The organism is Myxococcus sp. XM-1-1-1, assembly GCF_020037095.1.
GTDB lineage: Bacteria > Myxococcota > Myxococcia > Myxococcales > Myxococcaceae > Myxococcus > Myxococcus fulvus.
In genome coordinates this window covers 228549-343891 of sequence record NZ_JAIQDH010000002.1, presented here as the reverse complement: position 1 = coordinate 343891, position 115343 = coordinate 228549, and the positions used below count along the sequence as shown (strand labels likewise).

At 71.2% G+C, this 115343-nt stretch carries 79 protein-coding genes, 1 pseudogene and 1 riboswitch (1 of these 81 only partly in view); of the genes and pseudogenes, 34 read left to right on the top strand and 46 right to left on the bottom strand.

What is annotated here, in order from left to right:
• The 6 genes from K8640_RS05445 to K8640_RS05420 all read right to left on the bottom strand — a co-directional run.
• Positions 1–137, bottom strand: the 5' portion of a protein-coding gene (locus tag K8640_RS05445; protein ID WP_046711169.1) for a hypothetical protein. 277 nt of this gene lie to the left of the window's left edge; 137 of the gene's 414 nt are visible here — the first part of the coding sequence; it begins with the start codon at positions 135–137; its stop codon lies beyond the left edge, outside the window.
• A gap of 66 nt (positions 138–203) precedes the next feature.
• Positions 204–3923: a VCBS repeat-containing protein gene (locus K8640_RS05440; protein WP_223746097.1), complete on the bottom strand. Its 3720-nt coding sequence runs from the start codon at positions 3921–3923 to the stop codon at positions 204–206.
• 29 nt (positions 3924–3952) lie between these two features.
• A complete protein-coding gene (locus K8640_RS05435; protein WP_223746096.1) occupies positions 3953–5518 on the bottom strand; it encodes a hypothetical protein in 1566 nt (521 codons plus the stop codon).
• Positions 5519–5525: 7 nt separating this feature from the next.
• Positions 5526–6923, bottom strand: coding sequence for a DUF1501 domain-containing protein (locus K8640_RS05430; RefSeq protein ID WP_223746095.1), 1398 nt, complete (start codon positions 6921–6923; stop codon positions 5526–5528).
• A 17-nt stretch (positions 6924–6940) separates the two neighbouring features.
• Complete coding sequence (locus tag K8640_RS05425) at positions 6941–7618, bottom strand: hypothetical protein (RefSeq protein ID WP_141323349.1); 678 nt, start codon at positions 7616–7618, stop codon at positions 6941–6943.
• Positions 7618–9657, bottom strand: a complete 2040-nt coding sequence (locus tag K8640_RS05420; RefSeq protein ID WP_223746094.1) for a DUF1585 domain-containing protein — start codon at positions 9655–9657, stop codon at positions 7618–7620. The genes K8640_RS05425 and K8640_RS05420 overlap by 1 nt, the downstream gene beginning before the upstream one ends.
• Before the next feature lie 171 nt (positions 9658–9828).
• Here K8640_RS05420 and K8640_RS05415 point away from each other — a divergent pair, with 171 nt between their 5' ends.
• Positions 9829–10392 carry a DUF420 domain-containing protein gene (locus K8640_RS05415; RefSeq protein WP_074949357.1) on the top strand — a complete coding sequence of 188 codons (564 nt, stop codon included), beginning with the start codon at positions 9829–9831 and terminating at the stop codon, positions 10390–10392.
• 7 nt (positions 10393–10399) lie between these two features.
• Here K8640_RS05415 and K8640_RS05410 read toward each other — a convergent pair whose 3' ends face one another.
• A complete protein-coding gene (locus K8640_RS05410; RefSeq protein ID WP_223746093.1) occupies positions 10400–10990 on the bottom strand; it encodes a biliverdin-producing heme oxygenase in 591 nt (196 codons plus the stop codon).
• 205 nt (positions 10991–11195) lie between these two features.
• On the opposite strand from K8640_RS05410, the gene K8640_RS05405 reads away from it, so the two are divergent.
• A complete protein-coding gene (locus K8640_RS05405; protein ID WP_223746092.1) occupies positions 11196–11936 on the top strand; it encodes a metallophosphoesterase in 741 nt (246 codons plus the stop codon).
• 27 nt (positions 11937–11963) lie between these two features.
• Here K8640_RS05405 and K8640_RS05400 read toward each other — a convergent pair whose 3' ends face one another.
• Both K8640_RS05400 and K8640_RS05395 read right to left on the bottom strand, forming a co-directional pair.
• Entirely contained in the window at positions 11964–14546 is a 2583-nt protein-coding gene (locus K8640_RS05400) for a S8 family peptidase (protein WP_223746091.1), read from the bottom strand.
• A gap of 69 nt (positions 14547–14615) precedes the next feature.
• A complete protein-coding gene (locus tag K8640_RS05395; protein WP_223746090.1) occupies positions 14616–18959 on the bottom strand; it encodes a DEAD/DEAH box helicase in 4344 nt (1447 codons plus the stop codon).
• A 349-nt stretch (positions 18960–19308) separates the two neighbouring features.
• Between K8640_RS05395 and K8640_RS05390 the strand changes: the two genes are divergently transcribed.
• On the top strand, positions 19309–21195 hold the full coding sequence (locus tag K8640_RS05390; RefSeq protein WP_223746089.1) for a serine protease: 1887 nt from the start codon (positions 19309–19311) through the stop codon (positions 21193–21195).
• Positions 21196–21198: 3 nt separating this feature from the next.
• Here the strand turns inward: K8640_RS05390 and K8640_RS05385 are convergent, their stop codons facing one another.
• The 3 genes from K8640_RS05385 to K8640_RS05375 form a co-directional block, all read right to left on the bottom strand.
• Positions 21199–22434, bottom strand: a complete 1236-nt coding sequence (locus K8640_RS05385) for a hypothetical protein (RefSeq protein ID WP_223746088.1) — start codon at positions 22432–22434, stop codon at positions 21199–21201.
• A gap of 592 nt (positions 22435–23026) precedes the next feature.
• Positions 23027–23623 (bottom strand): DUF2378 family protein, encoded by a 597-nt coding sequence (locus K8640_RS05380; protein WP_223746087.1) that lies wholly within the window; start codon positions 23621–23623, stop codon positions 23027–23029.
• 66 nt (positions 23624–23689) lie between these two features.
• Entirely contained in the window at positions 23690–25156 is a 1467-nt protein-coding gene (locus K8640_RS05375) for an ATP-binding protein (protein ID WP_223746086.1), read from the bottom strand.
• 169 nt (positions 25157–25325) lie between these two features.
• Between K8640_RS05375 and K8640_RS05370 the strand changes: the two genes are divergently transcribed.
• The 9 genes from K8640_RS05370 to K8640_RS05330 all read left to right on the top strand — a co-directional run bounded on the left by K8640_RS05370 (position 25326) and on the right by K8640_RS05330 (position 37095).
• Positions 25326–26291, top strand: a complete 966-nt coding sequence (locus K8640_RS05370; RefSeq protein WP_223746085.1) for a PLP-dependent cysteine synthase family protein — start codon at positions 25326–25328, stop codon at positions 26289–26291.
• 318 nt (positions 26292–26609) lie between these two features.
• The gene (locus K8640_RS05365; RefSeq protein ID WP_223746084.1) at positions 26610–26930 is read left to right on the top strand and encodes a hypothetical protein; all 321 of its coding nucleotides are present in this window, start codon (positions 26610–26612) and stop codon (positions 26928–26930) included.
• A gap of 113 nt (positions 26931–27043) precedes the next feature.
• Positions 27044–28270: a TolC family protein gene (locus K8640_RS05360; protein ID WP_223746083.1), complete on the top strand. Its 1227-nt coding sequence runs from the start codon at positions 27044–27046 to the stop codon at positions 28268–28270.
• Positions 28267–29454: an efflux RND transporter periplasmic adaptor subunit gene (locus tag K8640_RS05355; RefSeq protein ID WP_223746082.1), complete on the top strand. Its 1188-nt coding sequence runs from the start codon at positions 28267–28269 to the stop codon at positions 29452–29454. The genes K8640_RS05360 and K8640_RS05355 overlap by 4 nt, the downstream gene beginning before the upstream one ends.
• Positions 29444–32575: an efflux RND transporter permease subunit gene (locus tag K8640_RS05350; RefSeq protein ID WP_223746081.1), complete on the top strand. Its 3132-nt coding sequence runs from the start codon at positions 29444–29446 to the stop codon at positions 32573–32575. The genes K8640_RS05355 and K8640_RS05350 overlap by 11 nt, the downstream gene beginning before the upstream one ends.
• Positions 32576–32671: 96 nt before the next feature.
• A complete protein-coding gene (locus K8640_RS05345; RefSeq protein WP_046711153.1) occupies positions 32672–33496 on the top strand; it encodes an N-acetylmuramoyl-L-alanine amidase in 825 nt (274 codons plus the stop codon).
• A 289-nt stretch (positions 33497–33785) separates the two neighbouring features.
• On the top strand, positions 33786–34130 hold the full coding sequence (locus tag K8640_RS05340) for a heavy metal-binding domain-containing protein (RefSeq protein ID WP_223746080.1): 345 nt from the start codon (positions 33786–33788) through the stop codon (positions 34128–34130).
• On the top strand, positions 34127–35590 hold the full coding sequence (locus K8640_RS05335) for a TolC family protein (protein ID WP_223746079.1): 1464 nt from the start codon (positions 34127–34129) through the stop codon (positions 35588–35590). Before K8640_RS05340 ends, K8640_RS05335 begins: the two co-directional genes overlap by 4 nt.
• 155 nt (positions 35591–35745) lie before the next feature.
• The gene (locus K8640_RS05330; protein ID WP_223746470.1) at positions 35746–37095 is read left to right on the top strand and encodes a multicopper oxidase family protein; all 1350 of its coding nucleotides are present in this window, start codon (positions 35746–35748) and stop codon (positions 37093–37095) included.
• Positions 37096–37108: 13 nt separating this feature from the next.
• Here the strand turns inward: K8640_RS05330 and K8640_RS05325 are convergent, their stop codons facing one another.
• The 4 genes from K8640_RS05325 to K8640_RS05310 form a co-directional block, all read right to left on the bottom strand.
• Positions 37109–37462 carry a hypothetical protein gene (locus tag K8640_RS05325; RefSeq protein ID WP_223746078.1) on the bottom strand — a complete coding sequence of 118 codons (354 nt, stop codon included), beginning with the start codon at positions 37460–37462 and terminating at the stop codon, positions 37109–37111.
• Positions 37463–37495: 33 nt separating this feature from the next.
• The gene (locus K8640_RS05320) at positions 37496–41551 is read right to left on the bottom strand and encodes an RHS repeat-associated core domain-containing protein (protein ID WP_223746077.1); all 4056 of its coding nucleotides are present in this window, start codon (positions 41549–41551) and stop codon (positions 37496–37498) included.
• Positions 41548–42870 (bottom strand): hypothetical protein, encoded by a 1323-nt coding sequence (locus tag K8640_RS05315; RefSeq protein ID WP_223746076.1) that lies wholly within the window; start codon positions 42868–42870, stop codon positions 41548–41550. The genes K8640_RS05320 and K8640_RS05315 overlap by 4 nt, the downstream gene beginning before the upstream one ends.
• Before the next feature lie 260 nt (positions 42871–43130).
• Positions 43131–43601, bottom strand: a complete 471-nt coding sequence (locus K8640_RS05310) for a helix-turn-helix domain-containing protein (RefSeq protein WP_223746075.1) — start codon at positions 43599–43601, stop codon at positions 43131–43133.
• Positions 43602–43679: 78 nt separating this feature from the next.
• Between K8640_RS05310 and K8640_RS05305 the strand changes: the two genes are divergently transcribed.
• From K8640_RS05305 to K8640_RS05295, 3 genes are all read left to right on the top strand, one after another.
• Positions 43680–44537 (top strand): class I SAM-dependent methyltransferase, encoded by an 858-nt coding sequence (locus K8640_RS05305; RefSeq protein WP_223746074.1) that lies wholly within the window; start codon positions 43680–43682, stop codon positions 44535–44537.
• A gap of 84 nt (positions 44538–44621) precedes the next feature.
• On the top strand, positions 44622–45032 hold the full coding sequence (locus K8640_RS05300) for a DUF1761 domain-containing protein (RefSeq protein ID WP_223746073.1): 411 nt from the start codon (positions 44622–44624) through the stop codon (positions 45030–45032).
• A gap of 12 nt (positions 45033–45044) precedes the next feature.
• Positions 45045–45734, top strand: coding sequence for a YafY family protein (locus K8640_RS05295; RefSeq protein ID WP_223746072.1), 690 nt, complete (start codon positions 45045–45047; stop codon positions 45732–45734).
• Positions 45735–45883: 149 nt separating this feature from the next.
• On the opposite strand, the gene K8640_RS05290 is transcribed toward K8640_RS05295, so the two are convergent.
• The 11 genes and pseudogenes from K8640_RS05290 to K8640_RS05240 form a co-directional block, all read right to left on the bottom strand.
• Entirely contained in the window at positions 45884–46948 is a 1065-nt protein-coding gene (locus K8640_RS05290) for an aromatic ring-hydroxylating dioxygenase subunit alpha (RefSeq protein ID WP_141328262.1), read from the bottom strand.
• A gap of 104 nt (positions 46949–47052) precedes the next feature.
• Positions 47053–49545 (bottom strand): heavy metal translocating P-type ATPase, encoded by a 2493-nt coding sequence (locus K8640_RS05285; protein ID WP_223746071.1) that lies wholly within the window; start codon positions 49543–49545, stop codon positions 47053–47055.
• Between the two features lie 96 nt (positions 49546–49641).
• A complete protein-coding gene (locus K8640_RS05280) occupies positions 49642–50616 on the bottom strand; it encodes a GIY-YIG nuclease family protein (protein WP_223746070.1) in 975 nt (324 codons plus the stop codon).
• A 203-nt stretch (positions 50617–50819) separates the two neighbouring features.
• Positions 50820–51368 carry an RNA polymerase sigma factor gene (locus K8640_RS05275; RefSeq protein ID WP_223746469.1) on the bottom strand — a complete coding sequence of 183 codons (549 nt, stop codon included), beginning with the start codon at positions 51366–51368 and terminating at the stop codon, positions 50820–50822.
• A gap of 23 nt (positions 51369–51391) precedes the next feature.
• Positions 51392–52696, bottom strand: a complete 1305-nt coding sequence (locus K8640_RS05270) for a cupredoxin domain-containing protein (RefSeq protein WP_223746069.1) — start codon at positions 52694–52696, stop codon at positions 51392–51394.
• 36 nt (positions 52697–52732) lie between these two features.
• Complete coding sequence (locus tag K8640_RS05265; RefSeq protein ID WP_223746068.1) at positions 52733–55906, bottom strand: efflux RND transporter permease subunit; 3174 nt, start codon at positions 55904–55906, stop codon at positions 52733–52735.
• Positions 55906–57060 carry an efflux RND transporter periplasmic adaptor subunit gene (locus tag K8640_RS05260; RefSeq protein ID WP_223746067.1) on the bottom strand — a complete coding sequence of 385 codons (1155 nt, stop codon included), beginning with the start codon at positions 57058–57060 and terminating at the stop codon, positions 55906–55908. The genes K8640_RS05265 and K8640_RS05260 overlap by 1 nt, the downstream gene beginning before the upstream one ends.
• Before the next feature lie 8 nt (positions 57061–57068).
• Complete coding sequence (locus tag K8640_RS05255) at positions 57069–57623, bottom strand: hypothetical protein (protein ID WP_223746066.1); 555 nt, start codon at positions 57621–57623, stop codon at positions 57069–57071.
• Positions 57620–58942 carry a TolC family protein gene (locus tag K8640_RS05250; RefSeq protein ID WP_223746065.1) on the bottom strand — a complete coding sequence of 441 codons (1323 nt, stop codon included), beginning with the start codon at positions 58940–58942 and terminating at the stop codon, positions 57620–57622. The genes K8640_RS05255 and K8640_RS05250 overlap by 4 nt, the downstream gene beginning before the upstream one ends.
• 223 nt (positions 58943–59165) lie before the next feature.
• Entirely contained in the window at positions 59166–59753 is a 588-nt protein-coding gene (locus tag K8640_RS05245; RefSeq protein WP_223746064.1) for an imm11 family protein, read from the bottom strand.
• A gap of 8 nt (positions 59754–59761) precedes the next feature.
• Positions 59762–61054, bottom strand: a pseudogene (locus K8640_RS05240) (AHH domain-containing protein).
• Between the two features lie 209 nt (positions 61055–61263).
• Positions 61264–61384, top strand: a riboswitch (SAM-I-IV-variant riboswitch).
• Between the two features lie 307 nt (positions 61385–61691).
• Here K8640_RS05240 and thrA point away from each other — a divergent pair.
• The 7 genes from thrA to K8640_RS05205 all read left to right on the top strand — a co-directional run bounded on the left by thrA (position 61692) and on the right by K8640_RS05205 (position 70235).
• Positions 61692–64193 carry a bifunctional aspartate kinase/homoserine dehydrogenase I gene (thrA, locus tag K8640_RS05235; protein ID WP_223746063.1) on the top strand — a complete coding sequence of 834 codons (2502 nt, stop codon included), beginning with the start codon at positions 61692–61694 and terminating at the stop codon, positions 64191–64193.
• 31 nt (positions 64194–64224) lie between these two features.
• Positions 64225–65352 (top strand): PLP-dependent aspartate aminotransferase family protein, encoded by a 1128-nt coding sequence (locus tag K8640_RS05230; RefSeq protein ID WP_223746062.1) that lies wholly within the window; start codon positions 64225–64227, stop codon positions 65350–65352.
• Positions 65264–66421: a PLP-dependent aspartate aminotransferase family protein gene (locus K8640_RS05225; RefSeq protein WP_223746061.1), complete on the top strand. Its 1158-nt coding sequence runs from the start codon at positions 65264–65266 to the stop codon at positions 66419–66421. The genes K8640_RS05230 and K8640_RS05225 overlap by 89 nt, the downstream gene beginning before the upstream one ends.
• Positions 66422–66679: 258 nt before the next feature.
• A complete protein-coding gene (gene cysK / locus K8640_RS05220) occupies positions 66680–67648 on the top strand; it encodes a cysteine synthase A (protein ID WP_223746060.1) in 969 nt (322 codons plus the stop codon).
• A complete protein-coding gene (locus K8640_RS05215) occupies positions 67645–68646 on the top strand; it encodes a methionine ABC transporter ATP-binding protein (RefSeq protein WP_223746059.1) in 1002 nt (333 codons plus the stop codon). Before cysK ends, K8640_RS05215 begins: the two co-directional genes overlap by 4 nt.
• Positions 68636–69319 carry a methionine ABC transporter permease gene (locus K8640_RS05210; protein ID WP_223746058.1) on the top strand — a complete coding sequence of 228 codons (684 nt, stop codon included), beginning with the start codon at positions 68636–68638 and terminating at the stop codon, positions 69317–69319. Before K8640_RS05215 ends, K8640_RS05210 begins: the two co-directional genes overlap by 11 nt.
• 67 nt (positions 69320–69386) lie before the next feature.
• Positions 69387–70235, top strand: coding sequence for a MetQ/NlpA family ABC transporter substrate-binding protein (locus K8640_RS05205; RefSeq protein ID WP_223746057.1), 849 nt, complete (start codon positions 69387–69389; stop codon positions 70233–70235).
• 13 nt (positions 70236–70248) lie between these two features.
• Here the strand turns inward: K8640_RS05205 and K8640_RS05200 are convergent, their stop codons facing one another.
• Positions 70249–71667 carry a sigma-54 dependent transcriptional regulator gene (locus tag K8640_RS05200; protein ID WP_223746056.1) on the bottom strand — a complete coding sequence of 473 codons (1419 nt, stop codon included), beginning with the start codon at positions 71665–71667 and terminating at the stop codon, positions 70249–70251.
• Positions 71664–73124, bottom strand: coding sequence for an ATP-binding protein (locus K8640_RS05195; protein ID WP_223746055.1), 1461 nt, complete (start codon positions 73122–73124; stop codon positions 71664–71666). The genes K8640_RS05200 and K8640_RS05195 overlap by 4 nt, the downstream gene beginning before the upstream one ends.
• Before the next feature lie 199 nt (positions 73125–73323).
• On the opposite strand from K8640_RS05195, the gene K8640_RS05190 reads away from it, so the two are divergent.
• Positions 73324–73539, top strand: coding sequence for a hypothetical protein (locus K8640_RS05190; protein WP_223746054.1), 216 nt, complete (start codon positions 73324–73326; stop codon positions 73537–73539).
• 1064 nt (positions 73540–74603) lie between these two features.
• Positions 74604–75548 carry a hypothetical protein gene (locus tag K8640_RS05185; protein ID WP_223746053.1) on the top strand — a complete coding sequence of 315 codons (945 nt, stop codon included), beginning with the start codon at positions 74604–74606 and terminating at the stop codon, positions 75546–75548.
• Positions 75549–75560: 12 nt separating this feature from the next.
• On the opposite strand, the gene K8640_RS05180 is transcribed toward K8640_RS05185, so the two are convergent.
• Positions 75561–76511: an alpha/beta fold hydrolase gene (locus K8640_RS05180; protein ID WP_223746052.1), complete on the bottom strand. Its 951-nt coding sequence runs from the start codon at positions 76509–76511 to the stop codon at positions 75561–75563.
• Positions 76512–76704: 193 nt separating this feature from the next.
• Here K8640_RS05180 and K8640_RS05175 point away from each other — a divergent pair, with 193 nt between their 5' ends.
• Both K8640_RS05175 and K8640_RS05170 read left to right on the top strand, forming a co-directional pair.
• The gene (locus K8640_RS05175; RefSeq protein ID WP_223746051.1) at positions 76705–77640 is read left to right on the top strand and encodes an MBL fold metallo-hydrolase; all 936 of its coding nucleotides are present in this window, start codon (positions 76705–76707) and stop codon (positions 77638–77640) included.
• A 31-nt stretch (positions 77641–77671) separates the two neighbouring features.
• On the top strand, positions 77672–79426 hold the full coding sequence (locus K8640_RS05170; RefSeq protein ID WP_223746050.1) for a M14 family zinc carboxypeptidase: 1755 nt from the start codon (positions 77672–77674) through the stop codon (positions 79424–79426).
• A 140-nt stretch (positions 79427–79566) separates the two neighbouring features.
• On the opposite strand, the gene cglD is transcribed toward K8640_RS05170, so the two are convergent.
• Positions 79567–82959 (bottom strand): adventurous gliding motility lipoprotein CglD, encoded by a 3393-nt coding sequence (gene cglD / locus K8640_RS05165; RefSeq protein ID WP_223746468.1) that lies wholly within the window; start codon positions 82957–82959, stop codon positions 79567–79569.
• Between the two features lie 219 nt (positions 82960–83178).
• Between cglD and K8640_RS05160 the strand changes: the two genes are divergently transcribed.
• Positions 83179–83976 carry a TIGR02266 family protein gene (locus K8640_RS05160; protein ID WP_223746049.1) on the top strand — a complete coding sequence of 266 codons (798 nt, stop codon included), beginning with the start codon at positions 83179–83181 and terminating at the stop codon, positions 83974–83976.
• Between the two features lie 3 nt (positions 83977–83979).
• On the top strand, positions 83980–84912 hold the full coding sequence (locus K8640_RS05155) for a serine/threonine-protein kinase (protein WP_223746048.1): 933 nt from the start codon (positions 83980–83982) through the stop codon (positions 84910–84912).
• A 15-nt stretch (positions 84913–84927) separates the two neighbouring features.
• Here K8640_RS05155 and K8640_RS05150 read toward each other — a convergent pair whose 3' ends face one another.
• From K8640_RS05150 to K8640_RS05135, 4 genes are read right to left on the bottom strand one after another with little or no spacing between them, the layout of a single operon-like run.
• The gene (locus K8640_RS05150; protein WP_223746047.1) at positions 84928–85740 is read right to left on the bottom strand and encodes a hypothetical protein; all 813 of its coding nucleotides are present in this window, start codon (positions 85738–85740) and stop codon (positions 84928–84930) included.
• Positions 85740–86498: a hypothetical protein gene (locus K8640_RS05145; protein ID WP_141331874.1), complete on the bottom strand. Its 759-nt coding sequence runs from the start codon at positions 86496–86498 to the stop codon at positions 85740–85742. Before K8640_RS05145 ends, K8640_RS05150 begins: the two co-directional genes overlap by 1 nt.
• 37 nt (positions 86499–86535) lie before the next feature.
• A complete protein-coding gene (locus tag K8640_RS05140; RefSeq protein WP_223746046.1) occupies positions 86536–90366 on the bottom strand; it encodes an AAA family ATPase in 3831 nt (1276 codons plus the stop codon).
• Positions 90363–91607, bottom strand: a complete 1245-nt coding sequence (locus K8640_RS05135) for an exonuclease SbcCD subunit D C-terminal domain-containing protein (RefSeq protein ID WP_223746045.1) — start codon at positions 91605–91607, stop codon at positions 90363–90365. The genes K8640_RS05140 and K8640_RS05135 overlap by 4 nt, the downstream gene beginning before the upstream one ends.
• Positions 91608–91843: 236 nt before the next feature.
• On the opposite strand from K8640_RS05135, the gene K8640_RS05130 reads away from it, so the two are divergent.
• Complete coding sequence (locus K8640_RS05130; RefSeq protein ID WP_223746044.1) at positions 91844–92482, top strand: hypothetical protein; 639 nt, start codon at positions 91844–91846, stop codon at positions 92480–92482.
• On the opposite strand, the gene K8640_RS05125 is transcribed toward K8640_RS05130, so the two are convergent.
• From K8640_RS05125 to K8640_RS05115, 3 genes are all read right to left on the bottom strand, one after another.
• The gene (locus K8640_RS05125; protein WP_223746043.1) at positions 92473–95223 is read right to left on the bottom strand and encodes a PQQ-dependent sugar dehydrogenase; all 2751 of its coding nucleotides are present in this window, start codon (positions 95221–95223) and stop codon (positions 92473–92475) included. The two genes, K8640_RS05130 and K8640_RS05125, sit on opposite strands and share 10 nt — an antisense overlap.
• A 129-nt stretch (positions 95224–95352) precedes the next feature.
• Complete coding sequence (locus K8640_RS05120; protein WP_223746042.1) at positions 95353–97236, bottom strand: hypothetical protein; 1884 nt, start codon at positions 97234–97236, stop codon at positions 95353–95355.
• 7 nt (positions 97237–97243) lie between these two features.
• Positions 97244–97969 (bottom strand): lysophospholipid acyltransferase family protein, encoded by a 726-nt coding sequence (locus K8640_RS05115; protein WP_223746041.1) that lies wholly within the window; start codon positions 97967–97969, stop codon positions 97244–97246.
• 497 nt (positions 97970–98466) lie between these two features.
• On the opposite strand from K8640_RS05115, the gene zwf reads away from it, so the two are divergent.
• The 3 genes from zwf to gndA are packed head-to-tail and all read left to right on the top strand — an operon-like array spanning position 98467 to position 102134.
• Positions 98467–100008, top strand: a complete 1542-nt coding sequence (gene zwf, locus K8640_RS05110) for a glucose-6-phosphate dehydrogenase (protein ID WP_223746040.1) — start codon at positions 98467–98469, stop codon at positions 100006–100008.
• Positions 100005–100676, top strand: a complete 672-nt coding sequence (gene pgl, locus K8640_RS05105; protein ID WP_223746039.1) for a 6-phosphogluconolactonase — start codon at positions 100005–100007, stop codon at positions 100674–100676. The genes zwf and pgl overlap by 4 nt, the downstream gene beginning before the upstream one ends.
• A gap of 21 nt (positions 100677–100697) precedes the next feature.
• The gene (gene gndA / locus K8640_RS05100; RefSeq protein WP_223746038.1) at positions 100698–102134 is read left to right on the top strand and encodes an NADP-dependent phosphogluconate dehydrogenase; all 1437 of its coding nucleotides are present in this window, start codon (positions 100698–100700) and stop codon (positions 102132–102134) included.
• Here the strand turns inward: gndA and K8640_RS05095 are convergent.
• From K8640_RS05095 to K8640_RS05085, 3 genes are read right to left on the bottom strand one after another with little or no spacing between them, the layout of a single operon-like run.
• Entirely contained in the window at positions 102131–102739 is a 609-nt protein-coding gene (locus K8640_RS05095) for an HMA2 domain-containing protein (protein WP_223746037.1), read from the bottom strand. The two genes, gndA and K8640_RS05095, sit on opposite strands and share 4 nt — an antisense overlap.
• An 11-nt stretch (positions 102740–102750) precedes the next feature.
• Positions 102751–102990, bottom strand: a complete 240-nt coding sequence (locus K8640_RS05090) for a hypothetical protein (protein ID WP_141327577.1) — start codon at positions 102988–102990, stop codon at positions 102751–102753.
• Entirely contained in the window at positions 102987–105923 is a 2937-nt protein-coding gene (locus K8640_RS05085; RefSeq protein WP_223746036.1) for a cation-transporting P-type ATPase, read from the bottom strand. The genes K8640_RS05090 and K8640_RS05085 overlap by 4 nt, the downstream gene beginning before the upstream one ends.
• A 301-nt stretch (positions 105924–106224) precedes the next feature.
• Here K8640_RS05085 and K8640_RS05080 point away from each other — a divergent pair, with 301 nt between their 5' ends.
• Positions 106225–107313, top strand: coding sequence for a YcjF family protein (locus K8640_RS05080; RefSeq protein WP_141327579.1), 1089 nt, complete (start codon positions 106225–106227; stop codon positions 107311–107313).
• A gap of 1 nt (position 107314) precedes the next feature.
• On the opposite strand, the gene K8640_RS05075 is transcribed toward K8640_RS05080, so the two are convergent.
• From K8640_RS05075 to K8640_RS05060, 4 genes are all read right to left on the bottom strand, one after another.
• On the bottom strand, positions 107315–108961 hold the full coding sequence (locus tag K8640_RS05075; protein ID WP_223746035.1) for an acyl-CoA synthetase: 1647 nt from the start codon (positions 108959–108961) through the stop codon (positions 107315–107317).
• A gap of 151 nt (positions 108962–109112) precedes the next feature.
• Entirely contained in the window at positions 109113–110549 is a 1437-nt protein-coding gene (locus tag K8640_RS05070) for a zf-HC2 domain-containing protein (RefSeq protein ID WP_223746034.1), read from the bottom strand.
• Positions 110546–111103 carry an RNA polymerase sigma factor gene (locus tag K8640_RS05065; protein ID WP_046711104.1) on the bottom strand — a complete coding sequence of 186 codons (558 nt, stop codon included), beginning with the start codon at positions 111101–111103 and terminating at the stop codon, positions 110546–110548. Before K8640_RS05065 ends, K8640_RS05070 begins: the two co-directional genes overlap by 4 nt.
• Positions 111104–111269: 166 nt before the next feature.
• On the bottom strand, positions 111270–111428 hold the full coding sequence (locus tag K8640_RS05060; RefSeq protein WP_170300394.1) for a hypothetical protein: 159 nt from the start codon (positions 111426–111428) through the stop codon (positions 111270–111272).
• 147 nt (positions 111429–111575) lie between these two features.
• Between K8640_RS05060 and K8640_RS05055 the strand changes: the two genes are divergently transcribed.
• Positions 111576–112586, top strand: a complete 1011-nt coding sequence (locus K8640_RS05055) for a cupin-like domain-containing protein (protein WP_223746033.1) — start codon at positions 111576–111578, stop codon at positions 112584–112586.
• 5 nt (positions 112587–112591) lie between these two features.
• Here K8640_RS05055 and K8640_RS05050 read toward each other — a convergent pair whose 3' ends face one another.
• Positions 112592–115339, bottom strand: coding sequence for a CHAT domain-containing protein (locus K8640_RS05050; RefSeq protein ID WP_223746032.1), 2748 nt, complete (start codon positions 115337–115339; stop codon positions 112592–112594).
• Positions 115340–115343: the final 4 nt, after the last annotated feature.

Here is a 115343-nt window from a genome sequence, read left to right as displayed (position 1 = left end):
GACTGGTACAGGCCACAGGACCAGCGCGACGTGTCCTCGGTGATGGCGCCCCGGAAGCGCGCCCACAGGATGTCCGGCGCTTCCAACCACGCACGCTGCGCGCCGTGGCTCCACTCCTGCTCCCAATCCCTTGCCATGCGACTCCCGCGAAGAGGCCGGGCCCAGGATAGGACCGACGGCCTCCGCTTCCCACTGGCCCGCCGCTAGAAGCGCAGCGGCAGCGAGAACGCCGTCCCGTTCTGCGTGCCCGTCCGGAAGCTGCGCGGCGCGCCGATGACCAGCGTGGGCGGCGTAGTCTGGTTACCCGGCGTCAGCGCGACATCCTGACCAATCTGGCTTCGCTCGGAGCCATCCCCGGCGACGAGGAGGAAGGGCGACAGCGCGCCCTGCATGCCGGGGCCGCCCGCGTAGATGAACACGGCGCCGCCGCCATCCGAGGCCTCGGAGGCGCCCGGCGCGCCCACGACGAGGTCCGGCACCTTGTCGCCCGACAGGTCCACGTTGCCCGCCAGCGACGTGCCGAAGCCCACCGCGCGCGACTTGTGCACCAGGACGATGGGGCTGAGCCCGTCACCGAAGAGGCCCACCACGCCCGAGGCCACGTGCTCGGGCTTGGCCATCTCCGCCCGGAGCGTGGCGATGTCGACGAGCAGCACCACCGGCTGGGTGGTGCCGTTGAAGGGCACGGACGTGGCGCTGATGGCCAGGAAGTCGCGCGCGTCTCCACCACCGCCCGCGTTGCCCAGGACCTTGCCCGCGCGAGCGATGGCGAGCCCCAGGCCCTGGTTGTTGAGCTGCACCTCGCTGTCCGCGGCGATGCGCCACACCGTGGCCGTGGTGCGCGAGCACTTCGCGCCGTAGCCCAGGAGGATGGCCACGCCCGAGCGGGCGCCCTCCGCGTAGCGCCACGCCAGGTCGTCACACGTGTCGCCGTCGATGTCGCCCAGCGACGTGAGCGCGCTGGTCTGCAGCGCCATGGAGGGCCAGGTGTAGACGGGGTCGCAGACCATGGTGAGCTTGCTCAGCCCGGCGTCGTCCGGCGCGCGGCCCAGGAACACCTCCATGCCGCGGTCTCGCAGCACGCCCACGTCCTCGAACCCGTCGTTGTTGAAGTCGAAGCCGCCCACCAGCCCACGCCCCAGCGCCGAGCGCTTGCACTTCGCGTCCGTCTCCGGCGTGCAGCCGGCAATCTGCAGCGGCGCCCACATGCGGTACGCGGGCTTGTAGCTGCCGTCCGCCTGCCCGAGCGACACCAGCACGCCGCCCACGGACTGGCTGCCCGTGGTGAGGCACTCGGCGCGCGTCGTGTGGTACTGCGCCGCGTGCTCCGCGCTGGTGCTCGCCGGGACGATGAGGCCCGTGGCGCCCACCACCAGGTCCGGGCGGCCATCCTTGTTGAAGTCGGTGAAGGCCACGTCCGCGCCCACCGAGCGGCCCGCCGTATGCGGGGACGGCGCGCCCTCCGCGGCCACCGTCGCATCCCCCGTACGCGCCACCGGACGCACGTACGCGCGGCCGATGGAGAGCGCGTCACCGTCTCCGTTGGCGCCCGCGCCGGACCAGCCCGGCGCGCCCAGGAGCGCCAGCGCGCCCGAGGCGCCCGTCGTCACCGCCACCTGCTCGCCCACGCGCTCCACGCTGGGCCGCGCGGGGACATAGGAATGCGTGCGCGCCCACTCCGTCAGCGACGCGCCACCCCGGCGGAACAGCTCCACGCGGCCAGTGTACGCGCCCGCCTCCGACGACGCGCGTCCTGCGAAGGCCGCCAGCGAGTCCCCCTCCGGCAGCTTCCACACCGCCAGGCCCGCGCCCAGCGTGTCGGACCGGGCCGTGCCGTTGAGCGACAGCAGCGGCTTGTTGATGACCGCGCCCTTCGTCAGCGTGGCCAGCGGGTACGCCAGCACCTTGCCGCCGAAGCGCAGCGCGGTGGCGCCCGTGCCGGGCTGTGCGTAGGGGGCGCCCAGGAGCAGCTCCGGCCCCGGCACGCCGTCCACGTCGAGCACCGCGAAGCTGCGCCCCGCGACGATGCCGCCCGACTCGCCGTAGATGCGCGCGAAGGCCTCCTCGCGCTTCACCTGCGGCGGCGTGGCCGCGGGGTCACCCGTGGGCGCGTGGGTGCTCAGGTCGAACAGCAGTGCGCCACCCGCGTCGCTGGCCGCGCGGTTGCCGCCGCTGGCGCTCAGGTCCGGCGAGTCCGCGCGGTCCGCCACCGCCATCAGCAGCGGCGGGCGCGTGTCATCACCGGGGATGGCGCCCAGCCGCCACGTGCCCTCGTTCGAGTCCGCGAGGTTGGCGGGCAGCACGTACACGTCCGGGGTCGCCCGGAAGCGGATGCCCTCCGAGCGCGCGAAGAAGACGGAGATGGCCACCTGCGTGCCGGAGACCGCGCCCTCCGCGTTGTAGCGAGACACCTTGCTCAGCGCGGCGAGGTCCAGCCGCCCGTCCTTGTTGAAGTCCGCCGTCACCAGCGCGCGGCCCATGTCCGAGCCCGTGCGCGCCATGGGCGCTCCGTCCTTCGTCAGGTCCGAGCCCCCCAGGCGAATCGAGGGCAGGTCCGGCACCGGGGCGCTCGCCGAGGAGAGGTAGATGTCCACGGTGCCACGCGCGCGGATGGCGCTGGTGGGCGCCAGGTCTCCGACGGGCGAGCCCACCACCAGGTCCACCTTGCCGTCCCCATCCATGTCCGCCACGGCCATGCCCGCGCCGAAGGCCGCGTCGCGCAGCAGCCCCGCCAGTTGCAGGCGCAGCGGCGCCGGGGCTCCGCCCTTGAAGGTGTAGAGGTACACCGCGCCCGCGTTGCTCACCGCCACGTCCGCGCCCGGCGAGGACACCACCAGCTCCGCGCGCCCGTCGCCGTCCAAATCACCCGCGGCCAGCGCGTCACCGAACTGCGCCGTGTCCGTGTCGCCCGTCAGCACCCACAAGGGCTGCGGGTCCAACCCGCCGTTGCCGCCCTTGTAGATGAAGACGGCGCCGCCGGTGGGCCGGCCCAGGTCACTCTCACGCTGGCCCACGGCGAGGTCCAGCACGCCGTCGCCGTCGAAGTCCGCCGTCACCATCGTGGCCGCGTCGGTGAGCCGTCCGTGCGCCAGGCCCGGCCGCGTCAGCTCGTCCAGCACCACCACCGTGACGGACGCCTTGTCACCGGTGAACGGGTCGGAGGCCTCCAGCAGCGCCGCGCCCGTGTCGCCCGAGAGGAAGCCGATGCGCCCGGCCGCGAGCGTCCCCGGCCCGGACACCTTGCTCCACACCACCCTGTCACTGCCGCCCCGCGTGAACAGCGGCACGGACGAGCCCGAGGGCACCGCCAGGTACGCGGGCGCGCCGGCCAGCCGCGCCGTCCTGCTCACGGTGTACTGCAGCTCCACCTCGTCGCCCGTCTGCGAGTCGCGCACGGAGACCAGGTCCAGGCCCTCGTTCGCGCCCGCGGTGTAGCGGCCCTCCGGCGTCAGCGTGGCGCCAGAGCGGTTCTGCTTCAGGCTGTAGGTGGCCGTGCCCAGCAGGCCCTGCGTCGCCACCTGGAAGGACACGCCCGGGCGCACGTCCGCGCGCCCGGGCGCGATGTCGAACGCGGCGATGACGTCCACCGTGGCGCGCGCGTCACCGGGACAGCGCGCGTCCTCCACCACCAGCGTGTCGCTGCCCGGCGTGTGCCCCGCGATGAAGCGGTTGCCGCGCAGCTCACCCGACGAGCCTCCGTCCTGCAGCGTGTAGCGGTACTGGCCGCTGCCGCCGGTGGCCACCAGCGCCACGGGGGCCCCCACGCGCACCCGCGAGGGCTCGGCGCGGAGGCTCACGGGCGACAGCCCCGTGCACCGGTCCACCTCCGGAGGCGGCTCGTTCTCACGTGCGGGGTCCAGGTCGTCGGAGCAGGCCGTCACGAGGAGCGCGAGCAGGGGAGCCGCGCGAGGAAATCGAATCATGGGGGTGCCTCGGGGGTAAGGCGGGACGACTAGGGCTTCGCGCCGGACGCGGCCCAGCGCTGGATGAGGGAGATGAGCTGCGGGTCCAGCGGCCCGTCGGCGGGCATGCGCTGGTCTCTCACCGCGGCGGTGATCAGCGCCGCGTTCTCCTTCCACAGCTCGTACGTGTTGAGCGCCCGGCCGGGGCCGGTGATGTGGCACTTCTCGCAGCGCGACACGTGGATGGGCTGGATGTCCGTCGCCCAGCTCAGCACCGCGGTGCTCACCGGCTGGTAGTCGAAGGGCACCAGCCGCTTCGCCTCGGTGCCATCCAGGAAGCGCGCCACCACGCCCAGGGCCAGACGGCCGGCGGGCAGGCCCGCGAACGAGTACGCCTTGGGCGTGCCGTCGTCCTCGGTGCCCCCCAGGCTGTACACGGGGCCCTCGCCCTGCGCGCGGAACTCCGCGCCGCCGAGCTGGAAGACGACCTCCTCCGGGTCCACGCCCGCGGGCATCACCGCGCGCACCACCAGGCCGTCCTCCACCACCTGCATGCCCTGGTGCAGCCCCGTCACGCGCGGCGCGGGGGACCTGCTCACCGCCACCGTCTCGCCGCCCAGCTGCACCCACGCGCAGCCGCTCTCGTCCGCGGACAGGAAGCGGAACTCGCGCGTGTCGATGCCCTGCGCCAGGCCCCACTCGTTCGCGTCCGCGTCGTACAGCAGCAGCGCGTCGCTCGACTTCACCCACAAGAAGCGCCCCGACGCGAGCAGCTGCGCGGGCCGCTGCGGCAGCGTCACCCGACGCCAGCCCTCCTTCGGGCGGCGCAGGAGGCCCTGGCTGGTGAGCAGCCACAGCTCACCGGCCGTGCCCAGCCCCGGCCCCAGGCCGGCGAGCGACTGCACCTCTTCACCCTCTGCCAGCGGCGCGCCCTCCTCGCGCACGTCGAAGTGCACCAGGCTGGTGGCCACGGCGACGTACAGCTTGCCGCCGCGCAGGAACCACACGCCCGCCGAGCCCTCCGCCGTCGGCGCCGCCGCCAGCGCGGTGATGCCGGTGAGCGCCTCACCCTTCACCTTCAGGGCGGACAGCGTGCCGTCGCGCAGCTGGAACAGACCCGTCGGATGCGCCAGCCACACCGCGCCGTCGGCGGCCTGCGTCGTCGCGCTGATGCCCAGCCCCAGCGCGTCACGCCACGGCGGGGAGATGAGCCAGCCGGACTCGGCGAGGAACAGGCCGTTCTGCGCCTCGACGAGCGCGCTGTGCGGCCCCATCCGGAACACGGCGTTCACCGTGCCCGGCTGGGCGCTGTTGCCCGGGTGGGGCTCCAGCGCGCCGAGCGAGCCGTCCAGCCGCAGGCGCACCACCTTGCCGCTGGTGTTGGCGAAGATGCCGCCACCGGACTGGTCCGCGAAGCCCGGGGCGGACGCCAACGCCGTCTTCGCCCGGACCTCGGTGGGCCGGAACGAGACGGGCCGGGGCCTGTCCAGCGGGAGTGAGTCCTCGCCGCACGCGGCGACGAGGACGGCGGCGCAGAGAGGGAGGAGGCGAAGGAGGCCGGGGGCGGAGGACCGCCCCTGGGCCAGGTCCCGGGGGGCTCGGGGATGGGTGCGCATGCGGCTTTCAGGCGAGGATGGGACGGAGGGGCTCCACACGGGTGATGCTGTAGTCCAGGCCCGCCGAGGCCAGCACCGTGGCGATGACGTGCTCGGGCAGGATGTTCTCGCCGTTGGGGTTGGCGGCGCCGGTGCGCAAGTCGAACGTGCCCGGGGCCATGCCGATGTCGCCGCTCTTGCCGAAGACGTAGTTGTGCTTCACGCCGGCGCCCATGACCATGCACGAGTTCGAGATGTGGTGGTCGCGGCCGCCGGAGCTGTTGATGAGCGGCGTGCGGGAGAACTCGGAGAACACCATGATGGTGGTGTGGTCCATGAACGTCCCGCCCGAGGGGTGCTGGGACGCGCGCAGGTCATCCACCAGGCTGGCCAGCGCGTCGAAGCCGCGGCGCTGGTTGCTCGCGTGGGTGAGCTGGGTGCCGAAGTGCGTGTCCAGGCCGCCGGTGAGGTTGATGGTGACGCACTGGGCGATGCCCTTCTTGAGCGCGGTGCCCACCATGGCGGCGCGGCCCGCCTCGTTGTCGTAGCGGCCGCTCTGGTCCAGGCCGTAGCGCTGGCGCACCGCGGCCATGTCGTCGTTGTTCAGCTCGAAGCGGAACGACGACTCCAGCTGCTGCGTCATCACCTGCTGCATCTGGTCGCGGCTGTTCTGGTACGTGGTGCCCACGCCGCGCGCGCCGTAGGCGGCCTGCTCGCAGTTGATGGGCTGGCCCCGGAAGTCCACCAGCTGCTTCTCGATTTCGCTGTCCAGCAGCTGCGAGCTGGGCTTGAGCGTGAGCAGCAGGTCGTCCTTGCGGCTGACGCGCAGCGCGTTGGCGTAGCCGGGGTAGCGGTCGTTGTACGACTCCACGTTGAACGCGATGTTGGAGATGGGCACGCGGGGCTTCATCTGCCCCACGATTTCCGTCGCGGTGGAGGAGCCGCGCGCCGCGCTGCCGATGGGCATCTTCCCGGTGAGGAAGTAGCGGTAGCCCACCTCGTGGCCCAGCGTGTTCATGTTGATGCCGCGCACCACCGTCATCAAATCGTAGTGGTCCGCCAGCCGCCCCACCGCCGGCCCGAAGTCGATGTTCGAGCGGCCCTTGCCGGCGATGTCCGGGCGCAGGGGGATGGAGGAGAAGCGCGAGTCGTTGATGAGGTTGTAGCCGGGGAGGATGCGCGTCTCCGCGGCGCGGTCCGCGGTGAACTCCTCCGGGTCCTTCGGGTCGAAGGCGAGCAGCTGGTCCCAGCCGCCGTTGAAGTACACGAAGACGAAGCAGCGGTCCGCCGGGGCCAGCGCGGCGGCCTGGGCGAAGGAGCGGAAGGGCAGTCCGCCCAGCAGGGTGGAGCCCATGAAGCCGGCGGCGGCCTTGAGGAAGGTGCGGCGCTCGGGACGGTGGTTCTCGTCGAGGCGATTCTTCTTCATCGAAGTCACTCCGCGCTTCAGTAGGTGATGAACCGCGTGTCGGTCAGCATGGCGATGCACATCACCGCCAGCACGTCCGAGCGCCGCTTGGCCGTCTCCGCCCGGGCCGCGGCCTGGGTGAAGAACGTGGCCCACTTGTCCAGCTCCTCGCCCTCCAGGGGCGCGCCCCAGAAGCGCAGGGAGTTGTAGACGAGGAACTCACGCACCTGGGCGTCCGTCAGCTTGCGCAAATCCCCCCAGACGTCGGGCAGCGTGCGCGACAGCGTGCGCTTGGAGGCGTCCGCCAGCTTCAGCTCGTCGTTCGCCTGGCCGATGCACACGAAGCGCGCGCCGTCCTCCAGGAACTTGGCGAACACCAGGTTGGGCTCGGTGTTCTCGCTGTTGACGAGCGCGTAGTCGGCGCGGCCCAGCGACGAGGCGCGCGCGTCGATGCCGTCTCCGCCGTTCACCCAGCGGCGGCCCACGGCCTCCAGGATGGCGGCGTCCAGCTGGGCGACGGTGAGCCGGCGCGGGGCGCGGCCCACGCTGCCGCCCTGGGCCTCCGGGTCCGGCAGCGGGTCGAAGTCCCCGGGCTGGTGGGGGTTGGCGATGGGCTCGAGCGTCCCGTCCTCGGTGGGACCGGACTTCTCGTCGGGGGACTTGGTGCAGCCCGCGCTCAGCGCGAGCAGCGCGGCGGTCAGGAGCCAGCGGCGCATCAGTCGATCCTCCGGTAGGCGTCGGTCGTCACCACGCGCTCGATGAGCGCCTTGAAGCGGTGGCCATTCTTCGCGAACTCGCTGGCCAGCGGCGCCAGGTACATCCGCTGCTCCTCCGCCGACATCGGCCGGCCCAGGAACTCGTTCCACACGCGCTTCACCGTGCAGCGCTCCAGCTCACCCGACTGGAACATCCGCTCCACCAGCAGGCGCGGGCCCGCCTCGATGTTCTGCTCCTCGTCCGCGGTGCGGTACAGGTACGTCTTGAGCATGCCCAGGCTGCTGGCGCCATCGCCGTCGTAGGCCTGCATCACGTACTGCGAGCACTCGCCGCCGCAGTTGGTGTCGCCGGCGATGGCGCAGTCGCGGCACTTCGGGTCCAGCCGCGGGAACTGGTCCGGGGAGAGGAACTGCGCGGTGCGCTCGCCGTAGCGGCCCCAGTGGGCGCCGGTGGGCTCGATGGTGGCGTGGCAGTAGTTGCAGCCGCAGCGCTTGGCCAGGTTGTTCTCGCGGTTGCACGCGTCCTCGGGCGCCGGCAGGTTGCCGTCCGAGGCGGGCACGAAGGTCTTGCAGAGGAAGGCCTCGTAGAACTCCGACACGCGGGCGCGGTGCGTGGGGAAGCGGTACAGGAACGCGGGCGTCGTCAGGATGCCGGAGTGCGACGCATCGCGCGTGTAGGGCTGCCACGTGGCCGAGTCCGTGTAGGCGACGGCGGGGATGGCCTCCAGCGGCGCGGGCGCGGTGACGTTGAACACGCCCACGCCCTGGCGCTGGCGGTACAGCTCCGACATGGGGCCGTTCACGAACGAGCGGCGGGTGGTGAGGATGTTGTAGTAGGGCTCGTCGTTGCGGATGACCGAGTCGGCGATGCGCAGCGGCTCCTCGTTGAAGGCGGCCACGCGCGAGTCGTAGACGTTGCGCACGTACAGGGGGTCCGTCGTGTTGCCGATGGCCGGCACCTCGCAGCGGCGCATGCCCACGCCGCACCCGCAGCTGCGGTCATTGGCGAAGCGGGCCGCCTCGCAGGACTCGCGCGTCCAGGGGTTCTCCACGCGCTCCTGCGCCTCGATGGCGCACACCTTCACCGTCGCGGGCGCGCCCTCCGGGGCCCAGTAGCCGGCGGGCCGGTTCACGAAGCCCTCGCGCTGGATGCAGCCACGCACCGGGGCGTACGCGCCCTTGATGTTGTTGTTGAGGTTCAGGTCCAGCGTGCAGCGCTTGAGCGTCGTCAGGCTGGGCTTGGAGTCGGGGTTCGGGTGGTCGAAGGAGATGACGTAGCCGTTGGCGTCCTTCGTCTCCACCGTCAGCGCGGAGGTGGTGTTCTTGGCCGGGTCCGGCAGGCAGAGGAACGGCTTGATGCCCGTGCCGGAGCCGCGGTTGTCACAGAAGTAGCGGTACTTCGCCCAGGTGTTGCTGGAGGGCGAGGCCGTCAGCTGCGAGCAGTCCGTCACCGCGTTGGTGGTCGCGGCCGCCAGGTCCGTGCAGCGGTAGAAGTTGGTGTCGTAGTCGAAGCTGACCGGCATGGGCACGCCCATGGCGTCATTGCAGGAGGTGCGCGTCGCGGCCGTCAGCGGGGCGGCGTGCGGGTCCTGCGTCTGGGTCAGACACGCGCTCTGCTCGATGTCGGAGTTGCACGACTGCCCGTTCACACCGCGCAGCGCCGTGGACGGGTTGTTCGCGAAGCCGAAGGCGGTGGTGGTGCCGTTGCCGCCCAGGCGCGAGTTGCCGTTGTTGTTGACGCTGCCGCTGATGTTCGAGCGGATCAACGCGCGGTGGAAGTTGCGGATGCGAGTGTAGAAGCCCTCGCTGTCCATCATCTTCCGGATGTCCTCCTGCGTGACGGCGCCCTTCTCCTGCACGGCCTTGTACTCGTCCCAGGTGGGAGGCCGGCCGAGCAGGTCGAGCGTCAGTTGCCGCAGGTGTCTTTCGGGGCGGACCTTCGCGACGGGCGCGCAGACGGCGGCCTCGTCGGCGGAGGCTGGCAGGGCCAGGAACAAGGCGGCGCCGGCCAGGATGGCAAGGCAACGCTCGCGGAGCACGGGGAACCTCCGTGGAGGGGGAGTCGGGGGCGACTGTCTCCTAGTATGCAAGAATTACAGATAAGAGATCCAGTCGACCTAGCAGATTCCTTCATCCCACAAGGTGGCACAAACCTGTGACAGACGCGGGTGCCGGTTGAATCTCTCGACGGGGCGCGAGACATAGGGCGCATGTCGAACGTCAGCTCCGCTCCGCTTCCGCCCCGGGTGAGTGACCGGGCCTTCTATGTCTTCACCGGTGTCGTGTCCGTGGCGGCCCTGGCGTTCATCGGCTGGATTCTGATGGGCCGACGCGGGGCCACGGTGGAGGGCGTGGATCTGCGCTTCCTGCCAGCGGTCAACGCGAGCCTCAACGCGACGGCGGCGGCGCTGCTCATCGCCGGGTGGGTGGCCATCAAGCAGGGCGCGCGGCGGGTGCACCAGTACCTCATGGTGTCGGCCTTCGCGGCGTCCGCGCTGTTCCTGGTGTGCTACCTCGCGTACCACTACGTGCACGGCGACACGCGCTACGTGGGCGACTTCCGCGGGCTGTACCTGTGCATCCTGGCCAGCCACGTGCTCCTGTCCATGGGCGTGGTGCCGATGGCGCTCGCGGCCTTCTACTTCGTGTGGCGCAAGGACTTCACGCGGCACCGCAAGGTGACGCGGTGGCTGGCGCCCATCTGGGTGTACGTGTCGGTGACGGGCGTGGTGGTGTTCTTCATGCTGCGCGGCAGCGTGCCGTCCATGCCCTGAGGCACGGTCAGCCCAGGGCACGCCGGAGCCAGCGCTCGAAGGCGTCGAAGGTGTCCTGGGCGCCCCTCACCACGCGGTCCCCGAAGTCCAGCTCCGACGTGTTGTCGGCCGCGCGCGCGAGCACCTCCGTGAAGCCGCGCCACTTCGGGCCCACGTCGTCGCCGTAGGCTCGGAAGAAGACGAAGTCGCCCGCCTGGGTCCCCTCGAAGTGGCGGCGCAGGTGACGCAGGATGAGCTGGCCGCCGAGCGTGGCCCCCTCCAGCACGTAGCAGCCCCCGAGCGCCTCGGGCAGCGAGCGGAGCGGCGGCGGCTCGGGACAGCGGGGCAGCCGCGCGAGCGACGCCGCGTCATGGCCGAGCGCGCGCAGGTCCGCCTCCAGCCACGGCAGCTTCAGGCGCTCGCGCAGGTGCAGCGCGGGCAGCTCTTCCGCGAGCACCTCGTGAAGGCGCGCCTCCACCGGCTGGTGGAAGCCGTACAGCGCCTCCAGGTGACGGCGGTAGCCATCGAGCGTCAGCCCCGGCTCCAGGAGGCGCACCGCGGACTCGGCGCGCTCGTGATGGGGGCGGGTCTCCGTCTTCAGTCGCTGCGGCAGGGACACTGCGGGGAAGATGCCGTCACGGACGCGCCGAAGGAACGACGAAATCCACGGCGTGGGCCCGCCCGCCCGGGCAGCGGCCGGGGGCGCCTGTCAGGAACACGTGGGGACGGGCGACCTGGGCGCCATGCGAATCCAGACGCTTCATCCGACGCCGTGTCAAAGCTGGCCTTATCAATCCGCCGCGCCCCGGGGAGGCTCCGAGACGGTGTTCTTCCCGCTGCTGCGGGGCACCGTGGACGTGCTGCCCGAGGACGTCTCGGCGCTGCTCGTGCTCTCCGACCTCCAGGGCGTCGCGCCCCATGCGCTGCACGACGGCGCGGTGGCGCTGCTCGGCGAGGTGCTCGCCGACGAGCTGGCGCTCCTGGGGGAGCTGGGCGAGCTGCCGCATCCGAGCGCCATCGGCGTGGTGCTGGCCGGTGACCTCTTCTCCGAGCCGGGCGCGAACGTGCGCGGAGCCTCCGGCGACGTGCGCTCGGTGTGGCTCGCCTTCGCGTCCCACTTCCGCTGGGTGGTGGGCGTGGCCGGCAACCACGACACCTTCGGCGGCGCGCGGGAGCAGACGCGCTTCCAGCAGCGCCCCGGCGTCAGCCTGCTCGACGGGGAGGTGGTGGAGCTCGACGGGCTGAAGGTGGGCGGCGTGGGCGGCATCATCGGACACCCGGGCAAGCCGGGCCGCCGCGAGGAGTCCCAGTTCCTGGGCCATCTCGTCGACGTGCTGCGCACCGGGCCGGACGTCCTGGTGCTGCATCAGGGGCCGGACGTCGAGGGCACGCGACTGCGCGGCAGCCCCGTCATCCGCGAGGCCGTGGAGAGGGCCCCGGGCTCGCTGGTCATCTGTGGCCACGCCCACTGGGACGAGCCGCTCGCCACGCTGCCGAGCGGCACGCAGGTCCTCAACGTGGACAGCCGCGCGGTGCTGCTGGAGCGCGCGGCGGCGAAGAGCTGAGGCCCCTTCCGCCGCCGTCTCATGCCCTCAGCGGCAGAAGCCGTCGGAGCGACAGGTCGCCGGAGCCGCGCAGCTGAGCCCCGTCCCGAGGCAGCTCGGCTGACACGCGCCGATGCCGGTGCCGTCGCTGTAGCAGCGGTACTGCGAGCGGCAGTCACCCTGCCCCGTGCCAATCTCCCGCGAGCAGCTGTCCAGGCAGCTCTTCAGGCCCGTCACCGAGCTCACGACGTAGCACTTCGAGCCCGCGGGGCACGCCGTCGAGTTGCACTGGAGCGTGCAGTAGCCGCCGGGGAAGTTCGTGTTGCAGAGGCCCTCGCCGCACTCCGAGTCGAGCGAGCACGGCGCGCCCACCTGGAGCGACGGGTCATCGTCGATGGGCGCCAGCGGGAGCAGCGCGAAGTCGATGTTGCGCGTCGTCGAGCGGGCCGTCACGTCGATGGCCTCCAACGAGTCGACGTTGCGCCAGAAGCCGGTGAGCTCCCCGTCCTCGAAGAGGTTGCCGTCGTCGTCCTCGTCGATGGTCGCCAGCGTGTAGTACGTCCGGGGCACCAGCGAGATGGAGTACGCGTAGCCCCGCGCGGCCGAGACGCCGGTGAGCGAGTCGCGGTCCGTCTCCCACTCGCCGGTCAGGTCGTCCTGCCAGAGGAACGCGATGATGGCGTCGCGGCCCGCGGCGGCGCCCACCGCGATTTTCAGCGCCACCGTGGCCGAGCCCGCTCCGCCCGAGCCCACCAGGTTCAGCGTGGCCAGGTAGTCCCCATCCGCCAGCCCCGCCGTGTTCACCGCCACGTCGAACGACGTCGAGCCGAACGCCGGCACCGTCTTCGTGGTGCCTCCGGGGAACGACACCGTCGCGCGGGCCGCGCCGTCCACGGAGGCCGTCACCACCAGCTCGCCGCCCTGACGCCCGCCGATGTTGCTCAGGGTGAGGTGCTGCGTCTCCGTCCCCTGGAAGAACAGCGTGGAGGTGGACACGCTCAGCTTCGGAGGCACGGTGCCCGGGTCCGTGTTGGCGACCTGTCGGAGCGCCGCCTGCGCGTTGACCAGGCCCGCGCCGCAACCTCCCGGACACTGCGAGCCGGCGACGGGCGTGGCGGTGCTCTTCAGGATGCTCTCCGCCTGTCCGGGCGAGAGCGTCCCGCCCGAGTGCGCGTGCAGCAGCGCCACGATGCCCGCCACGTGCGGCGACGCCATGCTGGTGCCCTGCGAGAAGGAGTACGCGGGCTGACGGTTGTCATCCAGCACGGTGGAGAGCACCCCGTCCGCGTAGCCGTCGCCATTGAGGTCCTCGACCATCTCTCCGCCCGCGGCCACCACGTCCACGCCCGAGCCGTAGTTGGAGTAGCTGCTGCGACGGCCGGACAGGCCCGTGGCGCCCACGCAGATGACCTGCTGCTGGTTGCAGGGCGTGCTGTCGGCGGCGGCCATGTTCTCGTTGCCCGCGGCCACGACGATGGTGGCGCCCCGCGCGACGGCGGCGTCGATGGCGTCCTGGTAGAGCCGCTGCGGTGGCGCGGTGCCACCCAGGCTCATGTTCACCACCTTCGCGGCCACCGCGGGCGACTGGGAGATGCCGGGCACCGCGCCCCCCGTGGCCCAGGTGATGGCCGCCGCGATGTCGAAGCTGCTGCCTCCCTGCCGGCCCAGCACGCGCACCGGGAGGATGCGCGCGTTCCAGGCCACACCCGCCACGCCGAAGCCGTTGTTCGTCATCGCGGCCACCGTGCCCGCCACATGCGAGCCGTGCCACGACGAGCCCCCGGACGGCATGTCGCCGCCCTCGTCCTGGGGGTTGGCGTCACGCCCGTTGCCATCCCCCGCGTTGGCCGGGTCCGAAATCATGTCGTAGCCAGGCACCACGTGGCCGTCGAGGTCGGGGTGCGCGACGATGCCGGTGTCGATGACCGCCACCACCACGCCCGTGGCGTCCGACTCCACGTCCCACGCCGCCGGCAGATTGAGCGCGGCGTAGTGCCACTGGAGGCTGTAGCCCTTGTCGTTCGGCACCGCGAGCTTGTGCATCCGCAGGTTGCGGTCCGTGAAGCGCACCCCGGGCAGCGCGGCGAGCCGCGACACCAGCTCCCGCGTCTCGTCCGCCGTCACCCCGTGGCCATCCTCGGCCTCGAAGCCCACCAGGTGCAGGTGCTCGCTGGCGTGCCCCTTGTGCACGGCGCGATAGCCGGGGACCTTCGCGGCGGCGAGCACGCGCTCGGGGGAGACGGAGGACTCCTCGAAGCGCACGACGACGTCACCGGGGATGGTCGGGTCCTCATCCGGGACGCGCGAGAGCGGCGGCGGCCCCAGCGGCGCGGGGATGATGGGCAGCTCAGGGTCCGTCTGCTCCAGCGCGGCGCGGCGCGAGGACTGCGCCCGGGCTTCGCGAATCTGCTCCGCCAGCCGGTTCGCCACCGACCTGCCGAAGGGCAGCTTCAGCTCGCGCGAGACGCCGCCCTCCGTGGACTGCTCGTTGCTGCGAAAGGGCGTCAACGTCCCCGTGACGGTGCCCTTGTTGGGGTCCGTGCCACCGTCGGCACCTCCGCCCCCCTTGCTCTCGTCACACCCACTGACGGACAGCAGCAGCCACAACCCCACGAGCCATGCACGACGCATTCAGGATGCCCCCTCACCGCGGACAGAAGGGGGCACCCTAACATCGCGCCTCCGCGCGGACGTGCTTTCTCAGCTCGCCTGCGCCACCTCGTCGTCGTCCGTGTCCTCCCGAACGTTCGCATCGGCCTCATCCGCCAGGGCGTTCACATCTCCGGGGACACCGTCGATGTACGTCACGACGTTCCCCGGCAGCGCGGGCACGCGAGGCCCCGGCGTCACCACACCCGTCAGGTTCAGGGGGTCCACTCCCGAAATCTGGATTCGCACGCCGGACGGAGGCTGACGGCGCACCGCGCGCGCCGTGTCCACCGCCTCCGGCAGCGCGAACTGTTCACCGACGAAGCCCGCCACGAAGCGGCCGCCCCGCACCTCGCCCCGCGCCTCCATGCGCCGGTACACGAAGAGCAGCTCGCGCCACGTGGGCGCCAGCGCCTCGCGCATCACCAAATCCCTCCAGACGATGCCGTAGCGCTGGAGGAACAGGCGCGCCAGCGAGTCCATCACCTCGTCCGACGTCTTCGGCTCCGCGGGCGCCAGGAGGCTCCAGCGTCCCGGGCCTCCGCGCTGGAGCAGCTTCTGGCGCTTGCGGTGCGCGGGGCTCTGGAGCACGCGCAGGTTCTGCACCGCGTCCGCCGTCACCAGGCCGCGCGCCACCAGCTCCCACAGCGCGTCCTCGATTTCCGCCGGCAACCTGCGCGCGCGCGACACCAGGTCCTGGAAGAAGCACGCGCCCCGGCGCTCCAGCACCGACACCACGTCCTTCGCGGCGACGCTGAGGTCCGGAGGCGTCCACACGTCCCCGTCCGCGAGCACCGCGTGGGGCCGGGCCGCGACGAGCATCCACTCCAGGTCCTCGCGCAGGGCGAAGGTGAGCGGCGCGTTGCGCGTGGGCGAGGCCCTGGAGCGCGTGGGGGCGGGCTCCGGGTCCGGCGTCACGGGCGCGCCGCGACGAGGCCCCGCCACGGGCTTGGGCTCCTTCATCGTCAGCCGGCCCCAGGCTACCTCGCCGCCGTAGCACGCGCGCTCCAGCAGGTCGGGCGTGTAGCCGCGCATGCGCGCGGGCAGCAGGAAGCGCTCCCAAGCGGAGGCCGGCGCCTCGTAGCCCTGGAGCAGGCGCACCGCCTTGAGCAGGCCCGTGGAGCCGCGCAGCGAGTCCACGTCCTCCAGGTGATGCCACCGGAAGAGGAAGCGCATGAAGTCGCGCGCGCTCAGCGGCTCGATTTCGCGGCGCAGCCGGCCCACCGTCATCCGGTGGATGCGCTGGAGCAGGCGCCGGTCGCACCACTCCAACGGCGGCGTCTCGCCCGGCGCCAGCGGCTGCTCCAGCGGACGGAAGCGGCCTCGCAGCACGGTGCCCTGCATCTCCAGCTGATGCATGGCCGCGTTGACCTCGTCCTCGCTCAGCTCGCACAGGCGCGACAGCTCCGCCACCGTGACGGGGCCCACGTTCTCCATCCGCCCGCGCACCACCTGGAGCACCGCGGCCTCGCGCTCCACCGGACGGTCGTGGTCCAGCACCGGGAGCGGCGGCTGGGTCACCGCGTCCGGGAACAGCGCTCGCACCGCGCTGCCGCGCTCTGCCGCGACGAGGAAGCGCCCGCCGGGGAGCGTCAGCCACGACACGCGCCCCTGCTGGAAGAGCGGCTCGGCGAGCCCCCGGGGCACCTCCGTGTCCCGCACCAGCACCCACTGGAGGAGCAGGTCGTGCAGCTCATCCTCGTCGCGCATCGGCGGCGCGGCGTCCTCCACCACCGTGGCGATGGCGGTGGCGTCCAGCGCGCCGAAGGCGGCCGCGTCCTCGGCTGGCATGGCGCGGCGCAGGGCCACGTTGCGCACGCGGCGCTCCTCCGCCGGGGCGTCGTCCAGGAACGTGTAGGGCTGGCTGTGAATCATCGCGTGCGCGAAGACGCTCGGCTCGGGCACGTCGCGGGCCTCCAGGCGGATGCGGCCGTCGCGCATGCGCCGGAGCACCTCACGCAGCCCCTCCACGTCCATGGCCTCGTGCAGACAGTCGTCCATCGTCTGCTTCACCAGCGGGTGGTTCGGCAGCTCGACGTCCGCGCCGCCGTGGTTGTCCTGGCAGCCCACCTGCGCGGGGAACACGGCGGCGAGCAGGTCCTCGCTGCGCGCGCGCTGGAGGTTGGGCGCCACGCGCTTGCCGCCCATCATCCGGTGGAGCGCGAGCGCCCGCGTGGCCACCCAGCGGAAGCGCGTGCCGAACAGCGGCGACTGGAGCACCGCCTGCACCAGCACCTCCTCCACGTGCTCGGGGTGGAGGAAGTCGAAGATGTCCGACAGCGGGAACGAGTGCTGCTCGCCCAGCGACAGGAGGATGCCATCCTCCGTCGCCGCCGCCTGGAGCTCGAAGTCGAACGAGCGGCAGAAGCGCTTGCGCAGCGCCAGGCCCCAGGCCCGGTTGATGCGGCTGCCGAAGGGCGCGTGGATGATGAGCTGCATGCCGCCCGCCTCGTCGAAGAAGCGCTCGGCCACGATGAGGTTGTGGCTGGGCAGCGCGTCCAGCATCTTGCGCCCCAGCCTCAGGTAGCCCAGCAGCGCGTCCACCGCGGGCGGGGACATGCGCAGCTCCTTCTCCAGGAAGGCCTGCGCGTCCTCGCGCGCGAGCAGGTCCTCGCGCAGCCGCCCCACCTGGAGCGACAGCTCGTCGGTGCGCCCCGGCGCCTCGCCGCGCCAGAAGGGCACGTTGGGCGCGGCGCCTCGCGCGTCCTCCACCATCACCGTGCTGCCCATCACGCGCTGGATGCGCCACGCGGTGCTGCCCAGCAGGAACACGTCTCCGGGTGAGGACTCCACCGCGAAGTCCTCGTCGAGCGTGCCCACCACCTTGCCCTCGGGCTGGGCGGTGACGCTGAATGTGAAGGTGTCCGGGATGGCGCCGCCGTTGGTGAGCGCGGTGATGCGCACGCCCCGGCGCCCCTTGAGGCGCTGGTTCACCCGGTCGCGGTGCAGGTGGATGCCCGCGCGGCCGCGGCGGTCGCTGATGCCCTCCGACAGCACCTCGAGCACGCCCTGGTACTCCTCCCAGGTGAGGTCGCGGTACGGGTACGCGCGCTGGAAGAGGCTGAAGAGGGCGCGCTCGTCCCACTCCTCGCACGCGCACGCGGCCACCACCTGCTGGGCCAGCACGTCGAGCGGCTTCTCCGGCATGATGACCCGGTCCAGGTCACCCTCGCGCACGGCGTTGAGCAGCGCGGCGCACTCCACCAGCTCGTCGCGCGTCATCGCGAACAGGATGCCCTTGGAGATGGCGGCCTTGTGGTGGCCCGCGCGGCCCACGCGCTGGAGCAGCACGGAGATGGCCTTCGTGGTGCCCAGTTGCACGACCAGGTCCACGTTGCCCACGTCGATACCGAGCTCCAGCGACGCGGTGGCCACCATCACCCGCAGGCGGCCGTCCTTGAGCTTCTCCTCGGCGGCCAGCCGGATTTCGCGCGACATGCTGCCGTGGTGGGCCGCGACGAGCCCTTCACCCAGCCGCTCGCCCAAATCATGCGCCACGCGCTCGGCCATCTTGCGCGTGTTGACGAAGATGAGCGTCGTGCGATGCGAGGCCGTCAGCGCGATGAGCCGGTCATAGACCTGGCCCCACATCTCGTGGGTCGCCAGCGAGGACAGCTCGGCGTCCGGAATCTCGAGCGTCAAATCCCACGGGCGCAGGTGGCCCACCTCGACCTTGCGGCACGGGCGGTGGCTCGCGCCGGTGAGGAAGCCGGCGATGGCGTCCAGCGGCTTCTGGGTGGCGGACAGGCCGATGAGCTGCGGGCGCACCTCGGTGAGGGCCTTGAGCCGCTCCATGGACAGTGTGAAGTGGCTGCCGCGCTTGTCGCGCGCGAGCGCATGGATTTCGTCGACGATGACGGTGCGCACGCCCTTGAGCGTGGCGCGGGCGCGCTCGGCGGTGAGGTAGAGGTAGAGCGACTCCGGCGTGGTGATGAGGATGTGCGGAGGGCGGCGCACCATCTGCGCGCGCTCGGACGCGGGCGTGTCACCGCTGCGCACCTGCACGCGCAGCTCGCGCGGGGTGTAGCCCTCGCCTCGGGCGCGCGAGAGCAGCTCCTCCAGGGGTTGCAGGAGGTTCTTCTGCACGTCGTTGCCCAGGGCCTTGAGCGGCGACACGTAGAGCACCTGGGTGCGGTCCTCCAGGCCCCCCTCCAGCGCCAGCCGGAACAGCGAGTCGAGCGCGGCGAGGAACGCGGTGAGCGTCTTGCCGGAGCCGGTGGGCGCGGCGATGAGCACGTCGTGCCCGGCCTGGATGAGGGGCCAGCCCTCGATTTGGGGACGCGTGGGCTCGCCCAGTCGCTCGGCGAACCAACGACGCACCACGGGGTGGAAGCTCGCGAGGGCCGGATGGGCCGCGCACTCGGCGGCGAAGTCGAGGCTGATTTGCGGGGCCATGCACACCTCTCCAGGTGGCAGCCTGAACACAGGTACAGGCGGGCGTCAACGCGCGCACCGCGTGGGAGGACCCACGCCCACACCCTCCGCCCGGGTAGTCGCCAGGAGGGCGGACAGGCTGCCCGCGCCGACGTGTCAGGCCCCATGCGCGGGACGACCCGACACATCCTGTGGTCTCCATCCAACCCAATGACTCTCATCCGGGCCGAGCCCCGAGGAAAGACAGACACTGAGGCCCTGTTCCCTCGGAGCGCTGCCTTGTCAGCGATTCCTCGCCTTCGCTAGCATTTCAGGCTCGTCGGGATGGGTTTTGAGCCGCCAGGCCGCGCGGTCGACAGAGGTTCCAGGCATGGCGTTCTCGGATTTCGTGGCGAAGGTCCTCTACACCTCGGTTTTGGCGGTGGTGTGTCTGGGCCTCGGTGCCGTTTTCTTCTCCGAGATTCAGCGCGTCTGGTTCGACAAGCGCCTGTACATCGGCCGGTTCGACTTCTTCGAGACGGGTGAGGCCAAGGCCACGGAGGCCAAGGCCTTCGCGCGGCAGATCGCCTACCACCACCGGGCGTTCAAGACCCTGCTCGACCAGGAGCGCCAGCGGCGAGAGCGCGCGAACGAATCCGAGAACCCCGCCACCTTCGGCGCCAGCACACCCCTGCCCGACTCCACGTTCGGGAATGGCAATCTCGACGCCCTGCTCTCCTCGGCCAACGACCTCACCTCCGTCGAGCTCACCGTCCAGGGCATCAACATCAAGGAACTGCTCACCTGGCTCCGCGAAAGGGTGAGCACCCCCAACGAGCTCACGGGCGTCGTGGAGAAGCACCCCACCGGAGTCCGCGCCCTGGCGAGCTGGACGCGGGGCCCGCTGCGCTCCGAGGGGCACCGGGTCGACGGACAGGTCCTGGACATCGCCGGACAGCCCGACGTGGAGCGGGCCTCGTTCCACGTCGCCTGTGGACTCATCTGGGCGCAGCTCGCCGCCGACGACGAGGTGCTGTCCAAGGTGTCTCGCGCCGAGTTCTGCGCCTGGGCCGAGGTCTGGAGCCAGTACATCGACCTGCGCGAGCGGAGCGCCACCCTGACGGGCTTGAGCCCCGACAGCCTCGAGAGCGTGAAGAAGCTGCGCGCGTTCCTCGACCGGCAGGTCGCCGGCTCGACGCAACTCGCGGAGGTCTACCTCCTGCGCGCGGACCTCCTGGACCTGCTCCCCGCGGAGCAGAAGACCCAGGAGGACCTCATCCAGGCCCAGAACGACCGCTTGCAGTACGCCATGATGGGGCGCAAGCCCACCGAGCCCGAGAAGCAAGGCGTCGCCCTCGCCGCGCGCGCCGCGCCGCCCGACAAGTACGAGGTCATGGCCCAGGTGCGGCCCGCGCTGCGCATGCAGGGTGACCGCGTCTCGGACGTGCTCCCGGAGAGCTGGCAACAGCTCTTGAAGTCAGGCCAGGACGCTGGCTTCCCCGTCAGCCGCGCGACCGGCTCGCTCTTCATCACCAAGCCCGACGGGAAGACCACCTACCTGACGGCGTTCGCCGTGGCGCCACGGGTCATCATGACCGTCGGAGACCACGTCCCCCCCTTGATGCTCGACCACCCCGAGCCCCAGCCACTCACCGGAGAGACCTGGCGGTTCACCTTCGACGACGATGGCGACAACCCGAAGCAGACCCACCGGGTCACCCACGTCATCTTCGCCCACCACGACACCTCGTCCACCGCGCCGCGCACCATCGCCCTGCTCGAGCTGGCCGAGCACGACACGCAGCGCCACCCCCCCGTCACCCTCGAGTGGAACCCCGAGTCGGTGAAGTCCCACGTGGACCAGTACGTCTACGTCATCGGCTATCCCTCCGAGGGCAGCAACCTGCCCAAGAACTTCCTGCGCCCGTTGCTGGGCGACCTCTACGACATCCGCCGGTTGATGCCCGGCCGCGTGGTGTCGCTCACCCCGAGCCAGGAGCCCCGGCCCTCGGTCGTCCGCGCCCTGCGCAGCGATGTCAGCACCACCGTCGGCGTCGCCGGCGCGCCGCTCGTCGACCTGCGCGACGACAAGGTCGTCGTGGGCCTGCACTTCGCCGGTGAGTGGAAGGAGAACCAGGGCAAGTTCGCCCTCGCCCTCTCCATGGCCGACCTGCTCGCCACCCTGCCGGAGTTCGCCATCCAGCGCATCAAGCCCGGCACCATCCAGGACGCGCCCCCCATGGTGACGCCGCTCGGAGACAGCAGCCAGTCGCAGTAGTCCTCAGAACGGAGGAGGCTCGTCGCCGCGACGCGGCCGCGTCGTGCTCGCGCCGCTCAGGAAGTCCGGCATGCAGCCCCACGACTGCAGGTCCTCCGTCACCGTGGAGCAGATCCACCGCTCCGGGCACGAATCCACCTTGTCCGGATCGCACTGCGTGTAGCACGTGCTGCCCGTGGGCCCACCCACGCCGCACACACTCTGCTTGCCACAGCTCTCCGGCCGCCAGGACTCACAGGCCGCGGAGCAGAACCGACCCGCGCGCCCGCCACGCCCGCCCCTCACCACGCAGTTCTTCCCGCCCCCACACGGCTGCTCGTCCGAGCACTCATCCACCACCAACTCCAGACACTGGAACGAGCCCCCATTGAGCGCCGCGCACGCCCGCCCCTCCATGCACCCGGACTTGCGACAGTCCGGCAGACACGCGGCTCCCATCGAGCTCTGCTCACACGTCTCCCCTTCCGGACAGGTCCCCGGCTGCCCCGGCTCACACGGAGGTCCGCAATGGTGGTTGATGCAGAGCAGCCCCTCCACGCAGGCCTCGTCCGCGGTCGTCGGCAACCGGCTGCAGGTCTCCCCCGCCTGACGCACGCCCGCCTTCAGACACCGACGGACCACCGGCCCCGGTAACTCCCCCGCCGCCACCCGACAGACATCCCCGGGGAAGCAATGCGAGTCGTCCTCGCACTCGCTGTCGGCACACTCGAACCGACGCTTGTCATAGTTGATGACACAGCCCTGCCCCTGAGGGCAGTCCCCATCCGTCGCGCACTCGCCGCAGCGGAAGCTCCCCTTGTCGAAGGAGCAGTCGAGCTGCATCGCCGGACGCACGCGCAGCTCCTCGCGCACCGGCTCCGGCTCGTGCGGAGGGGACGGAGCCTGCGCGCGCCCCACCCGCCGGGTCTCCCGGACCGCGCCCGTCATCAGACTCAGCCCCGGACGGGCCAGCCGCTGCCCCTGGAAGACGTGCGCGAGCCCCCCCGAGCCCCCCATGCCCTCGATGCGCTCAGGCGCCACGCCCCGCGAGACCTGGAACGCCTCGGTGCTCGCCGCCAGCAGCGAGGCCTCCACCACCGGCACCTCCTCCACCACGGGCGCGACACACGCATTGGCGGAGGTCCGCGAGGTCAACACGGACGACGTGGCGAACCAGGACACCCACGCCACCGCCGCGAACACCCCCAGGACCAGGGAGCCTCGCCCCAGGCGCATCGCCATCCGCATCGCATTGGACATGTCCGGACTCACGTGGAATGCATGTCCTTAGCAGGGCGCACAGCACTTGCCGGTGCTTCCATCCGGATTGCACGAACAGGGAACACAGCAAGCGCCCTCCCGGATGATTTGCGCGTACGCCGTCCCCGCCCCCAGCGTGACCGCGGCTCCCAGAATCATCACCCACCGCCGCAGTCGAGCATTCAACTTCACCATGTGCTTCCCCCCGTGCGCGTCATCCGGCACGACCCTGTCTCACTTGACGCAAGCCGATTCAGGGCAAATCTTGTTTTGCATGATGCTACCCATCAGATAGGCATCGGCCCCGGGCGGAGGCATCACCCCCCGAGTAGCATCCAGATGGCCACGGCAGCACAAGTGCCCTGAATGACGCTGACCTATCGTTTCATCACGCATCCTGGCCCCCCACTGATGGAGCCAAGGATTGCGCGTGAGCCCAGGGAAGTCACTCCCTCCCGGGTGGTAGGCGCGCGCGATTCCGGCCCGCAGAGCCAGCGCGCTCGCGGGCAGCAGAGAGGCCAGGCCATTCAAGGACACCCAGGCCCGCGACACCGTCGCCAGGATGCACGGCGTCGAGCGGGAGGCGCTTCGACTAGACGCCCGGAGCGGGAACCAGTTCGCCCACGGGCGCGGCGGCCGCGCGGCCCCAGGTGATGCGGTAGGTGGCGGCGGTGCCGTCGAAGGCGATGGGCTCCACCACGACGTTGCCCGCGCCCGCGACCCGCAGCGACTCGGAGAGGAAGCCCGCGGAGAAGTACGGGTTGTCCGCCACCACGTCCTTCATCCACAGCGTGGCCGCGCCCTCGGTGGACTCCTCGACGCGGACCTCGTTGAAGTTGTTGCCCGCCTTCACGTTGAAGGGGACGCGCTCCAGCGTGCGCATCGGCCCCAGCCGGGTGACGAGCGACAGGCTGGCGCGCCCCACCGACGTCTGGCGGAAGCCCTGCAGGTAGCGCGCGCCCAGCATCAGCCACGCCTCGTTGGGAGGCAGCATCGGGAAGACGTCCTGGACCGCCACGCGCAGGAACGCGTGCCACTGCTCCAGTGAGTAGTGCGGCCGCAGCGACTCCGACAAATCCAGGCCCACGTCCTTCAGGCGCTGGCGCCCCTGCTTCGACAGGTAGGGCCCCAGGGCCCGCACGAAGAGGGCTTCCACGGACTGCGCGAAGATGAGCTTCCCGGGCGACATGACGGAAAGGTGGCAATGGCCCCCCGCAACGGCGAGCCATTCCGCATTCCAACCGTCAACTGGTCATCATCCGCGCGGCAGCCGCACCGTGAAGGTCGTCCCGTTTCCGGAACTGGACTCCACCGTCACCTCGCCCCCGTGGGCGAGCAGGATCTGCCGGGTGATGTAGAGCCCCAGGCCCAGGCCCGACGCGGCCTTCGACTCGTGCTGCACCGCCCGGGAGCCTCGACGCCACGCGGCGAAGACATGGGGCAGCTCGTCCGGGGGGATGGGCGGCCCGCCGTTGTGCACCCGCAAGACCACGCCCTGCCCGTTCGCCTCGCCCCACATCCGCACGGGGCTGTCCCCGGGGCTGTACTTGAGCGCGTTCGCCAGCAGGTTGCTGAAGGCCTGCTCCAGCCGGTCCAGATCCCACGAGCCCCGCCCGTCCCCCACCACCTCCAGGACGAGCAGCCGGCCCGGGTGGCTGGCGCGCATCTCCTCGAGCGTGCGCCGCGCCACGTCGAACACGTCACAGTCGGACGCCACCACCGGCACCCCACCGCCCAGCCGGGAGCGCGCGAAGTCCAGCAGCTGACGAATCATCCGGTCCATGCGCTCGGCGCTGGTGAGGATGCGCTCGGTGAGGGCGGACTGGCGCTCGTCCAGGTTGCCCTTGCGCTTGAGCTGCTGCGCGGACATGGACAGCGCGTTGAGGGGGTTGCGCAAATCGTGGCCGAGCATGCCGATGAACTGCTCGCGGAACTCCTCCGCGCTGCGCTCCTCGGTGACGTCGCGCGCGGTGGCCATCACCGCCGCCACCCGGCCGTCCGCGCCCAGGGCGGGCGACAGCGTGAAGTCGTAGTGGCGGGGGCCGCGCAGCGCCGCCAGCGTCACGGAGCCCCGCTGCACCTGCCCCGTGGCGAGCGCGGTCTGCATGGTCCGGATGAAGGGCGCCAGGGAGGCGTCCCTCGCCCCGTACTCCTCCAGGGAGACGCCGGGCGACAACATGGAGGCCGTGCCCCTCACCTCGTAGGCGGCCTGGTTGGCGAAGAGCAGCCGGCCGGTGGCGTCATAGAGGGCCATCGGGTCCGCCGCGGAGGCCATGGCCATGGCGAGCAGCCTGCGCTGGTGCTCGACCTCCTCGGACAGCGCATGCACCTTGCGCTCGGCGCGGCGCAGTCGGAGCAGCGCGTGCACCTGGGCCACCAGCTCCTCCGGGTCCACGGGGGCCACCAGGTAGCCATCCGCGCCGTGCTCCAGGCCCTGCGCCCGGTCCCCGGGCCCCACGGCCTGCGCGGAGAGGTGCAGCACCAGGGCGTCGCGCGTGCGGGCAGACGACTTCAACCGGCGGCAGACCTCCAGCCCGCTGATGTCGGGCAGGCGGACGTCCAGGATGACCAGGTCGGTGCGCTCGTCCGCCAGGGTCAGGGCCTGGCTGCCCGAGCCGGCCTCCACCACCTGGTAGCCAGCGAGCCCCAGCACGCGGCTCGTCACATAGCGGCTGGCGACATCATCATTGACGTTCAGAATGACCGGAGAAGGAGGACTCATGATGTACGGAGCTGGAGTCCTTCGTAGCCGTCAGTCCGGGGGCGCGCCACATCCATCTCCGACCCCGGGTGCTTCCTTACAGGACGGGCGGACGGACGGAGGGCCTCGGAGTGCACCCGGACACGCCAGGACCCTGACGGAGCGGACAATTTCGCGATAGGGATGGCCCATGCGTCCTCCTTGTCGCCCGCTGCCCGCGGATGGCCGCTTCCTCCAGGCCATCGCTCCCACCCCCCTCGTCCCCGTCCGACTGGACGCGGAGGGACCCACCATCTGGTGCAAGCTGGAGTTCCTCAACCCCAGCGGGTCCACGAAGGACCGCATCGCGCGCTACATGCTGGAGAAGGCCTGGCGCATGGGCGAGCTGAGCCCGGGCGGCGAAGTGGTCGAGGCGTCCAGCGGCTCGACGAGCATCGCCCTGGCGCTGGCCAGCGCGCAGATGGGCGTGCGCTTCACGGCGGTGATGCCCGAGGGTGTCACCGACGAGCGCGTGCTCACCATCCGCGCCTACGGCGGTGACGTGGTGCTGGTGCCCCGCGAGAGCGGCGTGCGTGGCGCCATCCAGAAGGCGGAGGAGCTGGCCCGCGAGCGCAAGGCCTTCGCGCCGCGCCAGTTCGAGAACCCGGACAACGCGGAGGCGCACCGGGTGTGGACGGGCCAGGAGGTGCTCTCGCAGATTCCGGGCGGGCTGGTGCACGGCGTGGTGAGCGGCGTGGGCACGGGCGGCACGGTGGTCGGCCTGTATCAGGCGTTCGCGGAGGCGGGCTGTCCGGTGACGGCGTTCATCGCGAGGCCCATCGCGGGCCTGGGCTGCGACATCGAGTGTTGCAGCTTCAGCCCGCGCGTGCCCGGCGTGGTGGACGGCATGTCCAAGCTGTACCGCGACGCGGACATGCCGGGGCGGGTGGAGCTGGACGTGTCGGACGAGCAGGCCATGTGCACCGCGCGCGCGCTCATCCGCCGGGGCTTCCCGGTGGGGCCGTCGTCGGGGCTCAACTACGTGGCCGCGGTGGAGGCGGCGCGGCGGCTGGGGCCGGGCGCGCAGGTCGTCACCGTGTTCCCCGACCGCATGGAGCGCTACTTCTCCACGGAGCTGATTCAGCAGCGCCCCGTCGCCGCGCGCGGCGTGGCGTGAGCTGACGCGGCGGGTGCGCCGCTCGGAGCGAACACCCGAGCGGCGCCAGGAGCGTCGCGCGGGCGCTTCGGCGCATCCGCGATGCCTCGAGGCGCCGCGCGCGCGGCCCGCGCCGGGCTTCAACCGCGTGACGGCTCGGGCCTCCCGCGCCTCGCCTCCCGGGGCACGTCGAGCGTCCGCACGGGGACAGACGCGCCATGTCCCACCGCGTCACCCCGCCCCGCCCCCGAGCGGGCGCGCCTGCCCTTCCGACAGGTACTTCACGCGCGGGGGGCATCCCCGTGCGCGTTGTCGGGGTGCGTGCTAGAAGCCGACTTCGTGCTGCCGCGCATCTGGCTGTGCCTCAGCCTGTTGCTGTTCGCCCCGACGGAGGGAGGCCTGTGGATGGCCTTCTCCGACGCGACGGACACCGTGTGCACGCAGCGCTGCCCGGACGATGACTCCAGCGGACAGTGCGCGCCGGACTGCGCGGACTGCACCTGCTGCGGCCACGTGCGCTCGGTGAGCGCCGCGCCCGTCGCGTCGCCCGCCCTGCTGTGGATTGCACCTCGACCGCGCCCGGTGCGGGTGGACGAGGACGCCCCCGCCTCCGCCGACCTCGACGACATCCTGCACGTCCCCAGAGCCGACCTCGCCTGACGTGGTGGTGGTCCGTCTTCCGCGCGCGAACCGTGCCGAGGTGACGTGTGTCCATGGCGTGGCCGTGGCACCGTCGGCCTGACGCGCGCCTCCCTTTCGCGAGGTCTCTTCCCGTGTTCAAACCTTCCGCGCCGGCGGCCCTCGGGCTCGTCGCCGCCCTCGTCTGGCCCTTCGCCAGCGCCGCTTCACCTTCCGAGCTGTCCTTTCAAGAAGTCCTCTCCCTCGCCCGTCAGCGCGCGCCCGCGTTGCTGGACGCCGCGGGGCGCGTGGCCGAGGCCCAGGGCCCCGTCGCCGGCGCGTCGCCGTGGCTGCGTGACAACCCCACCGTCAGCTTCGAGCTGGGGCCCCGCACGCACGACGACCTCCGGGGGACGCAGCTGTCCCTCGGCATCTCCCAACCCATCGAGCTCGGCGGCAAGCAGGGCGCACGCCGGGACGCCGCGCGCGCGGGGCTCCAGCGACAGGACGCCGAGCAGCAGGACGCCGAGCGGCGCGTGCTGGGTGAGGTGGGCGCGGCCTTCCTGCGCGCGCTGTATGCCCGGGAGCTGTCGCGGCTGATGCACCAGACGGAGGAGGCCGCGAGGAGCCTGTCCGACTCCACCGGCAAGCGCTTCGACGCGGGGGACGTGCCCGTCGTCGACGTCAACGTGGCGAAGGTGGCGCTGGCCCGCGCCCGCGCCGCGGTGGTGACGGCGCGAGGCGAAGAGCAGGCCCTGCTCGACGAGCTGCGCGCCCTGTTGGGCCTGCCGCTCCAGGAAGCGCTCGCGGTGCGCGGCGTGCTGCGGGAGCTGGCCTCGCTGCCCGTGGCGGCGGCCTCCGGGACGAAGGAGCGGCCGGACCTGGTGGCCATCGAGTCGGAGCTCGCGCAGGCGGAGGCCGACCTGAAGCTCGGCCGCGCCGAGGGCTGGCCCGATGTCAGCGTGGGCGTGCGCTACGAGAAGGAGGTCGACGAGACGGCGCTCGTCGGGACGCTCAGCGTGCCCCTTCCCGTGTTCTCCCGAGGGCAGGAGGCGAAGGTGACGGGGGATGCGCGCGTGCGCAGGCTCCGCACCGCGCTGGAGTCCGCTCGCCGCGCGCGGGACGCGCAGGTGGAGGCCGCGCGCGTGCGCGATGCCTCGCGTCAGCAGGCCCTGGCCGTGCTGGAGACCGAGGCGCTGCCGCTGCTCGATGAGAACGAGTCCCTGGCGAAGAGGTCCTACGAGGCCGGGGAGATGGACCTCGCGGGGTTGCTGCTCGTGCGCCGTGAAACGCTCGAGACGCGCGTGGCGCTGCTCGACAGCCACCTGCAGGCGGCGCTCGCCCGGGTGCAGCTCGCCGTCGAGATGGGAGTCCTGCCATGAAGCGCCTCGCGTTCATCATCGCCTCCCTGGTCCTCGCGCTCGCGGCCTGCAAGCAGTCCAAGCCCGAGCACGCGGACGAGCACGACCACGAGGAGGGCCCCCAGCCCTCCGGTGGCAACGACGAGGGCCATGACGAGTCCCACGTCCACATCGCCCCGGAGATGCTTCGAGACCTGCGCGTCACCACCGCCCCCGCGGCGGCGCGGCCCGGCGGCGACAGCGTCAACGCGCTGGGCGAGCTGACGTTCAGCGAGGACGCCTACGCGGAGGTGGCCTCGCCCATCTCCGCGCGCGTGGGGACGGTGTTCGTCACCACGGGCCAGCACGTGAAGGAGGGCGAGAAGCTGGCGGAGCTGCGCAGCCCCGAGCTGGGCAAGGCGCGCGCCGCGCTCCAGTCCGCGAAGGCCCGGGCCACCGCCGCCCGACAGGCCGCCGAGCGCAAGCGCGCGCTCGCCGCCGAGCGCATCGTCGCGCAGAAGGACGTGCAGGCCGCGGAGGTGGACGCGGCCGGCGCCGAGGCGGAGCTCGCCGCGGCCCGCGCGGAGCTGACGGCGTTGGGCGCCAGCGAGGACACCGCGGGCGTGGCCGGCTTCATCCTGCGCTCGCCCATCCAGGGCACCGTCATCGAGCGCGACGCGCGCATGGGCCAGATGGCGGACGCCGAGCACACGCTCTTCCGCGTCGGTGACCTGGGCTCGCTGTGGCTCATCGTCCATGCCTTCGAGCGCGACGCCGTGCGCATGCGGCCGGACACCGAGGCGCGCATCACCTTCGCCGCCTTCCCGGGCAAGGAGGTCCTGGCCCGCGTGGGCCACGTGGGCCAGCGCGTGGACGCGGCCAGCCGCACCATCCCCGTGCGGCTGGTGCTGGACAACACCGAGGGCCTCCTCAAGCCCGGCATGTCCGCCACCGCGTCGATTCCGCTGGGCGGACCCGACGGCACCATCACCACCGTGCCCGCGGCCGCGCTCCAGCGGCTGGAGAACGGCTGGGTGGTGTTCCTGCCCACCGGCGAGCGCGGCTCCTTCGAGCGGCGGCAGGTGGGCCGGGGCCGCACGCTGGGCGACCACGTGGAGGTGCTCTCCGGCCTGAAGGTCGGCGAGCAGGTGGTGGTGGACGGCGCGTTCCTGCTCAAGGCCGAGGTGGAGAAGTCGGCGGGAGGAGCGGACCACCATGGCCACTGACGCCTCATCCTGGGTGGCCCGCGTGCTGCGCGCGTCGTTCGCGCGGCCCGGGCTCACCGTGCTGCTCGCCCTGGCCCTGTCCGCGTTCGGCGCGGTGTCGCTGAACGGCCTGCGGCGCGACGTGTTCCCCGACCTGTCCGCGCCCATCTTCAACGTCATCGTCCAGAACGCCGCCATGGGCGCGGAGGAGCTGGAGACGGCGGTGGCCATCCCGATGGAGGTGGCGCTCGCGGGCCTGCCCGACGTGCGGCGCATCCGCTCCACCTCGCAGCTGGGCGTCACCCAGGTGACGGTGGAGTTCGAGCCGGACGCGGACTACTTCCGCAGCCGCCAGTACGTCGCCGAGCGCGTGGCGCAGGCCCAGGGCGAGCTGCCCGCCGGCACCGACGCGCCGCTGGTCTCCAGCCTCACGGGCCGCCTCAACGAGGTGTTCGAGTTCACGCTCGAGGCCGAGCCCGGCTCCGCGGACCTGATGGCGCTCCGGGATTTGGCCGAGTTCGAGGTGAAGAACCGGCTGCTCGCCGTGCCCGGGGTCGCCGGCGTGGAGCGGCTGGGCGGCTACCTGCGCCAGTTCCAGGTGCTGCTGGACCCGGACCAGATGGTGGCCCGAGGCGTCAGCCTGAACGAGGTGGAGCACGCGCTGGAGGGCGCCAACCTCAACGCCTCCGGAGGCTTCGTGGTGCAGGGGCCCATGGAGTGGACGGTGCGCGCGGTGGGGCGCGCCCAGACGGTGGAGGACCTGAACACCACGGTGGTGGCGCTGCGTGACGGCACGCCCGTGCTGCTCGCGGACGTGGCCGACGTGCGCGAGGGGCCCGCGGTGCGCCGCGGCATCGCCCACCGGCTCAAGGGCGAGGTGGTCAGCTGCCGCGTCATCAAGCAGTTCGGCGCGGACACGCAGGCGGTGGCCAAGGGCGTGCGCGCGGCGCTCGAGGAGCTCAAGCAGTCCATGCCTCCGGGCGTGCAGCTGCGCGTCGTCTACGACCAGTCGGAGCTGGTGGACTCGGCGCTGGGGGGTGTCAGCCGGGCCATCCTGCTGGGCGCGCTGCTGGTGGTGCTCGTCCTCTTCGTGCTGCTGGGGGACTGGCGCGCGGCCCTCATCGTCACGCTCACCCTGCCCTTGTCGCTGGCGCTCGCGGGCATCCTGTTGAAGGTCGCGGGCATCGGCATCAACACCATGACGCTGGGCGGGCTGGCCATCGCCGTGGGCCTGCTGGTGGACGCGGCCATCATCGTCACCGAGAACATCATCCACGACCTGCGCGAGGGGCAGGGCCGCAGGTCCGTGCGCGAGGAGGCGCTGTCAGCGTCGATGGAGGTGGGGCGCCCCATCGCCTTCGCCACGCTCATCGTCGTGGCCGTCTTCATCCCGCTGTTCGCGATGACGGGCATCGAGGGGCGCATGTACCAGCCGCTCGCCGCCGCCGTGGTGGCGTGCCTGGCCGCGTCGCTGGCGCTGGCGCTCACGCTGGTGCCGGTGGCCTCCTCGCTCCTGCTCAAGCGTCCGCGCGAGGGCACGCCCGAGGACGTGTGGCTCATCCGCAGAATCAAGGCGGTGTACTCGCCGCTGCTGGACGCGTGCATGCGGCGGGCGGGGCGGGTGCGGCTGGTGGCGCTGGCCATCACCGTGCCCGCGCTGGGGCTCGCGTTCGCGGTGGGCAGCGACTTCATGCCCCGCCTGGACGAGGGCGCGTTCCTGCTCCAGACGGTGCTGCCTCCGGAGGCGTCACTGGAGGAGGTGGACCGGCTCAACCACCTGGTGGAGGACGTGCTGCTCGGCTTTCCGGAGGTGGAGGACGTGGTGCGCCGCACCGGCCGCGCCGAGCGCACCGAGGACCCGATGCCGCACACGGTGTCGGACGTGCTCGTCGTGCTCAAGCCGGAGCGCGGCAGGAGCCTGGAGAAGCTGGAGGAGGACCTGCGCGTCGCCGTGGGGCGGGTGCCCGGCGTCACCACGCTGTTCACCACGCCCCTGGGCATGCGCATCGACGAGGGCCTGGGTGGCAGCCCCGCGGACCTGTCCGTGCGCGTCTTCGGGCCGGAGCTGGAGACGCTCGCGACCTTGGGGGAGCGCACGCGCGCCATCCTCGCGAAGGTGGACGGCGTGGAGGACCTGCGCGTGGAGAAGCTCAGCGGCCTGCCCCAGCTGCGCATCACCGTGAATCGCGCCGCCGTGGCGCGCGTGGGCCTGACGCCCGGAGACGTCATCCGCGCGGTGCGCGTGGGCATGGTGGGCGAGGAGGCCTCCCAGGTCTGGAAGGGCCAGCGACGGCACGAGCTGGTGCTGAGACTGGCGGACCACCGACGCGGCGACCTGCAGGCGCTGCGCAACCTCCTGGTGGACGGGCACGACGGGACGCGCATCCCCTTGAGCCAGCTGGCCACCATCGAGGAGACCTTCGGCGCGGGCAGCGTGCGCCGCGAGGCGGGCAGCCGCAGGCTCGCGGTGGAGGCGAGCGTGTCGGGGCGGGACCTGGGCAGCACCGCGGCCGAGGTGCGCGAGCGACTGGCGGCGGAGCTGAAGCTGCCGACCGGTTACTTCGTCGACGTGGGCGGCCGCGTGGAGAGCCAGCAGCGCGCCGCGCAGTCGCTGGCCATGGCCATCGCCGTTGCCATCCTCGCGGTGTTCGTGCTGCTGTACCTCGCGCTCGACTCGGTGGCGGAGGCGCTGGTCATCCTCGCCACGCTGCCCGACGCCTTCGTCGGCGGCATCCTCGCGCTGCTCATCGCGGGAGAGACGTGGAACGTCTCCAGCCTCGTGGGCCTCATCGGCCTGTTCGGCATCGCCGTGCAGAACGGCCTGGTGCTCGTCTCTCAAACCAAGGAGCTGCTCTCACGCGGCAGGTCCTTCGATGACGCGGTGCGAGAAGCGAGCCTGGGTCGCGTACGTCCCAAGTTGATGACCGCGGCCACGGCCATCCTCGGTCTGCTGCCACTGTTGGTTTTGCCTCTGCATGGAACGGAGATTGAGCGCCCCCTGGCCGTCGTCATGGTGGGCGGGCTCGTCACCTCCACGCTGTTCACCCTGTTGGTGTTGCCGACTTTTTACGTCTGGGTGCACGGCGTCAGGGAGAAGGTGCGTCGACGGGGTGTGGCCGCTCGCGGCCCCACTGTGTCCTGAAGAACACGAGAGGTGCTCCGGGTCTTGGGTCCGCAACTTTCGACCCGGAGCACCGACAATCCCGTGATTTTCACACTTCCAAACCTGGGGCCCTTCATGAGCTTGCGACTTCCCCCCTCCACGTCGACCCGCACCACCACCCGGGCGGCGGCCGCCACCAACACCGTCACGGTGCCTCCGGCGGGCCTGAGCAAGGGCGACACGGGCCCCAAGGTGAAGCAGCTCCAGGACGCGCTGGTGAAGCTCGGCTACCTGACGGCGAAGCAGGTGGCCACGGGCCCCGGCACCTTCGGCGCGCAGACCGAGACCGCGGTGAAGAAGTTCCAGGCCGACAAGAAACTTCCCACGACGGGGTACTACGGCGAGCAGACGCAGGCGGCGCTGAAGAAGGCGCTGTCGGGCACGCCGACGACGCCGACGACGCCCACCACGCCGGGCACGAAGCCCGCGGTCATCAGCGCGCCCTCGCCCAACTCCGACAGCCGCAACGGGGCGGACATCGACACCATCGTGATGCACCACACGGCGTCGAACGACGGCAAGGCCGACCTGTCGTGGATGCGCAACCCGAAGAGCGGCGTGTCCGCGCACTACATGGTGGACCGCGACGGCAAGATCTATCAGCTCGTCGGTGACGACAAGCGCGCGTGGCACGCGGGCAAGAGCGAGCTGCACGGCGTCCCCACGGACGTCAACGCGCGCTCCATCGGCATCGAAATCGTCAACGACGGCAGCGGCAAGACGCCCTTCACGGAGGCGCAGTACAAGGCGCTGACCGAGCTGACGAGCCACCTGAAGGAGAAGTACGACGTGCCGATGAAGAACATCGTCGGTCACGCGGACGTCGCGGTGCCCAAGGGCCGCAAGAACGACCCGGCGCCCAACTTCGACTGGGCGCGGCTGCGCAAGGGCATCTCCTGAGCGTCGCCGTGAAGTGAAGCAGGTGAAGCGCGGGTCGAGTGCCTGACAGGGTGCTCCCCGCGCTTCGTGTTTCGGGCATACGCGAAGTGCGCGGCTGAACAGCCGGCCTCACGGCGCTCATCACACTGTGATGACCCCGGTTACACCGGGGCCCGCGCGGCATCGCGTCCCTGCACCTCGAGAGCGTCGTCCCTTCGCACGGTTGGCGCTCGCGCCGGCATGGCCTGGGGCTTGCTCAACCGCGCGGCGTCTTCGGCCCGCTTCACCGCGCGCCTCATCGAGGTCATCCATGCGTACCTTCCTCAGCGTCCTCGCGAGCCTCACCACGCTCGCCGCCTGTGCCTCCGAGCCGAGGCGGCTCGCGCCGTCCCTGGACCCATCGAACCCCGAGGCGCCCGAGTCCCCGGCCGCCCCACTCTCCAGCGTGCTCGCGGCCGCGCCTCCCGACGCGAAGCCGCCGCGCGTGCCGGAGGCCGAGAAACCGGCGCCGCCCGATGCGGGCACCCCGCTCTACACGTGCCCGATGCACCCCGAGGTCCAGTCGGACAAGCCCGGCGTGTGTCCGAAGTGCAACATGAAGCTGACGCCGGCGAAGCCCACGTCGGGCCATGAGGGACACGGAGAGCACCGGTGAGACGCGCGCTCGTCGCCGCCGCCCTGGTGTTCACGGGCGGCTGTGCCTCCATCCAGAAGGAGAAGGGCCACGCGGAGGTCGCCACGCTCGTCGAGGAGCGCATCGGCCGCAAGACGCGCTGGAATCAGGGGACGCCGGAGGACGCGGAGGTCTCCCGGCATCTGGACACGTTGCTCGCGGGAGCGCTGACCTCGGACCACGCGGTGGAGGTGGCGCTGCTCAACAACCCCGCGCTCCAGGCGACGTACGAGGACCTGGGGGTGTCCCAGGCGGACATGGTGCAGGCGGGGCTGTTGAGCAACCCGACGTTCGATGGGAGCATCGGCTTTCCGCTCACGAGTGACGGCGTGAGCGAGACGGAGTTCTCGCTGGTGCAGGGCTTCGTGGAGCTGTTCACCCTGCCCTTGCGCAAGCGCGTGGCGCAGGAGCAGTTCATCGCGGACACGCTGCGCGTCGCGCACGAGGCGCTCGCCACGGCCGCGGAGGCGCGCAAGGTGTTCCGCGAGGTGCAGGCGCGGCAGCAGCTGGTGGAGCTGCGTCGGATGGTGCTCGAGGCCTCGGAGGCCGCCGCCGAGCTGGCGACGCTCCAGCACGCCGCGGGCAACCTCACGGACCTGGACCTGGCGACGGAGAAGGCCGCGGCGGAGGAGGCCCGGCTGGAGCTGGCGCGCGAGGAGCTGACGCTGGTGGAGGACCGCGAGCGGCTCAATCGGCTGCTGGGCTTGTGGGGTGCGAGGACCCAGTGGGCCATCACGGAGAAGCTCCCCGCGCCGCCCGAGGAGGAGGCGACGCTGGAGCGGCTGGAGTCGCTCGCCATCCGGCAGCGGCTGGACATCGATGCGGCGCGCAAGCAGACGGAGCTGATGTGGAACGCGCTGGAGCTGGCGCGCAGCACGCGCTTCTTCGGGCGGGTGGACGTGGGCGTGCACACGCACCGGGACGCGAATGGTCCGCGACTGCTCGGGCCCACGCTCTCGCTGGAGCTGCCCATCTTCGACCAGCGCCAGGCGCTCATCGCGAAGCTGGAGGCGCAGCATCGACAGAGCGAACGGAGGCAGACGGAGCTGTCGGTCAACGCGCGCTCGGAGGTCCGCGCGGCGCGGGCCCGGCTGCTGACGCTCCGAGGCGTGGCCGAGCGGTATCAGCGCGTGGTGCTGCCGCTGCGCGAGCAGGTCGTCGAGCAGTCCCAGCTCCAATACAACGCGATGCAGATTGGATTGTACGCGCTGCTCGACGCGAAGCAGTCCCAGGTCGAGGCGTACCGCGCGTACATCGAGACGGTCCGCGATTACTGGATGGCGCACGCGGAGCTGGAGCAGCTCGTCGGAGGTCGGCTCCCGGGTGGGAGCCGCGCGACGCCCGCCGCCGCGCCGGAGCATCCCCGCCCAACGCCCACTGAAACCGAAACGCCTTCCGGCCACGGCCACGCGCCCGAGCCTGGCCACGGAGTCACACCATGAAGTCCCTCCTCTCCCCCTTCGCTTCCAGCACGACGGACACGGAGGACCCGACGGCGCGCAAGAGGACCTCCACGGACGAGCGGGCGCCCAGCGCCACGTCCGACGCCGCGTCGACCCACGACACGGAGGTCTCCGGCAAGCTCAGCCGACGGAGCATGCTGGCGACAGCGGGGGCCACGCTCGCGGGCGGGGCGCTGCTGCTCCAGGGCGGCGCCGCGCAGGCGCAGACGTCGGCACCACGCGCGAGCCCACCGGCGAGGCGCGACTGGCAGTCCCCTGGGATGCCGAACCGGGACTACCGCCCGGTCATCGTGCCCAACGGGACGAAGCTGCCGTGGAAGCTGGTCAACGGCGTGAAGGTCTTCCACATGGTGGCCGAGGAGGTGGAGCACGAGCTCGCCCCGGGCCTGAAGGTCCACTGCTGGGGCTACAACGGCCAGGTGCACGGGCCCACCATCGAGGTGGTGGAGGGGGACCGCGTCCGCTTCTACGTCACCAACCGGCTGCCCGCGCCCACGACGGTGCACTGGCACGGGCTGCTGTTGCCCAACGGCATGGACGGCGTCGGGGGGCTCAACCAGAAGTCCATCGCACCGGGAGAGACGTTCCGTTACGAGTTCACCATCCGCCAGTCGGGCACGGGCATGTACCACTCGCACCACGACGAGATGACGCAGATGGCGCTCGGCATGGTGGGGCTGTTCATCATGCACCCGCGTCGTCCGGTGGGTCCGCGCGTGGACAAGGACTTCGCGCTGATGCTGCACGAGTGGCGCGTGGACCCGGGCACGCGGCGACCGGACCCGAACGAGATGACGGACTTCAACCTGCTCACGTTCAACGCGAAGGCGTTCCCCGGGACGGAGCCGCTGGTGGTGCGCCAGGGCGAGCGCGTGCGAATCCGCCTGGGCAACCTGAGCGCGATGGACCACCACCCCATCCACCTGCACGGCTACCACTTCCGAATCACGGAGACGGACGCGGGCCGCATCCCCGAGTCCGCGCAGTGGCCGGAGACCACGGTGCTCGTGCCGGTGGGCAGCACGCGCAGCATCGAGTTCGTCGCGGACGCGCCCGGTGACTGGGCGATGCACTGCCACATGACGCACCATCTGATGAACCAGATGGGGCATGACATCCCGAACCTCATCGGCGTGAATCCGGGAGGGCTCGACGCGAAGGTGCGCAAGCTCCTGCCGGGTTACATGACGATGGGGCAGACGGGCATGGGCGACATGGTGGAGATGGGCATGCCCGTGCCGACCAACTCCATCCCCATGAGCGGAGCGCGCGGCAAGCACGACGTCATCACCATGGGCGGCATGTTCACGGTGCTCAAGGTGCGCGAGCGGCTGACGGGTAACGCGGACCCGGGCTGGTACGAGAACCCGCCCGGCACGCTGGCGATGGCGGCCAGCACGTCCGAGCTGAGCCAGGACGGCATCGACGTGGACGCGCCGCCGAAGGCGGAGCCCGCGTCTCCGGGTGGGCTGGCGCACGGCTGAGCCGGGTGCTCGCTCAGCCCACGGCCTCTTCGTCGGAGTCGTCGTATTCGTACTCGCCGACCTGTCCCCAGCTCCCGTCCTTCTTCTGGCGATAGGTGTACGAAATCGACTGGAGGCCCGTCTTGAAGCGCTGGTGCAGGAGGAAGAGCTTCTGCACGGCGACCTCGACCTCCTCGTCCGGGGTGACGCTCCCCTGTCCCTTCCCCGTGGGGGTGATCTGGATGCGGTAGCGCTCCACATCCTCCTCACCGGGGACCCGCTCGACCCGGAGGAGCGCACCCGTCCACTCATCGGGCAGGAGGGAGAGGACCGCCGCGCCCAGCTCGCGGTCGACGGGCAACTGTTCTTCTGAAAGCTCCGTGGCCATGCAGCACCCTTACCATTCGGGAAAGAGGACGACCTAGGTCTTGGGATTGGGAATGACTTGTGAGTGACCCGTGATGGGTTTACCCGAGCCATCGAGCAGCGAGTGAGCGACCTCGGTGGGCCGGCCCGATGAACCTGAGTACTTCGGCTCGCTGACGAACAGGGTGTTCGGCGTGGTCTTCGCGGTGGCGATGGATTTGTTCTCCAGCCGCTTCTTGACGCTGAGGTTCGACTTGGTGCCGTGCTCCGCGATGACGTTCTCGGGCACGTTCACCAGGTCCTGGTTCGCCACGCCGCGCTCCGGCCCCAGATGCCCCCGGTGGTCGATTCCGGATTGGTACCCATCCGGCTTGATGTGGCTGACACCCTCCTTCTTGTACTTCTTGGGTGGATCCAACGGGACCTCGCTGAGCACCGTCCGCCCCTTGCCGTCCAGGAAGTACGTCGACTTCCGGCCCTGGGGGTCGGTGTAGACAATCTTCTTCTGCGCCTGGAGCTTCTTCTTCTTGTGGATGCGGCTCTTGATGGGGAGGGTCAGCAGCGTCTCGACCCGCGTGACGCCCTTGGCGGACTTGCCCCCCTTGGCACTGGCCTTTCCCTTCTTCGAGTGGACCAGCCCCAGGACATCGACCTGGTCGAGCGGATGGGGCGCATAGGCATACAGGTTGCTGCCGCCCCCCGTGCCCAGCGGGTCGCTCTGGAGATACCGCCCCAGGCGAGGCTCGTAGTAGCGGAAGCGGTTGTAGAAGAGCCCCGTCTCCGCGTCGTGATAGTGCCCCACCATCCGCAGCGGGCAGTCCACCGTGGACGCGGCGTCGACCTCCACGTGCCCATACGGCTCGATGCGCGTGGCGCGCCAGACCGGCTGACCTCGCGCGTCCTCGATGCGGGTCGGCGTGCCGTTGGGGCTCGTGAAGAGCGTGTAGACGCGCCCCGTCGAAGGGTGCGCCTCCGGGTGCTCGTAGTCCACGAACAGCAGCGGCACCAGGGCGTCGTGGGCCCCATACACGTGGATGCGCAGCCTGCCGTCGGAAGCGTGCTCCGCCGCCAGTCGCTCGCCATCCCAGTAGAACCAGGTCTGCCGCGCCCCGCGTCCACACCGGATGCGCCGACCGATGGCGTCGTAGTCCGCCGTCCACGGCTCCGCGTGGCCATCCTCGACGCGGATGAGCATGTCCGCGCTGTCGTAGGTGTAGCGGACCCGGGAGCCGTCCTCGCGGTGTCGCTCCGCGATGTGATTGCGGTCGTCGTAGACGAAGCGCTCCCCGTTGGCCTCGACCAACCGGTTGCCTTCCTGGAGCACCACGCCTCGCAGCCCCGGCTTCGCCAGCAGGTTGCCCGCGGCGTCCAGGTGGTACAGGTGTCGCCCGCCGGGGCCGTCCTCCTCCACCAGCCGGTGCGCGGCATCCACCGTGTACAGCGTCTCGCCGTCCACGCTGTCGTGGACGCCGATGCAGTCGCCCTCCGGGGTGCGCTCGTAGCGGACCCCGTGGTGCTGGAGCTGCCCGTCGTCGGTCCAGCGCCACCGCAGTGTCGAAAGCGGCCAGCCCCGGTCGTCATGCTGGCGAAGCTCGCGGGTGCCCTGGGCGTGCTCCCGCAGCACCCACCCCGCCGAGTGCTTCCAGATGGCGTGCGCTCCGCCGGTCGGGTCGACCACCTGGACGAGCGACCCCTGCTCGTCCACCACGGTGGAGGTGAAGCCCAGCACCTCGGTGCGCCGCTCACGGCCCCTCACGGTGTGCACGACGCCCAGGCCATCGCGCAGGTCGCTTCGCATGCGTCCTCGCGCGTCGCGCTCGAGCGCCACCGTGTGCGCGTCCGTGGAGGCGCGGATGACCTGGTCCTCCAGGTCGAAGGCCAGCAAGTGCGTTGCCCCCGAGGCGAGGGTGCACGTCACCAGGTGCCCCTCCTGTTCGTAGTCCAGCCTCAGCAGCCGCCTGCCGTGTCCGTCCCGCTTCTCCACCAGGCGGTCGCCCACGTCCCAGACGTATTCGTCCCGCGCCACCCCGTGGCGCGTCACCCGGACGAGCCGGTCCTTCTCATCCCGCGCGTACTCGCTGACGGCGCCTCCCGCGTCCTCGACACGGACCACCTCCTCCGTGGAGGAGTGGGCGACGTGCAGGGTGTGTCCGAGCGCGTCCGTCTCGGACACGACGAGGTTCCACCGGCCTATCCCCCACCGGGTGATGGAGCCGTCCGCGTCCTGGTGCCACACCCGGTTGCCGCCGGTGTCGTAGCTCCACGCCTGGACCCGGCCCGCTGCGTCCACCTCCTTGATGCAGCGGCCCAGTCGGTCGTACTCGCGAACCGGGGCGGTCGCCTCCTCCGCCGGGGGGTGGGCCCTCACCAGCGTGGCCAGGACGGTGGACAGCTCCGCGGGGACACGCTCGAGCAGCGTCGGGAGGTCCCGCGTCGCCGCGGACGCAAGCTCCTCCATGCGGAGGCCCAGCAGGTGGCCCAGGGGCGTGACGGGATGACTGAAGAGGTCGGGGCCCGGAGGGTCGGCCTGCGTCTCCGCCGGAGGCAGGCGCTGCCCGAAGGGGTCCAGCAGCCCCGTGTGGGCGCCCTGTGCATCGTAGAGCCAGCGGGTGACCCGGCCCCCTGAGTCCACCTCACGTACGATGCCGCCGTCCGCATCCACCTCCCGCCGGAGCACCCCGCCGTAGGGGTCCACCCGCTCCAGCAACGTGTCGTTCGCGTCGTACTTGAAGACGGAGACTCCGCCCTGGCGCTCCGTGACGCGCGTCTCGCGACGCTCGGCGTCGTATTCGAAGCGGGCCCACCAGAGCCCGTCCTCTCCGGACGTCTCCACGCAGCGCCCCTGGTCGTCGTACTTCCACCAGAAGCGGTAGCCGCCGGGCGTGGTCATCTCCGTCCAGCGGTGCGCTTCGTCATGGACCAGCGCATGACGGCCGCCCTCCGCGTCACACGACGTCACCAGCCGTCCCCGCTTGTCGTATCCGTACGAGGCCAGGCACTCGGGAGGACCGCCATCGCGCAGCCGCAGGAGCGACGTCATCCGGCCCCGTGCGTCGTAGGCGCAGGCGTAGCGCTGACGTCCGTGCCGCGTCCGCTCGATGAGCAGGACGAGCCGCGCGCCCCGATAGCGCAGCTCCAGCTCCGCGTCCGGGCTCCGGACGAAGCGCAGGCGCGCCAGCGGCTCCGCGCCCGCCAGCTCCAGCTCGAAGCGCGGCGCATCCGCCTCGCACACCTCGAAGCGCCGGGCGTCCAACCTCCGGAGCACCACGCCCTGCTGGAGCGTCTCCACCTCCCCGGGCCCCATCGGCGTGAAGTCGATGACGCGTCCCTGGCCGTTCTCGTAGCGCCAGGCCTGTCGCATCAAGCGCAGGGTGTGCTGGTACTCGTGTCGGAAGCCCCACCCCAGCGGGCCCTGCTCGGTCGCGCGCGCCGTGGTGTAGTGCCGCCGCCAGCGAAAGAGGCCGGGCGGCGGAGACACCGCGTCCGTGAACTCGTCGAAGTTGGCCCCGGTGATGATGTCCACCGGATGTCCACCCGTGCAGTGGACCCCGTTCTGCGCCTTGCGCGTCTTGCGCAGCGCCTTCACCTTGCGCAGCAACGCCCCCAGCAGCGCGAAGCCCGCGCGCATGGCCAGGGCCATCAAGGAGACGGTCGGCGCGCCGCCCACCAGGACCGGCAGCGGGATGGACAGCACCGCCGTCGTGGGGAGCACCAGCGACTTCGTGGTCTTCTTCTTCTTGAGCCGGGGGATGGGCGGGATGCCGATGTCCTGACAGCTCAGGACCGGGAGGCCCAGGTAGCTGAAGGCGTCTCCATCCACGGACACCGTGCTGCTGCCCATGAAGAGCTCCGACTCGTTGGCCGGAGGCTTCACGAACACGCCGCCCAGGGGGATGTGCGGTGGCAGCGCGATGCCGGACGAGCCCGCCTGCGCGCGCGGCAGTCCGCCCACCAGCACCGTGGCCCCCAGGACGGGCACGTAGTCGACGGGGTCGAACACCAGCCCCAGGTGCGGATGAGGGATGGGGACCGGGGGGACGGGGCCCGGCGGCTGGACGAGGTGGATGTCGATGCCCAGCAGCAGGTCGAAGTGCTTCGCGGCCGGCATCATGACGACGGCCTCCGCGAGTCCGGGGGGCGCCACGCCGGGCCCAGCAGCCGCGACATCTGCTCCTCGACGACGCCTCGGTGCGCGCGGTACTTCCACGTCCGCGTCAGGCGCATCAGCCCGTCGCCCAGGTAGCCCAGCGTGGACGTGCGGCGCGTCTCCTCATCCATCCGGTGCGCCACGGGGAAGGCGCGCACCCCGCAGGCCCAGGAGGCGTCGTGGTCCCGGGCCAGCTCATAGCCGTAGGCCGCCATGCGCCAGCACTCGAGCAGCATGCGGTCGTCCTTCAGCTGCTCGGCCAGCGGCGCCGTGTCGCGATACAGGTCTGCGCTTCGTGAATAGGTGCGCGCGCAGATGAGCGCGCCCCCCAGGGCCATGCGCACCTTGAGCTGCAAGGGGAGGCCCTGCGCTTCACCTCGCTGATGCGAGGCCAGGGCCTCGGCCTCCGCGGAGCGGTAGCAGGCGACGGCCGCCGGGAAGTCCTCCTTCGTCATGTACCCCGTGGCCAGCGCCACGTGGGTCGCGACCACGAGGTGGCTCCACTCCTGGGCCTTCGCCACCGCCACCGCTTCGGTCGCCAGGCTTCGCGCCGCCCCCAGGTCCCGCGCCGCCAGGGCGCGGCCCAGCTTCACGTACAGATGCCGGAAGTGGCCTTGCGGCGTGTCCAGGTGCCCGGCCGCCGAGGACACCTCCTCCATCGCCGCGCCCATGTCGAGTCCCGCCACGCAGGTGCGGACCCGGCGGGCCTGGGCCCGCGCCACCTCCGCCAACGTGGGCGAGGCTGGGTCATCGAAGCACACCAGCCGCACCTGGGCCGCGTGCGCCTGAAGCACCGTTCGCTCGACCCACGCCGTCCAGTCCGCGCTCGAGGAGACCTCCTCCGGGAGGAGCACGAGCACGAGGTGGCGGAACAAGGGCTGGTGGTGCTCGTGAAAGGACTCCGCCACGCGCAGGAAGACGCGCGCGTCGTCCTGGCCCGGCTCCCGACGAGGCGGCACCCAGGACGCATCCACGCCCGCCTGCTCCAGGTCGTGCCGGAGCGCGTGGTACTGCGAGGCCATCGCCTCCACCAGCTCCAGGCCATGGTGGGAGGGCGTGGCGAAGGGCACCTCCAATCGCAGGAACAGGTCCGGTGACACGCCGCCGTCGTGCTCCTCGGCGACGAAGAAGGTGTCCATGAGCTTCCGCTCGTTCGGCGCGAGGACCCAGCGAAGCAGGCGCGCGTCGTCGTCCTCGGCGAAGGCAGCCCACTGCGCCTGGAGTCGTTCGACGCGGCGAACGATGGGAGCACGGAGACTGTCCAGGCTCGTGTTCAGTCCCATGGCCCACCCCGCGCATGGCCCCTGGACACGCAGCAGGGAGCCGGAGCGCGGAGACGTTGGCGGACCTCGTCGACTCAGGACAAAGCCGGGCGGGCGCGGAGGGTTTGAAAGCCCTCACATCCGCGAAGGATTGTCAGGCGCCCGACGCCCCATGCGCGGTCCACGGCCGACAAGGCCAGGGAGGTCCGGCGCGCCCTCGACCCCGCACGTGCGCTCGATGCGGTCCCGCACGTCGATTGGAGGTGGGGGCCTGGGGTGTTTCACGGCCTCGGACGACGCCCGGCAGGTGCCCGTTTCCTCGGCGCTCGGTCCAGGTCCTTCGTCGCGGCGCCCTCGCGGCGGGAGGACACGGCGGCCGACAGCAGTCGGCGGAACCGGGGACACTCCAGGTGGCTCGGCGCGGGACAGCTCGCGGCGTGCCTCAAGCCGTCGCGCATGGCGCTCAGCCGCCGGATGGAGCTGTCGAGCTCCTCCGCCTTCTGGACCAGCAACCTCCGGTCGATGGCCAGGCGTCCATCGGGCGCGAACATCCGGGCGATCTCCTCCAGCGAGAACCCGGCCTCCCGTCCCAGCGCGATGAGCGCGAGCCGCTCCAGCACATCCGGACCGAACAGGCGGCGAAGGCCCCGTCTGCCCGTCGAGCAGAGCAGCCCCTTCTCCTCGTAGAAGCGCAGCGTCGAGGCGGGTACGCCCGAGCGTCGCGCCACCTCGGTGATGTCCAGGTCCCTCATTCGCTTGACCTCAAGTCGACTTGAACTGGCACTGTAGCGTCTTCAGCACATCTCATCGGTAGAGGAAGGAGACACGCGATGACCGCCGGAACCCCATCCCCCCTGGAGCAGGAGGCCCTCTGGAAGGGCCCCGCGGGACACGCCTGGGTGGACACCCGGGAGGTGCTCGAGCAGTTGTTCAAGCCCTTCGAGGACCTGCTCGTCGAGGCTGTACGCGCCTCGGGCGCGCGCCGCGTGCTCGACGTGGGCTGCGGAACGGGGAGCACGACGCTCGCCGTCGCCCGGCATCTCGGCTCGACGGGACAGTGCGTCGGACTCGACGTCTCCACGCCGATGCTCGCCGTGGCGCGGGAGCAGGCCGAGGCACAGCACGTGGCCGCCCGCTTCATCGAGGCCAACGCGGAGACCCATGCCTTCGAGCCCGCGTCGTTCGACCTGGTGATGTCCCGCTTCGGCGTCATGTTCTTCGACGACCCGGTCCGGGCCTTCACGAACCTCCGGCGCGCGGCCACCCGTGACGCCCGCTTGTGTTGCATCGCCTGGAGGAGTCCGGAGGAGAACCCGTTCATGACGACCGCGGAGAAGGCCGCGACGCCCTTCCTGACGAACATCCCTCCCCGCCTCCCGGACGCACCGGGGCAGTTCGCCTTCGCGGACCCGAACCGCGTCCAGCGCATCCTGGAGCAGAGCGGCTGGACGGACATCACCCTGCGCGCCATCGACGTCCCGTGCACCATGCCCGCGCGGAGCCTGGCTCGGTACGTCACCCGGCTCGGGCCCGTGGGCCGGGTGATTCAGGAGCTCGACGAACAGGCACGGGCGAAGCTCGTCGACACCCTGCTCGCCGCCTTCAGCCCCTTCGTCCACGGCGACGAGGTGCGGCTCACCGCCGCCTGCTGGCGCATCGAGGCCCGCGCTCCGACCGTCGCCACCTAGGACGGCGTCCCATTCACTGCTGCCACCACGGTGGCAGCAGGGTGGCGGTACTCCGTGCGTCTCACCTCCACCGGGGCGCACACGATGTTCACGCTTTCAATCAACTGGCTCGCCGTTCTCCTCTCGACCGTGGCGCTGCAGGTGCTCGGCGCCGCGTGGTACATGGGGGTCATCCCGAAGCCATATGCGCTGGCGCTCGCGCGCACCGACCTGGCGGGCCGCAAGCCGGAGCCCCTCTTCATCGTGGGTCCCCTGCTCTGCGGACTCGTGGTGACGCTGACGAACGCGGTCCTGCTGCGCTCGTTCCACCTCGACACGATGCCGAACGCGCTCGCGTTCGGCGTCATCAGCGGGCTCGGCTATCTCGTCGCCACGGTGTTCAACGTGGCCATCAATCCCAACATGCCAAGGCCGCTGCTCTACGGGGTCATCAACGCGCCCTACTTCCTGGTCAGCAACCTCGTGAGCTGCGCTATCCTCACCGCCATGGCGTAGCGCGGAGGACGCATGCGACGCGCGGACCGGCTGTTCGAGATTCTTCAGGTGCTGCGGCGGGCCAAGGGTCCGATGACGGCCAGCGCCATCGCCGAGAAGCTCGAGACCAGTCAGCGCACCGTGTACCGGGACCTCGCGGCGCTGATGGCGCGCCGCGTGCCGATTCGAGGAGAAGCAGGGGTCGGCTACGTGCTGGAGCGCGGCTTCGACCTGCCGCCGTTGATGCTGACACCCAGCGAAATCGAGGCGGTGGTGCTCGGCGCGCAGTGGGTGGCGGCCAACGCGGACAAGACGTTGTCGGCGGCTGCGGAAGGCGTGTTGGCCAAGGTCGCCGCCATCGTCCCGGAGCACCTGCGCGAGCTGGTCGACGACCCGGTGGTGGGCACTCCACCGGCGAGGCACAAGCACCCCGACGGGACGGTCGACCTGGGGCGGCTGCGGGAGTGGTCACGGAAGCAACTGAAGCTCCACCTCCACTACACCGACGCGGAGGGCCTCACGAGCCAGCGCACGGTGTGGCCCATCCTCGTGGGCTACGTGACGGGCGTCCGCGTATTGATTGCATGGTGTGAGCTGAGGCGCGACTTCCGCTACTTCAGGACCGAGCGCCTGCTCAGCGTGGACTTCCTCGACACACCGTACCCCGAGCGCCGCGCGGCCTTGCGGCGACGCTGGGAGGCACACTTGAAGCTCTCGAAGTAGAACGGCCCATCCGCCCGCCGCCCCGGGGGCTCGCGAGGAGCACACCGCCTTCACCCGGTGAGCGGCACCGCGCCGGGCCGCTCGCGGTGTCCACGCTTCGCGCGGGCTTTCATCTTCAGGCGCGCCTCATCCACGGCGACGTGCCGCGCTCAGGTCTTCATCTTCAGCCGCGTCTCGTGCACGGCGTCGCCCACCGCACCGGGCTTGCCCTGCTCGGCGGCGCGCAGCAGGCGGAGGATGCCGGGGCCCAGGACATCAATCTCCGTGGACGCATACGTCTCCGTGCCGAAGCGCCGGATGGTCTCCGTCTGCGTCTTCAGGATGCGCACGTCCTGGTTGAAGATGTGGAGCGCCACCGGCATGGCCACGGGCAGCACGGCGCGCAGGAGCCAGCGCGGCAGCGGCAGCCGGAACGTCACCACCGCGTACACCATCGTGTCCCACTCCGACACGGGCGTCATCGCCGAGGTCACGATGATGTGGCTCCCCTCGCCGATGCGGTACTCCACCTGCGCGATCGACGGCATCAGGAACCGGTCGAAGTGCTGCACCACCCCGCCGCCCGGCGCCAACAGCCTCCCCACGACACCACTGGGACGCGGCTCGCCGATGTACTCCGCCTCCACCCGGTCCGCGCTGCGCCGCACCACCACGTCAATCTCGTTGCGCTTCTCCTCCGTGCGGAACAAGCCCCCGTGCAGGTACGCCGTGTGCGGCACGTCGAGCGTGTTCTCCAGCGTCGCGTGCAGCGAGCCCGGCGCGCGCAGGATGCGACGCACCGTGGTGTAGTCCCCCGCCTCCAGCAACGGGAAGCGGAACGGCTCCGTCGTGGGCACCGCGCCCGGCGTCGAGTACACCCAGATGAACCCATCCTGCTCCCGCGTCGCATACGACGTCGCGCAGCGCGAGCGGGCCTCCGGCTCGCCCATGAACCCCGGGATGGCGCGGCACTGCCCGCCCGTGTCGAACTTCCAGCCGTGGTAGCCGCACTGGAGCTGTCCGCCCTTCACGCGCCCCAGCGACAGCGGGACGTTGCGGTGCGGGCAGCGGTCCACCAGCGCGCCAGGCGTGCCACCCTCGCCCCGGAAGAGCACCAGCGGCGTGCCCTGGAGCGTGCGCGCCAGCGGCTTGTCCTTCAGCTCACGCGAGGAACAGAGGATGAACCACGCATTCGGCAGGTTGACGACGGAGACGTGACCGGCGGGCGGGCTCATACAACGCAGTCTAATGGCCCGCACGGCCGGTGCACGTCTTCCCTCGCAGGCCCGCGCCGCCCGTCGGAGGGCGAGCAGTCACCCTCCCCCGCCGCTCCCCGGACCTACAGCTTCAGCCGCCGCAGCCTCAGCGCGTTGGCGATGACCGACACCGAGGACAGGCTCATCGCCGCGCTGGCGAAGATGGGGCTCAGGAGCAGGCCGAAGAAGGGGTACAGCACCCCCGCCGCCAGGGGGACGCCCAGGAGGTTGTAGATGAAGGCGAAGAAGAGGTTCTGCCGGATGTTGCGCAAGGCCCCCTGACTCAGCCGCCGCGCCCGGACGATACCCCTCAGGTCCCCCTTCACCAGGGTGACACCCGCGCTCTCCATCGCGATGTCCGTCCCCGTCCCCATCGCGATGCCCACATCCGCCTGCGCCAGCGCCGGCGCGTCGTTGACCCCATCCCCCGCCATCGCCACCACGCGGCCCTCCTGCTGCAGCCGCTTCACCACGTCCCCCTTCCCCTCCGGCAACACCCCCGCGATGACCTCGGAGATGCCCAGCCTGCGCGCCACCGCCTCCGCCGTGGTCCGGCTGTCCCCCGTCAGCATCACCACGCGCAGCCCCTCCTGGCGTAGCAGCGACAGCGCCTCCGGCGTCGACTCCTTCACCGGGTCCTCGACGCCCAGGAGCCCCGCCGCGCGGCCCGACACCGCCACCAGCACCACCGTCTGCCCCTCCTGACGCAGCGACTCGGCCCGCGCCGTCAGCGCCGTGGCCTCCACGCCGCGCGCCGACATCAGCGCGGCGTTGCCCAGCGCCACCTCCACGCCGTCCACCCGCCCCACCACGCCCTTGCCCGTCTCCGAGCGGAAGTCCTCCACCGCCGTCAGCACCGCCCCGCGCTCCTTCGCGCCGGAGACAATCGCCTCCGCCAACGGATGCTCGCTGCCCCGCTCCAGGCTCGCGGCCAGCCGCAGCAGCGTCGCCTCGTCGATGCCCTCCGAGGCCACCACCGACACCAGCCTCGGCTTGCCCTCGGTGAGCGTGCCCGTCTTGTCCACCACCAGCGTGTCCACCGCCTCCAGCCGCTCCAGCGCCGCCGCGTCGCGGATGAGGACACCCGCCTGCGCGCCCCGCCCCGTCCCCACCATGATGGACATGGGCGTGGCCAGGCCCAGCGCGCACGGGCACGCGATGATGAGCACCGCCACCGCGTTCACCAGCGCGTGCGCCAGCCGAGGCTCCGGCCCCCACACACCCCACACCACCGCCGTCACCACCGCCACCGCGATGACCACCGGCACGAAGACCGCGGCCACCTTGTCCGCCAGCCGCTGGATGGGCGCGCGCGTGCGCTGCGCCTCGCTCACCCGCTGGACGATGCGCGACAGCAGCGTGTCCTTGCCCACGCGCTCGGCCTTCATCACCAGCGAGCCCGTCCCATTCACCGTGCCGCCCGTCACCTTCTCCCCGCGTGACTTCTCCACCGGCAAGGACTCGCCCGTCACCATCGACTCGTCCACGGCGCTGGCGCCCTCCAGCACCTCGCCGTCCACCGGCACCTTCTCACCGGGCCGCACCCGCAGGCGGTCACCGGGGTGCACGTGCGCGAGCGGCACATCCTCCTCGTGCCCGTCCTCGCGAATGCGCCGCGCCACCGGAGGCGCCAGGCTCAACAGCGAGCGCAGCGCCCCGGACGTCGCGTGCCGCGCCCTCAGCTCCAGCACCTGCCCCAGCGCCACCAGGGTGACGATGACGGCGGCGGCCTCGAAGTACAGCGGCGCGGTGCCTCCGTGTCCGGTGCGCAGCCCGTGGGGCAGCAGGTCCGGGAAGAGCGTGGCGAAGACGCTGAAGACATACGCCGCGCCCGTGCCCAGGGCGATGAGCGTGAACATGTTGAGGTGCCGGTTCTTCACCGACGCCCAGCCGCGCTGGAAGAAGGGCCAGCCGCCCCACAGCACCACGGGCGTCGCCAGCAGCAGCTGCGCCCAGGCCAGCACCGACGCGGGCACCGCGTGCTGCACGGGCTGCCCCGGAATCATGTCCGACATCGCCAGCACCAAAAGCGGCACCGTGAGCCCCATGCCCACCAGGAAGCGCCGCCACATGGACGTCAGCTCGGGGTCCGGCCTGTCCTCGGGCAGCACCGTGCGCGGCTCCAGCGCCATGCCGCAGATGGGGCAGCTCCCCGGCCCCTCGCGCACCACCTCCGGGTGCATGGGGCACACGTACTCGACGCGCGTCTCGGGGACCGAGAGCGTCTCCGGCTCCAGCGCCATGCCGCACTTCGGGCAGGCCCCCGGATGGTCCTGACGCACCTCCGGGTCCATGGGGCACACGTACATCGTCCCCGGCGTGGCGGGAGGCGGCGGCTCGGGCGACTCCGGGGGCGGCGCGAGGTAGCGCGCCGGGTCCGCGGCGAAGCGCTCACGGCACTTCGGGTTGCAGAAGTGGAAGGTGCGCCCCTCGTGCTCCAGGCTGCCGCCCTTGGGGGCGCTCGGGTCCACCTTCATCCCGCAGACCGGGTCGATGGCGTGCGCCCCCTCGCTCGGAGGAGGGGGAGCCGAGGGGTGCGGGTGGGAGTGGGAGCCCGGGTGGGAGTGGCGATGCATGGTGCGTCTCCTTTCCCCCGGGCCAACGAGACACCCGGCGGACTCTTACAGTCGATTTTCCGTAAGGGTGCGCACCCGCACCGGCGGCGTGCCCGCCTACTTGGGTGGCGCGTTGTAGCCCGCGTCGCCGTAGGGCTTCAGGCGGTCGAGCCACAGGTTCTCCAGCACGCGCAGCTCCTCGTTCAGGTCCACGCCGGGCTCCTTGGGCGGCTCGAGCACGTCGAGCACCTCGAAGGTGAACTTCTCCGCGCCGTGGCGCTTCCAGTCCTCGAGCAGCGCGGGGATGCGGGGCATGTTCATGGTCAGCTCGAAGCGGATGCGGTTGAGCATGCCCGGGACGTTGAGCGCCGAGCCCACCAGCACCTTGCCGTTGGCGTGGTTGCGCACGGCGAACACGCCCATCTCGGGAGGGTTCTCCTTGTACTCGCGCTTGAGGTCCGAGCGACGGGCCCGGCTTGCGTTGGCATCAGGGGACGACATGGGCGGCTTCCTCGTGGGGTGGGTGGGGATTTCGCGGCAGCGTTGGAGCAGGCGTTGTTCGAGCCGCGCGTGGGCCTGGGCATCGCGAGGCGCGAGCCAATCCGGACCGGCCTTCGCCCAGTCCGGGTCCGCCGGGTCCAGCCCGAGCAGGCCCAAGAGCCCGGGCTCGCAGATGAAGAACTGCTCGCGGAAGGGGAAGAGGTAGCCCCCGAACTCGCGCAGCGACGCGGCGGCCTCCTCGTAGGAGGTGAACCAGCGGTTGAGGTACGTGCCGCCGGTGCGGGAGAGCAGCCGCTCGAAGTCGACCCGGGGCGCATCGCGCGCCTCCAGCGCCTGCTTCAAGTCGCTCCAGGTGGCGTGCCCCTGCTCCCTCGCGATGACGGCGAGCGCGTGCTTGCGCTGGATGGAGTCACGGCGCGCGAGCACCTCGCCCAGCGAGAGGCTGGCGAAGCCGGGCAGCACGCGCAGCCGCTCCGCCGCGCGCGAGGCCTTCGCGGAGTCGTCCGCGGCGAGCGCCTTGAGCAGGAGCGACGCGCGGACCTTGCACTCTTGGAGGGAGAGGGGCTCGGAGCTGTCTGCAACGGTTCCCATGAGAAGTCCCTGAACGGCGGCCCCACCCGTGTCATGGGCCGTGGAAGGAACTCATCGGAAACTGTCGGACCTGCCGGATGAAGCGAGGGTGACGTCGTCTTTTCGGGCAGGCGCCCCTCGGCACCTGCGGAAGAGTTAACGGCGCGCCCGGGACTTCGGCAAGGGCTTTCTCGCCGGACCCGAGCGCCCCGCTCGCCGCCTGCTCAGGAGCGCGCCTTGCACGAGCAGTCCAGGCAGCCGTGGGACGCGCAGGTGCCGCAGCTGCGCTCCAGCTGCTTCTTGAGGGCCTGCCGCGCGCGGTGCAGGCGCACGCCCGCGTTGTTGGGGGTGATTCCCGCCTCGCGGGCCACGTCCGGCACGGAGCGCTCCTCCAGGTCCACCTCGCGGACCATCTGGGCGTACTCGGGCTTGAGGGTAGGCAACAGCTCGCCCACGCACGCGCAGACGGCCTGCCTGAGCTCGGGGTCCTCGGAGGGCTCCTCGGCGCCGAGCGCCTCGCGCGCCAGCGCACGCCCCTCCACCTGCTGATGGCGGTAGTGGTCCACCAGCGCGTTGCGCAGCAGCCGGTAGAACCACGTCACCGCGCCCTCCTCGTCGTCGAGGACACGCTGGCCCTCCAGCGACTTCACGAAGGCGGACTGGAGGATCTCCTCCGCCGTCGCGCGGTTGCCCACGCGCCGCTCCACGAAGGCGAGGAACTGGCGATGGTTCTCCACCAGCGCCCGCGTCACCGCGTCGCCCTCCTCGCGCATCGCCTCGGTGTTCTCGGAGGTGCTCACTTCACCACCAGCTGGCCCTTCATCATCTGCATGCCACAGGTGAACGCGAACGTGCCGACCTTGTCCGGAACGAAGGAGACCACCGTCTCCGTCAGACCGGGCAGCGGACGCCGGATGCCGAAGTCGGGGATGAGCAGCTCGTCGCCGCAGCCGCCCGAGTCCTTGCGCACGAAGCGCAGCCGCGCGGGCACGCCCTGCTTCAGCGTCACCTCGCTCGGCTGATAGCCGCCCTGCACCGTGATGGTCACCTCCTGCACCGCGTCGCCGCCCGTCGCCTCGGGCTTCGCGGCGGACTTCGGCGCGTCCGTGGGCGTCAGCAGGAAGCCGATGAAGTACTCCGCGTCCTCGGGCATCGGCAGGCGTACCGTCACCTCCCGCTCAGTGTCCGCAGGAGGCAGCATGCCGCTCAGGTACGCGCCACCCGCCTCGGGCACCAGCGGCGAGGACACGCCCGTCACCTCCACCACGCCCTTGCGTCCCGCGAGCGGCAGCGGCTGACGAAAGGCATCCGTCACCCAGACCCGCACCTCGCCGGAGCGCAGGGACAGCACCTCCAGATGCGTGTCGCCGCTCATCGCCACGACGCCACCGTGGAAGGGCGTGTGGTCGTGCTCCAGCGCCACCGCCTCGGCCACCACGCGCCCCTCGGCCTCTGTGCCCTTCACATGCACGCGCTGCCCCACGCGGGTGCTCAGCAGACTCTTCGCGTCCTGTCCCGGCGCCGCGAGCACCAGCGCGGTGGCGCCACTGTCCCGGACCAGCGAGTACACGCCGCCCTGCTTCGCGCAGTCCGCGGCGCTCAGGCCCTCGGGAGGGGTCGCGGGACAGGGCGCCACGCGCAGCGTCCCCACGAGCCCGTTGCCGTGTCCGTTCGCCTCCAGGTGCGCGGCGAAGCGAGCGACCTCCGGCTTCCCGTCCTTCACCACCGTCACCACCATGGCCAGGTGGTCATCGCCGTGCTCGGGCCCCTGTCCCGCCAGGTGGTCTCCCGCGGGCGTCAGCGTGACGTCCGGATAGCCGCCCTTGGCCACCTTCACCGAGCCCGTGGCCCCGTCCACCGGACGCGACGCGAGCGACGCATCGAGCAGGTACACGCGATAACCGCCGGCCCGCGTCGTCACCAACTCCAGATGCCCCCGAGGCGTCGCCTCCACCAGCCCACCGTGGGGCGCGGCGTGCGCATGCGGCGCCTCCTCGACGTGCGAGCGCGCGGCGACGGGCGCAGGCGCCGGTGACTCCTTCTTGCTGCATGCGGCCGCCATCCCCGCCGCCACCACCACCGCGATGAATCCGTGTCTCATCTCTCTCCTCAATCCCAATGCGGGCCCGCGAGGGCCTCAATACGAGCCCGCGAGTCGCTCTCCCTCGGGCCGGGGCCCCGGGAGCGTCAGGTCATCCTCGGTCCGCGCCGCCGCCTTGCGCGACAGGTAGCGCTCCAGCGCGGGACGTCCGAAGCGGTGGAACACGGCCGGCGTGACCAGCAGGTCCAGCAGCGTGGAGCTGATGAGCCCGCCCAGAATCACGGTGGCCACCGGGTGCAATATCTCCTTGCCGGGAGCGCCCGAGGCGAGCGCCAGCGGCACCAGCGCCAGCCCCGCCGTGAGCGCCGTCATCAGCACAGGCACCAGTCGCTCCAGCGAGCCACGCACCACCATCTCCCGGCCGAACACCGCGCCCTCGTGCTCCACCAGATGGAGGTAGTGCGAGATGAGCATGATGGTGTTCCGGCTGGCGATGCCGCACAGCGTGACGAAGCCCACGAGCGTCGCCACCGACAGCGGCTGTCCGGTGAGCACCACCGCCGTCACGCTGCCCACCAGCGCGAGCGGGATGTTGAGCATCACCTGCGCCACGAGGCGCGCCGAGCGGAAGTGTGCGTACAGCACCAGGAACATGCCCACGAGCGACACCAGCGACAGCAGCGCGATGAGCCGCGTCGCGGCCTCTTGGCTCTCGAACTGCCCCTCGTACGAGAGGAACGTCCCCGTCGGCAGCACCACGCTCGCGGCCACGCGCTCGCGGACCTCCTCCACCGCGCTGCCCAGGTCCCTGCCCGCCACGTTGGCCATCACCACCACGCGCCGCTGGAGGTGGTCGTGGTGGATGACGTTGGGGCCGCGCGACTCCACCACCTCGGCCACCGCGGCCACGGGCACCCGCGCGCCCGACGGCGTGTCCACCAGCGCCCGACGGAAGGCCTCCGCGTCCACCCGCGCGCGCTCCTCGTAGCGCACCAGCACGTCGAAGGTCCGCTGGCCTTCCAGCACCTGCCCCACCACCACGCCGTTGAAGGCCTTCTCGAGCTGCTCCGCCATCGCGCCCGGCTGGACGCCCAGCCGCGCCGCCTCCTCGCGCTTCAGGCGCACCTGGAGCTGGGGAATCAGCGTCTGCTGCTCCACCTGGAGGTCCACCACGCCGGGCACCTGCGCCATGACGGCGCGCACCTCCTCCGCCTTGCCTCGCAGCGCCTCCAGGTCCTGCCCGAAGAGCTTCACCGCCACCTGCGCGCGGATGCCGGACAGCAGGTGGTCCAGTCGATGCGAGATGGGCTGTCCCACGGACACGGACAGGCCGGGCAGCACGGACAGCCGCTCGCGCAGGTCCGCGAGCACCACGTCCCGAGGACGCCCGCCCTCCTTGAAGTCCACGTCCAGCTCCGAGTAGTGCACGCCCTCCGCGTGCTCGTCCTGCTCGGCGCGGCCGGTGCGGCGCCCCACGGTCTTCACCTCGGGGACGGAGGCGATGAGCCGCTCGGCCAGCAGCCCGAAGCGATTGGACTCCTCCAGCGACGTGCCCGGAGGTGCCAGCACGTTGACGGTGGCGGTGCCCTCGTTGAACGGCGGCAGGAAGGAGCGCCCGAGGAACGGCACCACCGCCACCGCGCCGAGCACCAGCACCGTCGCCCCCACCATCACCGCGCTCGAATGGGCCAGCGAGAAGTCGAGCACATGGCGCGCCCGAGCCTTCAACCACCGCACCACGGCGCCATCGCCGTGCTCCAGCAAGCGCCCCTTGGGGAGCAGGAACGCGCACAGCGCGGGCGTCACGGTGAGGGACACGAGCAGGGAGGCGAGGATGGACACCACGTAGGCCACGCCGAGCGGCGCGAACAGGCGGCCCTCGATTCCACCGAGCGCGAACAGGGGCAGGAACACCAGCACCACGATGAGCGTGGCGAAGACGATGGACCCACGCACCTCCGAGGAGGCGAGGTAGATGACGCGGAGCACGGGCTCGGGCTGCTCCTTCGCCCGATTCTCCCGGAGGCGCCGGTAGACGTTCTCCACGTCGACGATGGCGTCGTCCACCAGCTCGCCCACGGCCACCGCGAGGCCCCCGAGCGTGAGGGTGTTGATGGACAGACCGAACGCCTTCATCACCAGCGCGGTGATGACGAAGGAGAGCGGAATCGCGGTGAGGGTGATGGCGGTGGTGCGCAGGTTGACGAGGAAGAGGAACAACACCACCACGACGAGCAGCGCGCCGTCCCGCAGCGCCTCCACCACGTTGCCGATGGCGGCCTGGATGAAGTCCGCCTGACGGAAGAGCGTCTCCACGCGCACGTCCCCGGGCAGCGTGGAGCGCAGCTCCTTCACCGCGACGTCCACCTGCTCCGTCAGCGCGAGGGTGCTCGCGCCGGGCTGCTTCTGCACCGCGAGGATGACCGCGGGGCGACCGTTCATGCCGCCATCACCGCGCTTCACCGCCGGGCCCACGTCCACCTCGGCGACCTGGGAGAGGCGCACCGGGACACCGTCCCGCATCGCGACCACCGTGGCGCGAAGGTCCTCCACGGAGGCGCTGCGCGCGAGGTTGCGGACCAGGTACTCGCGCCCGCCCTTGTCCACGAAGCCGCCCGTGGTGTTGCCCTGGGACAGCCCCGCCGCGCGCTCCACGTCCTCGAAGGTGAGCCCGAAGGCCAGGAGCTTCTCGGGCGCCACGCGGACCTGGAACTGCTTCACCCCGCCGCCGAGCACCGTCACCTGGGCGATGCCGGGAATCGTGAGCAGGCGCTGGCGCAGCACCCAGTCCGCCAGCGAGCGCAGCTCCAGCGGCGACGTGCGCCCCTCCTCGCTCTGCACGCCGAGCAGGAGGATCTCCCCCATGATGGAGGACACGGGCGTCAGATGGGGCGCCACGTCGCGCGGCAGGCGCTCACGCGCCACCTGGAGCCGCTCGGAGACGAGCTGCCGGTCCAGGTAGATGTCCGTGCCCCAGTCGAACTCCACGTGGACGATGGACAGGCCCACGCCCGAGGACGAGCGCACCCGCTGCACGCCGGGCGCGCCGTTCATCGACGTCTCGATGGGCGTGGTGACGAGCGTCTCCACCTCCTCGGGGGACAGGCCGCCCGCCTCGGTCATCACCGTGACGGTGGGACGGTTGAGGTCGGGGAACACGTCCACGGGGAGTCGCGTGACGACCCAGCCGCCATAGAGCAGCACCGCCACCGCCGCGAGCACGACGAACAGGCGATGGCGCAGCGAGAAGAGGATGACGTGGTCCAGCACTACCGTCCCCCTCGCGCCAGCCGCAGCGCCGCCACGCCGGAGACCACCACCCGCTCTCCTGTCTTCAAGCCCTGGCGCACCGCCCTCCACGCGCCATCCGTGCCGCCGAGCACCACGGGGCGCAGCTCGAACGTCTCCGGCCCGGTGTGGATGAAGACGAAGGCGCGGCCCTCGTCCTCCACGACTGCATCCGTCGGCACGGCGAGCTCGTCCTTGCGTCCACCTTCTCCGAGCGCCACGTCCACGAACATGCCAGGGCGCAGTCGGCCCTCGCGATTGTCGACCTCGAAGAGCACGCGCACGCTGCGCGTCGCCTCGTCCACCATCTGGCCCACGTGATAGGGCTTCGCCGGGAAGTGCTGGCCGGGATAGGCCGCGGTGGAGATGAGCGCCCCCGTGGTGCCCTCGGCCCGCGCGACCTCGGCCTCGTAAACGTGCGCCTCCACCCAGACGATGGAGGCGTCCAGCACGGTGAAGAGCGGACGCGACGGGTCCACCTGCTCACCCACGGAGGCTCGGGCCTCCACGAGCACGCCGTCGATGGGCGCGACCAGTGAGACGCGCGCGGTGCCCTGCCCCTGGCGTGCGCCCGCGAGGACCTCGCGCGCGGACTTCGCCCGGCTCCACTCCTGCTCGGCGGTGCTCACCGCGAGCCGTGCCTGTTGGACCTCCTTCTCCGCCACCACGCCCTGGAGGGACTCGAGGCGCGTGAGGTCCCGTCGAGCCTGCTCCAGCGCGGCCTGGGCGCGGGAGACCTCGGCCTCCGCCTGGAAGTGGCTCGTCGACAGGCCGGTGGACTCGGAGGTGGAGAGGCTCTGCTGCACCAGCGCCAGCACCTCGCCGCGCTTCACGCGCTGGCCGACGAGCGGCACGGCGCCGTTCGCCGCGAGCACCCGCCCCGCGACGGGCGCGGACACCTGGGCGATGCGGTCGGTGCGAGGCACCACCTTCCCGGGCGTCACCAGTCGGGACTCCACCGAGCGCACCGCCGCGCGGCGCGTGCGGACCTCCAGGAGGAACTGCGTCTCCTTGGGGACGGAGAAGGACGGGCCGGTGACGACGGGCTGGGCGGCGGCGTGGGACTCGCCCGTGTGCGCCAGGGCGACGGAGCCGCTCAGGGAGAGACAGAGGAACAGCCAGAACGTGGACCGCATCACCGACCTCATGTCCGCACCTTCTTGCGGCGGGACGTCCACCACGCCCCGACGACCGCCAGCAGCGATGCGCCGCCCACCGCGCCCCAACGCCAGCCTTCCGTGGCTCCGGTGGCGCCCGACGTGTCGTGGTCGTCCTCGAGATGCACCGTGCCGAGCGCCAGCACGTCGACGTCGTTGCCGCGCGTCACCGTGACCACGGCGGCCCACTCGGTCTCGGGTTCGAGCAGGGCCTCTGTCTCGTAGGCGCCCGCCGACAGCATTCGCGCGGGCAGCTTCTGCACGGTGCTGCCCGTGAGCGTGAGCTCCACCTGCGCGCCGCTCACCGGGGCGTTCGTCTCCGTCTCGGCGACCCAGATGCGGACCTGGGTCTTCGGCGTCTCGGAGTGCTCGGGGTGCTTGAGCACGACCTCGAACACGTCCCCCGTCGCCGCGAGCACGTGCTGCGCATCACGGACCCCGGAGGACACGGCCGGTCCACCATGCGACTCGCCCTCGTGCGCCAGGGCGGGGAGCGCCAGGAGCGCGCACATCCACACCGCATGCTTCGACGACGTGCTCATTCCGGCACCTGTCCCGTCGGGAGCCGCCCCACCGAGCGCAGCAGGGCCACACGGGCCCGGACGAGCGCGGCCGCCGCGTCCACACCTTCCGCCGCCGCCGCGAACGCCCTGTCTCGCGCGAGGAACAAGGCATCGAGCCCCAGCTCTCCGGCCTCGTACGCGCGACGCACCAGCTCCAGGTTGCGGTCCACCGAGGGGCGCACCGACATCAGTGACTCATGCGCCGAGCGCGCCGCATCGAACGTCGCTCGCGCCACGGCTTGTTCCGCGGACACATCTCGCTCACTCGCCACCTGCTCCGATTCACGCACCTTGCGTCGGGCCCGCGCCTGCGCCAGCTCGGGCTGGTTCCGGTCCCACAGCGGCAGCGGCACCGAGAGCCGCGCGATGAGCAGGTGCTCGGTGTGCACATCCGAGAAGGCGCCGTGGGACTCCGGCCGTCGCTCACGCTCGTAGCCGAGGGACACCGTCGGACTCGGGATGCGCTCCCGGCGCAGCAGGTCCACCTCCGAGCCCGCCGCGGCCACCTCGGCGCGCGCCGCGACCAGGCTCGGGGGCTCACCCTCCAGCGACGAGGGCAGCGGCTGGGTCGCTGTGTCCACGAGCGAGACACGCAAGGCCGCGTCCATCGAGCGACCCAGGCGACGATTCAGCTCGGCCCGAGCCGCCACCACCTCCGCCACCGCCTGCGCCGCGCGGGCCTCCGCACGCGCGCGCTCCAAGGCAGCGGCGTTGCGGTCCAGCTCCGACACATCGCCCGCGGCGAAGCGACGCACCGTGGCCGCCTCCATCTGACGCGTCAGCTCGAGCGACTCACGCGCCAGCGTCGCGCGCGCCTCGCGGCGCTCCAGCTCCACGGCCGACTCCACGGCGCCCGCCGAAGCACTCAGCATCACCGCGTGACGTCGTGCACGGGCAGCAGCCAGGGCCGCGCTCGCGCGCTCCACGCGCAGCCCCGACTGTCCGGCGACCTCCAGGGACTGACTCAACACGAGCTCCGTGCGCTGCTCACCCGAGTTCCCCATGAGCGCATCCGTGACCAGGGCCAGCTCGACGGAGGGGTTCGCGCGGGGCCAGCGGCCGTCGGTCGCGCGGACGCCCTCGGCGCCTTGCTCCTCCGCTTGTGCCGCCGCGACCTCCGGACTGCGCGCCAGCGCCTCCGACACCACGCGCTCCAGCGACCACGCCTCCGAGGGCGAGGCGGCCAGCACGAGCGACAGGGCGGCGGACACGAGCGACATGCCCGTCACCATCGCAAGCCCCGTACCCACGCCGAACCCCAGCGATTCCAACAGGTTGCGAGCCGGCGCCACGGCCACAGGTGTGACCGAATCCATCACACTGTGATGGCCCCGAGCGGAGCACGGCCCTGTGGCCTCACGGCGCACATCACCGCCTGCCGGGCTCATGGGCCGCGGTGGAAATCACCCGGGTGAGCAGCCAGCCGGCGAGCCACGGCCCGTACTGCATTCAAGAGAACGCTGGCCGCCTCCGGCCGACGCCCTCATCCCTCCAAGGAAGCAATGTGACGCCAATCATTCATCATCGAGGCTCGTGCGGCCCGGTCACACGCTCGAACGACACTCCAAGGTTCCCCACTCCTTCGAGCGCAGTCTTGATGTCCTCCGAAACAACGAACGCGACCTTGAACCGCTTCAGCCGGAAGACCTGGGCGCCTTCAGTCTTCGCGGGGTCGATTCGCAGGCCATAGATCCAGCTGTACTCCCCTTCATAGCCAGGGGCTGGCGCATCCCCGTCATCATGGTGCACCTCCCGGCATCGTGCCTCGTCGATGGCATCGACCACCTTGGTTGCATTCACGACGAAGAATCGCTCCGGCGCTCCCTCCACCGTCACCGGAAACAGTTGGACGTCACCAGGAGCCAGCGTTCTGAAGACGTTCGCGAGTGCCTCACTGACGATTGGGGTGCGCTCAACTCCTCCAAACACGAAAGCGCGCTTCGTCCCCGGGTGTGAAACCTGGGACTCGATGGGGCCAGGGTCCGCAAGCACGCGCCCATCCGTGAACAGCCAAGGCTCTTCGAACGCCTCGCCGGATGCCCGCGTGGGCGTCTCCACGAGCCATCGAGGCACGTCCGCCAACCCCACCCAATAAAAGTTCCGCTCCACCCGGCCTCCTATCTCACGATGAAGCTGCGCAACTCCGAGCCGGGAGTCAGCAACTCGTCCGCAATCTTCGCGAGTTCCTTCTGCAGACTGGCCCTGCAGCTCTCCGTCGTTCTACACCGCGCGACGGAGCGCTCGAGGCGGGTCAGCACTGAATTGTGATAGAACTCAGGGTGAGGCCCTTCGTGCCCATCCAGCCGCACCTTGTTTGCCGCATCCTCGAGCGACATCCCCGCCCTCTTGAAGATCCTCTCGCACTCTGGCGTCCAAGGGCCGCCCGTCACGCTGGAGTTGGGATTCTTGTTCGTGCAGATGTGGTGAACCGGCCCGGACTCATCGCCAGGGAACCGTCCTTCCCCGTACATCGCAAGGGCAGCGGCAGCCCCCGGTGCAAGCGCGACATTCAGCACTCCGGAGGCGGGCATCGCAATGGAAGTCACGCCACCACTCATGGCGGCCCCGAGCTGGAAGCATGACTCGGCCTGGGCCCTGAGCGCGGCGCGGGAGAAGCCTGGGAGCTTCGGCCCTTGAGCCGCCATCGCGCCCTTTCCACCCAGCGCCGCCATGACGACGAGCACCAGGACGCGCGTGCCGTTCGCCCCCAGCACGCTCCCGAACCGATGTCCGATGTCCTGTAGCTAGATGACGCTCATCGCCTTGCCAGCATCATCCCACAAGCGGACGAATCCGCGCCCAATCTCCCAGACCGGTACGACCCCGAGGTAGGCCACCATCGCCGCCGTCAACGCCACCGCGATGACCTTGGTGACAGGTTCGGGTAGCGCCATCGTGAGAAGCATCGTCAACGCCGCTGACGTCACCATGGCCTTGAGTACGACCGGGTTCAGCATCTTGCCGACCTCGGATTCGACGCTGTCCCATACGGTGTCTAGCGCGAAGGACAAGGCCATCAGCGTCCGGTCCTTTCGGGAGAACGTCAGCCCCGTTCCGCCCACCAGGGTCAAGCAGTCGTCCGCATCGGGACAGATGCGCGAGTACAGCGTCTCCAGCGAGCTCCCCAAGCCCGAATCGACGAGGCCATGGGACGATGCCAGAAGTGATTGGGACCGAGACCACCCGCGCTCGTCCACCTCTTCAGTCTCCCGGAACGCAACGGCCATCCGCGTGTCCAGGATGAGGCGCACGACCGCAGACCTGAACTCGTCGTCACTCACCTCGACCGGTTCGACATCCACCGACTCATGGACGACCCGCTGTCCACGCCCGACGTCGATATGGACAACACGAGTGCTCGTACAGCCCATCGACAGAAGCAGTAAAGCCACTACCGCAATCGATCTCATGGAACTCCCCGAAGCTGCCTCCCGGCGGAAGGAGGCGGGGCATCGTGACTCCGGGGGCTGACAATCCTACGGGGTCATGAGGGCCACACCCGGCGGCGCCTTCCAGGAAGTCCCGCAAGCACAGCCAGCGGCGACGTTTCCGGCTCTCGCACGGGCAACCATGCGGGCTTGCGTGGGATTGACAAGGCCCCGCATCCCGTTTATTTCGCATGCAGCATCAAGAGCGGTCCCGCTTCGGCGGTGGCCCGACAACCTGGAGACGGACCTCCAAGGTGTCCAAACGATGCGGTCCGGAGAGCAGGTGCTCCCCGGGCAAACCAAGTGTCCGAGGCGAGGCAGTCCCTCCGCTTCGGTGAGAGAGGACCTCGTGGTTCCCACCGCTCGCATCGCCCCCCTGTACCCCGCGAAGGTCCGTCGCGCGTTCCGCTCGCCCGAGAGCGTCCGAATGCGCCACGCCCTGCCACGCACGCTCGCGCGAATGCGCGGGCCGGTGCACGCCGGCTAGGGCTTCCACCGCTCCTTCCCTTCATTTCTTCCGTCGGCGATCCAGCGCCGCGCTCGCTCGACGTGTGCGTCGGCGTCGCGGACGTGCGCCTCCATGTCTTCAGGGCCGCAGGCCCTCGTTCGAGGTTCGCAGATGAGCAGCAATTCCTATCGGGTGATGAAGTTCGGAGGCTCCTCCGTGGGCTCCCCGCGCCGACTGCGTCAGGTCATCGAGTTGATTGGACAACACGCACGCACGGGCCCGCTCGCCGTCGTCGTGTCCGCCATGGGCGACACCACCGACTGGCTGCTCGAGGCCGCGGACCTCGCCACCCGGGGCGAGCTGGAGGGCGCGCTCACGGTGGTGGGCCGCATCGCCCACCTCGCCAAGACGAACGCCGCCGCGCTCCACCCCGCGCAGTCCGCCACGCTCGCCGCGCGCGTCGACCAGCTCCTCGCGCCCCTGCAACGGCTCCTCCATGGACTCTCGCTCACCCGCGAGTGTTCCCCCGCGTCCAAGGACAAGGTGCTCTCCTTCGGTGAGCTGGTCTCCGCCACGCTCCTCGCCGAGCTGCTCGACGCCTCCGGCACCCAGGCCCGCTTCCGCGACGCGCGTCACCTGCTCGTCACCGACGACGCCTTCGGCACCGCGCGCGTGGACGTGCCTCGCACTCGCGAGCGGCTCCAGTCGAGCAGCGCCGAGTGGGGCACCACCGTGCCCGTCATCCCCGGCTTCATCGCGTCGACGCCCGACGGCCGCACCACCACGCTCGGCCGCAACGGCTCCGACTACACCGCCGCCCTCGTCGCGCAGGGCCTGGGCGCCACCGAGGTCACCGTGTGGACCGACGTGCTCGGACTGCACACCGCGGACCCGGACCTGGTGAGCGACGCCTACCCCGTCCCGCACCTCTCCCACGGCGAGGGCCTGGAGCTGGCCGCCGTCGGCGTGCGCATGCTGCACCCGCGCACGATGATTCCGCTCATCGAGTCCGGCATCTCCCTGCGCATCCGCAACACCATGCACCCGGAGCACCCGGGCACGCTCATCGACGCCGTCGGCTCGAGCGACGTCCAGCGCCCCACCTGCATCGCCACCCGCGAGGACCTGGCCCTGCTCGGCATCGAGGTGCGCAAGCTCTCCGACCAGTTCCAGCTGGGCGAGCGCGTCCTCGCGGCGCTGCGCTCGGCCCGCGTCACCGTGTGGATGACGGCCCAATCCGCCAACGGCCAGTCCATCGCCGTGGTCATCCCCCGCCCCGACACCGAGCGCGCCAGGACCGCGCTGGAAAGGGAGCTGGCCCAGGAGCTCGCCCGCCGCGAGGTCGAGCCGCTCGGCATCCGTCAGCCCGTGACGCTCGTCACCCTCGTGGCCGAGGCGATGGGCCACGGCGTCAACGTCGCCGGCCGCTTCTTCAGCGCGCTGGGCGCGGTGGGCGTCGGCGTTCGCGCCAGCGCCCAGGGCGCCAGCTCCCGCTCCATCTCCTGCGTGGTGGACGCGGCGGACACCGCCATCGCCGTGCGCACCACGCACGCGGCCTTCAACCTCGCCCACCAGCAGGTCAGCCTCTTCCTGCTCGGCAAGGGCACCGTGGGCGGACAGCTCCTCACCCAGCTGCGCAGCCAGGAGGCGCTGCTGCGCGAGCGCCACGGCATCGCCCTGCGCGTGGTGGGCATCGCCGACAGCCGGCGCAGCCTGTTCAACCCGGCCGGCCTGCCGTTGGAGGGACTCGAGGAGCAGCTCGCGCGCGTCGTCCGCGGTGAGTCCGGCACGCGCGCCCTGCCGCCGCTGCTCGACGAGCTGCGCCGGCTGCCCGTGCCCATCCTCGTCGACTGCACCGCCAACGGTGACGTCGCCTCGCTCTATACCGAGGCGTTCCGTCGGGGCATCCACGTGGTCGCCGCGAACAAGAAGCCGCTCGCCCTGCCGTGGAACGAGCGCGAGGCGCTGCTCGCCGAGGCCCGTCGTCACCACGTGGCCTACCACTACGAGACGACGGTGGCCTCCAGCCTCCCCGTCATCGACACGCTCGCCAACCTGGTGCGCACCGGCGACACCGTGCGACTCATCACCGCGTCCCTCTCCGGCACGCTGGGCTTCATCTGCAACGAGCTGATGGCGGGCGTGCCGCTGTCCACCGCCGTGCGCACGGCCAAGGAGCGCGGCTTCACCGAGCCCGACCCGCGCGAGGACCTGTCCGGCGCCGACGTCGCGCGCAAGGCGCTCATCCTCGCCCGCGAGCTGGGCCTGCCCCTGTCCCTCTCCGACGTCGCGCTGGAGCCCTTCGTCCCCGAGCCCGCCGACGCGGGCGACACCGCAGAGTCCTACCTGCGAAGCCTCCGCGCGCTCGACGCCGAGTACACCCGGAAGGTGGAGCACGCCCGCCAGGGCGGCACCGTGCTGCGCTACCTGGCCCGCATCGACCCGACGCGGCTGGGCACCGACACCCCCGTCATCCGCGTGGGGCTCGCGCCCGTGGAGGCGGGCCAGCCCGCCGCGGACCTGCGCGGCTCCGAGTCCTTCGTGTCCTTCACCACCACGCGGCACAGCGAGTTCCCGCTCACCGTGCGCGGCGCGGGCGCGGGGGGCGCCGTGACGGCCTCCGGTGTCCTGGCCGACATCCTCCGCGTCTCCCAGACGCTGCGCGGTCGATGAAGCACCCTCGGCTCCGAAAGGAATCACGACCATGAAGCTCGCCACCGCCCTCGTCCACGCCGGCACCCGCCGCGACCCGGCCACCGGCGCCATCGCCGTCCCCGTCTACCACTCCGCCACCTACCAGCACCCCGCGCTCGGCCAGTCCACCGGCTACGACTACTCGCGCACGAAGAACCCCACCCGCGCCGCGCTGGAGGACGCGCTCGCGCAGCTCGAGGGCGGCGCCCGGGGGCTCGCCTTCGCGTCCGGCATGGCCGCGCTGCACGCCGCGCTCAGCCTCTTCGGCCCCGAGGACCACGTGGTCCTCACCGAGGACCTCTACGGCGGCACGTTCCGCCTCGTGGACCGGCTGCTCCACCTGCCCCACACCTTCGTGGACACGACGAAGCCAGAGGCCGTGCGCGCGGCGCTGCGCCCCAACACCCGGGCCGTGGTGGTGGAGACGCCCACCAACCCGCTGATGAAGTCGGCGGACCTGCCCGCGCTGGTGGCGCTCACGCGCGAGGCGGGCGTGCTGCTCATCGTCGACAACACCTTCCTCACCCCGTACCTCCAGCGTCCGCTGGAGCTGGGCGCGGACCTCGTCGTGCACTCGGCCACCAAGTACCTGGCGGGACACAACGACGTCGTCGCCGGAGCGCTCGTGGTCCGCGACGCGGCGCTGGGCGAGAAGCTCGCGTACCTCCAGAACGGCATCGGCGCCATCCTGGGGCCACAGGACGCGTACCTGGTCATCCGCGGCCTCAAGACGCTCGCGCTGCGCATGGAGCGCCACCAGTCCAACGCGCGCGAGGTGGCCACGTTCCTCTCCAGCCATCCCAAGGTGGAGCGCGTCCACTACCCGGGCCAGGGCGGCATGCTGTCCTTCAGCGTGAAGGACGCGGCCCTCGTTCCCCAGGTGCTCGCCGGCGTGCGCCTGTGCCTCTTCGCCGAGTCGCTCGGCGGCGTCGAGACGCTCATCACCTTCCCCGCCACGCAGACCCACGCGGACATCCCCGTCGCGCGCCGGGAACAGCTTGGCATCACTGACCGACTGCTTCGCCTCTCCGTGGGTATCGAGGACTGCCATGACATCATCTCCGACCTGGCCCAGGCGCTCGACGGGCACTCCCGCTCCGAAGACGTTCGCCACGCGCCTGCTGCACACCGGCCATGAAGTGGACCCGGTGACGGGCGCCGCGGCGGTGCCCATCTACCAGGTGTCCATGTTCGACCAGCCGGGCCTGGAGACGCCCGGCGAGTTCGACTACGCGCGCTCGGGAAACCCGACGCGCAAGGCGCTGGAGGGCGTGCTCGCGACGCTCGACGAGGGCGCGGGGGCGTTCGCCTTCGGCTCCGGCATGGCCGCGCTGTCCACCGTGCTGATGCTCTTCAGCGCGGGCGACCACCTGGTCGTCACCGATGACTGTTACGGCGGCACCTATCGGGTGCTCACCCGGGTGTTCAGTCGCTTCGGGCTGAAGGCCACGTTCGTGGACACGAGCGACCCGGAGGCCGTGCGCGCCGCGTTCCGTCCCGAGACGAAGGGCCTCTTGGTGGAGACGGTGAGCAACCCGTTCCTCAGGCGCACCGACGTCAAGGCCATGTCCGCGCTCGCGCGCACGTACGGCGCGCTGCTCATCGTGGACAACACGTTCCTGTCGCCCTACCTGTCGCGGCCGCTCACCGAGGGCGCGGACATCGTCGTGCACTCGGCCACCAAGTTCCTGAGCGGACACAGCGACGTCATCGCGGGCACGGTGGCGGTGCGCACGCCGGAGCTGGCGAAGGAGGTCTACTTCCTCCAGAACGCGGTGGGCGCGGTGCTCGGCCCCCAGGACTGCTTCCTGCTCCAGCGCGGCATCAAGACGCTCCAGGTCCGCATGGAGCGACAGGTGCGGACGGCCGCGGCGTTGGCTCGCTGGCTCGCCGGCCGTCATGAAATCGAGCGGGTCTACTATCCGGGCATCGGCGCGGTGGTGTCGTTCCGGCTGGCGAGCGACGCGATGACGTCGAGCTTCGTGGAGGCGCTCAAGCTGCCGCTGCTCGGCGTGTCTCTGGGCGCGGTGGAGAGCATCCTCACGGTGCCGGCGAGGCACTCGCATGCCTCCGTGCCCGCCGCCGAGCGCGAGCGTCGGGGAATCACCGACGCGCTCATCCGCTTCTCCGTGGGTCTGGAGGACGTGGAAGACCTCCAGGCGGACCTGGCGAACGCGCTGGGCCGAGCCTTCCGTGAGGCCGCTTGAGGAGGCGGTCGGATTGACAGTGCGGGACGGATTGATTACGTCTGGAGCTCGATGCTCGTCTTCGTCGCCACGTCCGGAACCTGTTGTCGCGGCATGTGTTGTCGCGTCACGACGGGTCCGTCCGTTCGAGCGTACTGAGCGTCCTTCGCGCACAGGCGTGTCCGGCCCGTCCCCAGCACCTGGAGACGGGCCGTTCTCTTTTTCCCCACACGCCGGGGCGCTGCATCGAGGTCCCGGCCCTTCCCACCGAGAGACCGGATGCCCCACAACATCTACCCCGACGTGACGCAGCTCATCGGCCGCACGCCCATCGTCCGCCTGTCGCGCATCGGCACGCCGGAAGAGGCCACGCTGCTGGCCAAGGTCGAGTTCTTCAACCCGGGCGGCAGCGTGAAGGACCGCATCGGCCTGGCCATGCTCGAGGACGCGGAGAACCACGGCCGGCTGCGTCCGGGCATGACGATTGTCGAGCCCACCAGCGGCAACACCGGCGTGGCGCTCGCGATGGTCGCCGCGGTGAAGGGCTACCGCATCATCCTCACCATGCCGGAGAGCATGAGCGTGGAGCGCCGGCGCATCCTGGAGGCGTATGGCGCGGAGCTGGTGCTCACCCCCGCGGCCAAGGGCATGAACGGCGCCGTCGAGGCGGCCGACGAGCTGCTCAATCAGTTGGGCGACAAGGGCTTCATGCCGCAGCAGTTCCGCAACCCGTCCAACCCGGAGATCCACCGCCGCACCACGGCGAAGGAAATCCTGGGCGATCTGGACGTGACGAAGCTGGACGCCTTCGTGGCGGGCATCGGCACGGGCGGCACCATCACCGGCGCGGGCGGTGTGTTGAAGAAGGCCAACCCGCGGCTCCAGGTCATCGCGGTGGAGCCGCTGCGCTCGCCGCTGCTCACCGAGGGCAAGGCGGGGCCGCACCGCATCCAGGGCATCGGCGCCAACTTCGTCCCGGAGGTGCTGGACCGCGCCGTGTACGACGAGGTCATCGACGTGGCGGACGTGGATGCGTACGTGGCCGCGAAGGACCTGGTGCGCAAGGAGGGACTGCTCGTCGGTATCTCCAGCGGCGCGGCGCTGCACGCGGCCCGTCAGGTGGCGCGCCGACTGGGGCCCGGCAAGACGGTGCTCACGGTGCTGCCGGACACCGGTGAGCGTTACTGGAGCTTGTTCGCGGCCTTCGCCGAGGAGCTGGCGAAGACACCGCAGGGAGTCGCTGGATGATTGAGTTGCGCGGTATCAGCAAGGTGTACAGGCAGGGCGGGCGCGAGGTGTCTGCGCTCCAGGACGTGACGCTGCGGGTGGACCCGGGCGAGGTGTTCGGCGTGCTCGGACAGAGCGGCGCCGGCAAGTCCACGCTCATCCGCTGCGTCAACCTGCTGGAGCGTCCCACCCAGGGGCGCGTGCGGGTGAACGGGAAGGAGATGCTGTCGCTGAGTCCCGATGAGCTGCGCCAGGCGCGGCAGGGCATCGGGATGATCTTCCAGCACTTCAACCTGTTCTCCTCGCAGACGGTGGCGCAGAACGTCGCCTACCCGCTGGAGGTGGCGGGCCTGCCGCGCGAGCAGATTCGCGAGCGGGTCGCGGAGCTGCTCTCGCTGGTGGGGCTGTCGGACAAGGCGGACGTGTATCCCTCGCGGCTGTCGGGCGGGCAGAAGCAGCGGGTGGGAATCGCGCGGGCGCTGGCGCCGCGTCCGCGCATCCTGCTGTCGGACGAGGCGACGTCGTCGCTGGACCCGGAGACGACGCGCTCGGTGCTGTCACTGCTGAAGGACCTCAATCGCCAGCTGGGGCTCACCATCCTGCTCATCACGCACCAGATGGAGGTGGTGAAGGCCATCTGCGACTCGGTGGCGGTGCTGGAGCAGGGCCGGCTGGTGGAGCAGGGCAAGGTGGTGGAGCTCCTGTCGCGGCCGGGCACGCATCTGCATGAGCTGTGCTATCCGCCGTTCGCCACGGGCGAGGCCTCGGTGCTGCGAGGGGGACAGCGGGTGTCGCTGTCCTTGTCGGGTGAGCACTCGACGCGGCCCATCCTGTCCACGCTGGCGCGGCGGTTCGACGTGGACGCGCACCTGTTGGAGGGCTCGCTGGAGCGCGTGGGTGAAGCGCGCGTGGGCCGGCTGTTGTTCGAGCTCACCGGCGCGCCGGACGCGGTGAGCCAGGCGCTGGCGTTCCTGCGTGAGCAGGGCCTGACGTCCGAGGAGGCGACCCATGCCTGGTGAGCAGCTGGCGCGGGCGCTGTGGGTGGCGACCCTCGAGACGCTCTACATGACATCGGTGGCCACCGTGCTGGTGGTGGTGCTGGGGCTGCCGCTGGGAGTGCTGTTGGTGCTCACGGACCGGGGCGGACTGTGGGAACGGCCGGCGCTGAACCGCGTGCTGGGCACGTTGGTCAACGTGGGGCGCTCGGTGCCGTTCATCATCTTGATGGTGGCCATCGTCCCGCTGACGCGGTTGCTGGTGGGGACGACCATCGGCACCACGGCGGCCATCGTCCCGCTGGTGGTCGCGGCGATTCCCTTCATGGGGCGGGTGGTGGAGCAGGGCCTGCGCGAGGTGGATGGAGGGCTGGTGGAGGCCGCCATCGCGATGGGCTCCACGCACCGGCGGGTCATCTTCCGGGTGCTGTTGCCGGAGGCCCTGCCGTCTCTCGTGCGCGGCATCGCGCTCGTGGTTATCAGCCTGCTCGGCTACAGCGCCATGGCGGGCGCAGTGAGCGGAGGTGGGCTGGGAGACCTGGCGGTGAAGTACGGCTACATGCGCTTCCGCACCGACGTCATGTTGGGCTGCCTCGCCGTGTTGCTGGCGCTGGTGCAGCTCGTCCAGTGGCTCGGTGACGGCCTGGCGTCCCGCTTCGACCACACCACGCAGCGTCCCAGCCGCGCACTCGAGTGAAATTTCCGCGCGGGTCTGTTGTTGGCCCGCGCCCCTCTCCCCTTCGGACATGCGGAACCCCCACCCCATGAAGCCACCCGCGTCATTCCTGCTCATCCCCCTGGCCTTCGCGGCCGTCTCCGCCGCGTTGCTGGTGGGGACGGGCTGCAAGAAGTCGGAAGCCCCCGCCACCGGCGAGGCCCCTGGCATTCCCACGCTGAAGGTCGGCGTCAACCCGGTGCCCCACGGGGAGATTCTCCGCGCGGCGGTGCCCGTGGCCCTGCGCGACGGCGTGCGCGTGGAGGTGGTGGAGTTCACCGACTACGTGCAGCCGAACATCGCGCTGGCGGACCAGCAGCTCGACGCGAACTACTTCCAGCACGTGCCCTACCTGGAGCGCTTCGCCGAGGACCGGAAGCTGTCCTTGCGCAGCGCGGGCTCGGTGCACCTGGAGCCGCTGGCGCTGTACTCGACGAAGTTCCGTCAGCTCGCGGAGCTGCCCGAGGGCGCGCAGGTGACGATTCCCGCCGACCCGAGCAACGCGTCCCGCGCGCTGCACCTGCTGGCGGACCAGGGGCTGTTGCGGCTGCGCGAGGGAGCGGGCGCCGGCGCGACGTTGCAGGACGTGGTGGGCAATCCTCGCAAGCTGGAGTTGAGGGAGATCGACGCGGAGCAGCAGCCGCGCACGCTGCAGGACGTGGCCGCCGCCGTCATCAACGGCAACTACTTCCTGGAGGCGCAGAAGCACCTGAACCTGGACGCGAAGGTGCTGGCCCGTGAGTCCGCCACGCGCAACCCGTACGCCAACGTGCTCGTCGTGCGGAAGGGTGACGAGGGTCGCCCCGAGGTCCGCACGCTGCTCAAGGCCTTGCAGTCCCAGGAGGTGCGGCGGTTCATCGAGGCGAACTACGGCGGCGCGGTGGTGCCGGCGTTCTGAGGGGACGAGCGAGCTACTCCGTGCGCTTGAAGTCGTCGGAGCGCACGCCGTAGCGCTTGAGCAGCCGGTGGAGGCTCTCGCGCTCCATGCCGGCGCGCTCGGCGGCGTGGGTGACGTTGCCTCCGAACTCCTGCATCAGCGCAGTGAGGTACTCGCGCGAGACGGTGTCACGCGCGCCGTCCACGGCTTCGCGGTAGGGCAGCTTCGCGAGGGACTCGGTCGCGGCGCGGACACCTGGGGAGGTGCTGGCGGCGCGGGGTGTTGTCAGCACTTCCGGTGGAAGCTCCTCGGGAGTGATTCGCGTACCCTGCGCCACGGCCACCGCGCGCGCCACGGCGTTCTCGAGCTGACGCACGTTCCCGGGCCACTCGTAGGTGGAGAGCGCGCGCAGCGCCTCGGGCGTGAAGCTGTCCACCTCGGGCCTCCCGGCGCGGGAGAGGAAGTGCATCGCGAGCAGCGGGATGTCCTCGCGTCGCTCTCGCAGCGAGGGCAGTCGCACCGTCACCACGTTGAGGCGGTAGTAGAGGTCCTCGCGGAAGCGGCCCGCGGACACCTCGGCGGACAGGTCGCGATGCGTGGCGGCGACGACGCGCACGTCCACCTTCACCGGCGTGGTGGTGCCCACGCGGCGGACCTCCCGCTCCTGGAGCGCGCGGTTGAGCTTCACCTGCACCGGCAGCGGCAGGTCTCCAATCTCGTCGAGGAAGAGCGTGCCGCCGTGGGCCTCCTCGAAGAGGCCGGGCTTGGCCACCGTGGCGCCGGTGAACGCGCCCTTGGCGTGGCCGAAGAGCTCGCTCTCCACGAGCTCCGCGGGCAACGCGCCACAGTTCACCGCGACGAAGGGCTTGGAGGCACGGGGGCTCTCGCGATGCACGGCGCGCGCGGCGAGCTCCTTGCCCGTGCCGGTCTCTCCCGTGAGGAGCACGGTGAGGTCCCTGGCGGCCACCTGGGACAAGAGGCCGTGCAGCGCGCGCATCGCGGGGCTCTCGCCGAGCATGCCGTGGAGGCCAGGGGCCACCGCGAGGCGTGCCTTCAGGGACGAGACCTCGCGGCCCTGGCGGCGCTTCTCCAGCGCGCGGGCCACGACGAGCGCGACCTCGTCCGGGTCGAAGGGCTTGGAGAGGTAGTCGTAGGCGCCCTCCTTGATGGCCTCGACGGCCTTCGGGATGCTCGCGAAGGCGGTGACGAGGAGGACCTCTGTCTCGGGGGCGCGGCGCTTCACCTCGCGCAGCACGGCGAAGCCATCCGCGCCCGGCATCTGGATGTCGGTGACCACCACGTCGAAGTCGCGCGAGGCGAGGCAGGCGAGGGCCTGCTCTCCATCCGCGGCCTCCGTCACGGCGTAGGCGTCTCCGAGCATGCGCGAGAACAGCTTGCGCATGTTCTCCTTGTCGTCGACGACGAGGACGGTGGGCTTGTTGGAGGAGCTCATGACATGGCCTCCCGCTCCGCGGACACGGGGGGCAGGCGGAGTGTGAAACGTGCGCCGCCGAGAGGACCGGTGTCGGCCTCGATGCGGCCGCCGTGGGCCTCGGCGATGGCCTGGCTCACGGCGAGGCCCAGTCCGGTGCCCGTGGACTTGGTGGTGAAGAAGGGTTCGAAGAGGCGACGTCGGTCCTCGGGCTTCACGCCCGGGCCGGAGTCGGAGACGGCCACGGTGGCGCCGCCGTCCTGGGAGGGCGCGATGTGGACCTCGACGGTGCCGCCGTTTCCAGCGGCCTCGGCGGCGTTCTTCACGAGGTTGAGGAGCACCTGACGCAGGCGCGAGGGCTGGGCCCAGACATTCGCCGCGCCCGCCACGCGCACCTGGACCTGGCCGAGTCGCTCGGCCTCACGCAGCCGGGCCACCACGTCCTCGCACGTCTCCCGCAGGGGGAGCTGCTCCACGGGGCCCTGGCCCGGCCGGGACAGGTCGAGCAGTCCCTCGACAATCTGCTGACAGCGCACCGCCTCCTCCTCCACCACTTTCAGGTCCTCCGCGAGGGCGCCCTCCGCCTTGCGCTGGAGGATGCGCACATAGCCGAGGATGACGCCGAGCGGGTTGTTGATTTCGTGGGCGACGCCCGCGGCGAGTCGGCCCACGCTGGCGAGCTTCTCGTGTTGGACGAGCTGGGCCTGATGGGTGCGGAGGGCCTCGGTCATGCGGTTGAACTGCGCGGCGAGTCGGCCGAGCTCTCCGGGGTCGTCCTCGGGGATGCGGGTGTCGAGGTTGCCTTCGGCGAGCCGAGCGGCGCCCTCGGAGAGACGCGCGACGGGGCGGGCGACGGAGTTGCCGATGTAGATGCCCACGCCGACGGCGAAGAGGGTGGCGCCACCGAGCAGGAGCAGGGCCCAGCGGAAGCTGGTGTGCTCGACGGCGGCGACGTGCTCCTCGAACGAGCCGATGGAGGTGTCGAAGCGACGGGCGAGGGCCTCGGCGCGAGCCTGGATGAGGGAGACGCGCTCGAGTGCTCGACCGTGGGCGGAGGTGACGGTGGCGTGGTCCTTGGCGAGGACGGCGGGGAGGAGGGTCTCCCGGTAGAGGCGGTCCAGCGCGTCACCGTTCTCCTGGATGTCCGCCACCCAGGCGCGCTCCTCGGCGTCCTGAGCCTGCTCGCGGAGCCGGCGGGTGAGCTCCTCGACGCGGGCGCGCGACTCCTCGTGGAAGTGAACGTGGCTGGCGTTGCCGAGGATGATGGTGTGGGCCAGGTGGGCGTACTGGTCGCGGACGGCGGTGGCGAGCTCGAGGGCTTCGCGGACACGGCCGCCGGCCTCGCGCAGCTCGTGGGAGCCATCGTGGATGTCCGCCAGCCGGGCGAGCGCGAAGCCCGAGGCCGCGGTGAACAGCGCCACCAACGCACCGAAGGCGAGCAGCAGCTTGCGAGTCGTGGAGCCGGAGGTCGGAAGCATCGCGCTCTATATAAGGGAGAGCGGGGCCGTGTGGGCGGGATGCAGGTAGAGGGGCGTCGAGCATGCGGGCGCTCTCGCGGAGAGATTCTCCCTGTCGGCGCGTGCACAGTCTGAGGCATCCCACCCTTGAGGTCAGCTCCCGGACGGACCACCTGGGATAGAATCCACGTTGTCGTTTCCTGCGCCGGGGGGCACAGCGATGACGTGGCCGACCATCCGGGTCTGTGCGCTGTCCTGCGCCCTGCTGGGCTGTCCCGAGGTGCATCGGCGTGACGGGCTCGTGGACCGGGCTGCACACAGGGACTCGCTGGAGAACATCCCCACGCGGTGCACCAGCAAGGAACGTGAGCTGTATTGCGGCGGCAAGGCACCGGACGACCCCGAGTGCATCCAGCACTGTGGTGAGCCCGAATGAACTGGCGCTCTTTCGCAGGCCTGATAGCCGCGCTGCTGCTTCCCCTGCCGCTCGTCCTTCTCTTCGCGAGCGCACTGCGCACCGAACGCACGGAATCGATTCACGGTCGTCAGGTCAGCCCAATCCTCTCCGAGGAGGTTCGCGGTCAGCTCAGGACCTACCACCGCAACTGCCGGGACAGTTCCGGCTGCGTGCCCCCCCTCGGCTGCCTCATGGATGCGCGCGCGCATGCCCAGTACTGCGCCGACAGCCAGTGCCTCGCGGATTCGCAATGTCCAGACGGACAGATCTGCCAGCTCCTCGCAACGGAGGGCGATGGGCCCTTCGTCCGGCACTGTCTCCCCATCGGCCTCCGCGGCGAAGGCGAACCCTGCGTCAAGGTCCCAGCCACGCTCGAAGAGGCCTGTGCCCGTGGCCTGACCTGCGGCGGCCGAACCGGCTTCTGCGGACGTCCCTGCGCGCCCACCTCTCCCAACGACTGCGGCTCAGGCTTCTTCTGCGCGGACACGCCCCCTGTCCCCGTCTGTCTCCCTTCATGCGAGCAGATCACCTGCCCCGAAGGGCAGCACTGCATCCGGCACGAAGAAGGAGCCTCCGCTTGTGCTCACGTCTCGGGACCTCAGTGCCAGACCACCCCATGCCCTCACGGACAAACCTGTCGAGTCATCCAAGCGCCACAGCAGCCGGACCGCATCTGGTCCGAGTGTGAGCAGCGCTGCGGCGACCGCTTCCCTCCCTGCCCCGACGCCCAGGTCTGCGACGGCTGGTCCTGCAAACAGCCTTGCGACCCCAAGGGCCCCAACACCTGTGACGAGGGCTACCGCTGCTTCCAGCGTCGTCCCTCCAGCCCCTGGGTCTGTCACCCCGACTGGTGACCCGAGTCATCAGGTGATGCCCGTCGTCATCGCACCGTGCTCACTCAGCACGGTGCACGAGCATCCCAAACCACTGATTTCCCACGGGAGGTAACGCCCCGCCCCGCGCGCTCCTGAGTGGCACAGCTCCTGCTCAATCCCCCCACAGGTCGCGCAACGCAGCGCCCGCCCCACTCCCCCGAGGCCGACATGTCCATCGCCATCCAGAACCGCTCGCCCCTCCCGCGCACGTCCTGCCTCGAGCCCACCTCCTCCCTCCCCCAGTCCACTCCGACGCCCCGCGCCGGCAATGACGTCCAGCGCAAGCTCCAGGCCGACTCCTTCGAGCAGGGCGACCTCGCGAAGCTCCAGGCCCAACTGTCCCAGCTCCTCGGCGGACTCACGCAACAGCTCCAGTCGCTCGGTGTCCAGGCCCCCGCGTCCCTCGGCGGTGAAGCACCTCCCGCACCCGCGAGCATCTCCGCCCAGAAGCCCTCCGCGCCCAGCCTCGCCGCCAAGACCGCCGAAGCCCCGCGCACCCACCCCACCAGCGACGCGGGCCCCGGTTTCGGCGCGCCCTCCGCCGGCTCCACCGTGCCCGCGCCCGTCGACCAGCCGTGGCTCGCCAAGAACAACGTCGGCGCGCCCTACAACAGCAACATCCAGCTCATCGACCCGGGCCAGAAGGACCAGTTCAAGTACACCAACACCTTCACCAACAGCACGAACCAGCCCCAGACCATCACCCTCTGGAACAAGACCGGCGAGCACGGCGGCCCCAACGACGGCCAGCACTTCGACAAGAGCACGCCCAAGACCTTCACCCTCCAGCCCGGCCAATCCCAGCTCGTCGCCTTCGACACCAACACCAGCGTCGCCTGGTGCGTCTCCAAGGACGGCACCGCCAACCCCAGCGCCAACTACGGACAGACCTGGGGCGAGGCCTCCTTCGGCCACGCCGCCACCGGCTGGAGCGGCTACGACACCAGCCAAATCAGCCCCGCCGGCCACCAGGGAAAGATGTCCATCTCCAACCAGGCCACCGGCGCCAAGGTGACAGAGGCCAACGCCTGGCAGACGCCCTCCGACAGCCCCGTCGGCCGCGACGTCGGCGTCCCCGCCGGCCCCCTCCACCTGTCCACCGTCTTCAGCTGAGCCGCGCCCTCGTCACCCAGGCAGCTTCGACAGGAACGACAGCAGCGCCGCGTTCACCTCCGCGGGTCGCTCCTGCGGCGCCCAGTGCCCCGCCTCCGGGATGACCCGCACCTCCGTCAACCCCGGCACCAGCGCCTTCATCGGCTCGAGCGGCGCCAACAGGCGCCCCGGGTCCTTCTCCCCCGTGATGAACAACGCGGGCTGCTCGATTCGCGCCGTCGCCAGCTCGGGCAGCTCCTCCCAGTCCCGGTCCATGTTCCGATAGCGATTCAAGCCGCCTCGGAAACCACTCCGCTCGAACTCCCCCGCGAAGTACGCGACGTCCTCCTCCGAGAGCCACGCCGGCAACGACGCGGGCGGCGGCGTGAGGAAGCCATCTCCAGGCTTCTTCGCACGCACCGCTCCCGCGCCCAGGTCGAAGCCCGGCTCCCCCGCCAGGATCGTGCGCATCGTCCGGGGCACGTCTGCCTCCAGCTCCGCCTCCGCGACGCCCGGCTCCTGGAAGTACAGGATGTAGAACCACTTCCCCGCGAACGCCCCCTGGAAGAGCTGCGTCGGAGGCATCGGCGTGCGGCCCAGGTGCGGCACGCTCATCCCGACCACCGCGCGGAAGCGCTCCGGATGCAGCGCCGCGCACGTCCACGCCATCGCCGAGCCCCAGTCGTTCCCCACCACCACCGCGCGCTCCTCGCCCAGCGCATCGAGCAGCCCCACCGCGTCGGCGACCAGCTGCTTCATGCTGTACGCCTCGACCGCCGCGGGCCTGTCGCTGCGCCCATAGCCTCGGATGTCGGGCGCCACGGCGTGATACCCCGCCGCCGCGAGCGCGATGAGCTGGTGCCGCCACGAGTACCAGGACTCCGGCCACCCATGCAGCAGCAACACCAGCGGCCCCGTCCCCGCCTCCGCGACGTGAAGCCGGATGCCGTTCGTCTCCAACGTGCGATGCGTGATGTCGCTCATGTCGACTCCTCCTTCGGTTCGCTTCCGCCTCGGCGCCGAGGCCTTGGATGACTCGCGCGGACACGGCCGCCCTGCCCCGCCCACTCTTGCCGAGCAACACCCCCATGTCATTCCCCTTGCGCCCCCACCGGCCCGCGAGCATGAGAGCCAACAGGGGCGCCACCCGCGCCCGCTCCCGAGGAGTTCCTTCCGAATGACGACGCGCTTCAAGAACCTGGATGGCAGCGGCCCCCAGCCGTTCGGCACCGTCTTCAAGTGGGCAGTCGCCGACAAGCTCGCCGGCCGTCGCCGCAAGTCGCCCGACCATGCCCCCGTGCCTCGCGTGGAGCCGGACCTCGCCCTGCTCCGCACGCCCCCCGCGCCCGGTGAAGGCGCGCGGCTGACCTGGCTGGGCCACGCCAGCTGGCTCGTCCAGTTGGACGGCCTGTCGCTCCTCATCGACCCCGTGCTGCGCGACGCCATCAACGTGGTCATCCGCCGCAACGTCCCGCCCGGCGTTCCCATCGACCAGCTGCCGCCCATCGCCACAAGCCTCGTCTCCCACAACCACTACGACCACCTGGACCTGCCCACCCTCGTCGACGTGGGCGCGCCCATCGTCACCGGCCTGGGCCATGCGCCCGTCTTCAAGGGCACGCGCCTGGGCGTCACCGAGCTCAACTGGTGGCAGTCCACGAAGGTCGGCCCCGTCACCGTGCACTTCGTCCCCGCCCAGCACTGGAGCCGCCGCGGCCTCAACGACGCCAACCAGATGCTCTGGGGCGGCTTCGTCGTGGAGGGCTCCACGGCCCGCGTCTACCACTCGGGAGACACCGCCTGGTTCGACGGCTTCGCCGACATCGGCAAGCGCTTCCCCGGGCTCGACGCCGCGCTGTTGCCCATTGGCGCGTACGACCCGGAGTGGTTCATGAGCCGCCAGCACATGAACCCCGAGGACGCGGCGCGCGCCTACGACGCGCTCGGCGCGAAGCGCTTCCTCGCGATGCACTGGGGCACCTTCAAGCTCACCGATGAGCCGCTCGACGAGCCGCCCCGCCGCCTGGACACCGAGTGGAACCGCCGGGGCTGGCCGCGCGAGGACCTGCACGTGTTGCCGGTGGGAGGAACGCTCACGGTGCGCGCCGGTTGAATCACACCGGAGCCTGTGCTGTGGAAAGCCCATGCTCCTCGCCACCGCCCTGTCCCTGGCGCTCACCCAGGCGCCGCCACCCCTCACCACCGTGTCCGAGCAGAGCGGCTGGGTCCGCACCGGCCGCTACTCCGAGGTGGAGGCGCTCTGCCGCGCCTTCCCCAAGGCCTACCCCGGCAAGGTGCGCTGCGACACCTTCGGCACCACGCCCGAGGGCAGGCCCATGCTCGCGCTCGTCGCCAGCGCCGACGGCGCCCTCACCCCCGCCGCGAACACGAAGAAGAACCGCCCCGTCGTCTTCTTCCAGGGCGGCATCCACGCGGGCGAAATCGACGGCAAGGACGCGGGCTTCGCGCTGCTGCGCGACATCCTGTCCGGCAAGACGCTGCCCGGCGTGCTCAAGGGCGTCACCGCCGTGTTCGTCCCCGTCTTCAACGTGGACGGCCACGAGCGCTTCGCCCCCAACCACCGCCCCAACCAGGTGGGCCCCGAGGAGATGGGCTGGCGCGCCACCGCGTCCAACCTCAACCTCAACCGCGACTACGTCAAGGCCGAGGCCCCGGAGATGGTGGCCCTGCTGCGCTACCTCCACACGTGGGACGCGCTCGTGTACGCGGACCTGCACGTCACCGACGGCGCCAAGTTCCAGCCCGACGTCTCCGTCGGCATCGAGCCGCAGCAGTCGGGGCCCCAGGCCCTGCGCGCCCTCGGCGTGAAGCTGCGCGAGGAGCTCTTCCAGGAGCTGGAGAAGGAGGGCCACCAGCCGCTCGAGTTCTACCCGTCCTTCCTCGAGGACGACGACCCGGCCTCCGGCTTCGCCTACGGCGTCCCCACGCCGCGCTTCAGCCACGCCTACGCCGCCGCGCACCACCGCTTCGGCGTGCTGGTGGAGACGCACTCGTGGAAGCCCTACGCCGTGCGCGTGAAGGCCACGCGGGACGTCGTCGCGGGGCTGTTGCGCCTGGTCTCCCGGGACGGCGCCACGCTGCTCGCCGCCGTGAAGGCCGCCGACGCCGAGGCCCAGGCCGGCAAGGTGCGCGACGTGGTGCTCGCGTGGAAGAGCACGAAGAAGAGCCGCGTCCTCCCATTCAAGGGCTACGCCTACGAGCGCGGGCCGTCCGAGGTCTCCGGCCAGACGTGGATTCGCTACGACGACACGAAGCCGCAGGTGTGGAACGTGCCCTACTTCGACACCGTGGAGCCCGCGCTCACCGTGGCCGTGCCCGCGGGCGGGTACGTGGTGCCGCCCGCCCACGCGGCCTGGGTCGCCGAGAAGCTCACCACCCACGGCCTCACCTTCCAGCGCCTGACGCGCCCCACGCCCGCCACCGAGGTGGAGGTCTTCCGCGCCACCGAGCTGAAGTGGGGCGCGCAGTCCAACGAGGGACGCCAGACGCTGTCGGTCAAGGGCGCGTGGGAGAAGCAGTCGCGCGAGCTCCCCGCGGGCTCGCTGTACGTGCCCAGTGCCCAGCCCGGCGTGGAGCTGGTGGCGCACCTGTTCGAGCCCTCGGGCTCCGACTCACTGCTCGCGTGGGGCTTCTTCAACCCCCACTTCGAGCAGAAGGAATACATCGAGGACTACGTGCTGGAGCCCTTCGCCCGCGAGCTGCTGGCCAAGGACGCCGCCGTGAAGGCCGAGTGGGACGCGAAGCTCAAGGACCCGGCCTTCGCCAAGGACCCGCGCGCCCGGCTGCGCTTCTTCTACGAGCGCCACCCCGCCCGCGACACGCGGCTGCGCGTCTACCCCGTGGTGCGCACCGCCGCCGCGCCAACGGCCCCGCGCTGAGACACGACGGCCCCGGAGGCAGGTGAGCCTCCGGGGCCGCGGTACTTGCTTCGACCCGCTCCCGAGTCACCCCGGGAGCGGGCCACCTCCCACGCCGGCCCCTGCCTCACGACGAGGGGCCGACGCGCGGAGGGGCTGCATCAGCCGATGACGCCCTCGCAGGCGCAGAGGCTGGGGTTGCACACCGTGTTCGACGGGCAGCCGCCGCAGTCCGGCTTGCAGGCGCACGAGCAGGACGCCGCGTCCGGCTGCGCGGTGGGGCCGCAGTTCAGCGTCGTCGTGTCACACGCGCAGGCGCACACGTTCGGGTCGAACTTGTAGCCCGCCGCGCACGTGGCCGTCTGGACGCACGAGCAGCTGCACGTCGCCGTGTTGCACGACTCGTAGGTGCCGCACGTGCCACCGCAGTCCGGCGCGCACGTGAAGGAGCACACCGCCGGGTCCGTGTTGCAGACCTGGCCCGAGGCGCCGCCACCACCGCAGTCCGACGGGCACTCGCACTTGTCCGTGGTGCGGTTGCACGACAGCTTGCCGTCGCAGTAGTCGGCCTCGGTCGCGTCGTAGTACGGGTCATTGCGGCACGGGGGCGGCACGCCGTTGGGGTTCGTCGTGCGGTCGCTCCAGTAGCGGTAGGAGACCGCGGCCTGGGTGTTGTCCGCCTGCGGGCGGCAGCCACCGAAGAACGACAGCGTGCGGTTGATGCCGTCCACGTCGAAGCCGTGGGTGCGGCTGCGCGGCAGGTCCGCCGGCGTGGGGCACGTGGTGGGGTTGGCCACCGCGCCCACGGACACCTTCACCGAGGCGCCGATGGGCGGCTGCTGCGTGCGGTGACCCACCGACGCGATGACGCTGTCCACGATGCCGTTGATGGTCGTGGTGATGGAGCCCGCGTTGCGGATGGAGCCCACCACGCCGCCCGTCGCCTGGATGATGTCCAGGTGCTTCGGGTTGCGCGGGTCCTCCTGCGGGTGGCACCAGGTGGACGTGTCGTTGGTGGCCAGCTCCGGCGGGCAGATGATGCCGTGGACCTGGATGACCTGCCCCAGCGGGTTCCTCGTGGCCGCCGTGGTGCCCGTGCCCTTGAAGTACTGCTCGAAGATGGCGATGGAATCCGTCGAGTAGTCATGCGTGTCCGTCAGGATGACGACCACCACCTTCGCGCCGGGGCGAACCTTGGACGGGGACGACGTCCCGTCCGGCGCGAGCGGGCCGTTGAGCGCGGCCCGGGCCGCGTCCATCGGCTTCTCGCTCCCCCAGCCCTCCACGTTCACCCAGCAGCCCTGGTTGTTCGAGCACGTCGTGGCAGGCGTGCCAGCCGGGATGGTGACCCCGGAGCACTGCCCCCCGCTGCACGTGCTGTCGCTCGTCAGCCAGGCGCGGAACTGGTTCATGTTCGTGGTGAAGCCGCGCACGACATTGCGGTTGGCGTGGTTGCTGGCCGTGGAGGTGTAGCTGGTGGTGACCATCGCCAGGCGCCAGTCCAACGTGGAGTTGGACAGCTTGTTCGCCACGGCGGTGGCCGCGTCGGCCAGCGACTGCTGCGAGTCGCGCATGGAGCCGGAGTCATCCACCACGAACAGGAAGTCCACCACCGCCGCGCGCGTGCTGAACAGCTCGCACTGCACCGCGTCCGCGTCACCGAACTGCGCCAGCGACGAGCCGCCCGCCGTGTCCGTCAGGGCGAACAGGCTACCGGCCTCGTTGTAGCGGGACGTGGGGGTGATGGCGAGCACCACCAGCACGCTGTCGTTGGAGCGGTGGACGTACTGGCCCTGCAGGGTGAACGGACCGGTGATGCCCGCCGTGCCCGCGAGCGAGCCGGTGCTGTTGGGCACCATCGAGCGCACCAGCGTGTTGGTGAGGGCCTTCAGGTCCTGCGTGCCCGCCAGGGTGTAGCGCGCCGACAGCGCGGCGTAGCCGTCCCAGGTGGTGAACGTCTGGGAGACCTCGCGCGCCGCGGTGTTGAACGACGCGCCCCGGATGGCGGCCTCGTCGCCCGTGGGCGTGGTGGAGCCGCCCGCCTGGCCGCGCTTGTACGCAATCACCGTCACCTGCCGGGTATCGTCCCAGCCGATGACGCCCACCGTGGAGCCCGCCACGGTGATGTTGGTGAGGTTGGCGTCCTTGAAGGTGGCCGGCAGCGCGAGCCGGATGTCCGCGCCGTTCTCCTCCTTGAAGGTCACCGGGCGCAGGTTCGACGCGCGGCACGCCTGGCCCGCGGGGGTGTTGGGCGCGCCGTCCGCCGGGTTGTTCGGGTCCAGCTCGCCCGGGTCCACCTGGCCGTTCTGGTTCGCGTCCTCGGCGCCGTCGGCGATGCCGTCACCGTCCGAGTCGGGGTTGTTCGGGTTCGTCGTGCTGGAGGGCTGCGCGTCGCCGGAGTAGCCGCAGTCCTTGCGGGGCGCGTTGGCCGTCGTCACGCCGCGCTCCAGGCCGTCGCGCAGACCGTCGCCGTCCGTGTCCGGGTTGGTGGGGTCGGTCTCGTTGCCGTCCACCTTGCCGTTGCCGTTGGCGTCCTCGCCGAGGAAGCCGTCGCGGCCCGGGCCGTCCTGCAGACCGTCGCAGTCCGTGTCCGTCAGGCGCGGGTCGGTCTCGTTCGCGTCCACCTTGCCGTTCTTGTTCTCGTCCTCGACGCCGTCCGGCAGGCCGTCACCGTCCGTGTCCGCCTTGTTCGGGTCCGTGCCGGTGGCGATCTCCACCGAGTCCGGGATGCCGTCGAAGTCCGCGTCGGGGATGGAGGCGGCGCAGTCGCGCACCTTCGGGTCCGTCTCACCGGGGTCCACCACGCCGTTGCGGTTGCGGTCCTCGTCGCCGTCCGCGCACGAGTCGCCGTCCGTGTCGGGCTTGAGCGGGTCGGTGCCCATCTGGATTTCCAACCCGTCCTGCAGGCCGTCGCCGTCGGTGTCGCGCTTGCGCGGGTCCGTCTCTCCGGGGCTCACCGTGCCGCTCTTGTTCGCGTCCTCCACGCCGTCGGGGATGCCGTCGCCGTCCGAGTCGATGGCGTTGGGGTCCGTCTCACCCGGGTCGCGGCGACCATTGCGGTTGGTGTCCTCCAGACCGTCCGGGATTCCGTCGCCGTCCGTGTCCGCCTTCACGGGGGAGGTGCGCGAGTCCGGGTCCAGGTCCGCGCGGAAGGAGCAGTTCGGATCAATGCTGCTGGTGCGGCCGACCTCGACGCCGTCACGGATTCCGTCGCCGTCGGTGTCACGCAGGCCCGGGTCCGTCTTCAACCCACCGGGATAGACGTTGGCGAACTCCTCCGCGTCCGTCAGGCCGTCGCAGTCGGAGTCCTTGGTCGGGTTCTTCGTGTCGTTCACATCCGTGGGAACACGACCCGGGTCCGGGTCCGGGTCCGGCTCGACGCCCGCGTCCTCCGGCGGCGGCGGGCCCGCATCCGTGCCACTGTCCGGGTTGTTCGTCCCGCCATCGTCTGTGTTGTCGGGAGGGTTGGGGTCGGGGTCAGATCCACCGCAGCCGGCCAGCAACGAAGCTGACACGAGCACGCAGGCGATGAGCCGGGTGAGGGGCTTGCGCATCATTCGACTCCAGGGCCCTGACTCCGGGGGGGTATTGGATGAGCCAGGGGGAATCCGAAGTCTATGAAGAGTCGGGCCCTCGGGTCAGCGTCTATTCCCCTGCGTACGAGTTTACCGTCGCTCTTCGTATGCTCTCTGTTCACCGTCATGGACGGATTGCCGCGTGACTGTTTGCGAACAGTGTTCGCGCCCTGGGAGGCGTCGGTTATCGTCTCTTTCGTGCCTGTCTTCGGTCTCGCGGCGTTGTGGAATGGAAGGGCCTCGCCCGAGCTCGCGGCGGCGGTGGTGGAGGGCTTGGGCAAGCTGTTGCCTACCGCGCAATCGATGCAGCTCGTGGTGGCGATGCAGGCCGAACAGGCCGGCGTGGAGCTGAAGGTGGAAGCGCCGGGCTATCCGCGCGCGTCCGTCGAGCAGCTCGCGGATGAGGTGAAGAAGAGCGGCGGGACGTTCGTGGAGTTGTGGCGTCTGCCCAAGGCGGAGCGGGATGCGTTCCGCAACACCACCTTCGCGAAGGGGCGCACGTTCGGAGGCGACGAGCGCGCCCTGGCGGCGCGCACGCTGGCGCAGCACGTGAGCGCGCTGGCTCCGCGGCCGGAGCCCGCCGCGGAGCCCGCGACGCCCCCCGCGCCCGCGCCCGTCGCGACGCCGGAGTCGGAGGAGGACCCGCGCAAGGTGCCCGCGGCGCCGCCGGGCAGCCCGCAGCGGCGGGGACGGCGCTTCGCGGTGCGGCTGGAGCTGGCGTTCCGCACGGAGCTGGACTTCGTGCGCGAGCACGCGCTCAACATCTCCAACGGCGGGTTGTTCGTGCGCACCGCGCACCGGCCTCCTCCCGACAGCGTCGTCACGGTGGACGTGACGTTGCCCAACGGCGAGCACCTGCAGGGCGAGGCGGTGGTGGTGCACGTGGTGGATGACCCGTACAACGGCGGCGTGGGACTGGCGTTCCTGAGTGACGACGCCACCTTCTCGCGGACGCTCGACGGCTATCTGGCGAGCCTGGTGGGTGGGGCGGGATAGGGCATGGACGTGGGGGGAGAAGAGCACTGGCCGCGCGACTGTGGTCGCTTCGAGCTGCTGTCGCGCCTGGGGCGCGGCGGGATGGCGGAGGTGTTCCTGGCGCGGGTGAAGGAGGGGCCGCGCGCGGGGGAGCAGGTGGCCCTCAAGCGCGTGCGTCCCGAGCGCGCGCATGACGACGAGGCGCACGAGCAGCTGCTCCATGAGGCGGAGCTGGCCAGGTGCCTGCGCCATCCGCACATCGTCGGCTTCGTCGAGTACGGGGAGCTTCGCGACGGCGGCTATCTGGCGCTGGAGCTGGTGGAGGGGCCGGACCTGGGGCGGGTGCTGGCGCAGTGCCGCAAGCGGCGCATCGAGCTGCCCATCGACATCTCGGTGCTCATCGTCCGGCAGGTGTTGGAGGCGCTGGCGCATGCGCACCAGGCGACGAGCACCACGGGGCGTCCGCTGGGCGTGGTGCACTGTGACGTGTCGCCGCACAACGTGCTGCTGTCGCGGACCGGTGAGGTGAAGCTGGCGGACTTCGGCGTGGCGCGCTCGCGGGCGGGGATGACGCTGGACGCCCGGCGGCTGGGCAAGCAGCACTACCGCTCGCCGGAGCTGCTCGCGGGCGAGGTGTCCGTGGCGGTGGACCTGTGGGCCACGGCGGTGTTGCTGTACGAGCTCTTGTCGTTGGAGTCGCCCTTCCCCTCCGGGCCAGGAGAGGAAGTGGAGTCCGCCATCCGGGGCGCGCGGGTGAAGCCCGTGCGGCTGCATGTGCCGGAGGTGTCGGACGCGCTCGCGTTGGTGTTGGACCGGGCGCTGGCGCCCCACCCCGCGCAGCGCTTCGGCTCCGCGGAGCAGTTCGCGCGGGCGCTGTCCTCGCTGACGGATGACCGCGTGGCCACGCCCCTGGCCGTGGCCGCCGTGGTGCGCGGCCTCATGGGCCCGGGGGCTTGAGGGCTCAACGCCCGGTTACTGCAAGGGCAGCGTTCCCTGTGGCGTCCCCGAGCGTCCCACGTCGACGATTCGCTTGAGGAAGCGCTCACGCTGGGCGGCGTCATCCACGTTGATGACCCAGTCCGCGGCCTTCGACAGCACCAGCTCCGCGGCGCCGACAGCGGCCTGATGGCCTCGCGTCATCACGTAGGCGATGAACAGGGGGCGCTTGTCCAGGTTCGCGCTCCGGAACAGCTCGCGGAAGGCGAGGAACTCCTGGCTGATGTCTCGCAGGTCCTCTTCGAGCTGCGAGCGAGTCCCGACGATGGGCTCCATCAACAGCAGTTCCTGTCGCCCCTCGACGAACTGCGAAATCTCCTGGGCCGCTTTCGCATGCGTACTCGGCAGGAGGCTGGGTGAGTAGCGCCGCTGGACGAACTGGCCCACCTGCCACTGCTCGAGGAAGCGTTGCCCCAGCGTGTCCCGGTGAGGTCCTCGTGGCACGGTCTCGCGGGCATCAGCCTCGTTCGCGGGCTTCTGGGGGAGCAGATGCTTCTCCACCCAGGCGCGAGGATTCGTCACCTCCTGGGGCAGCAGAAGCTCCTCTCCGAGCCGGGCCAGCGGGCTGACCTCTCCCGAGGGGAGGTCGAAGCGCGTGGGGCTGGCCAGCGCATCGAGGATGGCCAGCATTGCGAAGTGCGACTTGCGTCCGCCGATACAGCCGGGCGCGGGCAGCCACGGGGAGCGCGCGAACTCCACCCGGGCTCCGCTCTCCACGAGCGCACCAATGGTGACCTTCGCCCCCGAGAAGGGGTCCGGCACGTAATGTACGAGACGGATGCGAGTCATCACCGGATTGCTCCAACCACCTGGATGTAGCGCTCGACGAGCTGTGTGGCCTGCTCCATGCGCCTGGAGAGCGCCGAGAACAGTAGGTCGCTGCCCGACTCCCCGACAAGCATGCAGCTTTGCTGGACGCATTGCCGCAACATGACGGAGCCCGCCAGCTCGGCTGCCCTCTTCGCGGCCTTGTAGGCGCCAACCTCCAGCAGCCCTACAGGAAGGCCCCGGGCCAGATTGGGCTTTTCTGGAATCGACAGGCCCGCATCGGAGAAGTCCTGGGGATAGCCCACCAGCGAAGCCCCAGCGTCGATGGCCCACGCCCAGACGTCCAGCTCATCCCCCATCGAGGTCAGGAGGATGTTCTTCGCATGGCGGTCATGGTTGTGGATGAGCGCATCGAGCGTGAGCATGGCCCCGAGTCCTTCCAGGTTCTTGACGAAGTGCGCGTGCGCACCATTCCAGTGCAGCGGCGAGGAAATCAGCGCGCTGAGCCACCCTACCTCGGCGCCCGGGCCCTTGAAGAAAGCCCCGTGAGGCTGCGGAACCCCCAGCGCGTTGCCCAGGTACCAGCCGACGAGCTCCGCCAGCAGTTCCTGCCAGCCCATGTCGACCTTGCGCACCCAGGGACGGCCGAGCGGGTCCTTGAAATAGTCCGCCCCGCTGGTGTGCTCCACTTCGACATGGGCGACATGCATGCCGCCCGTGACGGTCTCGAAGCACACCTCGACGCCGGCATCCCCGAGGAGGTCTTTCGACTCGCGCATCTGCCCCACCCCCATGGAAACAGCCCACCACCAGGACTCACGCGAGTCGGCGCACCTCGGCGAACGGAATCCCCAGGTCGCCCTCCACCACCAGTCGGCTGCGGCCGCCGCCCTGCTTCACCACGCGCACCTGGACGCCGATGCGCTCGGCCAGCCCCGAGACGTGGGAGATGATGCCCACCTGTCGGCCCGTCGCCTGGAGCGCGTCCAACGTCGCCAGCGCCACCTCCAGCGTCTCCGGGTCCAACGTCCCGAAGCCCTCGTCGATGAAGAGCGTCTCCACCTGCGTCGTCTCCGACGACAGGGAGGCCAGCCCCAACGCGAGCGCCAGTGACACGAGGAAGCTCTCGCCTCCAGACAGGCTCGCCACGCCGCGCACCTCGTCGCCCATGTCCCCGTCCACCACCTGCAGGTCCAGGTCGTGCCCCGGTACCCGCATCAGGCGATACCGTCGCGCCAGCTCCTGAAGATGCGCGTTGGCGTGGAGCAACAACGCGTCCAGCGTCAGGCTCTGCGCGAAGACCTTGAAGCGCTTGCCGTCATGCGAGCCGATGAGGTCTCCCAACACCTTCCACACCTCACCCGCCCGCCGCAGCTCCGCCAGCGCCTGCGCCTCGCTGCCGTGACGCGCCCGCGCCGCGTCGTCCGCCTCCAGCTTCGCGCGCAACATCGCCTCCGCCCGACGACGGACCTCCACGTCGTCGCGCAGCTGCGCCCGCGCCGCGGAGGCCTCCTCCTCCGACAGGCTCGGCGGTCCACCCTGCTCGTGGGCCGTGTGACGCTCCCGCCGCTCGTCGCGCACCGCGCGGGCCTGGGCCTGCGCCTCGCGAAGCACCGACAGCGCCCGGGCCTCCGCCTCACACCAGGCCGCGTCGTGCGCGAGCAGCGCCTTCACCACGTCCAGCGAGAGGCCCTGCGCCGACAGCCTCCGCTCGAGTTCCATCCGCGCGGCCTCGCGCGCTTCCAGTGCGCTCGCGAGGCCGCGCACGGCGTCCTCCAGGCGCGCCAGGGTGACGCTCTCCGCCTGTCGTGAGGACTCGGCCGCCACCCGCGCCTGCTCGTATGCGGCCATGGCGGCGTCCAGCTTCGCTCGCAGCTCCGCGCGGACCCCCTGCGTCGGACGGCCGCCGAGCAGCGCCGCGCGGGCCCGGGTCGCGTCCGCGCGCGCCTGTTCCTTGAGCGCCGCCCGGGCCGCGTCGTCCTCGGCGCGCCGGGTGCTCGCCTCCAGCTGTCCCTGCGCGCGCGCCCGCTGCTCCTGCTCCTGCTTCTCGAGGGACTTCGCATCCTCGACGAGCTTCTCCCGCTCCTTCCACATGGAGACGCGCTTGCCGCACTTCTGACGGAAGTCCGCGGGCGCCGCCTCCAGCTTCGCTTCCCACCCCACGTCGGACGCGAAGATGGGCCCCACGTCCGCGAGCACCTGACGCACCACCACGTCGGCGGCCTCGACTCGCGCCAATCCCTCACGCAGCGCGCTCTCCGCTCGCGTGAAGGCTTCTTCCGCGCGGCGAAGCGCATCGACGGCGACCTCGCGGCGGGAGCGCTGCGTCTCGAGCGCCGCGCGGGCCTCGCGCGCCGCGCGCTCCAGGCCTTCCGCGGCCTCCTCCTCCGACTTCAATGCAGCGAGCCGCGCCTGGACTCGCGCGACCGTGGACTCCAGCCAGGTCCCGGCCTCGACCGAGGCGCCTGCCTCCGGAGGCATCGCCGCGCCGGACGGCTCGGTGGACGACGAGCCTTCAACCGGAGACCCGTCGCGCAATGGCTCAACTCGCCGCCACTGCTCACGACCGCGCCCCCAGGCCGCGCCGTGCTCCGCGCACTGGGCCTTCGCGCTGTCACGCCGCGACTCGGACTGGGACATCCGCGCTCGCGCCTCGGCCTGCTTCGCGCTCGCCGCAACCTCCGCTCGCGAGCACTCGGCCTGCTCGGCCTCCAGCGTCTCCACGCGCGCGGCTGACTGCGCCACCAACCCGTCGAGCGCCGGCAGCTCGTGCCGATACGGATGCTCCGTCGCACCACACAGCGGACACGCCTCGCCCTCGCGCAAGAGCGCCCGCTGCGCCGCATGGCCCTGCGTGGCCTGCGCCACCGACAGCGCCCGCCGCGCCTCCTTCAGCGCCGCGTCACCCTCCAGCCGACGCTCCGCCGCCCGACGCACCTCCACCGCCGCGACCTCCACCTCCCCACGCGCCGCCACCGTCTCCTGCTCCGCCCGTCGAGCCTCCGACTCCGCCGAGCACAAACCCTGTCGCGCCGACTCCAGCGCCCGCAGCGCCTCCCGCCTCGCCAGCAGCGACTCGCGCAGCACGCGCCGCTCCACCGCCGTGCCCTCTCCCAACGCGGCCTCGGCATGCGTCGCCGCCGCCTGCGCCCGCGCCTCGGCCTCCGCCGCCGCGTCCCGCTCCCGCGTCCTCAGTCGCGTGGACTCCCGCAGCCGCTCCACCTCCGCGCGCTGCGTCTCCACCTGCGTCCGCGCCGCGCTCCCCTCCCCCAGCGCCACCTCGTACCGCTCCAGCTCCCGCTGCCAGCGCGGCCACTCCTTCGCCAACGCCTCCCAGTGGGCCTTCTCCACCAACCACGCCCGCGCCGCTTCCCCCTTCGCCCGCGCCTCCTCCTCCCTCGCCGCGACCTGCTCCAACGTCCCCCGCGCCTTCGCCTCCTCCTCCCGCGACGCCTTCGCCCGCACCCGCGCCTCGTCCGCGTCGCGCGCCGCCGCCTCGCACCGCGCATCCAGCGCCGCCGCCTCCTCCAACGCCGGAGTCGCCTCCTCCTGCGCCGTCCGAGCCGCCGCCCGCGCCTCCTCCGCCCCCTTCAACACCCCCACCGCCTGGAAGGCCCGAGCCCTCGCCGCCTCCACCTCCTCCGCGCGCGCTCGTCGAGCCGCCTCCGCGTCCTCCCATCGCCGCCCCGCGACCTCCGCCGCCGTCACCACCTCCCGGAACGACTCCGCCGCGCGCACCTCCTCCAGCTTCCTCGCCCGTGGCGCCGCCGCCTCCAGCGCCTGCGCCGCCCGGACCTCCTTCTCCTCCGCCTCTCGAAACGCCCGCACCAACGCCGAGCGCTCCGCATGCCACGCCGCCGCGCCTTCCGCCTGCTGGAGCCGCGTCTCCACCTCCGCCCGCGCGCGCGCCTCGTCGACGAGCCGCTCCTCCGCCGCCCCGCGCTCCTGTGCCTCCATCAGCACAATCGCCGCCAGCCCCTGCTCCCGCTTCGCCAGCGCCTCCTGCTCCGCCTTGTTCTTCTCGTGCGCGCGGATGGACAGCCGGCTGTACACCTCCGTGCCCGTCATCCGCTCCAGCAGCTCCGCGCGCTCGCTCGCGTCCGCCTTCAAGAAGGCCGCGAACTCTCCCTGCGCGAGCAACGCCGAGCGGCGGAACTGGTCGAACGACAGCCCCAGCCGCTCCTGGATGGCCACCAGCACCTCGCTTTTGGTGCGGCCGAACTGCTGCCCCGAGGCCACCTCCGTCAGGCTCATCTCCTGCGGCCGGAACCGGCCCTCCGCCCGCCCGCGCGCCCGCCACACGTTCCACCGCGCCCGGTAGCGCTTGCCGTCCTTCCCCTGGAAGTCCACCTCCGCGAAGCCCTCGGCCGCGCCCCGCCGCAACATGCCGCGCACGTCGTACGCCGACAGCCGCGCCTCCTCCTCCTCGTCCGCGCGCCCCACCGGCACGCCGCCCCGTCCCCCCAACCTCGGCGTCCGGTCGAACAACGCCAGACACAGCGCATCCAGGAGCGTGCTCTTGCCCGCCCCCGTCGCACCTGTAATCGCGAACAGCCCCAGCCGGTCGAGCGGAGGCCGGTCCAGCTCCAGCTCGAAGTTCCCCGCGAAGCTCGTCAGGTTGCTGCCCCGGATGCCGAGGACCTTCATGACGCGTCCTCCTGCACCTGCGTCAGCAGCGTGTGGAACGCCTCCAACAACCCCTCCGTGGGAGGCTCCTCGTAGTCACGCGCATACCGCGCCCGGAACACGTCCTCCGGCGTGCGCTCACGGAGCGACAGCCCCGGCCGCGCCTCCGCCAGCGCGCCCCCTGTCCCCGTGTACGCGGGCGTCAGCTTCACCAGCCGCGCCGCGCGTCCCTCGAGCGCCTTCTCCACCTTCAGGCGCAGCGCCGGCTCGGGCCGGGGCAACGAGACGCACACCTCCAGGTAGGGACGCCGCCAGTCCGGCACGCCCTCCTCCATCGCCGGCAGCGCCTCCAGCAACCCCACCACCTCCTCGAGCGTCGCCGCGTCCCGCGCGGGCACCCGCACCATCTCCGCCCGACGCGGCACCGGCACCGGCTCCACGCCCTCCAGCACCCCGTCCTTCAAATCCACCACCAACACCTGATGGCGATAGTTCGCCTCCGACAGCGACAAGGGCAGCGGGGAGCCGCTGTAGCGAACGCCCTCGCGCCCACCCACGCGCTGCGCCTTGTGCAGGTGCCCCAGCGCCGCGTACGCGACGTCCTCGGGGAACAGCTCCACGGGCAGCGCGTGCTGATTGCCGCCGAGAATCTTCCGCTCGCTGAGCTCCGACAGCTCCGAGCCCGTCATGTAGCAGTGCCCCATGGCCACCAGCGCCTGCCCCGGCCGACGCCGGAGCCGCGCCGCCTCCAGCACCTCCTCGTACACCGCCCTCACCCCCGCCACGAGCCTGTCCCCGACCTCCTCGCGCACCGGCGGCAGGTCCGAGGGCCTCAGGTACGGCACCGCCGCCACCCACGCGCCCACGTGCCCCTTCGCGTCGTGCACCGGCACCAGCAGCCGCTCCAAATCCAAGACCCCACCCGCGCGCGGCAGCCCACCCACCACCTTCACGCCCAACGCCGCGAACAGCGGGTCCGGCGCATCCAGGCGCGCGGCCGAGTCGTGGTTGCCACCGATGACCACCACGTCCAGCCGGGGCAGCCGCCGGCGCGCCTTCGCGATGAACTGGTACCACGCGGCCTGAGCCTCGGCGCTGGGGTTGGCGGTGTCGAAGATGTCGCCGGCCACCAGCAGCGCGTCCACCGCCTGGGCCTCCAGCGTGTCCAGCAGCCACTCCAGGAACGCGCCGTGCTCCGCCTCGCGCGAGACGTCGTACAGCGTGTGTCCCAGATGCCAGTCCGACGTGTGCAGCAAGCGCATCCCGCGTTCACCCTCCCTCACCCCACGGCACTCGGGCTGGCCGGCAGCCTCCTTCAGGGAAGCCATCCGCTCCAAGCGCCGGGCGCCTGCTCCCTTACACGCTCCCTCTGACATGTGCCCAGGCCGCTGCAATTCCAGGGGGTTGCCGAGCCACCCGGCCCCGCGAGTCTGGAAGACACGGAAGAACCCGCTGGGGAGACTGGCCCGCCAGGTCCCGGACGGAGATGCTTCGCGCCATGTCCTCCGAGCACGCCCCGTACCTCATGCTCGCGCTGATGGTGCTCATCGCCCTCGGCATCATCGTCCTGGGAGCCCGGGAGAAGCGCCAGCAGCGGCAGGCCTGGCGCATCTTCGCCACCCGTCAGGGCTGGACCTTCAGCCAGGCCAGTGACGTCCTCGAGGTGCAGGGGCTCTACCGCGAGCAGCAGCTCTCCCTGCTCACCGAGAAGCACGGCACCGGCAAGGGCGCCCGCTTCGTCACGGTGCTGCGCCTGGAGCTGACCGACGCCCTGCCCCAGGAACTCCAGCTCGAGACGGAGACCGTCGGCGACAAGTTCCTCAAGCTCTTCGGCAAGGTGGACGAGGAGGTGGGCGACGCGGCGCTGGACGCGGCCCTGAACCTGCGCGACCTCTCCCCCAGGACCCGGGAGCTGCTCCTGACACCGTCCCTGCGCGAGCCCCTGCTGCGCGCCCACCGGCACTACCACCGCCTCTGCATCATCGCGGGGATGCTGGAGGTGGCGAAGGAGGGCGTGCCCACCTCTCCTGAGGACCTCGAGGCCCTCGTCGCGCCCGCGCTCGCCCTGGCGGACGCCCTGCATCTGTCCACCGGGCAAGCGCTCCCACCGCACTCGCGACGACGCGCTCAGTCCTGACGACGCCTGCGGCGCATCAGCGCCAGCGCCGTCAGCGCGGCCCACGCCAGCGAGCCCACCGGCGCGCTGCCGCACGAGCAGCCACTGTCCTCATCCGAGTCCGGCGGGCTCATCCCGCCATCGGAGCCCGTGCCTCCGTCCAGCCCCGTCCCCGCATCCGGCTGTGAGCCCGCGTCGGGCTCCTGCTGCGGGACCAGCGTGCAGTCGCCCTCGCCCACGCACACCTTCACCTCGACCTGGTGCCGCTGTCCCGAGGTGTCCACCACGGCGAAGCGCACCAGGTGTCCCCCGGGCGAAAGCTCCGTCGTGTCCCAGCGGTTGTGCTCGCCGCCGAAGTGGAAGTGGTTGTCCGTGCGCTCGTCGACGTAGCGCTGCACACCATCCACGAAGAACTCCGCGCGCGTGCAGCCCACATCATCCTGGCAGTCACCGTAGAACTCGGCGCCCGCGCCGGACACACGCTCGTCCGCGGTGGGACGCGTGAGGACGGCGACGGGCGCGTCGTCCTGCTTCACGGTGACGGTGAAGGACTGCGTCGCCTCGGGCGCCACGTTGTTGGCCACGCGCACGGTGACGGCCTCGCCCGTGGTCGACACCGCGGTGGGCGTCCAGGTGATGAGGCCGGTGGCCGCGTCGATGGACATGCCCGTCGGCGCGGTGGTGAGCGAGTACGTCGCCGCGGGCCGGGCCCTCGCCTCCACGTCATAGCGATACACATTGCCCACCACGGCCTGTGTCGGCGCGGTGGAGGTGATGATGGGGGCCAGGTCCTCGTCGTCCACCTCCGTCGCCGTCACGGTGCGCGCGTCCAACCCCGAGCCCACCACCGAGAAGAGCGCGACGCCGTCCTGGTTGTCCGCGTCGGCGGCGGCCCGCAGCGTCACCGTCTGGGGCGCGTTCCAGTTGCTCGCGTTGAAGATGAGCGAGCCCCCCGACTCCACGGTGAGGTCCGCATCGCCCGAGGCGCGGCTGACGGTGACGGTGACGGTGCGCGAGGGCTGGCGCGTCAGCGACACGTCGAACGTGGCCGTGCCGGCCTCGGGGACCGCGACGTTGCTCGAGGAGAGCACCAGCTGCGCGGAGTTGTCCTCGATGGTGGTCGCCCGCACGGACTCGGACGTCAGGCCGCTCGACGCCACGGTGAAGGTGGCGGTGTCCACCTCGTTGTCCGCGTCCTCCAGGGCGTCAATCGTCACCACGCGAGGCGTGCTCCAGTCCCGCGGCGTGAAGGTGAACGTCGCCACGCCGGACACGCGCAGGTCCGAGCTGCCACCCGGCGCGCGGAACACGTCGACCACCACGGACGTCGTGGGAGCCTCCGCCAGGCCCACCGTGAACGTCGCCTTCCCACCCTCCATCACGCGCGGGTACAGGTTCGTCACCACCAGGCGCTGACCCGTGGTGGTGGGGACGATGCGGCGCAGACGCCCACCCGAGACACCGATGGTGTACAGCGCGCCGTCCGGCCCCACCGAGGCATCCACGTACGACGTGAAGCTGGTCCCCCAGAGGTCCACCGTCGCCACGGTGTTGTCCTGGGCCAGCGTGGCGCGCATGAAGGTGGATTCGTTGTAGTCGCCGAAGAAGTAGTTGCCGCGGTACTCCGGCGCAAAGAGCGTGGCGTCGTAGAACACGCCGCCGTTCATGCAGCCGCCCAGCCGCTGGGTCTTCGCGGTGCCGCCGCCACTCGTGGCATCCGGCAGGCCCGACTGCGCGACAGTCACAGTGGTCACGCTGGGGACGCTCGCGACGTAGAAGTCCCCGTTGAACGAGGCATCGCCCACCCCTTCGAGCGTGAGCTTCTCGCCCTTGCGGAAGCCGTGATTGCCCGTGGTGGTGAAGGTGGTGACGCCGCCCGCGCGCGCGGCCCCGGTGGCCGTGAGGGTGCGGGTGTCGAAGCCGTTGGTGCGGTACTTGATGACCGGGGTGATGTAGTCGTTGCCGGCCGGCTGGTTGTTCTCGTAGTCGTTGTAGCCGGCGTGCCCGCGCCGGGGCACCACGAAGGTCTGCTCGTAGCCGGTGCCCACCACGTTGACCCACAGCTGGCCGGTGCTCGGCTGGAACGTCAGCGTGAACGGATTGCGGAAGCCGCGCGCCCAGATGTACTCGTTGTTCGGACCGACGCCATCGTTGAACGGGTTGTCGTTGACCGGCGTGCCGTCACGGTTCGCCCGGCCCACCTTCGCCGCCAGCGACGTCAGGTCCGCGTCCACGCCCGTGCCGTTGCCCAGGTCACCAATCGCGAAGTACAGCTTGCCGTCCGGACCGAAGCCGATGCCGCCGCCATCGTGGTTCTCTCCACGGGTCGGCAGCCGCGAGACAATCACCGTGCGCGCCGTGCCCACGCCGTTGACGTCCGTGTAGCGGACGATCTGCTGCTCCGTCGCGGACACGGTGACGAAGACATAGACGTAGCGGTTGGCCACGTAGTTCGGGTCGAACGCGATGCCGATGACACCGCACTCGCTGTTGGTATGGACCGCGGGCTCCGTCGCGAACAGGCGCGTCACCAGCGTGGTGTTCCCCGGCTGCGTCTCCGGGAGGCCGTCCTTCAGCGAGACGACCCGGATGGGACCGTTCTTGAGGGTGATGAACAGGCGGCCCGAGCCATCCGGCGCCCACGCCATCCCCGTCGCCTGACTCAAATCATTGGAGGTGTAGACAGTCTCGACGAAACCCGAGGGGACCGCGGCCCAGACGGGCGCCGCCAGGAGCAGGAGCAGGGGGACGAGTTGGCGCATGTGACGGGAAGATACCGCACACGTCGTGCAGCCCTGCTCGGTCATCCAGACGCAGGACACCCGAGCACTCCGCCCCACCGAATCCTTTCAGCGAGGCTGTGCCATCCAACCCCGGGCGGTGCCATCCACCTACCAGTCGGTCCCGGTGACGCGATACATGACGGCCGAGCTCAACGGACAGTCGAACAGTCTCTCGAAAGCGCGGGCGCGCGAGAGCAGCAGGCGCTCGGCGGGGCTGTGCTTGCGCACACTCACCCAGCGCGGCGACAGCGCGCGCAGTCGGTCGAGATACACCCCGTCGTTCCCCTCGTGATTCACGTACTCGACGCGGTTGCGCAAATCCCACGTCCAGTACTCACCGAGGAACGACGTGGCGCTGTCGTACGCCACCACGTCACCGGGCCGCAGCTCCCGCTCACGCAGGCGCGCCGCCTCCGGCGTCCACAGCCAGCCCATGCGCATGCGCACCCGGTCCTCGTCGCGCAGGGACGGGTCCGCGCGGCGCCCCATCGTGGGCAGCACCTGATACCCCACCGAGGCCTTCGCATAGGACGCCACGCAGAGGAACGCCGCGAGCGCGGACAAGAGGACCTGGAGGTAGCGCGTCCCCACCTGACGGTGCAGCACCGCGAAGGCGACGAGCCCCGCCGCGGGCAGCCCCAGCGTGAAGCGCCCCCACCACGCCGCGGGCACCAGCACGGACAGGCCCGCGAGCAACGGCAGCGCGAGCCGCGACAGTCGCTCCCGACTGAACACCGCCGTGGCGCTCACCCACAGGAGCGCGGGCAGCAGGAGGTACGGGAAGAGCCAGCCGAAGGCGCGCTCGCGCACGTCCGGCCAGTACATGCCCTCCGGCGCGGTCCAGCTGCGCACCATGCGCTCGAAGGCGCCGGGCGCGCCGAAGAAGGCGGGAGGGCCCGCGATCTCCTCCGCGCCGATGGGCCCCTCGAGCTCATGCCCGAGCACCTTCATGCGCGCGGGCCAGAAGGGGTTGCCCGTGCGGACCGAGTTCTCCACGTACGTGGGCGCCCCCATCCACAAGAGCAGGAGCAGCGCGAGCCCCGTCTGCCCCAGCACCCGCCCTCGCGCCCCCTTCGCCGCGCGCAGCACGAGCGCGCCCCTGACGAGCAGCAGCGGCGACACGAGCGCGAGGTGGAAGAGCCCCGTCACCTTGGTGCCCGCGTACAGGCCGAGCGCCAGCAGCGTCAGCGTGCGAGCGGTGGGGCTCCAGTCGCGCTCGGTGAGGAAGTAGAAGGCCGTGATGAACAGCGCGCCCGCGACGACGTCCGCGTGCGTGGTGTGGAGCTGGAGGGCCACCGCGGGCAGGGCCAGCCACATCGCGCCCAGCGACGCGGACAGCGCGGGGCTGGCGCTCGCGCGACGACAGAACGCGGCCACGGTGAGCGCGCCCAGCAGGCCGAAGGGGAGCTGCGCCAGGTCCTCCAGTCGAGAGTGATGAGGCAGCAGCACGTGCCAGACGGAGAGCAGCTCGGTCAGCTCGGGGTAGCCGTTGACGTACCAGACCGACGTGTCCACCCAGGTGATGCGGCCCGTCTGCACCGCGTAGCTCGTCTTCGGCGTGTGGTACCAGACGACGTCCCAGGCCCAGTTGGGGAAGTGCCACGCGATGGAGCCGGAGACGATGAGCGCGCACGCCGCCGGCAACAGCGCCCACGCGGCCAGCTCCTGACGCGCGAGGATGTCACGCCACAGCCGCACCGGCGCCGTCACATCCGACACGAGCCGAGAGCGCAGCTCCGCGAGCCCCACCCTCCGCACGCTCCAGCCGAGCATCCCGCCGTGGAGCGCGAAGCCCACCAGGGCCAGCTGGAGTCGACCGAGCTGCCCCACGAGCCCCAGCGCCTGCACGCTGGTGAGGACGCTCGCGGTGCCGAAGAGGAGCGCGGCCATCCAGCGCTCCAGCGTGGAGCGCTCACGCAGGAGCGCCGCGGACAGGGCCCACGCGGCGGCCACCGCCCATGACGTCTCCAACGCCCAGAGCACCCAGCCCATGCGCGGCTCAGCCGTTGGCGGACAGCGTGCGCTCGTACAGCCCGCGCACCCGCTCCGCCAGCTCCACCGGGTCCTGTCCCAGCGACTCGGGCGGCAGCGGCGGCAGGACGCGCACGCGCATGGAGGCGCGGGCATTCAGCCACGGGCCGTCGCCCTCGAGCAGCTCCGTGGTGCCCTCCACCACGACGGGCACCACGGGCACGTGCTCCTCCACCGCGAGCTGGAACGCGCCGCGCTTGAAGGGCAGACGCTGGCCACCCTTCGCGTACGTGCCCTCGGGGAAGATGAGCACGGGCATGCCTCGGCGCAGCCAGCGCCGGCACGGGTCCAGGAGCTGATGCATCGCCTGCGACGAGCCGCGGACGATGGGCACGTACGCGAGCAGCGTCATCATCCAGCCCACCAGCGGCAGCGAGAACAGCGACGCCTTCGCCACGAACTTGTACGGGTGGTACAGCCCCATGACCGCCAGGATGTCCATGGCGGACTGGTGATTGACCACGATGACGCAGGGCCCGGAGGGCAACAGCTCCTTGCCCTCGAAGCGCGTGCGCCAGAACGGCGACACGTGCAGCCACAGCCCATGGCACCAGTGACACACGAGCCAGTGCAGCATCCGGCGGTCCTTGTCGACCGGATAGGTGACCAGGAGCAGCAGCGCCCCCAGCGTGAAGAGGATGGGCGCGGTGGTCAGGAAGACGAGCCAGAACCAGACGGTGATGACGTACTTCATCGCGGAGGGCTCATGGGTGCGTGCTCGGAACGGGGGCGCATCGGCTCACCGACATAGCGCGACCCGGCTGGCACATACAGCAGGGACCTCCAGCGCATGGGATGACCCTCCGACAGGCGGGCAGCCAGCCGGCGAGGGACGACGATATCCCGACCAGGCCTCCGCGCAGCACCCGGGACTCGGACAGGCCTCCTCGCGGAGGACCGGGTCCGCCGTCGGCTGGAGGCGGCGTCATCCGTCCCGGGCCGCAAGCGTGCACGCGCATCACTCCGCCCAAGCCCGACAACTCCTGCCTGGGCCGAAGCACAGGCAATGGCGGCGCGAGGATAACAGCCATGGCGAGGGTGCCCTCCGACTGTTAGAGCAGGCCCCTGGGGAGCGCTTTCGAACGCTCCAGACGTCACGCGCACGTCACTGCGCGCACTCTGGCTTGCCGCGAGGCGACGAGGGGGGCGTAAGGTGGCCGCCCACGGCAGTCACATCGAGGAGGCAGCGGAATGGACGCGCAGGGCCTGCACATCGAGACGCATCCCCGAGAGGGAGACCCGCTGCTCAGGGCAACGAGACCGGACCCCTGCACGGTGGTGCTGTTCGGCGCGACAGGGGACCTGGCGCAGCGCAAGCTGTTCCCCGCCCTCTTCGAGCTGGCGCGCGCCAACCTCCTGCCGGACCACTTCTCCGTCGTCGCCTTCAGCCGCTCCACCCTGGACAACGACGCCTTCCGTCAGCACGTGAAGGAGGGCCTGAAGAAGTTCGCGCGCACCCAGCCGCTCGACGAGGCCACGTGGCAGAAGTTCGCCCCGCGCCTGGAGGGTGTCTCCGGCGCCTATGACGACCCGGCCGCCTTCGCCCGCCTGCGCGAGAAGCTGGAGCAGGTGTCCCAGCAGCAGGGCACCCAGGGAAACCAGCTCTACTACCTGGCCACGCCCGCCTCCACCTTCCCCCAGATCCTCCACGGGCTCGCCGAGGCGGGGCTGCTCAAGCGCGAGGAGCGCCCCCACCAGACGCCCTGGCACAGGCTCATCATCGAGAAGCCCTTCGGACGGGACTTGGAGACCGCTCGCGAGCTCAACCGCGAGCTGGCCGCGGTGCTCGACGAGAAGCAGATCTTCCGCATCGACCACTACCTGGGCAAGGAGACCGTCCAGAACATCCTGGTCTTCCGCTTCGCCAACGCCATCTTCGAGCCGCTGTGGAACCGCAACCACATCGACCACGTCGAAATCACGGCGGCCGAGCAGATTGGCGTGGAGGGCCGCGGCGGCTTCTACGACGAGACGGGCGTCATCCGGGACATGGTGCAGAACCACCTGCTCCAGGTGCTCGCGCTGTGCGCCATGGAGCCGCCGGTGTCCTTCGGCGCGGAGGACATCCGCGACGAGAAGAACAAGGTGTTCCGCGCGCTGCGTCCGGTGGAGGGCAAGGAGGTGTCGCGCTCCGTGGTCGCCGGACAGTACGAGGGCTACCTGGGGGAGAAGGGCGTGAAGCCCGACTCGCGCACGCCCACGTATGTGGCCATGAAGCTGAGCGTCGACTCGTGGCGGTGGGAGGGCGTGCCCTTCTACCTGCGCGCCGGCAAGGGGTTGAAGAAGCGGCTGACGGAGGTGTCCATCCACTTCCGCTCGGTGCCCATCGGCCTGTTCTCCGGCGAGGGCGCCACCTGCCAGCGCCTGCAGCCCAACGTGCTCACGCTGCGCATCCAGCCGCAGGAGGGCATCGCCCTCTCCTTCGAATCCAAGGTGCCCGGTGAGGACGTGAACATCGCGGGCGTCACCATGGACTTCAACTACGCGGAGAGCTTCAACAAGCCGGTGCCGGAGGCATACGAGCGGCTGCTGCTCGACTGCATGCGCGGCAACGCCACGCTCTTCGCCCGGCAGGACAGCGTGGAGCAGGCCTGGGCGTACGTGACGCCCATCCTCCAGGCGCTCGAGTCCGGCGAGGGCGGGACACTGCACCCCTACGCGACCGGGAGCATCGGGCCGCAGGCCGCCTCCGCGCTGCTGGCCCGCGACGGCCGCCGGTGGACGCTCCTATGAGCGCCCTGCCTCCGCGCGTCGTGCCCCCGGAGTTGCTGGCCCGCGAGGCCGCGGAGTGGATGGGCCGCGCGCTGCAGACCTCGCTGGCGATGAAGCGGCGGGCGAGCCTGGCCCTGTCCGGTGGCAGCACCCCGGCGCCGGCGTACCGCGAGCTGTCGCGGCTGACGCTGCCGTGGGAGCGGGTGGACCTGTACTTCGTGGACGAGCGCTTCGTGCCGCCGGACCATCCGGACAGCAACTACCACCTGGTGGAGGAGTCGCTGGTGGGGCCGCTGCGGCTGTCGCCCTCGCAGGTGTTCCGCATGGAGGGCGAGCGCGAGGACCGCGAGGCCGCGGCGAAGGACTACGAGGCGCGCCTGCCCGATGTGCTGGACGTGGTGCTGCTCGGCATGGGGGAGGACGGGCATACGGCCAGCCTCTTTCCCGGCCACCCGGCGCTGGAGGAGCAGAGCCGGCGCGTGTTGTCCGTCGTGGGCCCCAAGCCGCCGCCCTGGCGGATGACGCTCACGATGCCGACGCTGTTGGCGGCGAACGCGGTGCTGATACTGGTGGCGGGCGCGGGGAAGCGAAAGACGGTGCAGCGGGCGCTCGGGCGGGATTCCGCGCTGCCGGCGGCCCGGGTGACGAATGCGCAGTGGATGATGGACACCGCCGCCGCGGGACGGTGAGCGGGCCTTGTCGGAGGAATCATGAGTGCGGCAGCGAGCGCCCAGACGGGCGCGCAGTTCGGCGTGGCGGGCATGGGAGTCATGGGCGCGGCCCTGGCCCTCAACATCGCGGACCATGGCTTCCGGGTGGCGGTGTGGGACCGGCATGCGGAGCGCATCGACGAGATGCACCAGCAGCACGGGCATCCGTCGCTGAAGGGCTTCGCGTCGCTGGAGGACTTCGTGAAGGGGCTGGAGCGCCCCCGGCGAATCCTGCTGATGGTGACGGCGGGCACGGCGGTGGACCAGATGATGGAGCGGCTGTTCCCGCTGCTGTCGCCGGGCGACGTCATCCTGGACGCGGGCAACTCCTGGTTCCAGGACACGCGGCGGCGCGAGGAGCTGTGCAAGTCCAAGGGCCTGCACTTCCTGGGCGTGGGCGTGTCCGGCGGCGAGGAGGGCGCGCGCCACGGCCCGTCCATCATGCCCGGCGGCCCCCCGGAGGCGTACGCGCTGGTGAAGCCGGTGCTGGAGGCCATCGCCGCGCGCACGGACGAGGGCCTGTGTGTCACGCACGTGGGGCCGGATGGCGCGGGCCACTTCGTGAAGATGGTGCACAACGGCATCGAGTACGCGGACATGCAGCTGCTCGCGGAGACGTACGACGTGCTGCGCCGGGGCCTGGGGCTGTCGGCGGAGGGCGTGGCGGAGCTGTTCACGAAGTGGAACCAGGGCATCGCCGAGTCCTTCCTCCTGGAGACCAGCATCAAGGTGCTGCGCAAGAAGGACGCCGAGACGGGCAAGCCGCTGGTGGACCTGGTGCTGGACAAGGCCGGGCAGAAGGGCACGGGCAAGTGGACGGTGCAGGTGGCGCTGGACCTGGGCGTGCCGGTGCCCTCCATCGCCTCCGCGCTGGACGCGCGCAACCTGTCCTCGATGAAGGACCAGCGCGTGGCGGCGAGCCACAAGCTGCCGGGGCCTGGGGCCTCGCTGTCCGCGGAGGAGAAGGCGGACCTGGCGGCGTGGGCGCATGACGCGCTGTACGCGGCGCGGGTGGTGACGTACGCGCAGGGCCTGCGGCTCATCCAGGCCGCGTCCGACGAGTACCAGTGGAACATCTCCCTGGCGGAGATGGCGCGCATCTGGCGGGGCGGCTGCATCATCCGCGCGAAGCTGCTCACCCCGCTGCGCGAGGCCTTCACGAAGCAGCCGGACCTGCCCAACCTCCTGGTGTCGGACGCGTTCGCGCCGGTGCTCGAGAAGCTGGCGCCCGCGTGGCGCAAGCTGGTGGGCACGGCGACGAAGGTGGGCATCCCCGTCCCCGTGTTCAGCGCGTCGCTGGCGTACCTGGACAGCTACCGCAGCCCGGAGCTGCCGCAGAACCTCACCCAGGCCCAGCGCGACGCCTTCGGCGCGCACACGTACCAGCGCCGGGACAAGCCCGACGCCGGCTTCGTGCACAGCGACTGGAACAGCTAGGAGGGCTCGCCCGCCGGGACGTCATCGTCGGGGGACGGTGACTCCCGGGGCCCGGTGCGCACCGGCGAGGCCGTGTTGCCGATGGCGGTGCGCTCCACGCCCGAGAAGGTGGCGAAGGCCCACCACGCCAGGTTGAACCAGTCCGGCGTGGGCAGCTTCTTCGTCGCAATCACCTTGGCCGCGCCCGCCACCGCGAAGCCCAGCGACGCGAGCGAGCCCAGGTCCACCTTGCCTCCCGTGGCGCGGAGCACCTCCACGTCCAGCCCCTTCACGAAGCGGCTGGTCGCGAGCGCCACGTCGCTGCCCATCGCCAGCGCCTCCAGCAGCACCTCCTCCTCGGGCGCCTCCTCGCCCTGGCGCACGACGAGGTCCACGCCCGTGAGCCTCCGCACCATCGCGAGCACGTCCTCCAAATCAAGAGCGTCCGCGTCGTGGAGGACCAGGACGCTGCCGGTGAAGGGGCGCACCTCCACCTCGTCCACGCCGCGGATGCGCAAGAGCCCCTCGGCGAGCTCGTTGGCCACCGAGCCATGCTCGCGCAGCCACGGGAGCCTCAGCCGCACGCGGCCGGGCAGGACATGGACCACATAGATGAAGCGCGACACGGGCAGCCTCCTCAGGCCTCGGCCTGGCCCTGCGGGTGACCGTTCGCGGCCCGCCGGGCCCGGGCCTTCGCCTCGGCCAGCAGGTCCTCCAGGTCCTCCTGCCTGATGGCGGTCCTCGACATCACCATGTCGCCGAAGCGGTAGGCGGCGGTGGCCAGCTCCACCAGCAACGGGCGCAGGTGCTTGCTCAACATCACCGAGCCGGCGCCAGCGGTGTAGCCCAACAGGAACGACGGGAGATGGAACGTCATGGGGAAGCCTCCGCGAAAGCGGGGATGAGGAAGGGACGACGATGCGCCGCGCCCCGGGGGACGCGGCGGGAGAGACCGTGAAGCGCCCCGGGCAGCGCCCACCCCACCGCCACCCCACCGAGGGTGAGCCACGACGGCGTGGGCAACCCCAGCACGGCGCGCAGCGGGGGCACGGTGAGCGCCAGGGCCTGCATGGCCACCGCGCCGCCCACCCATAGCGTGAAGCGCCCGGAGTCCAGCGAGCGCCCCCGAGCCCCGGTGCGAGGCGCCCGACACACCGAGGCGTACCCGAGCTGCGCGGCGGTGAGCATCCCGAAGGCCAGCGGCGGTCCGCCCAGCACCAGGCCCGCGGCGCCCACGCCCGCCAGCAGCAGCGCGTCGCGCACCACCCGCCGCGACATGTCGCGCGTCAGCAGCGGCGCGTCGGGAGGCGCGGGCGGCCGGTCCAGGATGTCCGCGTCCCCCGGCTCCAGCGCCAGCGCGAGCCCCGGAAAGGTGTCCGTCAGCAGGTTGAGCCAGAGCAGCTGCATCGGAGCGAGAGGCTCGCGGCTGCCCACCAGCGAGGCGCCCACCACCAGCGCCATCTCCGACAGGTTGGTGGCGAAGAGGAAGCGCAGGGCGCGGCGCAGGTTGTCCTGGACGATGCGCCCCTCGCCCACCGCGTGGAGGATGCCGCGCAGGTCCTCGCCCGCCATGACGATGTCGGCCATCTGCCGGGCCATGTCGCTGGAGCGCGCGCCCACCGCCACGCCCACGTCCGCGGCCTTCAGCGCCGGCGCGTCGTTGACGCCGTCGCCCGCCATGGCCACCACCTCGCCACGCGCGCGCAGGGCTCGCACCAGCGCCATCTTGTCCTCGGGCGCCACCCGCGCGAGCACCGCCACCCGGTCCAGCCAGTCCCCGCGCTCGGCCCCGGCCAGTCGCTGGGTCAGCTCCTTGCCCGTGAGCGTCTCGCCTCGCAGGCCCACCTCGCGCGCGACGGCCTCGGCCGTGTGCCGCTGGTCCCCCGTGAGGATGATGGTGCGGATGCCCGCGACGCGGGACTGACGCAGTGTCTCCTCGGCCCCCTCACGCAGCGGGTCCCTGAGGCCCATGAAGCCCACGAAGGTGTAATCGCCCTCCGGCGCTCCCACGTGCCTCGCGTCCACGCGTCGCCAGCCCAGCGCGAGCACCCGCAGGCCCTCCCGGGCCAGCGCGCGGTTGCGCTCGAGCAGGCGCTCGTGTCCCTTCGGGCCCAACGGGCCTTTCGAGTCACGGGAGCACAGCCGCACCACCTGCTCCGGCGCGCCCTTGATGAACGCCACGCCGCCGCCCGGCGCGTCGTGCAGGCTCACCACGTAGTGGATGCCATTCGTGCGCTCCAACAGGCGACGCCGCGGGAAGGCCTTGCGCAGCGCCGCACCGTCCAACCCCGCGGCGTGCGCGGCGGTCACCAGCGCGCGCTCGGTGGAGCTGCCCGCGATGATGACCTCGTGCCCGTTGCGGTGCACGTCCACGTCGCTGTTGAGCAGCGCCGCGGCGAGCGCCAGCGTCGGCGCATCCTCCAGCACCGCCTTCGGCTTCGCGCGCAAGGAGGCGAGGTCCACCGGGCCCGCGCCCACGTCCAGGACCTCCAGACACATGTCGTTGCGCGTGAGCGTCCCCGTCTTGTCCGTGCAAATCACCGTGACGCCGCCCAGCGCCTCGGCCGAGGACACGCGGCGCACCACCATGCCGCGCGCATGCAGGCGTTGCATCGAGCGCACCAGCGCCGCGGTGGCGACGATGGGCAGCCCCTCCGGGAGCGCCGCCACGCCCAGCGCCACCGCGCCCCGCAGCACCTGTCCCATCGGACGTCCGCGCGCGAGCCCCACCACGCCGGACATCGCCGCCGCGCCCACGGAGAACAGCGCCACGCGCTTGTCCAGTCGCTCCAGCTTGCGCGACAGCGGCGTGGGCGGCGAGGCCGTCTCCTCCACGAGCTTGCGCACCCGCGCGAGCGCCATGTTCCCGCCCGTGGCCACGACGACGGCGCGCCCATGTCCCGACGCCACCACCGTGCCCGCATGGAGCATCGAGTGACGCTCGGCCAAGGGCGCGTCCTCGGCCACCGGCTCCGCGCCCTTGGCCTGTGGCTCGCTCTCGCCGGTGAGGGGCGCCTCGTCCACGCTGAGCCGGTGCGCCTCCAGCACGCGCGCATCCGCGGGGAGCACATCTCCCGCGCGCACGAGCAGCACGTCCCCCACCACCAGGTCCGCCGTGGGCACGGCCTGGAGGACACCGTCGCGCAGCACCTGCGCCTGTCCCGCCTCCAGCCTCTGCCAGGACGCGAGGAGCGACTCGTTGCGCCGCTCGATGCGATAGCCGATGCCCGCGTTGAGCCCCACCACCGCGAGGATGGCCGTCGACTCCAGCACGTCTCCCACGAGCGCGGACGCCGCCGCCGAGCCCATCAACAACCCCATGGGCACGGTGGCCACCTGCGCGCGCAGGAGCGACCACCGCGAGCGCGGCGGCACGCCCGCCACCAGGTTCGCCCCCTGACGTCGCAGCCGCGTCGCCGCCTCCCTTCCGGACAGGCCGTGCGCGTCCGTCCCGCTCCGATGCAGCGCCTCGTCCACGCTCAGCGCGTGCCACGCCACCTCGTCACGAGACGCGGAGACCGGCGCGGGACGCCGCTCGCGCGCGACAGCGGGCCCGGTGTCCTCGGGAGTCTCCTTCAAGCGCGTGAGCAGCGGAGCGTCGGGGCCGTAGCGCACCAGCACCCGGCCGCTGCGATGCTCCGCCTTCACCTCCTCGATGCCGGGCCAGGTGTGGAACGTGCGCTCCAATCGACGTCCCAGGTGGCGGTCACCCAACAACCCCGGCACCACCAGCCGGAGCCGGCGCGAGGCCACGGCGTGCCGAGCCACGCTCGCGGGCGCCGCCCTGCCATCGATGAGGAACACCACCATCCGCCACACCCCCGGAGGGCCCAAGGTGAGGGCCCACGCCCCGCGCGGCCATCCGACGGGGCGTGCGTATCCATGCACGGCACCGGACAGTCGCGAGGGGAGCACGCCGGTCCGCCAACAGCCCGCAGCACCCAGGGGCCCGCACGCGTCACATGACAGCGGGTGCGATGGTGCGTCCGGAGGCCCGCTCGCCCGCCTGGACGCACCCTCGTGTGCATCGTGTCGGACGGCCCAGGTCCGCTAGGCTTGTCCCCAGAAGCCCGTTCCGCGCGGCCGGGACGAAGGACCCACGAGGCGTGTCATGGAGCTCCAGCTCACCGAAGAGATTCGCAAGCAGGTGGATGAGGCCTTCCGCAGACGCGGGCGGGTCAACATCGTCATCGCCGGGCGCAGCGGCGTGGGGAAGAGCACGCTCATCAACGCCGTCTTCCACGGGCGCATCGCGGACACCGGCCAGGGCCGCCCCGTCACGCAGGAGACGCGCGAGTACACGAAGAGCGACGTCCCCGTGAGCATCCTCGACACCCGGGGCCTGGAGCTGGGCGCCTACAAGCAGACGCTGACGCTGCTCGAGGACCTGGTGGCCACGCGGGGCCGGGACGCGGACGCGACGCGGCACCTGCACTGCGCGTGGCTCTGCATCGGAGAGGACTCTCGACGCGTGGAGGATGGAGACCTGGAGGTCGCGCGCATGCTCTCGCGGCACATGCCCGTGGTGGCGGTCGTCACCAAGGCGCGCAACGACCAGGGCTTCCGCGCCGAGGTGGAGCGGCTCCTGCCCATGGCCCGAAACGTCATGCGCGTGCGCGCGCTCCAGGAGACGGACGACGAGGGGAACACGCTCCAGGCCAAGGGACTCGTGGAGCTGGTGGAGCTCACCATGGAGCTGGTGCCGGAGGGGCAGCGCAACGCCTTCGCCGCCGCACAGCGGGTGAGCATCGAACAGAAGCGCAAGCGGGCCCACGGCATCGTCGCCAGCGCGGCCGCGGCCGCCGCGGCCATCGGAGCCACCCCCATCCCTTTCGCCGACGCCGCCCTGCTCGTCCCCACGCAGGTCGGAATGCTGGCGGGGATTAGCAGTGTCTTCGGCCTGCCGCTCACCGAGGCCTTCCTCTCCACGCTGGTGAGCTCCGTGGCCACGGGGCTGGGCGCCACGTTCTCCGGACAGGCCATCGTGTCGGGCCTGCTCAAGGTCATCCCCGGCGCGGGCACGTTGGTCGGCGCGCTCATCGCCGCCTCCACCGCCACCGCGCTCACCACCCTCTTCGGTGAGGCCTATATCGCCGTGCTCTCCCGGCTGATGGAGCGGCGCGCCGGGGAGATTCCCCTCGTGGAGGACGTCATCAGCGCCTTCAGGGAAGAGCTGTCCCTGCGCCGCGCCTCGGCCTGAGTCACCCGGGCCTGGGCGGCGTGGCGCGCAGCTCCGCGCGGCGAATCTTGCCGCTCACCGTCTTGGGCAGCTCGAGCACGAACTCCACCTCGCGCGGATACTTGTACGGCGCGGTGGTGCGCTTGACGTGCTCCTGGAGCTCCTTCGCCAGCTCGTGCGACGCGATGAAGCCCGGCGCCAGCACCACGTACGCCTTCACCCGCTGGCCCAGCTTGTCGTCCGGCACGCCAATCACCGCGGACTCCGCCACCGCCGCGTGCTCCAGCAGCGCGGACTCCACCTCGAACGGCCCCACGCGGTAGCCGGACGTCTTGATGACGTCGTCCGCGCGGCCCACGAAATAGAAGTAGCCGTCCGCGTCCCGCACGGCCCTGTCCCCGGTGACGTACCAGTCGCCTCGACGGCAGGCCGCGTTGGCCGCCGCGTCGCCCAGGTACTCCTGGAACAGCCCCACCGGCCGCTCCGGCGCCACGCGCACCGCGATGTCCCCCTCCTGCCCGTCCGCCACCTCCTGGCCCGCGTCGTCGATGACGCCCACCGTGAAGCCCGGGGACGGCTTGCCCATGGAGCCCACGCGCGGCTCCACCGAGGGGAACATTCCCACCACCACCACCGTCTCCGTCTGCCCGTAGCCCTCGCGGATGTGCAGCCCCGTGGCCGCCTTCCACGTGTCGATGACCTCCGGGTTGAGCGGCTCGCCCGCGCTCACCGTGTGGCGCAGGCTCGACAGGTCGTAACCCTTCAACTCCTCGAGCACCATCGCCCGCCACGCCGTGGGAGGCGCGCAGAAGGTCGTCACCTGCTGGGACGCCAGCACCTTCAGGAGCTTCCGCGGCTCGAACCGCCCCCGGAAGTCGTAGACGACGTTGCACGCGCCCTGCCTCCACGGCCCGAAGAGCTTGCCCCACGCGCACTTGGCCCAGCCCGTGTCGCTCAACGTCAGGTGCCGGTCCTCGGGCGTCAAATCCAACCAGTAGCGCCCGGTAATCACGTGGCCCAGCCCGTAGCTGGCGTGCGTGTGCAGCACCATCTTCGGCATGCCCGTGGTGCCGGACGTGAAGTAGATGAGCAGCGGGTCCTCCGCGCGCGTGGGCGCGAAGTCCTGTCCGTGCGCGCCCGTGCCCACCGTGCCCGACTCGTAGCGGACCCACGGCGCCGGCGCGCCCTCCCCCACCGCCACCCACGTCTCCACGCGGCCGGTGCCCGCGAGCCCCTCGAAGCGCTCCAGGCAGCTTGTGTCCGCGATGACCGCGTTCGCGTCCGCCGCCACCAGCCGGTAGCGGATGTCCTTGACGGTGAGCATGGGCGTGCCCGGCATGAAGACGATGCCCGCGCGGATGCAGCCCAGCACCAGGAACCACCACTCCGGCACCCGGGGCATCATGATGAAGAGGCGGTCCCCCTTCTTCAGCCCCAATCCGGTGAGGAACTGCGCCGCGTGCAGCGAGCGCTGCTTCACGCCCTGCCACGTGAAGCGCTGCTCGCGGCCCGTCTCGTCCGACCAGAGCAGCGCCAGCGACTCCCCCCGCTCGGCGGCGTGCCGGTCCACCACGTCCGTGGCGAAGTTGAAGTGCTCGGGCCGCTCCCACCGGAAGTCCCGGTGGGTCGCCGCGTAGTCGCGCATGTTGCGAGGGGTGGACTGGGCCATGCGGGCGAGCCTGCCACGCCCCTCCTCACGACGTCCGTCCACACGCCCCCGCTTCGCACGGTGGACAACACGCCCGCCGCGAAAAAGCAGAGGGGCCGGCCCTTCAGAGAGGACCGACCCCGGTGTGTGACGAGGAGAACCTACGGTGGACTCAGTTGAGCTCCATGCACGGGACGATGTTGCCCATCCCGTTGCACGTGAGCATCGCGTCCATCAACTGCTTCTCGGCCTGCGCGGTGCGGCCCGCGGCCAGCTCCCGGCGGATGCCCTCGCGCTCGGCCAGCAGGTGCAGCCACGGGTCCGGCGTCCCCTCGGCGAAGCCGCGCAGCGCGCTCATCGCCGTGGCGTCCGACACCGCGGAGCCCGTGTGCATCAGCGCGCCGAAGTAGATGTCCCGCTCCCCCGAGCGGCGCAGCGAGTCCAGCAGCACCGTCGCGTCCTTCTTCGTGTCGCTGTCACGCAACAGCCCCGCGTACCCCTGGGCCAAGGGCGCCCGCGCCGTGAAGTCCCGCGCGGCAATCTGCCGCACGTAGTCCTGCAGCACCGAGCCCCCACCCAGCGCGTCCAGCTCGCGGGCCAGCGGCAGCAGCGCCTCCACGCGCTCCTTCGACGTCACCGTGCGCACCGCGTCGTAGAGCGCCGCGCGGGCCACCGCGGGCCGCTGCGCGAGCTGCTTCGCGTCCCAGGGCGCCTCGCCCGTGAGCGTCGTCCACACGTCCATCACCTGACGGCGCGAGCGCACCCGCTCCTCCGCCAGCTGCGTGCGCAGCTCCGCCGCCATGCGCCGCGCCTCGCCGCTCCACCCCGCCTCGCTCAGCGACGCCACGGTGTCGAACGACGCCGCCGCGCGGTCCAGCAGGTCGCGCTCGCGCAGCACCAGCGCGCGGTTCCACAGCGCCTGGGCGTGGTTCGGATTGAGCTTCAGCGCGCTCGTGAGCAGCCCCAGCGCCTCCTCGTAGCGCTGACGGCTGAGCGCGACGACGGCCAGGTCGTTCGCCTTGTCCGCGGACTCGGGCTCCTGACCCAGGAACGCCTCGGCCTGCTGCCAGTCGCCGCGCAGGGCGTACGCCGCCGCGATGCCCCGGTAGTCGTGCCGCTCCGCCAGCTCCGCCAGCGGCCTGAGCGGCAGCATCTGCGCCGAGTGGCTGGTGCCGCGCATGGGGCTGTAGGGCAGGAAGCGGTCCGCCTTCGGATGGGAGAGCCGCGCCTCGAAGGCGCGCGTGTCCGCGCCCGACAGCCACACCTCGCCCGGAATCTCCGGCTCCGCCTGGCCGCGCACCACCACCACCGCTGCCAGCCCCGCCGCGAGCGCCAGCGGCATCGCCAGCTTCAGGCCCTTCTGGAGCCGCGCCTTCAGGGACACCACGTTGCCGCCCATCACCGGCTCGGCCACGTCGGCGCCCTGCGTCACCGGCGCGCTTCCCCCCAGGGCCCGGGCCGCCAGCAGCTCCAGCTGCAACAAATCCCTCAGTCCCGACTCACACTCCGCGCACCGCGTCAGGTGCTGGCGGAAGGCATCCGCCTCCGTGGCGGACAGCTCCCCGTCCACGAAGAGATGCAGTCGGTTGTTGGTGCATGGCGTCGTCATGAGCTCGTTGCCCCCTGCTCCCGGGCCACCGCTACCTGTGGCAGCAGCAAGTCCTTCAGGTCCCTGCGTGCCAGGGTGAGCCAGCTGCCCACCGTGCCCACGGGAACGTTGAAATGCTCGGCGATGGCGTTGTAGCGCTTGCCCTCCGCGTGCAGCCGGTAGGCATCACGCAGGTGCGGCTTGAGCCGCTCCACCGCCTTCTGGAACTCCTCGGTGCTCACCAGCTCCCAGTTCTCCTGGGCCTCCGCCTGCGCCACCCCCTCCTGCACCAGCGCGAGGTGGGGCATTCCCCGGGACTCCGTCCGCTGCCTGCGGCAATAGTCCAGGAAGCGGTTGGTCATCGTCGTGCACAGCCACGCCGCCGCCGCCGCGTCCGTCCGGTCCTTCAACGACTCGAATTCCTGCATCGCGCGCTCGAAGGTCTCCTGCACCAGGTCCTCGGCTTCCAGGCTGGAGCGGGCGGACAGACGACGCGCCAGTCCCAGCAGGCTGGGCCGGTGCTGTCGGATGAACGCCTCGAAGCGCCTCCGCTCCCGGTTGAAGAGGTTGGCCATGATGTCCTACATGCCTCGCGCGGCAGGTTTCCCAGTCAAAGACGCGGTGCCGTCCGTTCCTTGAGAAAAAAGTGCAAGGGCACCAACAAGGCAATGCCCGGAAGGGATGGAATCCCAGTCCGGGCATGGATCTCCAGCGGATGTAGGTCTGGAGGGGAGACGGCGCCTAGGGCTGCTGCGGGGCAGAGGCCAGGGCGGGGCTGGACGGCATGGGCAGGGGCTTGCGGGCGCGCTGCACCCCCACCGTGGTGGCGCAGTCCACGTAGTTGTTCTTCACGTGGGCGTCCGCGGCACTCGACTCGACGGGCTTGGAACCGGACGTCATTCGCTCGCTCCTCGTGCTGGGATACAGCAGCACGGACAAGTTGCTGGTGGATGAAACTTTGAATCTGTCGCCGTCCTTACCATGCTCCGGTCCGATTCCGTGAGAGGCGGCGGGGTGGATTGCGTCTCGGATTTCGAGGTTTTCCAAATGAGCGTGGATACATCCCGATTGGCGTTGGAGTGGCAGGTCTGGCTGGTGGAGAACCTGGCGATGGGGGTGACGCGCGAGGAGGCGTGTCTGGCGTTGGCGGGCGCGGGCGTGTCCGAGGAGGTGGCGCGAGAGGAGGTGGCGCGGGTGGAGGCGCATCCGTTCTTCCAGGCCTGCCAGCGGGTGGGACGACGCTACGGGTGGCTCGAGTCGGTGATGGACACGTACAGCACGTTGCATCGGCAATCCGGTGGACACCTGGCGCTGGAGCGACGCCACGAGCTGTCCGCGGAGGAGTTCTTCACGCGCTACTACTTCGGACACCGGCCGGTGGTGTTGACGGGGCGGATGAAGGACTGGCCGGCGCTCGGACGTTGGTCGCTTTCCTACCTGGCCGAGCGGGTGGGGGACGTGGAGGTGGAGGTGATGACGCGGCGTGAATCCAACCCTGACCACGCGCCCGAGCCGGACAAGCACCGCGAGACGATGCGCTTTCGCGACTACGTGCACCGGGTGGCGACGGGGGGCGAGACGAACGACTACTACATGGTGCCGCGCAACGAGAACTGGCAGCGCGAGGGCTTCGAGCCGCTGCGCGAGGACGTGCGCGCGCCCCAGGGCATCATCGACGACAGCCTGCGGCCGGACATGATGACGCTGCTTTTGGGCCCCGCGGGCACGGTGACGCCGCTGCACCACGACAACATGAACGTGCTGCTGGCGCAGGTGATGGGGCGCAAGCACGTGAAGCTCATCCCCTCCTTCCAGCGGCACCTGATGTATCCCCGCTACGGGACGTTCAGCCACGTGGACGCGGAGCGCCCGGACGTGGAGCGCCACCCGCTCTACGCGGAGGCGCACGTGGTGGAGGCGGTGCTGGAACCGGGGGAGCTGGTGTTCATCCCGGTGGGCTGGTGGCACTGGGTGCGCGCGCTCGACGTGAGCGCGTCGGTGACGTTCCACCACTTCCAGGTGCCGCAGGGGAACACGTACCTGCCCACGCCGCTGTAGGGGTGTCAGTCGGACGTCTCCACCAGCAGCACGTGGTGCGTCCAGCCGTTGCGGGCGTCGCGGGCGAGCCACTTCTGGCGCTCGTCGCGCAGGGCCACCGCGGGGGCGGTGCCGCCGCGGATGCGCTGGCGCACGCCGTCGAAGAAGCGCCCGGCGGCGTCGGGGATGTCCACCGTGGAGGCGAGCACCGCGCGTGCGCCGGCCTCGATGAAGGCGGCGGGCAGGCTGAAGGGCTCGTGCGTGGTGGTGGAGGCGAGCCGCCCCGCGCTGCACGCGGCCAGGAACACCATGGGCGCGCCGGCGAGCTTCTGCTTGCGCACGATGTCCGCCGTCAGCGCGTAGCGGCCGTTGCCCTCGGGCGAGAGCACCACCAGCGAGGCGTCCGACAGCACGGGGTCGCTGATGCCGTGCGCGTGAATCTCGATTTCCGTCGCGTCCGACATGCTGGACAGCACGCGCGAGGGCGTGGCGTCCGAGCCGGACAACAGCTCCAGCGTCGTGGGCTCCGGCTCGGGCGGCGGCGTCCACGTGGGCAGCCTGGGCAGTTGCAACAGCGCGGGCGCCTCCACACTGGAGACGACCAGGCGCCGCGACGGCGCGGACACGCCCGGGACGATGCGGCCCATGCGGAAACTCCACGGCTGGTCCACGGGCAACAGGTCCGTGCGGCCGAAGACGGGCGCCCACGCGAGCACCTCCACCTGGGCGCAGCCCTTGAGCGCCTGGCGCACGTGCTCGGGGACGAGCTTGACGCTGGGGCTCTCCGCGAAGGGCACTTCGCGCGTGCCCTGGTAGTCACCGACGAGCTCACCCCCGGGCCCCCGGGCGACGGCCACGGAGCGCTCGTTGTGGACGGCGGCGCCGAGCGCGCACCGCTGGGGCACCTGGGTCCCCAGCTGCTCGGCGAGCAGCTCCAGGGCGCGCGCGTACTCGCCCCGGCGCCCCGCGTCGGTGACGAGCGAGGAGTAGGCCAGGGTCCACGCCTCGCGCGCCAAAGGCTCGGTGGACGGCAGCTTGCGCGCGTCCTCGAGGGTGCGCGTGAGCAGCGCCACGCCGCGCTCGTGCTCGTGGTCCAGCACGAAGCGGCCCTCCAGGTAGCGCGCGTAGATGGCGTCGCCGGGCGTGGGGTTGCTGGCGCGCGCGACGTCGAGCGCCTGGCTCAGCCGCTCGGCGTCCTTCGGGTCCGGACGGGCGCGGGCCATCTCCGCGAAGGTGGCGCCGAACATCAGGTCCAGCTTCGCGTTGGGACACGCGGCGGCGGCCTCCAGCGAGGCGCGCGCGGCCTCCGGACGCAGGGCCAGGTAGTGCGTGTGGGCCTGGTTGATGTGGGGCCAGTAGCAGGTGTCGATGACGCGGCCGCCGCGCGCGGTCCACTCCTCCACGTAGGCGAGCGCGCTGGAGAAGTCCCCGCGGTCCCGGGAGATGTGCACGAGCAGCTCCAGCGTGGTGAGCTCCAGCTCCCACTCCTGGAGCTGGCGGGCCCAGGACCAGGCGGTGCGCGCGTGCTGCTCGGCCTCTGTCAGCCGGCGCAGCTCCGCGTAGAGGATGCCCAGGCGGAGCTCCAGGTCCACGCAGCGCGCGGAGAAGGCGCCCTCGCGGCAGCGCTGGAGCGCGTTGAACAGGCGCTGCTCGGCCTTCCACCACTCGCCGTCCGCCGTCTCCTTGCGGGCCTGCTCGCGCTCCAGGAACAGGCCGAGCCAGGTGTCCTTCTCTCGCTGGACGTGGGAGACCAGGTCCGGCAGGTAGCGCAGCGCGGCGGCCTTGTTGTGCAGGGCCATTCCCACGAACAGGTCCTCCTCACCCGAGGCGCGCACCGTCTCCACCAGTGACTCCGGCGCGCCCGCGCGCTTCCTGACCCACTCGGAGTACCCCTGGGCCAGGGCGCCGCGCCGCGTGAAGTCGCGGCCGGACACCCGCGTCACGTAGTCGCCGAGCGACGTGCCGCCCTGCAGCCGGTCCAGCTCCCGCGCCAGCGGCATCAGCGCCAGCACGCGCTCCTTGGAGGGCGCGGCGCGGACCACGTCGTAGAAGTGCTGCCGCACCACGCCGGGAGTCTGACGCGCCTCCTGGAGGGGCAGCGGCGCCTTGGGGTCCTCCAGCAGGGCCAGCGTGGCGTCGCGCGCGCCGTGCCACTTGCGCGAGCGCGCTTGCGTCTCCTCGCGCAGCGTCAGCGCCTGCGCCTTGGCCTCCCTGCTCCAGCCCTGCTCGCCGAGCGCGGCCACCCTCTCGAAGGTCTCCGCGGCCTTCATCGTCAGGCCCATGTCGCGCAGCGCCAGGGCGCGGTTCCACAGCGCCTGGGGATGCGCGGGGGACTTGGCCAGCACGCGGTCCAGCAGCCGCAGGGCCTGCTCGTGTGCGCCCCGGGAGAGCTGCACGGCGGCCAGGTCACTGTCGCGGTCGACGGAGGACGACATGCGCTCGAGGAAGGAGCCCGCCTGGTTCCACTCACCCTGCAGGCCGTAGGCGGCGGCGATGCCCGCCCAGTTGCCCTCCTCCTCCAGCCGGGCCAGCTCCTTGAGGGGGATGGGCTCGGCGGGGACCAGACAGCCGCCGGCCGAGACGCGCGGTCGGTAGCGGTCGGCCTCCGGATAGGTGAGGCGGGCCTCGATGCGCGCGGACGCCCGACGCTCGGCCCAGAAGCGCGCCTCCACGCCGCTTCCCCCGGACGGCGTGCGCACGAGCAGCGCGGTGACGACAAGCACGGGCGCGGCCAACGCCAGGACCAGGGCCTTGTCGGACTTCGACTTCCACATGCTG

Coding starts and splice junctions, on each gene's coding strand:
- K8640_RS05440 (WP_223746097.1), bottom strand. CDS start 3,923: ATGATTCGATTTCCTCGCGCGGCTCCCCTGCTCGCGCTCCTCGTGACG.
- K8640_RS05435 (WP_223746096.1), bottom strand. CDS start 5,518: ATGCGCACCCATCCCCGAGCCCCCCGGGACCTGGCCCAGGGGCGGTCC.
- K8640_RS05430 (WP_223746095.1), bottom strand. CDS start 6,923: ATGAAGAAGAATCGCCTCGACGAGAACCACCGTCCCGAGCGCCGCACC.
- K8640_RS05425 (WP_141323349.1), bottom strand. CDS start 7,618: ATGCGCCGCTGGCTCCTGACCGCCGCGCTGCTCGCGCTGAGCGCGGGC.
- K8640_RS05415 (WP_074949357.1), top strand. CDS start 9,829: ATGTCGAACGTCAGCTCCGCTCCGCTTCCGCCCCGGGTGAGTGACCGG.
- K8640_RS05400 (WP_223746091.1), bottom strand. CDS start 14,546: ATGCGTCGTGCATGGCTCGTGGGGTTGTGGCTGCTGCTGTCCGTCAGT.
- K8640_RS05395 (WP_223746090.1), bottom strand. CDS start 18,959: ATGGCCCCGCAAATCAGCCTCGACTTCGCCGCCGAGTGCGCGGCCCAT.
- K8640_RS05390 (WP_223746089.1), top strand. CDS start 19,309: ATGGCGTTCTCGGATTTCGTGGCGAAGGTCCTCTACACCTCGGTTTTG.
- K8640_RS05385 (WP_223746088.1), bottom strand. CDS start 22,434: ATGTCCAATGCGATGCGGATGGCGATGCGCCTGGGGCGAGGCTCCCTG.
- K8640_RS05380 (WP_223746087.1), bottom strand. CDS start 23,623: ATGTCGCCCGGGAAGCTCATCTTCGCGCAGTCCGTGGAAGCCCTCTTC.
- K8640_RS05375 (WP_223746086.1), bottom strand. CDS start 25,156: ATGAGTCCTCCTTCTCCGGTCATTCTGAACGTCAATGATGATGTCGCC.
- K8640_RS05370 (WP_223746085.1), top strand. CDS start 25,326: ATGCGTCCTCCTTGTCGCCCGCTGCCCGCGGATGGCCGCTTCCTCCAG.
- K8640_RS05355 (WP_223746082.1), top strand. CDS start 28,267: ATGAAGCGCCTCGCGTTCATCATCGCCTCCCTGGTCCTCGCGCTCGCG.
- K8640_RS05350 (WP_223746081.1), top strand. CDS start 29,444: ATGGCCACTGACGCCTCATCCTGGGTGGCCCGCGTGCTGCGCGCGTCG.
- K8640_RS05345 (WP_046711153.1), top strand. CDS start 32,672: ATGAGCTTGCGACTTCCCCCCTCCACGTCGACCCGCACCACCACCCGG.
- K8640_RS05340 (WP_223746080.1), top strand. CDS start 33,786: ATGCGTACCTTCCTCAGCGTCCTCGCGAGCCTCACCACGCTCGCCGCC.
- K8640_RS05330 (WP_223746470.1), top strand. CDS start 35,746: ATGCTGGCGACAGCGGGGGCCACGCTCGCGGGCGGGGCGCTGCTGCTC.
- K8640_RS05325 (WP_223746078.1), bottom strand. CDS start 37,462: ATGGCCACGGAGCTTTCAGAAGAACAGTTGCCCGTCGACCGCGAGCTG.
- K8640_RS05320 (WP_223746077.1), bottom strand. CDS start 41,551: ATGATGCCGGCCGCGAAGCACTTCGACCTGCTGCTGGGCATCGACATC.
- K8640_RS05315 (WP_223746076.1), bottom strand. CDS start 42,870: ATGGGACTGAACACGAGCCTGGACAGTCTCCGTGCTCCCATCGTTCGC.
- K8640_RS05310 (WP_223746075.1), bottom strand. CDS start 43,601: ATGAGGGACCTGGACATCACCGAGGTGGCGCGACGCTCGGGCGTACCC.
- K8640_RS05305 (WP_223746074.1), top strand. CDS start 43,680: ATGACCGCCGGAACCCCATCCCCCCTGGAGCAGGAGGCCCTCTGGAAG.
- K8640_RS05300 (WP_223746073.1), top strand. CDS start 44,622: ATGTTCACGCTTTCAATCAACTGGCTCGCCGTTCTCCTCTCGACCGTG.
- K8640_RS05295 (WP_223746072.1), top strand. CDS start 45,045: ATGCGACGCGCGGACCGGCTGTTCGAGATTCTTCAGGTGCTGCGGCGG.
- K8640_RS05290 (WP_141328262.1), bottom strand. CDS start 46,948: ATGAGCCCGCCCGCCGGTCACGTCTCCGTCGTCAACCTGCCGAATGCG.
- K8640_RS05285 (WP_223746071.1), bottom strand. CDS start 49,545: ATGCATCGCCACTCCCACCCGGGCTCCCACTCCCACCCGCACCCCTCG.
- K8640_RS05280 (WP_223746070.1), bottom strand. CDS start 50,616: ATGGGAACCGTTGCAGACAGCTCCGAGCCCCTCTCCCTCCAAGAGTGC.
- K8640_RS05275 (WP_223746469.1), bottom strand. CDS start 51,368: ATGCGCGAGGAGGGCGACGCGGTGACGCGGGCGCTGGTGGAGAACCAT.
- K8640_RS05270 (WP_223746069.1), bottom strand. CDS start 52,696: ATGAGACACGGATTCATCGCGGTGGTGGTGGCGGCGGGGATGGCGGCC.
- K8640_RS05260 (WP_223746067.1), bottom strand. CDS start 57,060: ATGCGGTCCACGTTCTGGCTGTTCCTCTGTCTCTCCCTGAGCGGCTCC.
- K8640_RS05255 (WP_223746066.1), bottom strand. CDS start 57,623: ATGAGCACGTCGTCGAAGCATGCGGTGTGGATGTGCGCGCTCCTGGCG.
- thrA (WP_223746063.1), top strand. CDS start 61,692: ATGAGCAGCAATTCCTATCGGGTGATGAAGTTCGGAGGCTCCTCCGTG.
- K8640_RS05230 (WP_223746062.1), top strand. CDS start 64,225: ATGAAGCTCGCCACCGCCCTCGTCCACGCCGGCACCCGCCGCGACCCG.
- K8640_RS05225 (WP_223746061.1), top strand. CDS start 65,264: ATGACATCATCTCCGACCTGGCCCAGGCGCTCGACGGGCACTCCCGCT.
- cysK (WP_223746060.1), top strand. CDS start 66,680: ATGCCCCACAACATCTACCCCGACGTGACGCAGCTCATCGGCCGCACG.
- K8640_RS05215 (WP_223746059.1), top strand. CDS start 67,645: ATGATTGAGTTGCGCGGTATCAGCAAGGTGTACAGGCAGGGCGGGCGC.
- K8640_RS05210 (WP_223746058.1), top strand. CDS start 68,636: ATGCCTGGTGAGCAGCTGGCGCGGGCGCTGTGGGTGGCGACCCTCGAG.
- K8640_RS05205 (WP_223746057.1), top strand. CDS start 69,387: ATGAAGCCACCCGCGTCATTCCTGCTCATCCCCCTGGCCTTCGCGGCC.
- K8640_RS05200 (WP_223746056.1), bottom strand. CDS start 71,667: ATGAGCTCCTCCAACAAGCCCACCGTCCTCGTCGTCGACGACAAGGAG.
- K8640_RS05195 (WP_223746055.1), bottom strand. CDS start 73,124: ATGCTTCCGACCTCCGGCTCCACGACTCGCAAGCTGCTGCTCGCCTTC.
- K8640_RS05190 (WP_223746054.1), top strand. CDS start 73,324: ATGACGTGGCCGACCATCCGGGTCTGTGCGCTGTCCTGCGCCCTGCTG.
- K8640_RS05185 (WP_223746053.1), top strand. CDS start 74,604: ATGTCCATCGCCATCCAGAACCGCTCGCCCCTCCCGCGCACGTCCTGC.
- K8640_RS05180 (WP_223746052.1), bottom strand. CDS start 76,511: ATGAGCGACATCACGCATCGCACGTTGGAGACGAACGGCATCCGGCTT.
- K8640_RS05175 (WP_223746051.1), top strand. CDS start 76,705: ATGACGACGCGCTTCAAGAACCTGGATGGCAGCGGCCCCCAGCCGTTC.
- K8640_RS05170 (WP_223746050.1), top strand. CDS start 77,672: ATGCTCCTCGCCACCGCCCTGTCCCTGGCGCTCACCCAGGCGCCGCCA.
- cglD (WP_223746468.1), bottom strand. CDS start 82,959: ATGCGCAAGCCCCTCACCCGGCTCATCGCCTGCGTGCTCGTGTCAGCT.
- K8640_RS05155 (WP_223746048.1), top strand. CDS start 83,980: ATGGACGTGGGGGGAGAAGAGCACTGGCCGCGCGACTGTGGTCGCTTC.
- K8640_RS05150 (WP_223746047.1), bottom strand. CDS start 85,740: ATGACTCGCATCCGTCTCGTACATTACGTGCCGGACCCCTTCTCGGGG.
- K8640_RS05145 (WP_141331874.1), bottom strand. CDS start 86,498: ATGCGCGAGTCGAAAGACCTCCTCGGGGATGCCGGCGTCGAGGTGTGC.
- K8640_RS05140 (WP_223746046.1), bottom strand. CDS start 90,366: ATGAAGGTCCTCGGCATCCGGGGCAGCAACCTGACGAGCTTCGCGGGG.
- K8640_RS05135 (WP_223746045.1), bottom strand. CDS start 91,607: ATGCGCTTGCTGCACACGTCGGACTGGCATCTGGGACACACGCTGTAC.
- K8640_RS05130 (WP_223746044.1), top strand. CDS start 91,844: ATGTCCTCCGAGCACGCCCCGTACCTCATGCTCGCGCTGATGGTGCTC.
- K8640_RS05125 (WP_223746043.1), bottom strand. CDS start 95,223: ATGCGCCAACTCGTCCCCCTGCTCCTGCTCCTGGCGGCGCCCGTCTGG.
- K8640_RS05120 (WP_223746042.1), bottom strand. CDS start 97,236: ATGGGCTGGGTGCTCTGGGCGTTGGAGACGTCATGGGCGGTGGCCGCC.
- K8640_RS05115 (WP_223746041.1), bottom strand. CDS start 97,969: ATGAAGTACGTCATCACCGTCTGGTTCTGGCTCGTCTTCCTGACCACC.
- zwf (WP_223746040.1), top strand. CDS start 98,467: ATGGACGCGCAGGGCCTGCACATCGAGACGCATCCCCGAGAGGGAGAC.
- pgl (WP_223746039.1), top strand. CDS start 100,005: ATGAGCGCCCTGCCTCCGCGCGTCGTGCCCCCGGAGTTGCTGGCCCGC.
- gndA (WP_223746038.1), top strand. CDS start 100,698: ATGAGTGCGGCAGCGAGCGCCCAGACGGGCGCGCAGTTCGGCGTGGCG.
- K8640_RS05090 (WP_141327577.1), bottom strand. CDS start 102,990: ATGACGTTCCATCTCCCGTCGTTCCTGTTGGGCTACACCGCTGGCGCC.
- K8640_RS05085 (WP_223746036.1), bottom strand. CDS start 105,923: ATGGTGGTGTTCCTCATCGATGGCAGGGCGGCGCCCGCGAGCGTGGCT.
- K8640_RS05080 (WP_141327579.1), top strand. CDS start 106,225: ATGGAGCTCCAGCTCACCGAAGAGATTCGCAAGCAGGTGGATGAGGCC.
- K8640_RS05075 (WP_223746035.1), bottom strand. CDS start 108,961: ATGGCCCAGTCCACCCCTCGCAACATGCGCGACTACGCGGCGACCCAC.
- K8640_RS05070 (WP_223746034.1), bottom strand. CDS start 110,549: ATGACGACGCCATGCACCAACAACCGACTGCATCTCTTCGTGGACGGG.
- K8640_RS05065 (WP_046711104.1), bottom strand. CDS start 111,103: ATGGCCAACCTCTTCAACCGGGAGCGGAGGCGCTTCGAGGCGTTCATC.
- K8640_RS05060 (WP_170300394.1), bottom strand. CDS start 111,428: ATGACGTCCGGTTCCAAGCCCGTCGAGTCGAGTGCCGCGGACGCCCAC.
- K8640_RS05055 (WP_223746033.1), top strand. CDS start 111,576: ATGAGCGTGGATACATCCCGATTGGCGTTGGAGTGGCAGGTCTGGCTG.
- K8640_RS05050 (WP_223746032.1), bottom strand. CDS start 115,339: ATGTGGAAGTCGAAGTCCGACAAGGCCCTGGTCCTGGCGTTGGCCGCG.